The organism is Pedobacter gandavensis (assembly GCF_014172405.1).
GTDB classification, from domain to species: domain Bacteria; phylum Bacteroidota; class Bacteroidia; order Sphingobacteriales; family Sphingobacteriaceae; genus Pedobacter; species Pedobacter gandavensis.
Genome location: NZ_WNXC01000006.1, coordinates 1 through 115,343, shown reverse-complemented (window position 1 = coordinate 115,343; position 115,343 = coordinate 1). Strand labels below are relative to the sequence as shown.

Annotated in this window: 107 protein-coding genes (1 of these 107 running past the window's edge); 78 read left to right on the top strand and 29 right to left on the bottom strand. The window is 40.0% G+C overall.

Translation table 11 applies throughout. The annotated features are described in order from the left end of the window. The 3 genes from GM920_RS16240 to GM920_RS16230 all read left to right on the top strand — a co-directional run. Positions 1 to 82, top strand: the final stretch of a protein-coding gene (locus tag GM920_RS16240) for a DUF1572 domain-containing protein (protein WP_182959432.1). Its footprint begins 449 nt before the window's first position; 82 of the gene's 531 nt are visible here — the last part of the coding sequence; the start codon falls outside the window, past its left edge; its stop codon occupies positions 80 to 82. A 132-nt stretch (positions 83 to 214) separates the two neighbouring features. Next, positions 215 to 2,587, top strand: a complete 2,373-nt coding sequence (locus tag GM920_RS16235) for an ABC transporter permease (protein WP_182959430.1) — start codon at positions 215 to 217, stop codon at positions 2,585 to 2,587. A gap of 52 nt (positions 2,588 to 2,639) precedes the next feature. Beyond that, the gene (locus GM920_RS16230; RefSeq protein WP_182959428.1) at positions 2,640 to 2,864 is read left to right on the top strand and encodes a hypothetical protein; all 225 of its coding nucleotides are present in this window, start codon (positions 2,640 to 2,642) and stop codon (positions 2,862 to 2,864) included. Here GM920_RS16230 and GM920_RS16225 read toward each other — a convergent pair. Both GM920_RS16225 and GM920_RS16220 read right to left on the bottom strand, forming a co-directional pair. Further along, a complete protein-coding gene (locus tag GM920_RS16225; protein WP_182959426.1) occupies positions 2,806 to 3,741 on the bottom strand; it encodes a dihydrodipicolinate synthase family protein in 936 nt (311 codons plus the stop codon). The two genes, GM920_RS16230 and GM920_RS16225, sit on opposite strands and share 59 nt — an antisense overlap. Positions 3,742 to 3,773: 32 nt before the next feature. Then, complete coding sequence (locus GM920_RS16220) at positions 3,774 to 4,241, bottom strand: cupin domain-containing protein (RefSeq protein WP_182959424.1); 468 nt, start codon at positions 4,239 to 4,241, stop codon at positions 3,774 to 3,776. Between the two features lie 114 nt (positions 4,242 to 4,355). Here GM920_RS16220 and pdxR point away from each other — a divergent pair, with 114 nt between their 5' ends. After that, positions 4,356 to 5,822 (top strand): MocR-like pyridoxine biosynthesis transcription factor PdxR, encoded by a 1,467-nt coding sequence (gene pdxR / locus GM920_RS16215; RefSeq protein WP_182959423.1) that lies wholly within the window; start codon positions 4,356 to 4,358, stop codon positions 5,820 to 5,822. A gap of 27 nt (positions 5,823 to 5,849) precedes the next feature. On the opposite strand, the gene GM920_RS16210 is transcribed toward pdxR, so the two are convergent. Then, positions 5,850 to 6,287 carry a DUF3995 domain-containing protein gene (locus GM920_RS16210; protein WP_182959421.1) on the bottom strand — a complete coding sequence of 146 codons (438 nt, stop codon included), beginning with the start codon at positions 6,285 to 6,287 and terminating at the stop codon, positions 5,850 to 5,852. A gap of 219 nt (positions 6,288 to 6,506) precedes the next feature. Here GM920_RS16210 and GM920_RS16205 point away from each other — a divergent pair, with 219 nt between their 5' ends. The 6 genes from GM920_RS16205 (at position 6,507) to GM920_RS16180 (ending at position 13,387) form a co-directional block, all read left to right on the top strand. Beyond that, on the top strand, positions 6,507 to 7,172 hold the full coding sequence (locus tag GM920_RS16205; RefSeq protein ID WP_182959419.1) for a class I SAM-dependent methyltransferase: 666 nt from the start codon (positions 6,507 to 6,509) through the stop codon (positions 7,170 to 7,172). Positions 7,173 to 7,233: 61 nt separating this feature from the next. After that, on the top strand, positions 7,234 to 8,058 hold the full coding sequence (locus tag GM920_RS16200) for a DUF3050 domain-containing protein (RefSeq protein ID WP_235964558.1): 825 nt from the start codon (positions 7,234 to 7,236) through the stop codon (positions 8,056 to 8,058). A 196-nt stretch (positions 8,059 to 8,254) separates the two neighbouring features. Beyond that, positions 8,255 to 8,659, top strand: a complete 405-nt coding sequence (locus tag GM920_RS16195; RefSeq protein WP_182959417.1) for a BlaI/MecI/CopY family transcriptional regulator — start codon at positions 8,255 to 8,257, stop codon at positions 8,657 to 8,659. 89 nt (positions 8,660 to 8,748) lie between these two features. Continuing rightward, on the top strand, positions 8,749 to 10,377 hold the full coding sequence (locus GM920_RS16190) for a M56 family metallopeptidase (RefSeq protein ID WP_182959415.1): 1,629 nt from the start codon (positions 8,749 to 8,751) through the stop codon (positions 10,375 to 10,377). A 75-nt stretch (positions 10,378 to 10,452) separates the two neighbouring features. Continuing rightward, positions 10,453 to 12,951: a TonB-dependent receptor gene (locus GM920_RS16185; RefSeq protein ID WP_182959413.1), complete on the top strand. Its 2,499-nt coding sequence runs from the start codon at positions 10,453 to 10,455 to the stop codon at positions 12,949 to 12,951. A 49-nt stretch (positions 12,952 to 13,000) separates the two neighbouring features. Continuing rightward, the gene (locus GM920_RS16180) at positions 13,001 to 13,387 is read left to right on the top strand and encodes a YybH family protein (RefSeq protein ID WP_182959411.1); all 387 of its coding nucleotides are present in this window, start codon (positions 13,001 to 13,003) and stop codon (positions 13,385 to 13,387) included. Positions 13,388 to 13,518: 131 nt separating this feature from the next. On the opposite strand, the gene GM920_RS16175 is transcribed toward GM920_RS16180, so the two are convergent. Then, on the bottom strand, positions 13,519 to 14,154 hold the full coding sequence (locus tag GM920_RS16175) for an NAD(P)-dependent oxidoreductase (RefSeq protein WP_182959409.1): 636 nt from the start codon (positions 14,152 to 14,154) through the stop codon (positions 13,519 to 13,521). Between the two features lie 181 nt (positions 14,155 to 14,335). On the opposite strand from GM920_RS16175, the gene GM920_RS16170 reads away from it, so the two are divergent. Both GM920_RS16170 and GM920_RS16165 read left to right on the top strand, forming a co-directional pair. Further along, complete coding sequence (locus GM920_RS16170) at positions 14,336 to 14,743, top strand: (deoxy)nucleoside triphosphate pyrophosphohydrolase (RefSeq protein WP_182959408.1); 408 nt, start codon at positions 14,336 to 14,338, stop codon at positions 14,741 to 14,743. 9 nt (positions 14,744 to 14,752) lie between these two features. After that, entirely contained in the window at positions 14,753 to 16,888 is a 2,136-nt protein-coding gene (locus GM920_RS16165; RefSeq protein ID WP_182959406.1) for a prolyl oligopeptidase family serine peptidase, read from the top strand. A 119-nt stretch (positions 16,889 to 17,007) separates the two neighbouring features. On the opposite strand, the gene GM920_RS16160 is transcribed toward GM920_RS16165, so the two are convergent. Then, positions 17,008 to 17,490, bottom strand: coding sequence for a TlpA family protein disulfide reductase (locus GM920_RS16160; RefSeq protein ID WP_182959404.1), 483 nt, complete (start codon positions 17,488 to 17,490; stop codon positions 17,008 to 17,010). Positions 17,491 to 17,596: 106 nt separating this feature from the next. Between GM920_RS16160 and lspA the strand changes: the two genes are divergently transcribed. Both lspA and GM920_RS16150 read left to right on the top strand, forming a co-directional pair. Beyond that, on the top strand, positions 17,597 to 18,106 hold the full coding sequence (gene lspA / locus GM920_RS16155; protein WP_182959402.1) for a signal peptidase II: 510 nt from the start codon (positions 17,597 to 17,599) through the stop codon (positions 18,104 to 18,106). A gap of 121 nt (positions 18,107 to 18,227) precedes the next feature. After that, positions 18,228 to 18,662 carry a PepSY-like domain-containing protein gene (locus GM920_RS16150; RefSeq protein WP_182959400.1) on the top strand — a complete coding sequence of 145 codons (435 nt, stop codon included), beginning with the start codon at positions 18,228 to 18,230 and terminating at the stop codon, positions 18,660 to 18,662. Between the two features lie 71 nt (positions 18,663 to 18,733). Here the strand turns inward: GM920_RS16150 and GM920_RS16145 are convergent, their stop codons facing one another. The 5 genes from GM920_RS16145 to GM920_RS16125 all read right to left on the bottom strand — a co-directional run bounded on the left by GM920_RS16145 (position 18,734) and on the right by GM920_RS16125 (position 22,894). Further along, positions 18,734 to 19,975: a M56 family metallopeptidase gene (locus tag GM920_RS16145; RefSeq protein WP_182959398.1), complete on the bottom strand. Its 1,242-nt coding sequence runs from the start codon at positions 19,973 to 19,975 to the stop codon at positions 18,734 to 18,736. After that, a complete protein-coding gene (locus GM920_RS16140) occupies positions 19,972 to 20,340 on the bottom strand; it encodes a BlaI/MecI/CopY family transcriptional regulator (RefSeq protein ID WP_182959396.1) in 369 nt (122 codons plus the stop codon). The genes GM920_RS16145 and GM920_RS16140 overlap by 4 nt, the downstream gene beginning before the upstream one ends. Positions 20,341 to 20,581: 241 nt before the next feature. Beyond that, positions 20,582 to 21,898 carry a sensor histidine kinase gene (locus GM920_RS16135; RefSeq protein WP_182959394.1) on the bottom strand — a complete coding sequence of 439 codons (1,317 nt, stop codon included), beginning with the start codon at positions 21,896 to 21,898 and terminating at the stop codon, positions 20,582 to 20,584. Further along, positions 21,899 to 22,573 (bottom strand): response regulator transcription factor, encoded by a 675-nt coding sequence (locus GM920_RS16130; protein ID WP_182959392.1) that lies wholly within the window; start codon positions 22,571 to 22,573, stop codon positions 21,899 to 21,901. It abuts the gene before it with no gap. A gap of 9 nt (positions 22,574 to 22,582) precedes the next feature. Next, complete coding sequence (locus GM920_RS16125; RefSeq protein WP_182959389.1) at positions 22,583 to 22,894, bottom strand: hypothetical protein; 312 nt, start codon at positions 22,892 to 22,894, stop codon at positions 22,583 to 22,585. A 240-nt stretch (positions 22,895 to 23,134) separates the two neighbouring features. Here GM920_RS16125 and GM920_RS16120 point away from each other — a divergent pair, with 240 nt between their 5' ends. Then, positions 23,135 to 23,767 carry a hypothetical protein gene (locus GM920_RS16120; protein WP_182959387.1) on the top strand — a complete coding sequence of 211 codons (633 nt, stop codon included), beginning with the start codon at positions 23,135 to 23,137 and terminating at the stop codon, positions 23,765 to 23,767. 25 nt (positions 23,768 to 23,792) lie between these two features. After that, positions 23,793 to 24,365, top strand: a complete 573-nt coding sequence (locus GM920_RS16115; protein ID WP_182959385.1) for a hypothetical protein — start codon at positions 23,793 to 23,795, stop codon at positions 24,363 to 24,365. A gap of 109 nt (positions 24,366 to 24,474) precedes the next feature. On the opposite strand, the gene GM920_RS16110 is transcribed toward GM920_RS16115, so the two are convergent. Then, positions 24,475 to 25,200, bottom strand: a complete 726-nt coding sequence (locus GM920_RS16110) for a DUF4397 domain-containing protein (protein WP_182959383.1) — start codon at positions 25,198 to 25,200, stop codon at positions 24,475 to 24,477. Positions 25,201 to 25,299: 99 nt separating this feature from the next. On the opposite strand from GM920_RS16110, the gene rpiB reads away from it, so the two are divergent. The 7 genes from rpiB to GM920_RS16075 all read left to right on the top strand — a co-directional run bounded on the left by rpiB (position 25,300) and on the right by GM920_RS16075 (position 36,466). Beyond that, positions 25,300 to 25,755 carry a ribose 5-phosphate isomerase B gene (gene rpiB, locus GM920_RS16105; RefSeq protein ID WP_182959381.1) on the top strand — a complete coding sequence of 152 codons (456 nt, stop codon included), beginning with the start codon at positions 25,300 to 25,302 and terminating at the stop codon, positions 25,753 to 25,755. 670 nt (positions 25,756 to 26,425) lie between these two features. Beyond that, entirely contained in the window at positions 26,426 to 26,968 is a 543-nt protein-coding gene (locus GM920_RS16100; RefSeq protein ID WP_182959379.1) for an RNA polymerase sigma-70 factor, read from the top strand. Positions 26,969 to 27,031: 63 nt separating this feature from the next. Continuing rightward, positions 27,032 to 27,985 carry a FecR family protein gene (locus tag GM920_RS16095; RefSeq protein WP_182959377.1) on the top strand — a complete coding sequence of 318 codons (954 nt, stop codon included), beginning with the start codon at positions 27,032 to 27,034 and terminating at the stop codon, positions 27,983 to 27,985. A gap of 131 nt (positions 27,986 to 28,116) precedes the next feature. Beyond that, complete coding sequence (locus GM920_RS16090) at positions 28,117 to 31,476, top strand: SusC/RagA family TonB-linked outer membrane protein (RefSeq protein WP_235964556.1); 3,360 nt, start codon at positions 28,117 to 28,119, stop codon at positions 31,474 to 31,476. A gap of 18 nt (positions 31,477 to 31,494) precedes the next feature. Beyond that, complete coding sequence (locus tag GM920_RS16085; protein WP_182959375.1) at positions 31,495 to 33,018, top strand: RagB/SusD family nutrient uptake outer membrane protein; 1,524 nt, start codon at positions 31,495 to 31,497, stop codon at positions 33,016 to 33,018. 181 nt (positions 33,019 to 33,199) lie between these two features. Beyond that, positions 33,200 to 35,074: an alkaline phosphatase gene (locus GM920_RS16080; RefSeq protein WP_235964555.1), complete on the top strand. Its 1,875-nt coding sequence runs from the start codon at positions 33,200 to 33,202 to the stop codon at positions 35,072 to 35,074. A gap of 39 nt (positions 35,075 to 35,113) precedes the next feature. Then, entirely contained in the window at positions 35,114 to 36,466 is a 1,353-nt protein-coding gene (locus GM920_RS16075) for a PhoH family protein (protein ID WP_182959373.1), read from the top strand. 171 nt (positions 36,467 to 36,637) lie between these two features. Here the strand turns inward: GM920_RS16075 and GM920_RS16070 are convergent, their stop codons facing one another. Further along, positions 36,638 to 37,177: a GIN domain-containing protein gene (locus GM920_RS16070; protein WP_182959371.1), complete on the bottom strand. Its 540-nt coding sequence runs from the start codon at positions 37,175 to 37,177 to the stop codon at positions 36,638 to 36,640. Between the two features lie 264 nt (positions 37,178 to 37,441). Between GM920_RS16070 and GM920_RS16065 the strand changes: the two genes are divergently transcribed. From GM920_RS16065 to GM920_RS16050, 4 genes are read left to right on the top strand one after another with little or no spacing between them, the layout of a single operon-like run. Beyond that, the gene (locus GM920_RS16065; RefSeq protein ID WP_182959369.1) at positions 37,442 to 37,954 is read left to right on the top strand and encodes a hypothetical protein; all 513 of its coding nucleotides are present in this window, start codon (positions 37,442 to 37,444) and stop codon (positions 37,952 to 37,954) included. A 56-nt stretch (positions 37,955 to 38,010) separates the two neighbouring features. After that, positions 38,011 to 38,469 carry a DinB family protein gene (locus GM920_RS16060; protein WP_182959367.1) on the top strand — a complete coding sequence of 153 codons (459 nt, stop codon included), beginning with the start codon at positions 38,011 to 38,013 and terminating at the stop codon, positions 38,467 to 38,469. After that, positions 38,466 to 38,771, top strand: a complete 306-nt coding sequence (locus tag GM920_RS16055) for an antibiotic biosynthesis monooxygenase family protein (RefSeq protein WP_182959366.1) — start codon at positions 38,466 to 38,468, stop codon at positions 38,769 to 38,771. Before GM920_RS16060 ends, GM920_RS16055 begins: the two co-directional genes overlap by 4 nt. Before the next feature lie 49 nt (positions 38,772 to 38,820). Beyond that, positions 38,821 to 40,086 carry an ATP-binding protein gene (locus GM920_RS16050; RefSeq protein WP_182959364.1) on the top strand — a complete coding sequence of 422 codons (1,266 nt, stop codon included), beginning with the start codon at positions 38,821 to 38,823 and terminating at the stop codon, positions 40,084 to 40,086. A gap of 5 nt (positions 40,087 to 40,091) precedes the next feature. Here the strand turns inward: GM920_RS16050 and GM920_RS16045 are convergent, their stop codons facing one another. Next, positions 40,092 to 40,952, bottom strand: a complete 861-nt coding sequence (locus GM920_RS16045; protein ID WP_182959362.1) for an EamA family transporter — start codon at positions 40,950 to 40,952, stop codon at positions 40,092 to 40,094. 129 nt (positions 40,953 to 41,081) lie between these two features. On the opposite strand from GM920_RS16045, the gene GM920_RS16040 reads away from it, so the two are divergent. The 9 genes from GM920_RS16040 to GM920_RS16000 all read left to right on the top strand — a co-directional run bounded on the left by GM920_RS16040 (position 41,082) and on the right by GM920_RS16000 (position 53,421). After that, a complete protein-coding gene (locus GM920_RS16040; protein ID WP_182959360.1) occupies positions 41,082 to 42,557 on the top strand; it encodes an arylsulfatase in 1,476 nt (491 codons plus the stop codon). A gap of 116 nt (positions 42,558 to 42,673) precedes the next feature. Further along, positions 42,674 to 44,071, top strand: coding sequence for a TolC family protein (locus tag GM920_RS16035; RefSeq protein ID WP_235964554.1), 1,398 nt, complete (start codon positions 42,674 to 42,676; stop codon positions 44,069 to 44,071). Between the two features lie 12 nt (positions 44,072 to 44,083). Further along, a complete protein-coding gene (locus GM920_RS16030; protein ID WP_182959358.1) occupies positions 44,084 to 47,362 on the top strand; it encodes an efflux RND transporter permease subunit in 3,279 nt (1,092 codons plus the stop codon). A 54-nt stretch (positions 47,363 to 47,416) separates the two neighbouring features. Further along, on the top strand, positions 47,417 to 48,520 hold the full coding sequence (locus tag GM920_RS16025) for an efflux RND transporter periplasmic adaptor subunit (protein ID WP_235964553.1): 1,104 nt from the start codon (positions 47,417 to 47,419) through the stop codon (positions 48,518 to 48,520). Positions 48,521 to 48,541: 21 nt separating this feature from the next. Then, positions 48,542 to 49,477 carry a helix-turn-helix domain-containing protein gene (locus GM920_RS16020; RefSeq protein ID WP_202986130.1) on the top strand — a complete coding sequence of 312 codons (936 nt, stop codon included), beginning with the start codon at positions 48,542 to 48,544 and terminating at the stop codon, positions 49,475 to 49,477. Between the two features lie 43 nt (positions 49,478 to 49,520). After that, a complete protein-coding gene (locus GM920_RS16015; RefSeq protein ID WP_182959356.1) occupies positions 49,521 to 49,883 on the top strand; it encodes a DUF6370 family protein in 363 nt (120 codons plus the stop codon). A gap of 1 nt (position 49,884) precedes the next feature. After that, complete coding sequence (locus GM920_RS16010; RefSeq protein ID WP_182959354.1) at positions 49,885 to 50,265, top strand: PH domain-containing protein; 381 nt, start codon at positions 49,885 to 49,887, stop codon at positions 50,263 to 50,265. Between the two features lie 173 nt (positions 50,266 to 50,438). Next, positions 50,439 to 51,836 carry an aminopeptidase P family protein gene (locus GM920_RS16005; RefSeq protein ID WP_182959352.1) on the top strand — a complete coding sequence of 466 codons (1,398 nt, stop codon included), beginning with the start codon at positions 50,439 to 50,441 and terminating at the stop codon, positions 51,834 to 51,836. Between the two features lie 154 nt (positions 51,837 to 51,990). Continuing rightward, positions 51,991 to 53,421: a FecR domain-containing protein gene (locus tag GM920_RS16000; RefSeq protein WP_182959350.1), complete on the top strand. Its 1,431-nt coding sequence runs from the start codon at positions 51,991 to 51,993 to the stop codon at positions 53,419 to 53,421. 45 nt (positions 53,422 to 53,466) lie between these two features. Here the strand turns inward: GM920_RS16000 and GM920_RS15995 are convergent, their stop codons facing one another. Both GM920_RS15995 and GM920_RS15990 read right to left on the bottom strand, forming a co-directional pair. Further along, positions 53,467 to 53,724 (bottom strand): helix-turn-helix domain-containing protein, encoded by a 258-nt coding sequence (locus GM920_RS15995; RefSeq protein WP_182959348.1) that lies wholly within the window; start codon positions 53,722 to 53,724, stop codon positions 53,467 to 53,469. A 331-nt stretch (positions 53,725 to 54,055) separates the two neighbouring features. Beyond that, entirely contained in the window at positions 54,056 to 54,247 is a 192-nt protein-coding gene (locus tag GM920_RS15990) for a cold-shock protein (RefSeq protein ID WP_182959346.1), read from the bottom strand. Positions 54,248 to 54,555: 308 nt separating this feature from the next. Between GM920_RS15990 and GM920_RS15985 the strand changes: the two genes are divergently transcribed. From GM920_RS15985 to GM920_RS15960, 6 genes are all read left to right on the top strand, one after another. Then, on the top strand, positions 54,556 to 56,739 hold the full coding sequence (locus GM920_RS15985; protein ID WP_182959344.1) for a PAS domain-containing sensor histidine kinase: 2,184 nt from the start codon (positions 54,556 to 54,558) through the stop codon (positions 56,737 to 56,739). A 173-nt stretch (positions 56,740 to 56,912) separates the two neighbouring features. Beyond that, complete coding sequence (locus GM920_RS15980) at positions 56,913 to 59,870, top strand: CheR family methyltransferase (RefSeq protein WP_235964552.1); 2,958 nt, start codon at positions 56,913 to 56,915, stop codon at positions 59,868 to 59,870. Continuing rightward, positions 59,851 to 61,494 (top strand): PAS domain-containing sensor histidine kinase, encoded by a 1,644-nt coding sequence (locus tag GM920_RS15975; protein WP_182959342.1) that lies wholly within the window; start codon positions 59,851 to 59,853, stop codon positions 61,492 to 61,494. Before GM920_RS15980 ends, GM920_RS15975 begins: the two co-directional genes overlap by 20 nt. Positions 61,495 to 61,498: 4 nt before the next feature. Then, a complete protein-coding gene (locus GM920_RS15970; RefSeq protein ID WP_182959340.1) occupies positions 61,499 to 62,497 on the top strand; it encodes a chemotaxis protein CheB in 999 nt (332 codons plus the stop codon). 21 nt (positions 62,498 to 62,518) lie between these two features. Then, positions 62,519 to 63,169: a response regulator transcription factor gene (locus GM920_RS15965; RefSeq protein WP_182959338.1), complete on the top strand. Its 651-nt coding sequence runs from the start codon at positions 62,519 to 62,521 to the stop codon at positions 63,167 to 63,169. Positions 63,170 to 63,330: 161 nt separating this feature from the next. After that, positions 63,331 to 63,870, top strand: a complete 540-nt coding sequence (locus tag GM920_RS15960; RefSeq protein ID WP_182959336.1) for an RNA polymerase sigma factor — start codon at positions 63,331 to 63,333, stop codon at positions 63,868 to 63,870. Positions 63,871 to 63,941: 71 nt separating this feature from the next. Here GM920_RS15960 and GM920_RS15955 read toward each other — a convergent pair whose 3' ends face one another. From GM920_RS15955 to GM920_RS15945, 3 genes are read right to left on the bottom strand one after another with little or no spacing between them, the layout of a single operon-like run. Continuing rightward, positions 63,942 to 64,247, bottom strand: coding sequence for a hypothetical protein (locus tag GM920_RS15955; protein WP_182959334.1), 306 nt, complete (start codon positions 64,245 to 64,247; stop codon positions 63,942 to 63,944). 26 nt (positions 64,248 to 64,273) lie between these two features. Then, positions 64,274 to 65,050, bottom strand: coding sequence for a 3-keto-disaccharide hydrolase (locus tag GM920_RS15950; RefSeq protein ID WP_182959332.1), 777 nt, complete (start codon positions 65,048 to 65,050; stop codon positions 64,274 to 64,276). Between the two features lie 53 nt (positions 65,051 to 65,103). Beyond that, positions 65,104 to 65,850 (bottom strand): hypothetical protein, encoded by a 747-nt coding sequence (locus GM920_RS15945; protein ID WP_182959330.1) that lies wholly within the window; start codon positions 65,848 to 65,850, stop codon positions 65,104 to 65,106. A gap of 126 nt (positions 65,851 to 65,976) precedes the next feature. Here GM920_RS15945 and GM920_RS15940 point away from each other — a divergent pair, with 126 nt between their 5' ends. Then, complete coding sequence (locus GM920_RS15940; RefSeq protein WP_182959328.1) at positions 65,977 to 66,276, top strand: ArsR/SmtB family transcription factor; 300 nt, start codon at positions 65,977 to 65,979, stop codon at positions 66,274 to 66,276. Positions 66,277 to 66,287: 11 nt separating this feature from the next. Then, the gene (locus GM920_RS15935; protein WP_182959326.1) at positions 66,288 to 67,394 is read left to right on the top strand and encodes an NADH:flavin oxidoreductase; all 1,107 of its coding nucleotides are present in this window, start codon (positions 66,288 to 66,290) and stop codon (positions 67,392 to 67,394) included. Between the two features lie 89 nt (positions 67,395 to 67,483). Here the strand turns inward: GM920_RS15935 and GM920_RS15930 are convergent, their stop codons facing one another. Next, entirely contained in the window at positions 67,484 to 67,747 is a 264-nt protein-coding gene (locus GM920_RS15930) for a hypothetical protein (protein ID WP_182959324.1), read from the bottom strand. Positions 67,748 to 67,885: 138 nt separating this feature from the next. Between GM920_RS15930 and GM920_RS15925 the strand changes: the two genes are divergently transcribed. After that, positions 67,886 to 68,593, top strand: coding sequence for a DUF2490 domain-containing protein (locus GM920_RS15925; RefSeq protein ID WP_182959322.1), 708 nt, complete (start codon positions 67,886 to 67,888; stop codon positions 68,591 to 68,593). A gap of 74 nt (positions 68,594 to 68,667) precedes the next feature. On the opposite strand, the gene GM920_RS15920 is transcribed toward GM920_RS15925, so the two are convergent. Then, positions 68,668 to 69,873, bottom strand: a complete 1,206-nt coding sequence (locus tag GM920_RS15920) for an aminotransferase class I/II-fold pyridoxal phosphate-dependent enzyme (RefSeq protein ID WP_182959320.1) — start codon at positions 69,871 to 69,873, stop codon at positions 68,668 to 68,670. Between the two features lie 54 nt (positions 69,874 to 69,927). Between GM920_RS15920 and GM920_RS15915 the strand changes: the two genes are divergently transcribed. The 4 genes from GM920_RS15915 to GM920_RS15900 all read left to right on the top strand — a co-directional run bounded on the left by GM920_RS15915 (position 69,928) and on the right by GM920_RS15900 (position 72,606). Beyond that, positions 69,928 to 70,545, top strand: a complete 618-nt coding sequence (locus GM920_RS15915) for a phosphatase PAP2 family protein (protein ID WP_235964551.1) — start codon at positions 69,928 to 69,930, stop codon at positions 70,543 to 70,545. A gap of 112 nt (positions 70,546 to 70,657) precedes the next feature. Further along, a complete protein-coding gene (locus GM920_RS15910; RefSeq protein WP_182959318.1) occupies positions 70,658 to 70,969 on the top strand; it encodes a hypothetical protein in 312 nt (103 codons plus the stop codon). Between the two features lie 81 nt (positions 70,970 to 71,050). Next, positions 71,051 to 71,944, top strand: a complete 894-nt coding sequence (locus GM920_RS15905) for a hypothetical protein (protein ID WP_182959317.1) — start codon at positions 71,051 to 71,053, stop codon at positions 71,942 to 71,944. 137 nt (positions 71,945 to 72,081) lie between these two features. After that, positions 72,082 to 72,606, top strand: coding sequence for an OmpA family protein (locus GM920_RS15900; RefSeq protein ID WP_182959315.1), 525 nt, complete (start codon positions 72,082 to 72,084; stop codon positions 72,604 to 72,606). A 28-nt stretch (positions 72,607 to 72,634) separates the two neighbouring features. Here GM920_RS15900 and GM920_RS15895 read toward each other — a convergent pair whose 3' ends face one another. After that, positions 72,635 to 74,614 (bottom strand): PAS domain-containing sensor histidine kinase, encoded by a 1,980-nt coding sequence (locus tag GM920_RS15895; RefSeq protein WP_182959313.1) that lies wholly within the window; start codon positions 74,612 to 74,614, stop codon positions 72,635 to 72,637. Between the two features lie 219 nt (positions 74,615 to 74,833). After that, positions 74,834 to 75,283 (bottom strand): DUF1842 domain-containing protein, encoded by a 450-nt coding sequence (locus GM920_RS15890; protein WP_182959311.1) that lies wholly within the window; start codon positions 75,281 to 75,283, stop codon positions 74,834 to 74,836. A gap of 177 nt (positions 75,284 to 75,460) precedes the next feature. Here GM920_RS15890 and GM920_RS15885 point away from each other — a divergent pair, with 177 nt between their 5' ends. The 12 genes from GM920_RS15885 (at position 75,461) to GM920_RS15830 (ending at position 87,974) form a co-directional block, all read left to right on the top strand. Beyond that, positions 75,461 to 76,543: a calcium:proton antiporter gene (locus tag GM920_RS15885; RefSeq protein WP_182959309.1), complete on the top strand. Its 1,083-nt coding sequence runs from the start codon at positions 75,461 to 75,463 to the stop codon at positions 76,541 to 76,543. Between the two features lie 58 nt (positions 76,544 to 76,601). Beyond that, on the top strand, positions 76,602 to 76,880 hold the full coding sequence (locus GM920_RS15880) for a hypothetical protein (protein WP_182959307.1): 279 nt from the start codon (positions 76,602 to 76,604) through the stop codon (positions 76,878 to 76,880). A gap of 319 nt (positions 76,881 to 77,199) precedes the next feature. Continuing rightward, the gene (locus GM920_RS15875) at positions 77,200 to 77,442 is read left to right on the top strand and encodes a thioredoxin family protein (protein ID WP_182959305.1); all 243 of its coding nucleotides are present in this window, start codon (positions 77,200 to 77,202) and stop codon (positions 77,440 to 77,442) included. A 13-nt stretch (positions 77,443 to 77,455) separates the two neighbouring features. Beyond that, on the top strand, positions 77,456 to 77,818 hold the full coding sequence (gene nrdI, locus GM920_RS15870; RefSeq protein WP_182959303.1) for a class Ib ribonucleoside-diphosphate reductase assembly flavoprotein NrdI: 363 nt from the start codon (positions 77,456 to 77,458) through the stop codon (positions 77,816 to 77,818). Positions 77,819 to 77,822: 4 nt separating this feature from the next. After that, on the top strand, positions 77,823 to 79,913 hold the full coding sequence (nrdE, locus tag GM920_RS15865) for a class 1b ribonucleoside-diphosphate reductase subunit alpha (RefSeq protein ID WP_182959301.1): 2,091 nt from the start codon (positions 77,823 to 77,825) through the stop codon (positions 79,911 to 79,913). Positions 79,914 to 79,951: 38 nt separating this feature from the next. Further along, positions 79,952 to 80,935 (top strand): class 1b ribonucleoside-diphosphate reductase subunit beta, encoded by a 984-nt coding sequence (gene nrdF / locus GM920_RS15860; RefSeq protein ID WP_182959299.1) that lies wholly within the window; start codon positions 79,952 to 79,954, stop codon positions 80,933 to 80,935. A 201-nt stretch (positions 80,936 to 81,136) separates the two neighbouring features. Continuing rightward, positions 81,137 to 82,015, top strand: a complete 879-nt coding sequence (locus GM920_RS15855; protein ID WP_182959297.1) for a universal stress protein — start codon at positions 81,137 to 81,139, stop codon at positions 82,013 to 82,015. Between the two features lie 81 nt (positions 82,016 to 82,096). Then, positions 82,097 to 82,774, top strand: coding sequence for a PAS domain-containing protein (locus GM920_RS15850; RefSeq protein ID WP_182959295.1), 678 nt, complete (start codon positions 82,097 to 82,099; stop codon positions 82,772 to 82,774). A 143-nt stretch (positions 82,775 to 82,917) separates the two neighbouring features. Further along, on the top strand, positions 82,918 to 83,724 hold the full coding sequence (locus tag GM920_RS15845; protein ID WP_182959293.1) for a metallophosphoesterase family protein: 807 nt from the start codon (positions 82,918 to 82,920) through the stop codon (positions 83,722 to 83,724). A 108-nt stretch (positions 83,725 to 83,832) separates the two neighbouring features. Continuing rightward, the gene (locus tag GM920_RS15840; protein WP_182959291.1) at positions 83,833 to 84,201 is read left to right on the top strand and encodes a BlaI/MecI/CopY family transcriptional regulator; all 369 of its coding nucleotides are present in this window, start codon (positions 83,833 to 83,835) and stop codon (positions 84,199 to 84,201) included. A gap of 4 nt (positions 84,202 to 84,205) precedes the next feature. Continuing rightward, the gene (locus tag GM920_RS15835; RefSeq protein ID WP_182959289.1) at positions 84,206 to 85,387 is read left to right on the top strand and encodes a TonB family protein; all 1,182 of its coding nucleotides are present in this window, start codon (positions 84,206 to 84,208) and stop codon (positions 85,385 to 85,387) included. A 145-nt stretch (positions 85,388 to 85,532) separates the two neighbouring features. After that, positions 85,533 to 87,974, top strand: a complete 2,442-nt coding sequence (locus GM920_RS15830) for an outer membrane beta-barrel family protein (protein ID WP_182959288.1) — start codon at positions 85,533 to 85,535, stop codon at positions 87,972 to 87,974. A 106-nt stretch (positions 87,975 to 88,080) separates the two neighbouring features. Here the strand turns inward: GM920_RS15830 and GM920_RS15825 are convergent, their stop codons facing one another. From GM920_RS15825 to metN, 4 genes are all read right to left on the bottom strand, one after another. Then, positions 88,081 to 88,968: an alkaline phosphatase gene (locus tag GM920_RS15825; protein ID WP_182959285.1), complete on the bottom strand. Its 888-nt coding sequence runs from the start codon at positions 88,966 to 88,968 to the stop codon at positions 88,081 to 88,083. Between the two features lie 190 nt (positions 88,969 to 89,158). Continuing rightward, positions 89,159 to 89,980: a methionine ABC transporter substrate-binding lipoprotein MetQ gene (gene metQ, locus GM920_RS15820; RefSeq protein WP_182959283.1), complete on the bottom strand. Its 822-nt coding sequence runs from the start codon at positions 89,978 to 89,980 to the stop codon at positions 89,159 to 89,161. 18 nt (positions 89,981 to 89,998) lie between these two features. Further along, positions 89,999 to 90,652 (bottom strand): methionine ABC transporter permease MetI, encoded by a 654-nt coding sequence (locus GM920_RS15815; RefSeq protein ID WP_182959281.1) that lies wholly within the window; start codon positions 90,650 to 90,652, stop codon positions 89,999 to 90,001. Further along, positions 90,645 to 91,676: a methionine ABC transporter ATP-binding protein MetN gene (gene metN / locus GM920_RS15810; protein ID WP_182959279.1), complete on the bottom strand. Its 1,032-nt coding sequence runs from the start codon at positions 91,674 to 91,676 to the stop codon at positions 90,645 to 90,647. The genes GM920_RS15815 and metN overlap by 8 nt, the downstream gene beginning before the upstream one ends. A gap of 143 nt (positions 91,677 to 91,819) precedes the next feature. Here metN and GM920_RS15805 point away from each other — a divergent pair, with 143 nt between their 5' ends. From GM920_RS15805 to GM920_RS15770, 8 genes are all read left to right on the top strand, one after another. Then, complete coding sequence (locus tag GM920_RS15805) at positions 91,820 to 92,383, top strand: GNAT family N-acetyltransferase (protein ID WP_182959277.1); 564 nt, start codon at positions 91,820 to 91,822, stop codon at positions 92,381 to 92,383. 19 nt (positions 92,384 to 92,402) lie between these two features. After that, complete coding sequence (locus tag GM920_RS15800; RefSeq protein ID WP_182959275.1) at positions 92,403 to 92,801, top strand: hypothetical protein; 399 nt, start codon at positions 92,403 to 92,405, stop codon at positions 92,799 to 92,801. A gap of 155 nt (positions 92,802 to 92,956) precedes the next feature. Beyond that, positions 92,957 to 94,210 carry a murein hydrolase activator EnvC family protein gene (locus GM920_RS15795; RefSeq protein WP_182959273.1) on the top strand — a complete coding sequence of 418 codons (1,254 nt, stop codon included), beginning with the start codon at positions 92,957 to 92,959 and terminating at the stop codon, positions 94,208 to 94,210. Positions 94,211 to 94,438: 228 nt separating this feature from the next. After that, positions 94,439 to 96,991 (top strand): DUF5686 and carboxypeptidase-like regulatory domain-containing protein, encoded by a 2,553-nt coding sequence (locus GM920_RS15790; RefSeq protein ID WP_235964550.1) that lies wholly within the window; start codon positions 94,439 to 94,441, stop codon positions 96,989 to 96,991. Between the two features lie 157 nt (positions 96,992 to 97,148). Then, complete coding sequence (locus GM920_RS15785) at positions 97,149 to 97,766, top strand: TetR/AcrR family transcriptional regulator (RefSeq protein ID WP_182959271.1); 618 nt, start codon at positions 97,149 to 97,151, stop codon at positions 97,764 to 97,766. Between the two features lie 311 nt (positions 97,767 to 98,077). After that, a complete protein-coding gene (locus GM920_RS15780; RefSeq protein ID WP_182959269.1) occupies positions 98,078 to 98,650 on the top strand; it encodes a DUF4833 domain-containing protein in 573 nt (190 codons plus the stop codon). Positions 98,651 to 98,762: 112 nt separating this feature from the next. After that, positions 98,763 to 99,131, top strand: a complete 369-nt coding sequence (locus GM920_RS15775) for a LiaF transmembrane domain-containing protein (protein WP_182959267.1) — start codon at positions 98,763 to 98,765, stop codon at positions 99,129 to 99,131. A gap of 128 nt (positions 99,132 to 99,259) precedes the next feature. After that, the gene (locus GM920_RS15770; protein ID WP_182959265.1) at positions 99,260 to 99,736 is read left to right on the top strand and encodes a response regulator; all 477 of its coding nucleotides are present in this window, start codon (positions 99,260 to 99,262) and stop codon (positions 99,734 to 99,736) included. Between the two features lie 8 nt (positions 99,737 to 99,744). On the opposite strand, the gene GM920_RS15765 is transcribed toward GM920_RS15770, so the two are convergent. Beyond that, the gene (locus tag GM920_RS15765) at positions 99,745 to 100,503 is read right to left on the bottom strand and encodes a GntR family transcriptional regulator (RefSeq protein WP_235964549.1); all 759 of its coding nucleotides are present in this window, start codon (positions 100,501 to 100,503) and stop codon (positions 99,745 to 99,747) included. A gap of 131 nt (positions 100,504 to 100,634) precedes the next feature. Between GM920_RS15765 and GM920_RS15760 the strand changes: the two genes are divergently transcribed. The 3 genes from GM920_RS15760 (at position 100,635) to fabF (ending at position 102,978) form a co-directional block, all read left to right on the top strand. Further along, the gene (locus GM920_RS15760; RefSeq protein ID WP_182959263.1) at positions 100,635 to 101,102 is read left to right on the top strand and encodes a hypothetical protein; all 468 of its coding nucleotides are present in this window, start codon (positions 100,635 to 100,637) and stop codon (positions 101,100 to 101,102) included. A 105-nt stretch (positions 101,103 to 101,207) separates the two neighbouring features. Next, entirely contained in the window at positions 101,208 to 101,663 is a 456-nt protein-coding gene (locus GM920_RS15755) for a PaaI family thioesterase (protein ID WP_182959261.1), read from the top strand. A gap of 61 nt (positions 101,664 to 101,724) precedes the next feature. Then, the gene (fabF, locus tag GM920_RS15750) at positions 101,725 to 102,978 is read left to right on the top strand and encodes a beta-ketoacyl-ACP synthase II (RefSeq protein WP_182959259.1); all 1,254 of its coding nucleotides are present in this window, start codon (positions 101,725 to 101,727) and stop codon (positions 102,976 to 102,978) included. Between the two features lie 69 nt (positions 102,979 to 103,047). Here fabF and GM920_RS15745 read toward each other — a convergent pair whose 3' ends face one another. Then, a complete protein-coding gene (locus GM920_RS15745) occupies positions 103,048 to 103,896 on the bottom strand; it encodes a mechanosensitive ion channel family protein (protein WP_235964548.1) in 849 nt (282 codons plus the stop codon). Between the two features lie 157 nt (positions 103,897 to 104,053). On the opposite strand from GM920_RS15745, the gene GM920_RS15740 reads away from it, so the two are divergent. The 5 genes from GM920_RS15740 (at position 104,054) to GM920_RS15720 (ending at position 110,834) form a co-directional block, all read left to right on the top strand. After that, positions 104,054 to 104,791, top strand: coding sequence for a phosphatase PAP2 family protein (locus tag GM920_RS15740; RefSeq protein WP_182959255.1), 738 nt, complete (start codon positions 104,054 to 104,056; stop codon positions 104,789 to 104,791). A gap of 63 nt (positions 104,792 to 104,854) precedes the next feature. Then, positions 104,855 to 105,610, top strand: coding sequence for a phosphatase PAP2 family protein (locus GM920_RS15735; protein WP_182959253.1), 756 nt, complete (start codon positions 104,855 to 104,857; stop codon positions 105,608 to 105,610). Further along, entirely contained in the window at positions 105,597 to 106,847 is a 1,251-nt protein-coding gene (locus GM920_RS15730) for a TolC family protein (RefSeq protein ID WP_182959251.1), read from the top strand. The genes GM920_RS15735 and GM920_RS15730 overlap by 14 nt, the downstream gene beginning before the upstream one ends. A gap of 1 nt (position 106,848) precedes the next feature. Continuing rightward, positions 106,849 to 107,772 carry an efflux RND transporter periplasmic adaptor subunit gene (locus tag GM920_RS15725; protein ID WP_202986129.1) on the top strand — a complete coding sequence of 308 codons (924 nt, stop codon included), beginning with the start codon at positions 106,849 to 106,851 and terminating at the stop codon, positions 107,770 to 107,772. A gap of 2 nt (positions 107,773 to 107,774) precedes the next feature. Beyond that, positions 107,775 to 110,834 (top strand): efflux RND transporter permease subunit, encoded by a 3,060-nt coding sequence (locus GM920_RS15720; protein WP_182959250.1) that lies wholly within the window; start codon positions 107,775 to 107,777, stop codon positions 110,832 to 110,834. Positions 110,835 to 110,981: 147 nt separating this feature from the next. On the opposite strand, the gene GM920_RS15715 is transcribed toward GM920_RS15720, so the two are convergent. Next, on the bottom strand, positions 110,982 to 111,137 hold the full coding sequence (locus tag GM920_RS15715) for a hypothetical protein (protein WP_182959247.1): 156 nt from the start codon (positions 111,135 to 111,137) through the stop codon (positions 110,982 to 110,984). Positions 111,138 to 111,601: 464 nt separating this feature from the next. On the opposite strand from GM920_RS15715, the gene GM920_RS15710 reads away from it, so the two are divergent. After that, positions 111,602 to 115,343 (top strand): Ig-like domain-containing protein (locus GM920_RS15710; RefSeq protein WP_449581076.1); only part of this gene is annotated, 3,742 nt, incomplete at its 3' end.

Sequence of the window (115,343 nt, the reverse complement as noted above, 5' to 3'; positions counted from 1 at the left end):
TACAGATTGGCAATCATTATCCATCCCAAAAGGGAAATCAGCTGATTATAATGCAAAGACCATCACTAAAAACCAATCCTGAAAACTGTCCGGTTATGGACATTCTGCTGTTCGGTTATGGACAAGGTTTCAGAAAAATCTGCTGTTTTAGGGCTTGAGGTGCTATTTAAAGATATGGCATATAGATTGGCCTGAAGAGGGAAAATAACTACTTATGTTTCAACATCACCTGCTCCTGATTTATCGGAATTTCAAAAGATATAAAAGTTCGTTTTTAATCAACCTATTAGGGCTTACTGCCGGTCTTTGTTGCGCATTAATGATTTACCTCTGGGTAATGGATGAAATGCATATGGATAAGTTTCATGCCCATAATGATCAGCTGTATCAGGTGATGGAAAATGAAATTACCGCTACAGGAATCAACACCAGAGATGCTACCGCAGGCCTGCTCGGGGAATCACTGGCTAAAGATATGCCGGAAGTTGAAGCGGCAGTAACCACCTCGCCAACTTACTGGTTGAAGGAAAGTAAAGTGAATACGGGAAATAATCCCGGGTTAAAAGCCGCAGGGAAATTCGTTGGGCCAGATTTCTTAAAAATCTTTTCCTATCCATTACTTGCTGGGAATGCAACACAGATGCTGACTGGTAAAAATAACATTGCTATTTCTGAAGGTTTAGCAAAAAAACTCTTCCACAGTACCGATGTGGTTGGAAAAGAGATGATCTGGAGTAACGCTGAATTGAAGGGGGAAAGGCATGTGCTCATTACAGGTGTTTTTAAGGATATGCCTGCTAATTCTTCTGATCGTTTTGATTTTCTAATTCCCCTGGAAGTCCTTTTAAAAGAATCAAATTATACGCAATGGAGTAATCTTGGTCCAAATACCTTTCTTTTGTTGAAAAAGGGTACAGATCCTCGGAGTTTTAGTGCCAAAATCGAAGATTTTATGGCTAAAAAAGGCCATCCTTACCGACGTTTGTTTATCAGACCTGCTTCGGATGCTTACCTGTATGGAAAGTATGAAAACGGAGTGCTTACTGGCGGAAGAATTGACTATGTGAAGTTGTTTTCTCTGATTGCAGTTTTTATTCTGGTCATTGCCTGCATTAATTTCATGAATTTATCTACCGCAAAAGCCGCTAGAAGAATGAAGGAAGTAGGGATTAAAAAAGTGATGGGCGCCAGCCGTAAATCATTAATCTTCCAGTATATGTCAGAATCTGTGATGTTAACATTATTGTCATTATTCCTGGCCTTGTTGTGCTTAGAGTTGTTTTTGCCTCAATTTAATAGCATTACTGATAAAAATTTAACTCTTCATTTTGACCTGCAGATGGTTGGAGTCTTGTTGTTGATTACCTTGTTTACAGGTTTGTTTGCTGGAAGTTATCCAGCACTGTACTTGTCTGGCTTTAACCCGGCAGCAGCGTTGAAAGGGAAATTAGGAAATACGATGGCCGAATTGTGGACCAGAAAAGGTTTAGTCGTTTTTCAGTTCACACTTTCTGTGATACTTATCGTTTCAGTTTTTGTGATCTATAAGCAAATAGAGTTTGTGCAGACCCAAAATCCAGGATATAAAAAGGATAATGTGATGTATTTTGAAACAGAAGGAAGGTTAAAAGATAACATCGGTTCTTTCCTTACAGAACTTAGAAAAGTACCAGGAGTAGTTAAAGCTGCTGGTATGGATCGCGACTTTTTAGGGGACCTCAGCACTACCACTGGTGATTTCAACTGGGAAGGTAGAAATCAAAAAGACGTCATTAAATTCCAGAAAGGAAGAATTAGTGCGGATATGGTGGAGACTTTGGGTATGAAAATGGCTTCAGGAAGAAGTTTTTCAGGTCAATATGGAGCTGATAGCTCCAAAGTTTTAGTTAACGAAGCCGCAATAAAAGTAATGGGTCTTAAAAATCCGGTGGGTAAAATATTTGGCATCTGGGGGAAGGATTATCAGATTGCAGGTGTGATCAAAGATTTTAATTATGAATCGATGCACCAGGAGGTGAAACCTATGTTTTTCACATTCGCAAACAAAGACCTAACACGGGTAATGATCAAGATCAAAGCTGGATCAGAAAAAGAAACGATTTCCGGGATTCTGGACTTCTATAAGAAATTCAACCCAGGCTTTATGCTGGATTATAAATTCCTGGATCAGGATTTTCAGGATCAGTATGTTGCTGAGCGTAGGGTAGCGGTATTGTCCAGATATTTCTCTGCTCTAGCAGTGATCATTTCCTGTCTGGGTTTATTTGGTCTGGCCACTTTTACTGCAGAGCGGAGATTGAAGGAAATCGGAATCAGAAAGGTATTAGGTGCTTCAGAGGCTAGCCTCATCATGATATTATCAAAAGATTTCACAAAACCAGTGATCGCTGCCATTCTAATCGCTTTGCCTATAAGTTATATCATGACCCAATATTGGTTAAATACCTTTGCTTATCGAATAGAATTGCAACTCTGGTATTTTGTAGCCGCAGGGTTGTTGGCGCTACTGATCTCTTGGCTAACCGTAGGTATTCAGGCCATTAAAGCGGCGTCAGTAAATCCAATTCAATGTCTAAAAGCAGACTAAATCTGCTTATATTTGAATGCTATGGTATTTCATGAGCCATAGCATTCAAAATATGCCAGAAATACTCCTGATTTGTGTCTTGTTAATTCCTCAGACTGTAGCCGGTGTCCTCGCTAAGAGCATGGGTAAAAGCTTCTGGTTTTGGTTTTTCATTTCCTTTCTCATTCCGATCATTTCATTGATCGTATTGTTGTTTATGGACGAAAAGGAAACGGAATCTACTGGTTATGAACTCGCGGATCATGTTCGGAAAAACGCAGCGGAGCAGAAAAATTAAGGACCTCATCCAGTATAGTTTTCATTTCTGCTATTTCCTCTTTTGCCAATGGTTTCAATGGACCTCTGAGCTGCCCTGCATCTTCTCCCATTAATTCCAGTCCGGCTTTGATAGACCTTGGGAGTCCTTTCTCGACTAAGAATCTTAAAAGATCTAACTGTTTATAAAATAGAATCTGTGCCGCTTTTAAGTCGTTTTTTACAATGGCTTCATACAATCCAATATTGAGTTCTGGAATCAGGTTACTCGCTGCGGTGCACCAACCTGTGGCGCCTGCTGAAAATGCCCCCAAGGCTAATGGATTGGAACCATTAAAAAATGCAACCTCTTCTCCCAGATCCTTACGTAAGGTATGCATGCGTTGGAGATCTCCGGAACTTTCTTTGATCATCGTCACATTTGGAATTTCCAATAGCTTTTTTAGTAGTGTAGGCGACATGTCTACACCTCCGGTGGCTGGGTTGTTATAAGCCATTATAGGAATAGAAATGGCTTTTGCTACGGCCTCATAATGGGCGAAAATCTCTTTGTCGTTGAGCTTCCAATAACTCATAGGTAAGATCATCACCGCATCCGAACCTGTTTTTTCAGCGAATTTAGCATGGTAAATGGTTCTTTCAGTGGTGAGGTTGGACACTCCGGTGAGGACTGGAACCCTTCCGGCAACCTGTGCGATCGTGGCTTCAGTAAGGGCTTCTTTTTCCTCGTCATTCAGGTAGGGCATAACTCCGGTACTGCCCAATGGGGCGATACCATGCGTGCCTGCAAGAATCATCCGTTCTAATAGTCTTTTGAAAAGTGGAATGTCGATTTGCTCCTGGTCGTTAAATGGGGTGATCGGGTAGGCGATGATGCCTCTAAATATGGATTTGTTCATGTTTTTATAATTTTTATGGGTTAAAAAATGTATTAGTCTCGGCCTTCTTCTTCCCGAAGGGCTACACCTAAATGCTGGAGTTGTGGCGCATTTTCGCAAGCGATATATTTTGCTGGATGTTCATCACTCGTGTTTTGATGCCTATGCCATGCCCAAACAGGAATGTAAACAGCATCTCCTGCTTGCCAGGCTACTTTTTCGCCTTCAATTTCCGTATAACCAGCTCCTTCAATCACGAATAAAACGGTTTCGTAGGTGTGGCGGTGTTTATTGGTCAGTTGGCCCGGTAAAAGCCCTCCAATGGTCATGCTTACGTTTTTTGTAGGCAGGTCTACAAAAAATACAGGATGTTTTCTTTCTGATGAAAACTGATCGTGAACACCTGCCTGCTCTACATTTTTATGGATGAACTTCTCCGGACGTTGGTAATTTGGTCGTGCAAAAGTTTGATGAAAATCTTTTGACGATAATTGGGTGTTGTTTTCTGTTTTAGTACTCATGATCTTTGGGTTTATTATTAATTATTTTAACAGTTCATTCGTTTTGACGCTGCAAAATTTGCTTATTTTTGGCGGACTAAAATCATCCAGTTTTTACTAAAACTAATGGGCCAGATGTTAAGACCTTGGAAAACCGTGTTGAATATTGAATTGGGATCGAATAAGTCTGTTTTCCAGCAGATTGCTGACGGTTTGATTGCAGAAATTATGAAAGGTCGATTGAAACCTGGCATGTCCTTGCCAGGAAGTAGAATTCTGGCCGAAGATATAGGTGTCAATAGAAAAACAGTGGTTCTTGCCTATGAACAGCTAATTGCAGAAGGCTGGTTGGAAGCTTTTTATAAAAAGGGAACCTTCATTTCTGAGAAGCTCCCTAAACAAAAGACCAGGCGTAACCCAAGAAATGAAGCCAGTATTTCTGCTTTAAAAAACTTCTCTTTTACCGCATATCATCCAGGGATTCCTAAGGATATCCCCACAGATATTCCTTTAATTGTCTTTAATGATGGTTTACCAGATGTTAAACTGGCACCTTTAGATGAGCTGGCCAGAGCTTATAAAAGGATTTTTCAGCAGAAGGCAAGATGGCGGATGTTGGGTTATGCAAATGAAAGAGGAGAGGAGCGTCTCCGCCTGGCAGTTGCGAGGATGTTGGGTATGGATCGGGCATTAAATTTTAATGTCAACCAGATCTGTATTACAAGAGGAAGCCAAATGGCGCTTTATTTAACTGCACAGGTTCTAGTGAAGCCAGGGGATTTTGTAGCCATTGAAAACCCAGGATATAGACCAGCGTATGATGTTTTCAAACATGCCGGTGCGGTGATGCTACCTGTTGGATTGGATGAACATGGAATTGATGTAGAAAAGCTGGAGCAATTGTGTAAGTTGCAACCCATAAAAGCGGTTTATGTGACGCCTCAACATCAATTTCCAAGCACCAGGAGCATGAAGGCAGATCGAAGATTGCAATTACTGAATCTTTCTAATCAATACGGTTTTGCAATTGTAGAAGACGATTATGACCATGATTATCATTTCGGATTGCGGAGTTTACAACCATTGGCAAGCTATGAAACAGCGCATAATGTAATTTATATCAGTTCTTTAAGTAAATTAATTGCGCCTGCGGTAAGGATAGGTTATGTGGCCGGTCCGGAAGATTTTATCGATTCTTTAGCCGCATTAAGGATGACCATAGACCGACAGGGAGATCCGGTAATGGAGCATGCCGTAGCCGAATTAATGGAAGAAGGCTTGGTCAATAAACACGCGAAAAGGGCTCTGGCCGTCTATAGAGCGCGAAGGGCTTTGATGGCAAAGTACTTGGATCTCTATATGAAAGACCTCGCAAATTATGAACTTCCGGAAGGTGGACTCGCATTTTGGCTGGTCTTTAAAAAGCCACAGAATACCAACCAGCTTGCAGAACAGTTGTTGAAAAATGGCGTACAAGTGATTTCTACAGAAAGATTTTCTTTTGATGAGCAACCGCTGAATGCGCTAAGACTAGGGTATGCATCTTTGGAAGCCGAAGAAATGGAACGCGGCATCCGGTTGATTGCCGCTTTATTAGGTTAATGTTTGCTTCTAAATGGTATAGCTGCCTTATTTTCCGCAAGACATTAGTGGAATTGATAAGCTAAAGAGCGAAATCAAAAGACACAATGGAATATAAGTTCTGGTGTCCTCTTTTGAAAAACCAGTTCCTTTAACGCTCTTCATCATACCGATGTATTTGAAATCGCCAATGGCACGTAAAGAAAAGATACCAGCAATGAAATAAGTGGCAATATGAACGTAATTCATCGGAATAAAGGTTCCAATGATTCCTGTATTTGCCACCGTAATGAAGGCAAAAATAGCCAGTCCAACAGCGACCATTAAAGTGCCTGTTTTTCCAGGTTGTAAGGCTTTTTCTCCACTAGAACTTACAGGTAGTGCATTTTCCAATGCCCAGGTACCGCCAAAAGCCCAGTAGATATGTAAAAAAGACAGGAAAAGAAAAATCATTGCATTAATTGCAACCAGGAAAAACATCATCATAGTTATAGATAAAAGGGTCGCAATATCGCAATACTTTCCGTTTCCATACTATATAGGGAAGAAAAATATTGTCAATTATTTTTTTGGCTTTCAAAAACAGTCATTTTCATTAAATCTGGAAGGTGACTTTATTTCCTTATACTTGTTTTATATCTTGTCGCACAAATTAGGTGTTGAAGTGTTAAATCAATTGATACTAAGGGTTTAAATAGCTCAATTATGGAAAATAAATGGAATGAAGATGAATTGAAAGCAGTCGGCAGTCAATTAAGTTCACCAAAAGGTGAGGAAGGGAAGAAAACCGGAGAACGTATGGCTGTTTCAAATGAGAATATGATCAAGAGGACGATTGATGCGATGAAACTTGCCAATAAACAGGAGGTACTCGAAATTGGACCAGGAAATGGAAGCCACCTTGCTTTGCTCATGGCACAGGCAAAAGGGTTGCATTATACTGGAATCGATATTTCCGATACGATGATTGAAGAGGCGAACAGAATTAATCAGGAATTTGTAGCTGCAGGTCAAGCCATTTTCTCTTTGTCGGATGGTGTTCATATCGATTTTCCTCCCCATACTTTTCATAAGATTTTCACGGTGAATACCTTGTATTTCTGGAAAGACCCTAAAGCTTATGCAACAGAAATTTATAAGGCCTTAAAACCAGGCGGCTATTTTTGTATTGGGTTTGCCGACAAAACTTTCATGGAACAGTTACCTTTTACCAAATGGGATTTTGAGTTGTACCATACGCAGATGGTGAGAGATCTATTGGAAGAGGTGGGCTTTGACGTTATAAAAGTGTGGGAAGAGAAAGAGCAGATCACCAATAATCTGGGGATGGATGTAAAAAGAGACATCATTGTCATTACTGCAGGAAAATAAATTACTGCTATTGTCATTTTTAAATAAGTTCGTACTTACTCAGGATATTCAATCGTACCGAATGTATACATTTGCATTTTTTACGACCATGGAAAACAGAACAAATACGACACTAGAAAAAATTCAACACCATATTGAGCCATTAAGACAGGAGATTATTCAGCATAAAGTTTATGGAGTGATTAATGACCTGACAGATTTAAGGATCTTTATGGAATACCATATTTATGCAGTTTGGGATTTCATGTCCCTCCTGAAAGCTTTGCAAATCAATTTAACCTGCACCAGTATTCCTTGGTTTCCGGTAGGCTCTGGAAATACCCGTTCCCTAATTAATGAAATTGTAGCAGGGGAAGAATCTGATGTAGATGCGCAAGGTAATAAGAAAAGTCATTTTGAGATGTACCTGGATGCGATGCAGCAGTGCGGCGCAGATACCAGTGCTTTTGCTAAATTTATGGACGCTTTAAAGTCTGGAGAAACAAGGAATGCAGCATATGAAGCAGCAGGAACTCCGGTGGAGGCCAGAGATTTTGTTGATTTCACTTTCCAGGTAATTGATGGGAAACAAACGCACATACAAGCGAGTACTTTTACTTTTGGTAGAGAAGATTTGATACCTAATATGTTTTTAACGATGGTTAACGACTTAAATCAGAAGTTTCCTGACCAAATTTCTATGTTTAAATATTACCTGGACAGACACATAGAAGTGGATGGAGATCACCATAGCCACCTCGCATTGGAAATGACTGCAGAACTTTGCGGGAATAATGAAGCGCATTGGTTAGCAGCTGAAGAAATGAGCCTGGAATCATTAAGGAAAAGAATAGGACTTTGGGATGGTGCTTATCATGCCATCATGAGCCGTAAAAATAACGGATAATTACAATTAATTTATTTCTATATACGGGCGGAGAACTATGGTTTTTCGCCCTTTTTTTTGCGCCTGTTTTTATTAGCTGCTGTTAAAGCTTTGTTTAATAGGTTGTTTTACGCCTGTTTTTTCGATTATAGCTTTATTCTATAAAAATAATAATCCTAAGTATTGTTTCGTACGAAAACTTTCCTACCTTTAGATTATGGAAGTGCATAATTCTAAAAACCCAAAGCAAATAGAGCCAACAAAAGCAGAATTGGAAATTCTACAGGTATTATGGGAGAAAGGTCCAACTACCGTACGTTTGGTAAATGATAAATTAAACGAATTTCGGGAGGTCAATTACACCTCTACTTTAAAGTTGATGCAAATTATGGCGGAAAAGGGAATCTTAACCCGTGATGAAAGTCAAATGAAACATATTTATCACGTAGCAGAAAAAGAGCAGACGACCAAGGATTTTCTATTAGACAAGTTTATTGATACCATGTACAATGGCTCAGCGGGCCGGTTGATGATGCAGTTAATGGGGAACAAGAAAACTTCAAAAGAAGATCTTGAAGCCATCAAAACCTTACTAAGTCAATTGGAAAAGGAGAAGTCTTAGCTTAAACAGTAACAGATATTCGAAATAAATGGGGGCTTTCAAAAAGCACCTAATACAAAGAAATAGCACATCCTTAAAGAACCACAGGTATGGAAAGCATCATTTTTAAAACTTTATTACACTCACTATGGCAAGGCTTGATCCTTGCCTTGCTCACAGCGGCAGTGATTATTTTTACCAGCAGATCTAGCGCCAGGTTAAGATATAATCTTTTGATTTCTTGTTTCATCTTGTTCTCAATAGGTGTTTTTGCCAGCTTTATATATGAATGGAAGTTTGCCGATGAAACTGCTTTTTTTGGTGTAAATGGCAATACTGAAGTAAATAACGGGTTTCTGCCTGGCATAACATCATCAGGTCTGAATAGTCCGGGGAATACTTCTATCGCTATCGTACAGCAGCCCTGGATTTGGATTCAAAGTGTATGGTCTTATTTTAATTCCTATGCGACTACGATTGTGTTACTGTGGCTGTTAGTCATTGCTGCGAAGAGCGTTCAGTTGTTTGCTGGACTGTACAGTATCAAAAGAATCCGGAACACAAAAATCACGGACGCCGGAGTGTTTTGGAAAAATAGGGTTCAGGAATTGGCTGTGCAATTTGGTATTCATAAGGTAGTGGCTATTGTGCAGTCTGGATTGGTAAATGTCCCAATGGTAGTAGGTTATTTTAAACCATTGATTTTGGTTCCAATTGGTTTGCTCAATAACCTTTCAAAAGAAGAGGTAGAGGCGATCATTTGCCATGAGCTGGCACATGTAAAACGAAGAGATTATCTGGTGAATATCTTGCAGAGCTTTATGGAATTGCTGTTTTTCTTTAATCCAGCGGTTTTATGGATTAGTGGTTTGATCAGGGAAGAAAGAGAAAGTTGCTGCGATGATCTGGCTGTTTTGAATACGAATAATAAAGTCGGTTATATCAGTGCTTTGGTTTCTTGTGAGGAGTTTCAAATGAATAAACCTCAGTATGCCATGGCCATTGCTGAAGATCCTGGTCAACTGGTGAAACGCGTGAAAAGGATCGTTTCTAATGATCACCCTACACTAACGAAAATGGAACAGCGGATTATGGCGGTCGCCTTGTTGACGGTCCTGACTTTAAGTATGGCGTTTTCGTCTGTGATGAAACAACCGGCCAAACAGCCGAACAAAAAATCTGTTCAAAAAATTCTGCAAGCCAAGGAACCAAAAGCATTTGAAAAGGGAGTTTCAAAAGTTGTGCAACAACCTTCAGACCTTGAGCAAAAAGCTGCAGACATTGCAGGGAAATCTGCAGACGTTAAGCAAAAAGCAGCAGCGGTTGAACAACAAGCTTCAAGCGTTGAAAAGAATAGGTCAATAGTTGATCAGCTAGTTGCTGCTACAGAAAGGGTCCTGGTGAAAGCTGGAAATAAAATTTTTGGATCAGGTAAAACGAAGACGATAACAGAACGGTCAGAATCGGAGACTGCAAAATCTACCATTACTAAGAAGTTTGTGGCAGATGATGAAAATGCACAACGCTATAATGAGAAAATCCAGGACAATATCTTGGAAGATTTGATAAAAGATCACTTGGTGGCTGGAAAAGAAAACCTTTCTTTCGAAATGGATAAGGATCAGTTTGTTTTAAATGACCAGAAACTTCCGGAAGACATTCGAAAAAAATACGCCAAAAAATACATAAAAAGTGTGGATTGGATCATCTCTTATCAACAAGAATTTGAATCTAAATAAAACATCGTAAATATTCATTTAATATACCCTAGCCTGCTGTTGAGCAGCATTTCTTCAAATTAATTATTAAAATAAATGAAAGTATTGATAGTGGCAATTTTAGTCGCCTGGCTGAGTACAGCCCAAATTTTAGCTTTTGGTCAAGCCTCGGTGGAGATCAAACCAGCTCCAGTTTCCAATAAAGTAATCGGAACAGGGCGTATTTCAGGGAAAGTCGTAAAGGATTCTAAACAACCTTTCGATCTGGCAACCGTAGCGCTATTCAAGGTGAGCGATAGCAATCTTTTGAAAAGCACTTTTACGGCTGAAGATGGGAAGTTTTCTTTTGAACAACTGACTGAAGGAAGTTATCAATTGAGAATTTCTGCGATGGGCTATCAAAATCTCCAGTCAGCAGTGATCCTGTTGAAAGCGGGAGCTTCCAGCATTTTGCTTCCGGATTTGACTTTGCGCGCGACAACAAAAGACTTAAAAGAAGTCGCTATTACAGGAAAAAAAGCCTTTATTGAGCGTAAAATTGATCGTACAGTAGTTAATGTTGACGCATTGATTGCAAATTCAGGCACAACAGCAATGGATGTTTTGGAGAAATCTCCAGGGGTAATTGTAGATCAGAATGGAGCGATTAGTCTGAAAGGAAAACAAGGGGTTGCGATATTTATTGATGGTAAGCCGAGTTATTTGTCCGGTACGGACCTGGAAAATTACTTGAGGTCATTGCCATCTTCTGCCTTGGATCAGATCGAATTGATGACCAATCCTCCTGCAAAGTATGATGCGGCCGGAAATGGGGGAGTGATCAACATTAAAACCCATAAAAATGACCAACGTGGGTGGAATGGCGGACTAAATCTGGGCTATGTTCAGGGGCAATTGGCTAGAACGAACAACAGCTTCAACATGAATTACCGAAAAAATAAACTGAACTTTTTCACCAACCTCGGCTATAGTCATCAAAATAATTTCACCGATCTGGATTTATTTAGACGGTATAAAAATGAGGATGGCAGTACTCAATCTTTTTTCGAACAGAATAGCTATATCCGAAGAAAAGGTAATATGCTGAATGGTAAAATCGGAATGGATTACTACCAATCAGAGAAAAGTACCTGGGGCTTGGTCTTAACAGGCATGGACAGATCTGGGAATCAAACGACCGATAATGTTAGTCAGCTTTTAAATGCGGGAAGGGAGTTGGATTCTGTAGTTAAAGCACTAAGTAAAGACAGACAAAGCTTTAAAAATCTCGGCGTGAATCTGAATTATCGCCACGACTTTGATAAGTCAGGACAGCAGCTTGCATTGGATGCCGATTACCTGGTTTATAAAACCAATACCCGCCAACAGATTCTTAATTCTTCCTATTTGCCCGATCAAAGTTTGAAATCTGAAGATATTCTCCATGGTGAATTACCTGCTAATATTAAAATTTATTCATTTAAAGCAGATTACACCAAGCCTTTTAAGAACAATTGGAAGGTAGATGCCGGTGTAAAATCAAGTTATACCAAGACAGATAATGTGGGCGCATATAGCTATACAATTGGCGAGGTCACCAAGCCGGATTATCAAAAGAGTAATCATTTCATTTATAAAGAGAACATCAATTCCGGTTATTTAAACCTCAGCAGGGAATCTGGGAAATGGTCGATACAATTGGGGTTACGTGCAGAAAACACGAATTCTGACGGTCATCAACTTGGTAATCCTGTGAAACCTGACTCTGCTTTCAATAGAAACTATACCAGTTTGTTTCCTACGGCATATGTATCTTATAAACTGGATACTTTAGGTAATCATCAGATTGGTTTAAATTATGGCAGAAGGGTAGATCGTCCTTATTTCCAGGACCTGAATCCTTTTGTTTCCCCACTGGATAAGTTTACTTATTATGAAGGAAATCCTTTCTTAAACCCTTCTTTTACCAATAGTATTGAGCTTTCTCATACTTATAAGAATAAGATTACGACCACATTGAGTTATAGTGATACTAAAGATGAGGTGAACGAGACTATTGAAATTCGCGATGGGATCTATTATAGCAGGCCGGGAAATATTGGAAGAAAGGTAGTGAAAAGCCTTAGTGTAAATGCAGGATTGGATCTGTTTTCATGGCTGACCTGGCAGTTTTATGGGGAGGTAACCAATATTGATGCAAAAAGTGCTGATTTTTATAGTGGAGCCTTACATACTAAGGGAACTTTCTTTTCTACCAACAATAGTTTTCAATTTAAATTGAGCGAAAGCTGGACTGCGGAAGGTAGTGGCTCTTATCGCTCTAAAATTACGGATGTACAGTTTACTATAGGACGGATGTATGGATTTAATGCGGGGGTCCAAAAGAAACTTTCTCCAAGTTCGACGATAAGAATAAATGGTAATGATCTCTTTTATACCAGGATTACGAATGGAAAGATCAACAATTTGGCTGGAACAACAGCAGGCTGGCGCAATCGGGCAGATTCTAGAAATGTAGTCTTAAGTTATAGCTATCGCTTTGGAAAGACCTTTTCGGGGGTTAGAAAACACAAAAATACCGGAGCAGAAGATGAGCAAAATAGAGTGAAAAATTAATATTTTCACCATCTTAGCAGTTCAACAAACAAGACGAAGCTAATTTTTTATGAGTTCAGTATCATTTTTTAAAAGACAAGAAGAAGAAGCCATCCGCCTTTCCAGGATGGACTCAAATATGGCCATCTCTAACCAGGATGTTGCAGGAGTAGCCAAATATTGGATGGATGATATCATTGTGATCTCCGGAGAAGGTGGACAGTATTCAGGTAAAGCGAAATTATTGAAAACATGGAAAGAGATGTTTGCTGGTAAACCACCTTTATTTGAACGCATTCCTTCATCTATTGTCATTGGGGATAGTGGGATTTTAGCCTGGGAAACTGGCGCCTGGAATTATAAAACAGAAGCGTTTAGAGGTAATTATTCAGCCATGTGGCGCAAAATTGATGGTGTGTGGTTAACACAATCAGAGTTGTTCGTTTCATTGGATTAATCATAGAACATTCCTTGAATTTAAATCCGCTTATTGACTATCCATTTGTATAGATCAATAAGCGGATTTTCACTTTAATAATTGTGGGTATTCCATATAGTTAAAGTGTAATTAATTAAAATTGAGCTACTTTAGCTGGCTATGAACGGTCCTTTTCGAATATAAGTAGGATCAGTCAGTTGTTGAATAACAAAGTTTGCCAAGTCAGTAGTGCCGATCTTTCCCCCAAGGCAGTCCCGCAGACTTACTTTTAGGTCGCAGGTTTCATCTCTTTCTTCAATCCAGGGCAACCTGACCATTGTCCATTCGATATCGCTTTCCAGTAAATATTGTACTGCTTTTTCTTTATCTGACGTGACTACTGGAAAAGTTTCTTTCATCCATTTAGAACCCTGTAAGTTAGCTTCGCTCTTTTGATCGCCAGGCATATCAATGCTTAATCCGGCAAGAAATACATATCGGCTAATCCGCTTTTGATGCATCACCTGAATCAGATTTGCTGCTGCAAGACTAGAAACGAGTGGTTCATCTTTTGGTTGACCAATTGCACTAATTACCGTATGACAACTGTCCAGTAAATGATCGGTTGTATCCAAATCCTTAATGTCACCACTTACAATTTCCAAATTTGGGTGGCTGATGGTAAAGGATTCAGGTTTTCTAAGGAGTGCTTTTACCTGATAACCTTGGTTTAATAATTCTTTAAGCAGGTATTTTCCTGCTTTTCCTGTTGCGCCAATAAGGGCAACTTTTATGGCAATATTCATATTGTTCTTAATCAAAAATGATAAATTGAAGGGTATTATTTATACATAAACATCTTGTTAGACATGGGAAAGGCCGTTGAGGCATTCCTGTCTAGCAGATCGGATTTTTGGAAATCCTGTTTAGATATGGATTAAGAATTAATATAGAACCAAGATAGCCATAAAAAAATTATCTTCGGCTATGATTGATGTTTGTTGTGCAATTATCGTGAATGAAGCGGGGCTGGTATTGGTTACGCAACGCAGTGCCACCATGTCTATGCCTTTGAAGATGGAATTCCCTGGAGGTAAAATGGAACCTGGCGAAAGTCCGGAAGATTGTCTGATCAGGGAAATCAAAGAAGAGTTGGATGTTGAAGTGGAAATTGTTGCCGCGATACCGGCCTCTTCGTATCATTATCCAACGTTCTCAATTCTCCTCATTCCTTTTGTATGTCGCATTGTTGCCGGGGAAATTCTGCTGAAAGAGCATGCGGCTTATGCTTGGATGGAGCCTTCAGATTTACTAAATTGCGATTGGGCGGAAGCAGATATTCCTGTTGTTCATGAGTATCTGAATCCTGCAAACCATACCTCAATAAAAGAATAAATAGAATTTATGAAAAACTCAGGCAAAGGGTTAATCTTTCTCGCCGTTATGCTTCCATTCGTTGCGGAAGCCCAGCTGAGTAATACCCCAAAAAAAACTATGACTTACCCTGAAACAAAAAAAGAAAACGTAACAGATACTTACTTCGGTACTACTGTAGCAGATCCTTATCGTTGGTTGGAAGATGACCGTTCGGAAGAGACCAAATTATGGGTACAGGCACAGAATGCGGTAACTCATGCCTATCTCGCACAAATTCCTTATAGAAATGACATCAAGGAGCGTTTGAAAAAACTATTGAACTATGAAAAGTATTCTCAGCCTTTTAAAGAAGGTGGATATACTTATTATTACAAGAATACAGGTTTGCAAAACCAAAGCGTCCTTTATCGTCAGAAAGAGGCTGGGGAACCTGAGGTTTTTCTTGATCCAAATACCTTTTCAAAAGATGCAACCAGTTCTTTGGCTGGAATAAGCTTTTCAAAAGATGGAAGTATGGTGGCTTATCAGGTTTCTGAAGGTGGTTCGGACTGGACTAAGGTGATCATATTGAAGGCTAGTGATAAATCTGTAGTTGGTGAAACATTAACAGATGTGAAATTTTCAGGGATCGCCTGGCAAGGAAATACTGGTTTCTACTACAGTAGCTACGATAAACCAGCTGAAGGAAGCCAATTGTCCGGACTGACTCAATATCACAAACTTTTTTTTCATCAACTTGGGACTGATCAAAAGGATGATCAATTGATTTTTGGCGGGGAGAAAACCCCAAGACGTTATATTGGTGCAGGTTTAACAGAAGATGAGCATTATTTGATTATTTCTGCAGCAAACTCCACTTCTGGTAATGAATTGTATATTAAAGATTTGACCGCCAAAGATGGGAAGATTGTTCCTGTGGTTGCTAATTTTGATAAGAACCATAGTATCATCGATAATATTGGAACAAAATTGTACATCTATACCAATCTGAATGCGCCTAACGGTCGGGTGGTGACGGTAGATGCTGCTCATCCAGGCGTTGAAAACTGGAAGGAACTGATCAAAGAGACTAATCATGTGCTGAGTCCTTCTACAGGTGGGGGTAAATTATTTGCCAATTATATCAAAGATGCGGTATCCATGGTTTTGCAATACGATATGAATGGCAAAATGGAGCATGAAATTAGGCTTCCAGGAATCGGCACAGCTGGTGGATTTGGAAGTAAAAAAGAAGATAAAGAATTGTATTATACCTTCACTTCTTATGTATATCCTTCAACGATCTTCAAGTATAACGTAGACAATGGCAAATCTGAAGTGTATAAGAAGTCCGGAGTAGATTTCGATCCTTCGAATTATGAGTCTAAGCAGGTGTTTTACACTTCAAAAGATGGCACAAAAGTACCAATGATCATTACCTACAAAAAGGGCATCGTCCTTAATGGTAAAAATCCGACTGTTTTATATGGTTATGGAGGTTTTGATGTTAGTCTGACTCCTTCGTTCAGCACTGCTAACATTGTATTGATGGAGCAAGGCGGTGTTTATGCGGTAGCCAATTTGCGAGGTGGTGGAGAATATGGGGAGAAATGGCATTTGGCAGGAACGAAGTTACAAAAGCAAAATGTGTTTGATGATTTTATTGCTGCTGGAGAGTTCCTGATCGCTCATAAATACACCTCTAAAGATTACCTGGCCAGTATGGGTGGTTCAAATGGGGGCTTACTGGTTGGCGCTACTTTGGCACAACGTCCTGATTTGTTTAAGGTAGCTTTCCCTGCGGTGGGGGTAATGGATATGCTTCGTTACCATAAGTTTACCGCTGGCGCTGGGTGGAGTTACGATTATGGTACTTCAGAAGATTCCAAAGAGATGTTTGAATACTTGTATAAATATTCACCTGTTCATGCTTTAAAACCAGGTGTTAAGTATCCTGCTACATTGATTACAACAGCTGATCATGATGATCGTGTGGTGCCTGCTCATTCTTTTAAGTTTGCAGCAACCTTGCAAAGAGATCAGGCTGGTGATGCACCTGTTTTAATTAGCATACAGACGAATGCGGGGCATGGGGCAGGGAAACCAACCGATAAAGCCATAGAAGAAATTGCCGATAGATGGGCTTTCCTCTTTTATAATATGGGCGTTAATTATAAAAAATAATCCTTAAAAACAGCCAAATGAAAATGCCAATTGAATATTCAATTGGCATTTTCATTTGGCTTGAAATCTTCAACTAAGCAAGAAATTTGTCAGTTGAGGCAGAGATGTGTTTGAATTCCTTATTTCATTAGATTGAGGAATTTGGGCACATCTTTTTCATTACTAGAGAATAGGATCAATTTTTTATCTGGTCCGTAAAGGTATAATGAAGGATATTGTTTCGGATGAAATAAAGGAATGAAAACGTAGTCCTTGTCTTGTAAGGTGGTTACGTTTTTCATGGTTTTTAATGGTTTAGCAAAAGTATCCACGAAATAGTTGATCGAACGAAATACATCTTGCGAGACTAAGTACATATTAACGCTTGATAGTTCCTTGGTGCTTTTACTAAGGTTTCCGGCTACCTTCTGACAATGTTCGCAGGTGGCATCAAAAAACATAATCAGTGATTTTTTTCCTTTAGGAATCTGGTCTGTAGAAAATTTAGCTCCATTTTCTTTATAAAAAACAGCGTTTGGTACCGCTGTTCCTGGTGCCAGCCCCTGTGCAAAGGCACCAATTGAAAATGCAGTGAATAGAAGGGAAAAGAAAAGTGATTTCATAAGTTCTTTTTATTGATTAATATTGGCAATATCGCGTTCTCATTTGAAGAATGTGTCATTTGAATTAAAAAATACAATACCAATATTTATCAATTGAGGTGCCAAAATGGAAAAAAGTAAATTTAGTGGTCTGGCGGGGAAGGTGTTGATCTTAGTAATTATATTGCTGAACGTAGGTTGTGATCAAATTAGTAAATCTATTGTCAGGGATCATGTCGCTTATTATGAAAATATAAAGCTGATTAGTGATTATGTTACGCTGACTAAAGTTGAAAACTCAGGGGCCTTTTTGAGTATGGGTGATTCTCTACATTCAGGGATTAAATTTGTCCTGCTGCTGTTGCTGCCGGTAGGGGTATTGGCATTGGGTCTTTATTTCGTGATGAGCAGGAAGGACCTCAGTTTAGCGATGGTTTTAGGAGTTTGCTGTGTGATCGGTGGAGGGATCGGTAATTTGTATGATCGGATACTATACGGATCAGTTACAGATTTTCTTCACATTGATTTTATCTTGTTTCAAACCGGGGTATTTAATGCGGCTGATATGTCTATTATGGGTGGAATGTTGTTAATCATTCTCGATTCATTCCATAAGAAAAAAGAAGCACAAAATTAAAATAATTAAGTTTAAATGGCTGTTTTTGCATTAAATAGCGGTATTGTCTTGCTTAATTTGATGTGCGGATAAATTTAGGCGCTTTCTTTGTGGTATGGCTAGATAACAAAAATCATTTACCATGAAAAAAAGATTATTATTGGCAGTAGCACTGCTGTTCTCCGGTCTAACTTATGCGCAGGATATTCCTGCCAAAGACGTTCCTTTAGAGGTGCGAAATTCCTTTAAGAAAGCATTCCCAAATGCAACTAAAGTAGAATGGGAATTGAAAGGTGATTTATATAACGCTGATTTCGATATTGGCAGACGTGATCATGAAGTATGGTTTACCAGTAAAGGAGCTATAGTTAAGCACAAAAAAGAGATCAGAGCGAAAGAGCTACCGGTAGCCGTGGCAAATGTGATCAAGAAAGACTATAGTGGTTATAGAATTGATGATGTAGATCATTTTGAAGAAGGAAAAACAGTCCTTTACAAAGTGGAGTTGAAAAAAGTTGGAGAAGAAAAGAAAGTAGTTTTTGACGCGAAAGGAAACGTAGTCAACAGAATATTATAGGAATCTTTTTTATAGGGACTAACACAAACACCGAACGTCATCATGATTTTATTCAAGATGACGTTTGGTGTTTATGGAAGAATTTCAATCTCAGGTTTTGCTTCTTTTTGCTTTTCTGGTGTTGGCGCTTTATCTCGTGTTACAATTGGCGGTGGAAATTTGACCACTCCTTTCTTCTTCGTCTTGTTTGTTTTCTTAGCTGGTTTTCCGTCCCATTTTACAATTGGTGGTGGAAACTTCACCTGATCTACTTTTTTTGATGGTGCTTGAGGTTCTTGGGGTGGAGGAGGAGGAGCTATACGGGGTTCAGCGGGTGGGGGAGGTGGTGCCACTGGAGCTGGTTTTGGAGCTCTTGGTATAGTACTTTTCTTATCCGTTTTTTTGCTTTCTTTTTTAACGGGTTCTTGGAATGTAAGACTGTTTGTGGATTTTTCCGGATATAGATCTACCAGACTATAGTCTTTGGTAAAAGCCATAGTGGATGTGCCTAACATTGCGGCGGCAATTGGCAATGCGAACAGGAGCTTGAGCCTTGCTCTTCCTGTTGATTTTTCCTTGTTTAACATGTTGATTCTCTGTTTTAGTATGGATTGATTAAAGATGTGATTACTCAAAGGGTTGGCCTCCATTCCAAAAGAATTCTTAATCAGAAATAATGCATAATCATATTTTCCGATTTCTTTTAAAGTGGTTTGTTCATCTGCAATGTATTCATGTAATAATTTAATGTCTTTTTTTAGGAGGTAAGTGATGGGATTAAACCAGTTCAGGATCTGAATGATTTCAAAAAAGATGATATCCAGGCTATGTCTTTGGCGAATGTGTACCAATTCGTGTTTCAGGATGGTTTCTTTTCCTTGAATGTCAGGCTGGATAAATAGTAAATTGAAAAAGGAGAAAGCTACGTTGTGCTGATTTAAGCTAACATAGGTGATTTTGTCTTTATGGTATCTATCAGACTTTCTAGAAAGCATCAAAATTTGATACAAATCTATAATCAGTTTTAAACTGAAGGCTAGCGCTACTCCGAGATAAAGGAAATAGATGGCGACCTCAAGGAACTGAAATTGGGCTTCATTACTACTGGTTTCGACTAAAATATTGTTTACATTTTGCTCAATTCCCCTTCCAAAAAGTTCGTTCAGGTATCCTATCTGCAATACCGGCAGACTGAATGCCATTAAAGTGCTAAGGATTAGAAAAAACCTGTTGGCAGAATAAAAGGTTTCTTTATGCAACAGCAGACGGTAAATTCCGTAAAAAACGGCAAGGTATAAGTTAGCCTCCAGGAGATAATAGAACCAGTTCATCATTTCTTGTTTTTAAGTTTTTCTGCCATTTGTATCAATTCATCAAGGGCCTCCATATCCATGTTTTTCTCTTTTACCAGAAAGGAGACCAGACTCTCATAAGAGTTTTCGAAGTAATTGTTCATTACTTTGTCAAATGCGAAGTGTTTGTACTGGTCTTCAGTGATGACTGGAAAATAGATGTGTGTATTGCCAACTGCCTTATGGTCAATAAAACCTTTGCCTTCTAATACCCTAATCACAGTAGATACGGTATTGTAAGCTGGTTTCGGTGGATCCATTTTTTCAATCACATCTTTTGTTAAGCCTTCCTTTATCTCCCATAAAATCAACATCACCTGTTCTTCTGCCTTTGTAAGTTCTCTCATTTTATTCCTTGATTGTTTTGTTACATAAAGATACTACTATTTTTATAGTTTCAAAACTATTTATGTAGTTCGGAAACTATTTACATAGTTCAATAGTTTAATTGACTGTTTATCAGTATATTAATTTTAACTTGTTGTCCCGTTGTTTCAGTTGGTTGTAAGGGAAATACTGAGGTGTATGCTTTATAGCCTTAGAATGACGCTAAAAGTATTGCTTGGTCCAATGGAATAAGAATTTGTTTTATTTAGCAGGGAAGATTAAAGTAAAAGTGGTGCCTTCCTTTACTTTTGAGCTCACCAGGATCTCAATGTCATGGTATTGCGCAATACTTTTTACGATAGAAAGGCCTAGGCCGTAACCTACATTCTCTGAAAGGTTTGCTTTTCTAAACCGGTCAAAGATGAAATCCAGGTCTTCTTCAGCAATCCCAATTCCGGTATCCTGAATCATGATGGAATAACCATTTTCGGGAGTATGGCTATCTGTAATGAGAATGCTTCCCTGATAAACATTGTATTTTATGGCGTTGTTGATCAGGTTGTAAAACAATTGGAATAATAAGTCCTGATTTACATTGACCAACATCTGGTCTGTTTTTAAATCTACTTTAAGTTCAATTTCCTGATCCAGCAGCCGGTGGTTAATCTCTTCCAATACTTCATTGATGAGTACAGAAGGCTTAACATGAGCAGATTTTACGAATTGCTGGTTTTCAATTCTCGAGATCAATAGGAGTGCGTTGGAGATTTTCTTGAGACGGCTCAATGTTTTCATCATCTCAATAATTTTTAATACGACACTTTCCGGAAGATTTTCATCTCCTAACAAGTTTTCCATCTTATTTTGAAGGATACTGATTGGAGTCATGAGTTCATGAGAAGCATTAGCTGTAAATTCTCGTTCTTTCTCAAAAGCTTCGTTGATTTGATCCATCAAAAGAATCAAGGATTCATCCAGGTATTTAAAGTCCTGCGTGGAGGTGGGGACAGGAGGAGAATAATCTTTGAAAGGAAATTTTCTATTGATCAGTTTACTTTTTATGATCTTACCTAAGGGTTTGATGAGGATTCGGGTAAAGATAAGGTCAATCAGGAGGGTAAGGGCGATGAGGCCCATCAATACGTATAAGGCCGTCTTTTGTAAAGTTTTGTTGTACTGATTGATGCTGGAAATGCTTTTTCCAATTTCTAAAAGATAGTTTTTTTGATCGTAATTGAAGGTGTGGATGAGTATTCTGTAGGTTAAAGTATCACGTTCTACAATACGTTGAGCCGTTTTTATAGTGTCAATGTGTTTATTCTTCGCAGCTGGTTCGAGTGCAATGTATTCTTCTTTAAGCATCGTGTAGCTTCCATAACTGTCATCTCCTTGCAAGTAGTGTTGGATACCATTTTTCTGCACCACATTAATTACCTTGTCTTGTTGACTTCTAAGGGAATAATTCGTGTATTCAGAAACGATCTGACTGACTAAAAAAGGCAATGAAAATACAAATAACAGGACAACCACCAATTTGGAGCTGGTGATAAACAGGATGAGCTTTGATGATAATTTCATTTATTTTCTGATTCTGTATCCTACGCCACGTACGGTTTCCAGGAAATCGGCTGGTGCCCAGACATTCAATTTTTTTCTGATATTTTTGATGTGGGCATCAATATAGTTGGAATCATAATCGTCGTCTGCAAAGGTGCCCCAAATGTGTTCACTAAGTTGCATTCTGGTCAGCACGCGGTTATTGTGCAGAAATAGATAACTCAACAGATCAAATTCTTTTCTGGACAATTCTATTTGATTTTCCTGGAATAGGATCAGTCTCTTTTGGAGGTCGACTTGAAAATCGCCTAATGGCAACAACTCTTCTTTTACGTTGAATTTCCTACGGGCAATGGCTTGCATCCTGGATTGTAGTTCTAATAAAGAAAAGGGTTTAGGGAGATAATCATCGGCACCAAGATCTAATCCGGCAATGCGGTCTTCCAGGTTTCCTCTGGCAGTTAAGATGATGTATGCGGCATCTGGATTGTGTTTTTTCGCTTTTGGTAGTAGGCTAAGTCCATCACCATCAGGAAGCCCAAGGTCCAGTAAGATAAAGTCATAGCTGTTGCTTTCCATCTTCTCCAAACCATCTTTAATGGTATGAGCCAGGTCACAAATATAGAAGGCTTTTTTCAGGAAGTCCTCCATTTCATAAGCCAGCGTTTTTTCATCTTCAACAATCAGGACTTTCATGCGGGTTCTTTAGTCTTTTCTTCTTCTATCATCCCTTGAAGGACGTTCTCTTTTTTCAGATTCTCTTCTTCCTGGTTTTACTTCACCCGGTTTCTCTTGTCTTCTGGATTGGGGTACTTCTTTGACATCTGGTTTTTTCCTTTCCTTGCCACGTTCCTGTCTTTTATCTCTATTGTCCTGATAAAAGTGCTCATTTGAAATCATGATGTCCTCTTTGGAAAACAGAGGGATAGCCGGTTTGTCGCTGGCAAAAGAGCCAAAGGGAAGTCCTACGAAAAGTAAGGCTGCGGTATATGAACGTAAGAATTTATTAGTGCTCATGATGTAAATATATGGAAAGTTTGCCTCTTCCGAGGCAAACTAGCCCTCCCTCATTAAAACATTGTGTGTTTGTTTTATTATCTGCGCCACTTGTATTGAATGATACGAAGGTGCAGCTTGAACATGAAATTAAGATGAAAAAAGAAATTTATTAATAATTTCAAAAATTCATGTTCATTTCATGTTCGCTATAGACATTTGAATCAACAAACACACAAATGAAATTTTAAATAGCGGGTTATGAAAAAGTTATTAGTATTAGGGCTACTCGGCGTAATTGGATGGATGCCATTTAAGGCTTCGGCACAAATCAGTGTCAGTTTGAATATTGGTTCTCAGCCATTATGGGGACCGGTTGGCTATGACCATGTAGATAATTATTATTTACCGGATATAGAGTGTTATTACAATGTTCCAAGACGTCAGTTTATTTATATGGATGGTGGTCGTTGGATTTACGCTTCGAATTTACCATCAAGATATAGAGGATATGATTTATATAGTGGTTATAAGGTAGTGATCAATTCCAGAGACCCTTACCGTGATTTTGACAACCATCGTATGAGTTATGCGAGATATAGAAATATCAGAACTCAACAAGTGATCAGACATAGTCATGATTCTAGATATTATGTGGTAAAAGGACACCCATATTATGGTGGAGGTGGCCGACCTGTTTTTAGAGACAATGACAGAGGGCACGATAATTGGAAAGGGAATAAGAAGTACGACCGTGATCGTGGCGACCGCTTTGAGCGAAGAGAAAACGGACGCGGTGATAGAGGATATGACCGCGGAGACAGAGGAAATGATCGTGGTGGCGACAGAGGACATGATCGCGGTGATCGGGGACATGGAAGAGGTAGAGGTTAATCAATTGATGTAAAAAACAATTAGGATGAAAAAGCTAATCATTTTGAGTTTGCTCGGAGTAATGGGGATTTTACCCTTCCGTGCAGCTGCACAAATCAGTTTAAATATAAACATTGGATCACAACCTTTATGGGGTCCAGTAGGTTACGATCATGTAGAGTATTATTATCTGCCAGATATCGAGAGCTATTATTATGTTCCAAAGCAGCAGTTTGTCTACCTGGACCGGGGAAAATGGATTTTCTCTAGAAACCTGCCTTCAAGATACAGGAATTTTGACTTGTATAATGGCTACAAAGTGGTGGTAAATTCCAGAGATCCTTACCGAAATTTTGACAATGATCGCCGCCAATATGCGAGGTACAAAAATGTACGTACGCAACAGGTAATCAGAAATAGTAACGACAAAAGGTACTATGTTGTGAAAGGGCATCCTCATGGAATGCCTCCAGGACAAGCAAAGAAATATCCTTCGAGAGAATCGAGGCCACAAGCTAGCGATAATCGTGGAAATGAAAGGAATAATCGTCCAAACGAAAGAGAGCAACGAGGAAACGATCAGGGTAAGAAAGGAAATGAGCATGGACGTGGTCATTAAAAATGAAATTAAGTACACACACAAATAAGTATTCATGGATCTAGGGGTAGATCCAAAAAAAACAGGCCTTTCCTGATGGAAAGGCCTGTTTTTTTTGTCGTTTTTTTTATTAATTGTTAACCAGCTTTGCAGTCGCTTTTTGCTCTTGCCCTGTTGGAGTAACCATTCCAATGCTTAGAATGGTATAAATGCTGCCCGCTTTGAACTCTGTATCAACCAATTCTGAAATCACTAGCCCTGTTCCTTTTTCTTTGATTTGGAGGGTCAGTTTTTTAGCCTCCACGTCAATAAAGTCACTATTTTCTTTATAAGCTTTATCACCGATTAAAGTTGCGCCTTCTTTGATGCCCAGCTCTAATGAAGTTGCATCTGGTGTAAGGTTAATGAAACGGATCATCGCTTTGTCTACAGGCATCTTCGTTATTAGATCATTGATGACCAAATAATCCAGTTTGTCTTCTTTTCCAATTAGAAAAAGAGAATAAGCCTTATTATTTTCCAGGGTTATTTTTTTTGTGATCAAGCTTTCTGAGCTACTTGCTGTGGTAAATTTAATGGACTGTTCGCCGGTATTGAGCTTTAAATAAGACATGGCACCACCAAATGGTAATGCTCCCGGGCTGGCCAGTCCATTATTTACATAAACATTATAAGTAGCTGGGGTAGGCGAGGTGTTCACAAACATCATGGAGGATGATTCTGGAACTGGTGTTTCTTTGGTGGAGCAGGCTGTAAGGAATAAAGTGCTCATGGTTAGTAAAGCGCCGGTCATCATCTTGTTAAAGTTTCCGGTAATTTTGATCGTAGAAAGATTCATATGGAATGTGTTTAGCATGTTATTTGTTAAAACGAGGGCAGCTGTTAAAACGCTACAAGAGCTCTAAGAAATTGCCAGGCTGGTTGAATTGGGAATGAAATTTGCGTGTCTTCCGATATGAGAGTTATTCTAGGGGCGGACCATGCGGGGTTCCCATATAAAACGATATTAGCTTCAATGTTAAAAGAGGCCGGTTATGAGGTACTTGATCTTGGTACGCATACCGTGACACCGAGCGACTATCCTGATTATGCAGCGGCAGTAGCGGAGGCTATCATCAATAAAGAAGGTGAGCGTGGGATTTTAATTTGTGGAAGTGCGGTAGGGGTGAGTATTGCGGCGAATAAATTTAAAGGCATTCGTGCGGGAGTATGTCATGATACTTATTCTGCACATCAGTCTGTAGAGCATGATGATGTGAATATCCTATGTTTAGGGGCGCGTGTAATCGGCTTGGAGTTGGCAAAAGATATTGTTTATACGTTTTTAAAAGCAGAATTTTCCGGAGAAGAACGTCATGTAAAACGTTTAGAAAAAATCTCGGCTATAGAAGCAGGCTGGGGTTCAAAATGACCCGGTCTTGTTGTTGGTAAAATGTGCAAAACCTGTTAATAACACGTTTATAACTTGTGGATTTCGTATTAAAAATATATTGTAAATGTCTTTGCATTAGTCAATTATAGTTTGTAAATTAGATGTATCAAAAAGGAAGTATTTTAGCCGTTTGAAAGAAAGACTTCAAAAAGAATATGTGCCGTAGGGCCAAAGATTCTGAAGATTTCAATGGATTAGTAAAAGATCAAATTCAAAGGAAACAGAGAAAATGATGCTTAAAATACCTTCGTTGTTATTGAAGGTATACTCACTAAATTCGGGACAAACATTAGACCTAAACATTATTCTAAGGAACGATGGAAAAGTAGATTTCAGAGGGATCAAAGTTGAAACATACTAAGAGAACCAAAGGAGGTTAGAATGACAGAGCATTTGATGCTTTTTCAATGCTACGGCAAAGGAAAGGTGGAAACGGAGAACCAAATCGCTAGAAGAGGGACTCCGTTTTCTTTTTGCCCGGAATTTTCTAACAAACCTAAAGGTATGCCGGAATCTGCTGTGAGGGTTCCTTTAATCAGCCTTATTATTAACTAAAAGATTTCTTAACGTTAAGGGAATATGACTGCGGTAGATTTGGAGAAATTACCAAGGGGACAATCAAATGATATCAGAGACTGAATTGCTTTCAATGCTACAGCACGGAGCACATAAGGCTATGGAAGATATTTACCTGCGCTATTGGGAAGATGTTTTGGATGCTGCTTATAAACGGGTACGTGATGAGGAAATTGCACAGGATATTTGTCAGGAGATTTTTATCTCCCTATGGGAAAACCGCGCTAATATTCAGCTGAAGGGGCCATTGATTGCTTATTTTCTTGGCGCGGTAAAGTACCGTGTGATTAATTATTTTCGTTCTTCACAGCTTAAAGAAAAACACAAGGAAGACTTGCGTCTTTTGATTTGTGGGGAGACTGAATTGTCGGCGGCTCAGGGTTTGATACTTAAAGAGCTTCATCAAGAGGTGGAGGAGGCAATTCAGGAGTTGCCAGAAAAAATGAGGATTATATTCTCTATGAGTAGGCAAGAGGAGAAGTCCATCAGAGAAATTTCTGAAGAGTTGGACCTCTCTGCCCAAACGGTTAAAAATCAAATTTCATCGGCATTAAAAGTCATGAAGAAAAGGCTGTCTTATCTCCTGCTATTATTCATTTTCATCTTGTTCATCTAAACTTAACCTAAGCGTAACAACCTTGGTTAGTACCTTCTTTTGTTTCATTTGACTTAGGTGTAGATGACAAAGGAAGAACAGGCGCAATTGCTGCTCAGTAAATATTTAAAAGGAGAAACCAGTCCGGCGGAAGCGGAACAGGTAGAACAATGGTATCAATCTTATGAAGGCCAGGAAACTTTAGTAAAAAATAGAAAATCGGAAATATCCGCAGAAATACGTTTGAAGCTTCAGTCTCAAATGGAGCAAAAGGGCGGAGCTAAAGCCTACCGGGTTTTTGCGCTTCATCCATTTGCTAAGGTTGCAGCAACACTATTTTTGATCATGGCCACTGCAATTGGCTATTGGTCGGTTTACAAAACTGAAGCGGTTAAAGCGCGGTTCTTTACCCTGAATACAAGTTCTGGAGAGCAGAAGACTGTATTGCTTAGTGATGGCTCAAAGATTGTGATGGGACCGCTTTCAGTGTTGGTGTACCCACAAAACTTCGGAAAACACAATAGGATCATTTCGCTCAGTGAAGGGGAAGCCTTCTTTAGCGTTGCTCATGAGGAGAAACGCCCTTTTATCGTGAAAACAAGTAATCGCCTATATACCAAAGTGCTGGGGACTTCCTTTCGCATAAAATCTTTTAAAAAGCAAGACCATATTACCATTCAGGTAGCTACAGGAAAAGTGGCAGTGGGGAACCCGAATCAACTATTTGGTACGCTGGTAAAAGGACAAGAAATTTCTTATGATAAAGTAAATCAGCGTGCTGAAATCAAGGAAAGCGCGGTTATACCAGTTGACCTTAAATTTGAAGGCATTGCCCTGGAAGAATTAATACATAAACTGGAATATGTCTACAATATCCAGATCTCCTTGAGCAGCCCTGCTTTGGGGAGATTAAAATGTACCGGAATCTTTAATACCAAGCAAAGTCCAGCAGAAATTTTGGAGATCATTTGCAGTCTCCATCAATTGAAATTCAGGACAACCGAAAATCATAAAACTTTTAATGTGTATAGAAAATGAGGGTTTAAATCAGATCAATAAACCGGAACTGATTAGATCAGTCCCGGTCAATACTAAAACCGGCTTCCTAACGACAATTACAAAGCCGGAATATTTTAAAACAAAATCAAGGTTATAAAACAATTAAAAATATGAAAAAATCCTCACTAAAGAGGTCACCAGCTCTTTTTAAAGTCATGAAATACTCATTGTTAACTTTTTCTATACTCTGTACCTTTTGCGGAGCATTGTTTGCCTCGTCTACAATGGCTCAGGTACTGGAGAAAAGTAGGGTGACGATTAAAGTCGGCCCAAATCGTGCTACCGTCTCTATGCTCAAAGAAATTGAGGCCAGCACCGGATTACATTTTGTATACAACCCTGATGCAGTACACAGCCACCAGATTCAGGAAAATATTTCTTTTAAAAACGAACGTGTTGCTGCGTTATTGACCCTGATGGGCTTCAATTTCAAGGAGCAGGCTGGACATGTTATCCTCAGAAAAATACCTGTTCCAGCGGCAAAACCAGACCGGAATATTTCAGGAAAGGTAACAGATTCTTTAGGTATGGCGATGCCTGGGGTTTCTGTGAAGGCCTTGGGGACGGCAAAGGCAACTACCACTGATGTTAATGGTAAATTCATGATTTCAGTTCCTGAAAATGGGACTTTATCGTTTTCCATGGTGGGTTATAAAACAAAACAAGTTAATGTTGGGGATCAGCAGGAGCTCAATGTCGTATTGATGGAAGATAAATCACTGTTATCGGAAGTTGTTGTAGTTGGTTATGGTACTCAGAAGAAAGCTACGCTTTCCGGAGCTGTAAGTACGGTTTCTTTAGATAAAGTGTCTTCGAGATCAGTGAATAGTATTGGGGAGGTATTGGCTGGAAAAGCACCTGGAGTAATTGTAACCAACGAGGGTGGTGACCCTACTTCTGGCCCAAGGGTGAATATTCGTGGTTCCGGTGGGATTAATGGGGAGAGTGTACTTTATGTTGTTGATGGTTCAATTTTTCCTGGAACACCAGTGCTTAATCCCAATGATATTGAATCTATTTCTGTGTTAAAAGATGGTGCTGCAGCTATTTACGGTGCCAGAGCCTCAGGAGGCGTAGTTTTAATCAGCACAAAAAAAGGAAAGACCGGTAAGATGGAAGTTAGCTTTGATGCCAAAGCCGGTGCCCAAAGTGCCTGGAAAAAGTTAACACCATTGAATGCTGAACAAAGAGCTATAGTGGCTGAAACCGCCGCGAAAAATGGTAAAACGGCCTTGCTTCCTGCTTTTGATGCCACGAAATATCCGGAAGGAAGAATTACACGTACCAATTGGATGGACGAGGTATTCAGAACAGGGAAAACTCAGGATTATAACCTTGCTGTGTCTGGTGGGTCAGAAAAATCAACTGCATATTTAAGTTTCAATTACCGCAAAGCGGAGGGGATTGTCTTGAATACGGAGGTAGAACGTTACAATTTCAGAATCAATTCAGATCATAAATTGAACTCCTGGTTGAAAATCGGAGAGAATCTTTCCTTTAGCAGTACAAATGGACGTGGTGCAAATACGAGTAGTGATTATACAGGCGCATTATTGTCGGCCGTTTATTATCCTGCGAATGGAACGCCATACAATCCGGACGGCAGTTTTGCCGGTTTACCAGGGGGTGCCTTTGCCGGCGACTATGGGGATATTATAAACCCGGTAGCAGAATTAAAACGCATCGACATCCACAGACCAGAAAATGTGCTGTTGATCAACCCTTATATGATTTTAGACCTGGCTAAAGGCTTAACCTTTAAATCTAATTTTAGCCTGACCAAAGAGTTCAACAACAGGAAAATCTTTACTCCAAAACGTCCGGAAGTTGGAAAACCTGTACTGATCAATTCCTTAGAAGAAGGTTCGGCGAGGAAAAATGACTTGTTGGCAGAACAGATTTTGAACTATAAAACAGTGATTGGAAGTCATCAGTTAGATTTCACCGGAGGTTTCTCCTTTCAGAAAACAAGGTATGATGAGTTTTATGTAGTTGGGAAAGGTTTTGATGATGAATCCCCATCAAAGCGGTATCTGGTGAATGCTACGGTATTTGAACCCGCAGTAAGCAGGGTACAAAAAACGGCCATGTCATCTTTGTTTTTGAGAGCGAATTATAATTACCAGGAAAAATACCTGTTGTCATTAATTGGTCGTCGCGATGGGACTTCTATGATGCCTAAATCGGCAAATAAATATGCCAATTATTATTCTGCTTCCGCAGGATGGGTATTGACGAAAGAGAATTTTCTGAAAGAAAGTACCTGGTTAAACGAGTTGAAATTGAGAACCAGTTATGGTGTTTTGGGTAATCTGGCAAGTTTATCACCTCAAGATGTAAGCCCTTTATTGAGTAGCACCTTGTCGTATTTTGGACAAACTCCACTGATTAATAATGGCTATGTGTCTACGGTGTTGGAGAATCCAAACCTGACCTGGGCGGAATCTAAACAAACCAATGTTGGATTGGATTTAGGGCTGATGAAAAATACATTCACCTTAACTGCAGATTATTTTATCAAGAATACCGATAAAATGATTTTTACAAAACAGCTTCCTGGAACCGCTGGTTTGGAAACGCAAACGATTAATGCAGGATTAATCAGGGATAATGGGATTGAATTGGGCATCAATTATAACAGTGACCAGCAAAAAGAATTTAGCTATTCTATTGGTGCAACACTCACGAAAGTGAATAATAAAGTGATTAGTCTAGCTCCGGGTTCAACAGGTTTTCCAGTAGATAAGAACTTTAGAAATGAATTGGCGCCATTGTTCGTCAAAGTAGGAGAACCACTGTACAGTTATTATGTATTGAAAACGCAGGGGATTTTCCAGACTCAGGCCGAGGTAGATAGTTACACCAATGATAAAGGAGAGAAGATTCAGCCTAAAGCAAAACCTGGAGATTTTAAGTTTGCCGATTTAGACCATAGTGGCTCTATTGATGGTGGAGATCGCTATTTTGCAGGTAGTGCTTACCCTGATTTTTCTTATGGCTTTAGCTTTAACGCTGCTTATAAGAACTTTGACCTGAATATATTCGCTCAAGGTGTTTCTGGAAATAAGTTGTTTAATGCCGTGAAAAGAACGACTTATAGCGCTAGCGGTCCTTCTTATAATAAGCTAACGGGTATCCTGGATGCCTGGTCGCCAGAAAATCCTGCTGGAAAAGTTCCAATCATTTCTACTTCTGATGACAATGGAAACTTTAATGCCTCAGATTTTTATATTGAAAACGGCTCGTATTTACGTATTCGCAATGTGACCTTGGGCTATACCCTCCCTAAATTATTCACTAATAAGTTGAAAACAGGTGCTATTCGTGTGTACGGTACTGCAAATAACTTGTTTACCATCACCAAGTACTCCGGTTTTGATCCCGAAATCGGAATGGATAACTACGGTATGGATGTAGGTAGGTACCCTCAGGCAAGAAGCTTCCTCTTAGGTCTTAGTGTGAATTTATAATTTTTAAAAGAAAGAAAAATGAAACAAAATATAAAGTATCTGGCCATTGCAGCATTGGCAATTTTAAGCGCATGTAAAGATCAGCTGAACATTATTCCGGAAGGGGCACCTTCCGCGCAGAATTTCTGGAAAACATCAGAAGACGCTGTTAAAGCAGAAAATGGTTTATATGAGAAGTATAATGATGAGAATTTTTATGGGAGAGGGATGTTTTGGTTTATCAATGCCAGCGATGATATGGTGACTGGAAGGAATAAACCAGAGGCTGATAACATTAAAAACTTTAATAAAACTTATGTGGGTGGTGGATATACGGAAACACAGTGGTCGATGCGTTATGCCGTGATTAAACGTGCCAATGATATCATTAAGAATGTTCCAGGAATCCAAATGGATGAAAAGCTGAAGAAACAGGTGATTGGGGACGCTTATTTTAATGCCGCATTGGTGTATTTTCAATTGGCTGCCAATTACGGAAATGAGAAAGCAGGGGTGCCGATTGTAAGTTTAGATACGGATCCTTCAAAGGCGATTCCTAGGGCTAAAAATGTGAATGAAAACTATGATTATATCATTCAGTTGTTTTTGAAAGCTGCAGACCAATTGCCTTTGTTTTCTGAGATGAAAGCCGCAGATTATGGGAAAGCACATAAAACTGCTGCCTGGGCATATTTGTCGAAAGTTTACCTGTATAAAAAGGATTATGCCAATGCCGCGAAATATGCAGATATGGTGATCAATTCTGGTCAGCATGATCTGATCATGACTAAGTTTTCCGATGTTTTCAAGGCCTCAAACAATTGGTCAAAAGAATACATCTGGTCAGTGGTGTGTACCCCTAGTGGTGGTGGTACAGGTTGGGGAAGTAAACTACCTGGGGTTATGCTCACCAATAAAGGATGGGGGATTTACAATGGATGGGGATATTACCTGCCAACTAAAGAGTTGTATGATGCTTATGAAGCAAATGACCAACGTAGAGAAGCCACTATTTTGAAAACCGGTGATAAGTTCTTTTACTTTGGCCAGGAACGTAGTTTTACTAAAGACGGTGGGGCGACTTCTGATTATCAGTTTAAAAAATATATGGAGCCTTTCTCCTATGAGAACCCAATTCCTTCGCATGTTAACCCTAATGGCGATAATGGGACTACAGATTTGAACGTGCCATTGATGCGTTTTGCAGAGGTATTGTTGATCAAGGCCGAAGCGGCTATTATGTTGACCGGTGCCGGAGCTGCTGATACTGAACTCAACAAGATCAGGCTTCGTGCAGGACTATTGGCGAAATCGGGAATGAACCTGGCCGATCTAAAACGCGAACGTCGCAGTGAGTTGGCCGGAGAATGGGCAGACCGCCACAGAGATCTAGTGAGATGGGGCGATGCACAGGCAACCTACGCTTTGCCTTTACATGATTCACAGGGCAATGTGATTTGGCCATCCAGAGCATTTAACCCTCAGGTTCATGATGTTTGGGCGGTTCCGCAACGAGAAATTGACAACAGTGCCGGGGTGATTACTCAAAACCCAGGCTGGTAAACAGCAAGGGTTTTTACCTGGAAGTTTAAGTATCACCTTTTTGGTTTAAGACCAGATTGGTGATACTTTTCATTTTATAAGATCTTTTAGATCAAATCATTTTTAAAACAATTTTATTCTTTTGATTCGAAATAGGTTCATCCTGGTCATCATTTGAATGAGCTAAGATTCAAAACAAAATATGGACTTAAAAAATATCATTCATGCAGCAGTTTTTGCCGGAGTCTTACTGGCAATGGACGCCAGCGCGCAACATACTTTAAGCTTTAATTCCGGTCATAGTCACAACGATTATCACCAAAACATTCCATTGTTAACCGCCTATTATGCGGGGATGGGTGCAATTGAAGCCGATGTTTTCTTGAAAAACGGCGTGTTGTATGTTGCCCATGATCCCTCAGAAATTAAAGCAGATGCCACATTAAAAGCGCTTTACCTGGAACCCCTCGCTAAATTTCACAAGCAGAATGGCAATAAACCTTATGCAGACCCCAAAATGAAACTGCAGTTGGTGATTGATATCAAGGAGAATTATCCAATGGTATTGGCACAATTGATCAAAGACCTTTCTGCTTATCCGGGCGTTTTTAACGATCAAATGAGCCCTGATGCCATTCGGATTGTGATTAGTGGAGATGTTCCTAAACCTCAGAATTTTGAAAATTATCCGGCTTATTTATCATTTGATGGCAGGCCAAATGTCAATTATACACCTGATCAATTGAAAAGAATAGCGATGATCAGCGATGATTTGAAAAATTACACTTCCTGGAATGGGAAAGGAAATCCAACGCCAACTGACCTTGCGGTATTGAAAAAATTGATTGATGCAGCACACTCACAGCATAAGCCCTTTAGATTTTGGGCAACACAAGACAGCCCAAATACCTGGATCGTGCTGGAACGGTTGGGTGCAGATTGGATCAATACCGATCAACCAGGAAAACTAAAAGATTTCTATGTTCATAAGGATAAACTGACCTATACTAATCCAGTCGCCTATCCGGTATATACCCCGGAATATAAAGTAGATGGCATTGATAAACCGGTTAAAAATGTAATTCTGTTGATCGGTGACGGGATGGGCCTTGCACAGATTCATGCCGGATATATTGCCAACCATGGACAGCTAAATATCAGCAAGGTCCATAATATTGGTTTTTCTCAAACGGCTGCTGCTGATGCTGGAAATACAGATTCTGCTGCGGGTGCTTCTGCAATGGCCATTGGTGAGAAAACAAACAATCGTTATATCGGGCTTGGACCTGATGGAAGAAAACTCACCAATTTGGTAGATACACTGGCAGATTATGGGATTAAAAGTGGGATTATCAGTGTTGGAGACCTCACGGATGCCACTCCGGCAGCATTTTATGCCCACCAAATAGATCGTGCCATGTCGGAAGAGATTGCAGCGGATTTATTGCAAAGTAAAGCGGAGATCTTAATCGGTTCCAATCAAAAGAGTTTCTTGAAAAACAAGGATGGCAATTTGATCAGCAAACTGAAAAAACAAGGTTTTCAATGGAGTACTGAGGCTGCAGATTTTTTTAAACAAACGCAAGGTAAGCATTTAGTGGTATTGCCGGATAGCGCCACGAGACCTGTAAAGAATGGGCGAGGTGATTTATTGAAGGCAAGCTTGCAACATACGTTGAAAATATTATCAGCGAATAATAATGGGTTCTTTATCATGGCTGAAGGTGCACAGATAGACTACGGAGGTCATGTGAACGATTTACCTTATATCGTGACGGAACTTCACGATTTTGACCGGGCTGTTGCTGCTGCATTACAATTTGCAGATCAAAATAAAGAAACATTGGTACTCATTACTGCCGACCATGAAACCGGTGGATTGACCTTATTAGATGCTTCTGCCGAAAACGGGATGGTGACGGGGTCATTCAGTACCAACGACCACACGAATATCATGGTTCCTGTATTTGCTTATGGTCCGGGATCAGCTGCGTTTAAAGGAACTTATCAAAATCAGGAGTTGTTCCATAAATTGCTTAAAGTGATGGATTTGAAGAAAAGAAAGAAGCTGAAGTAATGCGGAAAGATTTCGAGAAATTCGTTAATTTTAGGTACCATGACTAAAACCTACTTAAAGCGTAATTCTGCGAAAAAAAAAATCTTTGTATTGGACACTTCGGTGATCCTCTATGATCATAATGCCTTTAATAATTTTCAGGAACATGATGTTGCAATTCCGATACAGGTTTTGGAAGAATTAGACAACATGAAAAATGGGAATGAGACGCGGAACGCAGAAGCCAGAAGTTTTATTCGTTTGATGGATCAGGCCTCTGGAGAGAAAATGATGAGCCAATGGATTCCATTGAAGGGGGCTAAGCAGGGACATTTTAAGGTGGTCATGGATAAGAAGCCGAATGTGTTTGATGCGATCGCCATATTTGGGGAAGGGAAATTTGACCACCGGATTTTAAATGCAGCGTTGAGCTTACAGGAGGAGTTTCCGGAAAAGAAAGTGGTTTTGGTTTCGAAAGACATTTGCTTGCGGTTAAAGGCGAAATCCATGGATCTTCATGCGGAGGATTATGAAACGGGGAAAGTCAAAAATGTAGATGCGCTTTATACCGGGAAAACGATGCTTCCAAATGTGGATGCTCCAGTTTTTGAGGTCTTAAAAAATGAAGGAATTATTTCAGCCAGCTCACTGGGGCTAGCGACGGAGGCCGGAAATCATTTTTATATCCTGAAAAGTAAACGAAAAATGCTGACTGCTTTTTATGATGTGCAAACAGATCAGCTTATCCGGCTGAAACCGCACAAAGTTTTCAATATTTCTCCTAGAAATGAGGAACAAAGCATGGCAATCAATGCCCTAATGAATCCTGCCATTAAGCTCGTCACCATTCAGGGGAAAGCAGGTACAGGGAAAACATTACTGGCGATTGCAAGTGCTTTGGAAATGCGTAAAGAATACCGTCAAATTTATGTGACCAGGCCAATTGTGGCTTTAAGCAATAAGGATATCGGTTTTTTGCCCGGAGATGCGAAATCAAAGATTGACCCCTATATGGCGCCGATATGGGACAACCTGAGGTTCATAAAAGAGCAATACCAACATGATCCTAAAACTCAGGCGAGGATTGAAGAGTTTGTGCAAACGGAGAAAATTTTGATTGCTCCTTTGGCCTATATCAGGGGGCGCACGCTGACAAAAATATTTTTTATCGTAGATGAAGCTCAAAATCTGACTCCTCATGAAATCAAAACAATCATTTCTCGTGCAGGGGAAGATACCAAGATTGTATTTACTGGAGATATTTACCAGATCGATACTCCTTATTTGGATGCAGAAAGTAATGGCTTGTCTTACTTAATTGAAAGTGCTAAAAATCATCCGCTATACGCACACATTACGCTGGACAAAGGAGAGCGAAGTGAATTGGCTAATTTGGCCAATGACCTATTGTAGTCGCGTTTTCCTTTATAAATTATAGGATTTAAATAAAAAAAACCGCTCTTCTTTAGAACGGTTTTTTCGTTTTGTAACCTCATGTTAAGGTTACCTATCAGGGCTTCGGCTATTTTTAATCCTTTACAGGACGATCATTTTTTTGATGGTGTTGGAGGAAGTGACTCCTGCTTACAATTTTGCAATGATAAAATCTGATTGGTTAAGTTTAGAAACATCATTTCTAACCAGGTTGTGTTCAGTTGTTGAGCCACTTAATTTTAAATCAGATTTTCCATTCATCTGTGTGTACAGGCTACCAATAGTTGCATTCACGTTTGCTTTAGCATTGTCTTTTAGGAAAATTTGAAGTACAGCCAAGTCAAATGAGCCACGGGTTCTTACGCTTGCAGTTTCTGCAGCATCAATTCTCTGTAGGTCTTTTACATGTACATAAATGGTGCTTTTGTCGGTTGAGTTAATGTATAAAGTGTATCCTTTTTGTTGAACAGTAGTGTTGCTGCTTTGAACTTCTTCAGTGCTGTTGATGCTTTCTGTATTTCCCTGTATCAGGATCACTTTTGCATTTCCGGTTACCACTACTTTATTGAATTTTACGGTTGCGCTGTTGCTGGCTGGTGATTTCTCTTTAGCGAAAGTATGGAAAGCTGAAGAAGTTAAAATGATAGCTGTTAAAGCAGAAGCGAATAGCGTTTTGATGGAAGTTTTCATGTCTTTATGTTTTAAGTTTTTTAAGGTTTTTTGTAGATAAGACCTGCTCAAAACAGAAAGGTTACGCCGTTTTCTGGTGCTTTAGACCATACTAAAAGAACGGTCGACGAATAGCCGTAACTTCTCGACCAATCGACGAAATTATTTTCGTCGATGTTATTCAGCCTTTCGTCATCTTTTTAATGCTTTATGATTAGTTACCATAGGTCAACAATCCGGGGGAGAATAAACTGGAAATTTGTCTCATCATAAATAATAAATGACATGGGACATCTCCTCAGAAAAAAATCATTAAATGTAAATGAAATCCTAAATCGGGTAAATACTGAAAAAACATACTTTGTGTATACGGATAAGGCAGTTCGTATGGTTAAAATTGGGGTATTTTTATTGTTGGCTTTTGTGATTGGTAATCGATTTTATCAAGCCGATGCAGCCGTGATGCAGGTACGTCCTGTGGAGATGGTGGCTGGTAAAACTCTTTTTGGAGCAGCCTTAAAAGATGTAGACGTCATTGACCTGTCTGCTATAAAGTCTTTTATGAAAAATAGAACAACAGCGGAATTGAAAATTAAAGGGTTGGTATCGGGCTTGACTGATCAGGGGCAATTAGAAATGATCCTGGAAGATGGCAGTTTGCTTACAGTGAACCATCAATTGAAAATAGAAGTGGCTAGAAGCTTGTTGTCTAAAAAAGTGGTGATGGACGGAAAGCTGTATAAAACAGCTGAAAAAGCAAGCTTGATCTATGATGCGGATAGTTTAACCGTCTTATAATAACTTCAATAATTGTTTTAGGAATTTTCTAACTTGTCCTTCATAAATTTGATTTTATGAAGGATTACTTTTTAAAACTCCTGGCATTTGACCACTGGACAAATGTTAGGCTAGTTCAGTCCATGCAAACGGCGACAACTGTTCCGCAACGGGCAAAAGATCTTTTTAATCATCTGCTGGCAACCACAAGGGTATGGCGGAGTCGCATGGTTGGAGAAATGCAGGATGTGGAAGTTTGGGAGAATTTTGAAGCGCAGGACTGGCCGCAATTGCTGGATCAGAATTATCAGTTGATGGTTGGTTTTTTGGAACAACTGGAGGCAGCAGACTTTCAACGTCAAGTACAGTATTACAACACCAAAGGTGTTTCTTATGAGACCCTCATATCGGATATCTTAACCCATCTTATTGTTCATTCAGGATATCATCAGGGACAAATTGTGAGCCTGATCAAGCCTTTCCTCAGTACTCCTCCAGATTTAATGTACATCACTTATACCCGCGAAAAGAAATGATTTTAGAAGTAGCCATATTAGACGTTATTCCACAACACAGCCTTTCTTTTGAGAAGGATTTTGAAAAAGCATCCAGCATCATCAGTAGCATGAAAGGATATCTTGGACATCAGTTACAACGCTGTTTAGAGCTGTCAAGCCGTTATATCTTATTGGTCAACTGGGATCAACTGGAAGACCATACCATTGGTTTCAGGCAATCACCGGCGTATCAGGACTGGAAAGCACTGCTCCATAAATATTATAATCCTTTCCCAACGGTGGAACATTATGAAGTAGTGTTCCAATCAAAATATAGGTAAAACCTAAACAAAACCTTAAATTTGAATTTCAAACTCCAATCAGCTCATCATGGCCAATAATGTAAACATCACTTCCACGGGGATTAAAAAGGTTTTGCGTCTCTACAATGAAAAACAAGCGCTTGCAGAATACATCTGGAATGGTTTTGATGCTAAAGCGGACACGATTTCGATTGATTATACTGCGAATGCACTAGGTACCATAGAAAGTTTAAGTGTTGCTGATAACGGCTATGGGATCAATTTTTCTTTATTGAAAGATAAGTTTAATCCTTTTTATGAATCTGAAAAAGCGTTGGAGCAACGAATTCATTTACATAAGTCGACGATGCATGGTAAGAATGGTGTAGGTAGACTAACTTTTTTCACTTTCGCCCATTCAGCGGAATGGAACACCACTTATGAAGAAAATGGTCTTTTCAAAAATGGAAGTATTCAGGTAGCCGTTGGAGAATTGAATCACTATGAAGCGAAGCTGTTAAACGAAGATGTAAAGGGAAAAGCTACCGGAACTAAGGTTTCATTTTCAAACGTACAGTTTTCAGAACAATCGATGGAATTGAGCATCATTCCTTATTTACAAGCTGAGTTTTGCTGGTTTTTGGAACTACATAAAAACAGGGGTTTCTCTATTTTCATTAATGGCGAACCTTTAGCTTATCAAGATAATATCATCGATCAGGAAGATGGACTGGTTTTTAGATATCCAGAAAGCAATACCATATTTAAGGTGAAATTCATCCAATGGAAGGAATCGCTGCACAAAGAATTGTCGAAGAACTACTTTGTGAACCATAAGGGGCAGGAAGTTTATAAAGACTACACCACACTGAATAAAAAGGCTGATGAATATTATCATAGTGTTTTCATCGAGAGTGAATTCTTTGATGAATTTGATTTTAGCAGTACTGATTATGAGGCCCAGGTAAAGTTGTATGCCCGTACGAAATCTTCTCCGGAGTATAAGTTTCTGATTAAAAAAGTGAACGAGTTATTGAGGGCTAAAAGGAAGCCTTTCCTGAAAGAATTCTCGAATAAACTGATGGAGAAGTACGCCTTAGAAGGTGTCTTGCCTGATTTTCAGGAATCCGAAGCTGCGCAAAGAACCGATCTTGTTGAAACTTTGAAATTAATGTATGAGCTGCAACCTAAACTATTTAGTGGTTTAAGTATCGATCAAAAGAAAGCTTTCGTGAGGTTAACTCATGTGCTACTTAACTCCAATGAAAGGAGCCAACTGTTCCAGGTGATCGAAGGGATCGTAGAATTGGAAGCAGAAGAAAAAGAGGAGTTATCTAGCTTTTTAGCAGGATAAATCCTTTATAAGACCTCTTTTTTAGAAGTCAGGGTTGCTCCAGCACTCGCAATCACTACCAAAGCAACTGCAAGGTATTCCAGCAGGGAAAGGTGTTCATGTAAGAATACGATTCCAGCTAAAGAAGCCACAGCAGGCTCCATACTCATCAGAATACTGAAAGTACGAGCTGGCATTTGCCCCAGGGCACTCATTTCTAAGGTGAAGGGAATGGCACTTGATAAAAGAGCTAATGCGGCACCCAGGAGTAAAAAAGTGGGCGTAATTTGACTAAATCCTCCACCAATAAATCCAAAAGGAACGACTAGTAAGGTGGCGAAGATCATTCCTACAGAAACGGCATCACCGCCTTTCATAATTTTAGAAATCCGGCTACCAAGAACAATATAAGTTGCCCAGAACCCCCCGGCCAATAGAGCCAGTAGTACACCGATTAAATCCAAGCCTTGGTTAGACCACGGCGCAATTAAGGCTATTCCCGCTGCCGCAAGCAATACCCATAGGTAATCCAAGCCGCGTTTAGAGTTAAATACCGCCAATAATAAGGGGCCAATAAACTCAAGAGTAACGCCCAACCCTAGAGGGATCCGTTTGATGGCCATGTAAAAAATCACGTTCATCGCACCCAATGCCAAACCATAAGGAATTACCGCTTTCCATTGTTGTTTCGTTAACTTAAATAAGTTTGGACGATTCACAACCAATAGAATAACTGCAGATAGTCCGATTCTTAAAGAAGCGGTAGCAGTTGGGCCAATAGCTGGGAAAAGTCCTTTTGCAATTGCTGCACCTGCCTGCACACTAATGATGGCCAATAACACTGCGGGTAATGGTGGAATGTTAAGCAGGCTATGTTTTTTCATCATTGGAGGGATTAAATGGTAGGTAAATCAAACATTTAGTTGCTTGATTGAAATATTGTCCCGAATTGGGAGCGCAAAATTACGAAAAGCATACGACAATATTTTATCGATCTTTCTATATCTTAGACAGCAATGAAAAAACTTATTTTATTTGTCGGGATGCTCATTCAATTTTCCCTCATATTGATCCCGCATGATGGTTGCTTGGCGCAAAAAAAACCAAATGTCATTTACATTTATGCCGATGACCTTGGCTATGCAGAAATCGGCGCTTATGGGCAACAGAAAATCAAGACCCCAAATCTGGACAGGATGGCAAAAGAGGGGATGAAGTTTACAGATCATTATACAGGTACACCAGTTTGTGCACCGGCCAGAGCGATGTTGATGACCGGTAAACATGCTGGGCATGCCTATATTCGCGGTAATTATGAACTGGGTGGTTTTCCAGATAGCGAAGAACGCGGCCAAATGCCCTTGAAAGAAGGTACTTTTACCCTTGGTCATTTGATGCAGCAAGCTGGTTATAAAACTGCGCTTGTTGGAAAATGGGGACTTGGTATGAACGGGACTTCCGGTTCGCCTTTGAAACAAGGATTCGATTATTATTACGGATTACTGGATCAAAAACAAGCACATAGTTTCTACCCGACACACTTATGGGAAAATGACCAAAAGGATACGCTGGACAATACTTATATCTACGTTCATCAGACCTTAGACCCTAAAAAAGCGACAGCTAAAGATTTTGATCGTTTTAAAGGAAAGGTGTATGCGCCAGAAAAGATGACCGAAAAAGCCTTGTCATTTATCGATCAAAATAAAGAAAACCCTTTCTTTTTATACCTCCCATATCCATTGCCCCACGTTTCTTTACAAGCACCAGATGCTTTTGTGAAACCTTATATCGGGAAATTTGAAGAGCAGCCATATTATGGACAACAAGGATACGCCCCAAACCAGTATCCTTATTCGACCTATGCCGCAATGATCACCTTTTTAGATGCACAGGTGGGGATCATTCTCAAAAGAATAAAAGATTTGGGGTTGGATGAAAATACCATCATTATGTTTTCCAGTGATAATGGAACGACTTTCAACGGAGGGGTAAATGCTGAATATTTTCACAGTGTGGCTGGCATGAGGGGACTGAAAACGGATGTATATGAGGGAGGGATTAGAGAACCATTTTTAGCAAGATGGCCTGGGAAAATCAAGCCAGGATCTACCAGTAACCTGATCTCTGCACAATATGATCTTTTGGCTACGTTGGGGGAACTGACAGGGCAAAAGGTGGCAAATACCGATGGAACCTCCTTTTTACCTACTTTATTGGGTAAAACTAAAGCGCAAGTCAAGCATCCATACCTATATTTTGAATTTCCTGAAAAAGGAGGGCAGGTTGCGATTCGTATGGGAGATTGGAAAGGTGTCCGTACCAATGTGAAGAAAGATCCAAATAGTCCATGGCAGGTGTATCATTTGAAAACCGATCGCAACGAAACTAAAGACCTGGCAGCGAGTCATCCAGATTTGGTTGCCCAATTTCAAGCCATTGTGAAAAAAGAGCATGAGGATTCCCATGCGAAGGATTGGAACTTTTTGTAACCCAAATGTCATTAAGATGTAATCCTGTAAATTATTTGATTTTCATAACTATTGGTTTGAAAGTAATACTTTGATTTTAGAGTCAGCAGATAAATTTGTGGTGTAATATATACACCATGCCTAAACCTTTATTGTTTATGGTCGTAATTACCGGGTTTTTAATCCTGAGTACGACTAGTACCTATGCACAAACGCTCTATTTAAAAGATGCGATCAATACCGCCTTGAGTAATTACGGGAGTATTAAGGCCAAAAAGAACTATGTAAGTGCTTCAGAAGAAGGTCTTCAACAGAGCAAGAAGGATTACCTGCCCAACCTTAGTTTATCTGCACAACAGGACTATGGAACGATTAACGGACAGAATGGACCTTCTTATGGTCTTGGTGGACTGGGGGTCGCTTCGAGTGGTCCAGCCTTTGATCAGCAAAATTGGAATGCTGCTTTTGGTGCCCTGTATCTTGCCAACATCAACTGGGATTTCTTCAGTTTTGGAAAGATTAAAGAACGGGTAAAAGTATCCGAGGGAATCCTTAAACGGGATCAACAAGATCTGGTTCAAGAGCAGTTTCAACAGGAAATCCGTGTTTCTGCCGCATACCTTAATTTATTGGCCGCACAAAGATTGCGGAAGTCGCAGGAAAACAACCTTCAAAGAGCCATAACCTTTAAAAATACGGCTGTGATCCGGGCAAGCAATGGCTTAATTGCTGGTGTAGATTCATCTTTGGCTAAAGCCGAGTTATCCAGCGCAAAGATTGCTTTAACGAAAGCAAAAGATCTGGAGCAGGAACAAGCCAATAGATTGGGCGTGTTGATGGGGGTAACGGTAACGAGTCTGGAACTGGATACCGCTTCAATTACCCGAATTCCTTTGCATTTATATGCAGATAGTATTCTTCAACAAAAATCACATCCTTTATTGCAATTTTACCGTAGCAAAGTAGACCTGAGCAATGAACAAGCCCGATTGTTTCGAAAATCGTATTACCCAACGTTCTCTATGTTTGGCGTGATGCAGGGCAGGGGGTCCGGATTTAGTTCAGCTTATGCGCAGCAACAGACTGCATTTACCAGAAATTATGTGGACGGGATTAATCCGGTACGCGGAAATTACCTGCTTGGCGTTGGTATGGTATGGAATCTGACCACGATCCTGAAAACACATCCCCAGGTCAGGGCACAGGAATTCCTTTCTAAAGGACTTCAAAACGAGTATGATCTTGCCGAACAGCAATTACAAGCACAGGTGGCTATCGCCGATACGAAATTGAAAAATGCGATCGACAATTATAAAGAAGCACCGATCCAGGTTAAAGCTGCTGCAGATGCTTATTTACAAAAGAGCACTTTATATAAAAATGGACTCAGCACTATTGTAGACCTTACCCAGGCACTATTTGTCCTCAATAGGGCGGAGACCGACCGAGACATTGCCTATAACAATGTCTGGCAAGCCCTTTTGTTAAAATCAGCTGCCCTTGGGAATTTTGACCTGTTTATCAACGAATTTTAATTAACGACCTCCATGAATTTAATACGTTTTGCACTTCGTAAACCAATCTCAATCCTGGTGCTTGTTGCCGGATTGTTTTTCTTTGGAATCGGTGCCATCAAAGATATCAAGGTAGATATTCTACCGAAAATGAACCTTCCTGTGATCTATATTGCACATCCTTTTGGGGGGTATACACCTTCTCAAATGGAAGCCTATTTTGGAAAACAGTACATCAATATCCTGCTTTTTGCCAATGGAATTAAAACCATAGAAACAAAGAATGTGCAGGGGCTGATGCTCATGAAGCTGACTTATTATGAAGGAACGAATATGGCGCAGGCTGCTGCAGAGCTCAGCTCGCTTTCCAATAGGGCACAAGCGATTTTTCCACCAGGCTCACAACCGCCGTTCATCATTCGTTTTGACGCGTCCTCGTTGCCTGTCGGACAATTGGTGTTGAGTAGTCCTATCCGCAGTAATAATGAGTTGCAGGATTTTGCGAATACCTATGTACGGGCATCTTTTACGGCTATTCCAGGTTTATTAGCTCCTGCTCCATTCGGTGGGAGTGTGCGGACCATTGAGATCAACGTAGACCCCGAATTGCTGCGTGCACATCAGCTGACGGTAGACCAGGTGGTAGAGGCGATTAAAGTTAACAACCAGACCGCACCTTCAGGAAACGTCAGAGTTGGTGATAAAAATTACCTGACACCTACGAATTACACGATAAAAAAGGTAAAAGAATTTGAAAACATTCCGTTGTTTAAAGGAGGGGTACAGAACCTTTACCTCCGTGATGTAGCGGTGGTTAAGGATGGGGCAGATGCGACTGCTGGATATGCATTGATCAATGGAAAACGATCGGTTTATTTGAGTATTGCCAAGTCTGGAGATGCCTCTACCTGGGATGTGGTGAGTAAACTGAAGGAGAACCTGCCGATGATTCAAAATACACTGCCGGAAGATGTGAAACTTTCTTATGAGTTTGACCAATCGGTATACGTAATCAATGCGGTAAAAAGTTTGATCAGTGAAGGGGTAATCGGGGCCTTATTAACGGGCTTAATGGTGTTGTTATTCCTTGGGGATAAACGTGCAGCGTTGATCGTAATCCTGACGATTCCTACTTCCATTATAGCAGGTGTATTGTTTCTAAAACTTTTCGGACAAACGATCAATATTATGTCCTTGAGCGGATTGGCACTGGCAATTGGAATTTTAGTAGATGAGTCGACAGTAACGATTGAAAATATTCACCAGCATTTTGACATGGGGAAACCCAAGGCTTTAGCCATCTGGGATGCCTGTAAAGAGATTGCCTTTCCGAAATTATTGATCTTGTTTTGTATCCTGGCCGTATTCGCTCCTGCATTCACGATGACAGGCATTCCCGGAGCATTGTTTTTACCACTGGCACTAGCCATTGGCTTCTCTATGATTGTGTCTTTCTTTTTATCTCAAACTTTTGTGCCCATTATGGCCAACTGGCTGATGGTTGCGCATCCAAAGAAAGCAAAACCACATGCAGATAATATCACTGATGATGAAGCCATCTTTCTGGAAACAGGACTAAGTTTGGAATCAGAAAAGGACACCCTGAATCAAAAGAAAATTTTAGTAGAAAGGGAAGATTTTGACAATGATGGTAAACTGGGGTTATTTGAGCGTTTCCGAAACCGGTTTATGCGTTTTCTGGATCGGATTATGCCTTATCGGAAACCGGTAGTATTGGGTTATCTGGTCGTCATAATTGCTATTGCGGCAATTTTATTGGCCAATATCGGAAGAGACGTATTGCCAAAAGTGAATTCCAGCCAGTTTCAATTGAGAATGCGGGCACCTGATGGAACCCGCCTGGAACGTACTGAAGAGAAAGTGCAGGTGATATTGGCAGAGTTAAAGAAAATGGTAGGAGCGGAACACCTCGCCATTACTTCAGTGTATGTCGGCCAGCATCCAGCTTTGTTTTCTGTGAACCCGATATATTTGTTTATGGCAGGTCCTCATGAAGCGGTTTTCCAGGTGGGATTGAAAGATTACCATGTAGACATGGAAGAGTTTAAAGATTTACTCAGGGCCCGCGTGAAAGCATTGGAACCTGATGTTAAATTGTCATTTGAACCGATAGAACTTACCGATAAAGTTTTGAGTCAAGGCTCCTCTACTCCAGTGGAGGTCCGCATCGCAGGAAAAAACAAAAAAGAAAATGAGGTTTACGCGAAGAAGATCATGAAAGCGTTGAATGGTATTCCTTATTTGAGAGATGTGCAGATTGCGCAGCCCATTAAGTATCCTTCGCTTAACATCAACATTGATCGGGTTAAAGCGGCACAGCTGGGCGTCGATTTAAATGATGTGTCAAGATCTTTGGTGGCTTCCACATCTTCTTCCCGATACACAGATAAAAATGTCTGGGTGGATGAAAAGATTGGTCTTGCTTATGGTGTTCAGGTACAGGTTCCGTTCAATAAAATGAGTAGTAAGGAAAACCTGGGAGAAATTCCTCTTTTGAGAAATTCTAACCGTCCGATATTGAGTGATGTAGCCAGTATCAGCACGGATACTACTTATGGAGAGAATGACAATGTGGGGGCGACGCCTTATCTATCAGTCACAGCCAATCTAAATAAAAAAGACCTTGGAACTGCATCGAAGGATGTCACTCAAGCAATTAAAGCATTGGGCGAATTGCCAAGAGGGCTTGTGGTGCAACCAGTAGGTATGATTAAGGTGCTGGACGATACACTGAGCAGTCTGCAATCCGGACTTTTAGTGGCTATTGTAGTGATCTTTTTGATGTTATCCGCTAACTTTCAATCTTTCAAAGTTCCATTAGTCATTTTAGCAACCGTACCGGCGGTCGTATTGGGTGCATTATTGTTATTGATGTTAACGGGTTCTACCTTAAATTTACAATCCTATATGGGGATTATTATGTCGGTTGGGGTGTCTATTGCCAATGCCGTACTGTTAATCACCAATGCGGAACATCTGCGTAAACACAATGGAAATGCGCTGGAATCGGCGAGAGAGGCGGCAGCTTTAAGGATTCGCCCAATCATCATGACCACGGTGGCTATGATTGCGGGGATGTTGCCTATGGCGATCGGACATGGAGAAGGTGGTGATCAGGTTTCTCCATTGGGAAGAGCGGTAATCGGAGGTTTAATTGCCTCTACTTTCGCCGTATTGGTTATCTTACCATTGGTGTTTGCCTGGGTACAGGGAAAGGTTTCTACGGAATCGATTTCTCTTGATCCTGAGGATGAAGAAAGCAAACATTACATCAAAGGATTGTCCGAATAATTGAAAGATAATCCCCATTTTAAGATCAGACATTAAGTTATAAAACATACAGAGATGAAAAAATATATATTACCATACACCATTTATATCACTGGGGGGATGGCACTTTTAACCTTGCTGAATGGCTGCACAGCTACCGCAAAAAAAGATACCGTTGCCACTGAAAAAGCTGCTCCGATTGCTACGTTTAAGCTTCAGAAGGAAAAACTTTCGACAGCTTTACAGCTTCCTGGTGAGCTCAGCGCTTTTCAGCAGGTGGATTTGTACGCAAAGGTGAGCAGTTTCGTGAAAACTTTAAATGTAGATATCGGTTCAGAGGTGAAGAAAGGTCAATTGTTGATGACGCTGGAAGCTCCGGAAACCAATGCGCAACTGGCAGCAGCAAAGAGCAGGTTGAAGTCTCAGGAAGCATTGTATATGGCCAGTAAAGCACATTACGACCGCCTCTATGAAACCAGTAAAACTCCAGGTACCATTTCTAAAAATGATTTGGATCAGGCTGTTGCTCGTAAAAATTCTGATTTGGCACAATTTGAAGCGGCAAAAGCGTCCTATCAGGAAGTGGGATCGCTAAGAGATTACCTGGAAATTCGTGCGCCTTTTAATGGAAAAATCACGGCAAGGAATGTGAATTTAGGGGCTTATGTAGGTCCTTCTGGGAAAGGTTCGGAATTTCCATTATTCACCTTACAGGAGCAAAAGAACCTCCGTCTGGCCATTGCTATTCCAGAAGTGTATACCGGGTACCTGAAAGCAGGGGATGAAGTGAGTTTTACAGTAAGGTCATTGCCAGAGCAAGTGTTTATTGCAAAAGTAAAGCGTTTGTCTGGAGCATTGGATTTACGTTTACGTTCAGAAAAGGTAGAAATGGATGTCCCAAATGAGAATAAACAGCTGTTGCCAGGAATGGTCGCAGAAGTTCATATCCCACTTCCTGCGAATGCCAGCACTTTTATTGTCCCTAGAAAAGCAATTATTGAAACCGCAGAAGGTACCTATGTATGGAAGGTGGTAGGAAATAAAGCGGAAAAAGTAAACGTAAAGAAAGGTAGAGAAACCGAGGATCAGACGGAAATTTTCGGAACACTGACCATTGGTGATGAACTTGTTACAAGTCCATCAGAAGAATTGCGTGCAGGAACGCCAATCAAATCCTAAATTTGCCTTAACATTGATTGTATGTTGTTCAAAAATCAAGACCTCTATCAAGTGAATAAAAGCGAAAGCTTAAAGGATTACTATGATCTTCTAAAGACGCATCGCCCGGAAATTACTGTTCCAAGCTTTGAGATGGTCAGTGATATCGGACATTTCGGTATTTTCAAAAGATCTGCTTATTGTCACGTGAACCCAACTCCTTATAACCGGAGAGATTTTTATAAAATATCTTTGATTATTGGTCATGGCGTGCTTCATTATCCAAATGAAAAGATTGAAGTGAATGGAAGAGCTTTGTTGTTTACCAATCCGAATATACCCTATGCCTGGGAGTCGACTTCAGCCTCACAATCGGGTTATTTTTGCCTTTTTACAGAGAATTTTATTCATAAGAGAAATGAAAGCCTGCGGGAGTCTTTGTTGTGGCGGATACAGGATTGCCCGGTAATCCTGATTACCGAGGAACAGGAAGAGACGTTCAAAAAAATCATGCTGAAAATGATGGAAGAGATGGAGGGGGAGTATGTCCATAAATATGACTTACTGCGGAATTATATTCATTTGATTGTACATGAGGCGCTGAAAGTCAGGCCAGCCAGTACTATTTTCAAAGAAAATAATGCCTCTGTCAGACTCACGTCATTGTTTTTAGAGTTATTGGAACGTCAATTCCCAATCGGTTCTTCAGATCATGTTTTGGAACTCAGGACGGCTCATGATTTTGCACATAAACTCTCTGTACACGTGAACCATTTGAACCATAGTGTGAAAGAGGTCACCGGGAGAACGACTTCTGATCATGTATCTAGAAGAATTGCAACGGAAGCAGTTGCTTTGTTGAAGCATACCGAATGGAATGTAGCGCAAATTGCTTATTGTCTTGGCTTTGAATACCCGGCCAACTTTAATATCTTCTTCAAAAAACACATGCAGTGTACACCTAAATCCTTCCGATAGAATTTTTGCTTTTTATTGTAACTTTAGACAAATTTAAACGATTATGAAAAAGTTTATTACCCTTATGTTTTTTGCCTTTCTGGCTATTGGCGTTCAGGCGCAGCAAAAAACAAAAAAAGAACCAGCTATTGATTTTAAAACACCACATATCGTAGAAACGGCTTGTGGAGAGTGTAAATTTGGCCTGAAAGGAAAAGAATGTGACCTTGCGGTAAGAATTGATGGCCATGCTTATTTTGTGGATGGAACTGATATCGATGACCATGGTGATGCACATGCTAAAGATGGTTTCTGCAATAAAATCAGAAAAGCAGAGGTGACTGGTAAAGTGGTAAACGGTAGATTTAAAGCCAGTTTTTTTAACCTATTGAAAGACGATCCAGCGCAACCAAACACTAAAATATAATATGGGATTATTTTCTGCCCTTATGGGCAACGCAGGTATCGTAAATAACGATCAGTTGAATAAGGATTTTCATAAACTCCTAACCCAAGGAGAGGAAATTGAATTGGGATTCAAACTGCTCAGAGATACTTTTATCTTTACTTCAAAACGTCTTATTCTGGTAGATATTCAGGGAATTACAGGTAGCAAAACAGAATATTTGTCTATTTCTTACAAAAGCATTTCGCGCTTTAGTGTAGAAACTGCGGGTACTTTTGACCTTGATGCGGAGCTGAAAATCTGGATATCCGGAGAAGCTCAACCCAGCATCAGGAAGAAATTTAACAAGTCGGTCAATGTATTTGATGTACAGAACGTATTGGCTTTTCACGTGTTGAAATAAACATCTTTAAGGAGGCTATCTCATTCGAGATAGCCTTTTAACTTAGCGTTGAATTCCTCGACGCTGAATTCCTGATTATTTAAAAGGGGATTTTCCGACTCATTATTTCCTGGAAAAATGTAGAATACTTGTGGTTAAGCGCTAACTTTGAAATTAGTTAAAAACCATAAAATATGTTTCATAAAGACGAATATATAGCAAGAAGAAAACAACTCTCCCAACAATTCAAATCGGGGATTTTGCTTTTCTTGGGAAATGAAGAAAGTCCCATGAACTTCTTAGATAATGCCTACCATTTCAGACAAGACAGCACCTTTTTATATTACTTTGGGATTCCGGAACCTCAGCTTGCTGCGGTAATTGACCTGGATGAAAATCAAGTGACCCTGTTTGGAGATGAGATGAGCATTGATGCGATTGTTTGGATGGGTAGACAAAAAACATTAGCCGAGAAAGCAAATGAAGCAGGTCTTACTCAGCTTGCACCTTTAAATCAACTGGATCAATATCTTGCTAAAGCAAAAACTCAGGGAAGGACCATACATTTCCTTCCTCCATATCGCGCAGAACATAAAATTAAATTGGCAGAATTGCTGGGGATCACGCCTGCAGCAGTAAAGGAGCAGGCATCAGTTCTGTTTATCAAAGCTGTAGTCGCACAACGTTCTGTGAAATCAGCACTGGAATTGATCGAATTAGATAAGGCATCGGTGATTTCTGCAGATATGCATTTGAAAGCGATGCAACTTGCCAGACCAGGAATGACGGAAAATGAATTGGCAGCAGCTGTTCATCAGGTAGCCTTAACTGCTGGCGGACAACTTTCCTACCCGATTATTTTAACCGTAAACGGACAGATCTTACACAATCATTATCATGGTAATACCTTAAAAGAAGGAGATATGGTATTGAATGATTCCGGTGCAGAAACGCCAATGGGTTATGCCGGCGACCTTACCCGTACTTTTCCTGCCGGTAAAAAATTCCTGCCAGCTCAGAAAGATGCGTATAACATCGTACTTCATGCTTATCAGGAGGCTGTTCAGGCATTAAAACCTGGTGTTAGGTATATAGACGTACATTATCAGTCTTGCTTAAGTCTTGCGGAAGGCTTAAAAGAATTGGGATTGATGAAAGGAAATCTGGAAGATGCGGTGAGCAGGGGGGCACATGCCTTGTTTTTTCAATGTGGTACCGGACACATGATGGGACTGGATGTTCATGATATGGAAAATCTTGGTGAACAATATGTTGGATATACAGATGACCTGCAGAAAAACACCAGCCAGTTTGGTCTGAAATCACTTAGATTGGGGAAAGAATTGGCAGAAGGATATGTCGTGACAGTAGAACCAGGGCTTTATTTCATTCCTGAACTGATTGACCAATGGCAGCAAAGTAATGAGTTTTCAGAATATATCAACTACGATAAAGTTCAGGCTTATAGGGATTTTGGTGGTATCAGAGTAGAAGATGATTATGTGATCACCTCTGATGGCTTTAGAAAACTAGGTAAAGACCTGGCGATTTCCGTAGAAGAGGTAGAAGAAATCAGAAGTAATGCCTTTTAGGTAACAATTGAATTAAATCGGAAGTTTTATACAAACGTTTGTATAAAACTATTGTTATAAGTATTAATTGTTTTCTTCCTGACTAAGAATTATCTGAAATTATAATTTTCTTAGTCAGGATTACAAAAAATAAACAGGATAACGCTGGAAATTTATGGGGATTAAAGTAACAGGGCACTGGAATGAAATAGAAGAACTGACAAAGTTGAAAGCAGGAGATGAAGCTGCCTTCGGGAAAATTTATGTGTTCTACAGTGAAAAGATATATGGGCAACTGCTACACCTCTTAAAAGATCAGAATTTAGTAGATAAATTGGTTCAGGATTTGTTCTTAACCGTATGGGATAATAGGAACAGTATTTCTTTAAAAACAGCTTTCAAAGTTCAACTGAATACCATGGCAGAAAACCTGGTGTTTGATTATTTTAGGAAGTTTGTTAGCGATGAAGAAACGGAGCTGCTGATGGCACATTTCGGAACACTTTCTCAAAAAGAATTGCGTTTATTGATTCGTAAAGCTTTAGCAGATGAACTTCCTTCAAATTTTATCGATATACGCTTAAAAAAACATATTGCCGACCTTTACCCCTTATTGAGTTCGGTGATTAAATCCATGGATCATAAGATAAAACTCATTCCATTTTATAAGCAAAGGTCTTTCGCTTACCTCGCAATAGCCTGCCTGGCCTTATTGACCACAGGTGTTATGTCCATATTTTATCGGGAATTCAGGGCTTCAAAATTCGATGATCCGATTACTGGTTCGGCTTCTTATGGTATTGTACCAGGCAGTAACAAGGCTGCGCTTTTATTGCCAGATGGCCAAGTCATTAATTTAAGCGAGGTGAAAAGTGGATTGCTGATCACAGAATCAGGAATCACCTATAACGATGGTACCGAACTTTCCGTGTCTGCCTATGGGCAGGATTTGACGCTTAAAACCCCTAACGGTGGTCAGTATATGATTACGCTATCTGATGGGACCAAGGTATGGGTAAATGCAGCATCTTCCCTTAAATTTCCAGGTGTATTTTCCGCCGAGAAGATTCGTAAAGTAACGCTCAGTGGTGAGGCTTATTTTGAGGTTGCTACCGCCGCCGCAAGTCCTTTTGTGGTCAAGTCGGCCAAACAGGAAGTTAAAGTCTTGGGGACGCATTTTCAAGTGAGCAGTTATCCAGATGATGAGGTGGTCAGCACCGTTTTATTGGATGGAAAGATATTGGTTGATCACCCTTCAATTGGAAATAAGGAAACTTACCTGAAACCTGGACAGCAGCTGTTATTGACGGATACAACGGCTAAAGTAGAAAATGTTAATGTAGCTGAATTGCTGGCCTGGAAAAATGGGGAGTTTGTATTTAAGTCCGAGCCATTGGGAAGTATTATGAAGAAGATCAGTCGTTGGTACAATGTGCCTGTGGTATATGAGGAGGATAATCAAGACCTGCTACTGACGGCGAAAATTTCTAGGTTTGACGAACTTTCTAAGGTTCTGAGTCAATTAGAACTATCAGGAAAGGTTCATTTTAAGCTGGAAGCGGAACGTATAGTAGTATTAAAGGAAGCTCAGTTGAATACAAATTAAGTTGATGGCTTTGAATTGAAAAATCAAAGCCATCAAATACATGCTTTATATACTGCTAGCTAAATTTTCTACGATACATTCGTTAGGGATGAAATCCTGTGGGCTACAGCCGAATTCTATAGCTATTTTATTGAGTTGGTCGTAAGTGTACATGGCTGGCCATCTTTCTCCCTCAATTTGTCCTATATAGCCGTCAGAAACCTTAAGAACCATGGCAATATACGTTTGCCCTTTGTTTCTCTCTTTTCTGATCGTTCGTACTTTACGGACAATTTCCAGTTCAAATTTCGATTTTGTATTCATAATGAGCGCATTTAAAAAGACGGGTACATTACAGATTCTATTAAGAATTTAATATTGTATTTGCCTTTTTTGTTGGTTTTGGTGGTTAATTTGGTTGATTGTATTCGTTTTTTGTGTTGTGGTGGTGCTTATCTGTTTCTTATAGTTTAGGATTTATTGTGCTCTATTCTGTTTCAATTCAAAACTAAAGTTAACCAATTAAATAAATTATTGCACAAGAAATACAATATTATTCATTGCGTTTTGTGTTTTTTAAGAAATCAGGCGAATTATGCTGAGAACTAAGCATCTTGGTCGCTTTTTCTTAAAGAAAAGGTCTCTACAATCTGGTTTAACCTTTCTTCACGTTGACTGCATTTAACCCTTTTTTACCATGAGCTACTTCGTAATGCACAGTGTCATTGTCGCGGATAGGTTCTAATAGCCCTGAAGAGTGCACGAATATTTCTGCAGACCCATCATCAGGGAGTATAAACCCAAACCCTTTGGTTACATTGAAAAATTTTACTATTCCTTTTTGCATGATTTAAAATTTATGGTTTCTATTTACGATTTTGTTTACCTCAGCGGAACAAGCAAGGTCTGGAAATGTTTATGATTTTAATTTGTTTTGCTGTTTAGTGATTGATTTCAGGTACTTTACGGTCGATCTCTGCGTGTTTTTTCTATGAGGTACAGCGTATAAATACGATGCTTTAGGAGGAGAGATCGCTTATAATAACTTTAAATATATTTGCTTCTTTAAAATACAATTTCTTGATTTGTTTTCATTGAAAAACACTTTGAGCATTGGCTTGTTATTTAAATTGATTTTATGTTTCTTCCTTTTTTATGATCAGTATTTCCCAAGAAAAATACGCGGATTTATTCAAAAATTCCGGTGCCGAATATATTCTAAATCTAATTGATGTAGCCTGTTTGCAGCTAAATACCGATCATGTGGTCTTGTACGCAAACAAAAAAGCAGGATTACTTTTTCAGCTTAATGTTACCGGAATTATTGGTGTAAATGCTTGGGAATTATTTGATAAGAACAATAGTCAGGAAGCTTGTCAAGCCATTCAGAAAGCAGTATTTGAAAATGAAGCAAGTATCACCGAGTATTTTTGCAGACGTAATCAAAATTGGGTCTCTCTTCATGCTATCCCCTCCGAAAATGGGGTGGTTTTAATGTTTACGGAGATTACTGAGATCACGAATGCTAAGTTCCAGCTACTGGAGGAGCAACGGCGCTTAAAATTGGCTCAGGAATTGGCTAATGTTGGTTATTTCGAGGGCGCAATAGGACTGGAATCTCTTTATTTAAGTGACGAATTATATCGTATTTATGGTTATTCCCCGCAAGAAAAACCCTTTAGCTTTGAGCTTCTTTTTTCTTATTTCCATCCGGAAGATCAAGCGTTAGCACGCAGAACTTTTGAGCATCAGCTACGGGAAAAATGTGCTTTTGAGGACAGCTATCGAATTGTGACAGCACAGCAGGACATCAAGATAGTTAAATTAAGAATGGAGTTTGCCTGGGATGAGATCACTGGCCTGACACGCTTTTACGGGGTAATACAGGATGTGACCATACACCATCACACGAAAGTAGAGCTGAAAGAGAGCAAGGAACTGATCGCATTCGTTTTTAATGCAAGTTTGGTGGGGGTATCTTTGTTAAAGCCGATCAGAAACCCTTCCGGAGAAATCATAGATTTTAGGGTTGAAATGACTAGTCGTGAATTCGAAAAGGAAGCAGGTCGAGGTGATTTGGTTGGTAAATTGTTTTTAGCGGAATTTCCAGGGTTAAAGGCATCAGGTTTATTTGATTTGATGTTAAATGTCATGGAAACATCGGTCTCACAACAAATGGAGGTTCATTATCATTATGATGGTTATAATGGGTGGTTTTCGAATATGTTTGTGAAAATGGAGGACGCTTTAATGCTCACCACGATGAACATCAGCAATCGTAAGTTTGCCGAGCAGGAGCAATTGAAAAATCTAATGATCTTGCAACAATCTGAAGAACTGGCAAAAATTGGTAGTTGGGAATATGACCTGACTTCGGAATCCTTTAGCTGGTCAGAAGGAATGTATCGCCTTTTTAATCTTCCTAAAGAGGTATTACCAGAACCGGAAATTTACCTGCAATTTGCTACTGCACGCTGTGTACCTATTGCCGAAAAAATAGTAAAGTTCCTTAAAACCGGTGAGAAAGGCTTCGAAGAAACCATGGAGATTTTGGTGGATGAGAAACTTAAGGTTTTAAAATTAAGGGCTTCAATTCATCGGGATGAAAATGGAAAAGCATTAAAGGTATTAGGCGTTGATATAGACATGACCCTCCAAGTTGCGCTTTTCAGAAAGAATGAATTGCTCAAAATGGAGATTTTTAAGACGGTTCTGGAAACGCAACAGGCAGAACGTAAGCGTATCGCCGAAAATCTACATAACGGACTCGGACAGCTACTCTATGGTGTAAAACTCAATTTATCGAAAAACATGCTCAATCAGGCGAAGTTATCCGCTGCTGAAAATCTAAAGGAGTTACAAGAAACAGATGGCTTATTGGCAGATGCAATTAGAGAAAGCCGGAGACTTTCGCATGAATTGATGCCTGCCATATTGGAAGATTTTGGCCTAAGAGCAGCGTTAGATGATATTTGTAATCAATTCCAACTCGCAATACTTATCCGTTCCATCTACACCGGATTGGAAAATCAAAGGGATAAATCTATTGAAGTTGCTATATATAGGGTGGTTCAGGAATTGATCATTAATGTGGTTAAACATGCAGAAGCTAACACAGTTATCTTAACGATTAATGCCAATGAGGAGGTGATTCATATCCAGGTTCATGATGATGGAAAAGGCTTTGATCAAGATCAGGTATTAAATAATGGAATTGGTCTGAAAGCAATTAGAAATAAGACTAACCTCTTAAACGGATCTCTGGCTATCAATTCTGAAATTGGAAAAGGGACGGTAATTTCAGTCATTATTCCCAATCTTCCTTCATTGATCCAATGAGGTTAAATTCATCAGTAACGCTTATTTGTAAATAAAGACTGGTCGATGAGAAGGATTTCAGAATCACATGATGTTCCTAAATAGCTGATTGTATGCTGTAAGGTTAATTTGAGGCATTTTCTTCAGAGAATAGATTTTTATCAAACTATTTTAAGCTTACATTAGCTATAAATATGGATATAGAGAAAAATAGTTTCATGCAGCTAAGAGAAGAAGCTGATTCTTCCGAACCTGCTGAAGAATTGGAAAAAAGCAAACAAAAGAAGTTTTTTTCAATTATAGGTATGGGAGGTTCTGCAGGTTCTTTTCATGCATTTGAAGCTTTTTTTAGGCATACTCCCATGGATACCGGTTTTGCTTTTGTGATCATCATGCACTTGGATCCGGATCAAAATATTGGACTTCCTGAACTGATTCAAAAATCGACTGCTATGCCAGTTGTCGAAGCATTAGATGGATTGAAGTTATCTCCTAACCATATCTATGTAATTCCTCCGGCACGGGATATGGGCATTCATAATGGTCATTTACTGTTGTTTAATGAATCCAGGTCAAAAGGGGCACACATGTGTATCGATTATTTCTTTCAAAGTTTAGCTGAAGATCAATGGAATTATGCTGTAGGCATTGTCTTTTCAGGGATGGGAGCTGATGGAGAAATGGGATTGAGAATGATTAAAGAAAAGCTGGGAATGGCAATGGTTCAACTTCCGGAATCAGCTGAATATACCAGTATGCCTGATGCAGCTATAAAGACTGGAATGGTTGATTACATCTTGCCTCCAGAAGAGATGCCAGCTAAATTGATTCAATACTTGAACCATCCGGCACTCAAAACAGTTGGAACAGACGACTTGTTAAAAGAAAGAAATAATCATACCCACCTCAATAAGATTTTGATGATGCTGCGTTCGCATACAGGTCATGATTTTACACTGTACAAGAAAAATACCATCACCAGACGCGTAGAAAGGAGAATTGCTTTTCACCAACTCCCGGATTATATTAATTATGTTAATTTTCTTAGAGAAAACCCCTTGGAGATCGATATCCTTTTTAAGGAATTATTGATTGGAGTAACCAAGTTTTTCAGGGATACTCCTGCCTTTGAGCAATTGAAAGAACACTTGTATAGCAGACTGGTTAAGAAAAAAGTAGAGGAGCCAATTCGCATCTGGATCGCAGGTTGCTCTACCGGAGAGGAGGCCTATTCTGTGGCGATTTATGTGATGGAATTTTTAAGTGCAATGAAGTTCGGACCTCAACCTAAAGTGCAAATTTTTGCCACGGATTTAGATCCGAATGCAATTGATCATGCCAGGGCTGGTTTTTATTTTTCTAACATCACTTCTGAAATTTCTGCCGAATATCTTGAACGGTATTTTGTGAAGAAGAACAATGGTTATGTAGTGAAAAAGGAAGTTAGGGAGCTTATTGTTTTTGCACAACACAACCTGATTAAAGATGCTCCTTTTACCAGGCTTGACTTATTATGTTGTCGAAATGTGATGATTTACCTGACCGCAGATTTGCAGAAGAAACTCATGCCAATATTTCATTACTCCCTCAATATCGGTGGAATCCTATTTCTAGGACCCGCGGAGTCTGTAGGGGTTTTTAATGATGCATTTAATGTGCTTGATTCCAAATGGAGGCTATATGAGCGTAAGGATGGAGTTTCAGTTGCGGGAAAAATGATTGATTTCCCATTTAATATCACCAATCAATTGGATAAAAATATGAAAGGACTACAGGAAAAACCAGTAGCCAAAAATTTATTGGCTGAGCGTTTTCATAAAGTGCTCTTAGAGGCCTATACACCTTCCTCACTGCTTGTAGACGATAAAGGAGAGATTCTGTATATCAATGGTAAGGTAGATAAATACCTCAAATTTCATTCTGGAGAGGCCTCCATGAATATCCATAAAATTGTAGTGGAAGAGTTGAGGTATGCATTGGGAAATGCCATCCATCAGTCGATTTTGGAAAAAGCTAAAGTAGAATTTACTGAGCTAAAGATTAACTTTAATGGGGTTCCTCAATGGGTTGATTTTAGCGTGGATCGTCTCGATGATACACAGTTGCAAAATCTTTTTGTAGTGGTTTTTATAGACAGAGGACCAGTAAAAAAGAAAGCCGGAGCAATTGGGAAACGGAATGCAATGCAAGGTGCTGCAGTAGAGGGTCTGGAAAAGGAACTGACTTATACGAAACAGCAGTTACATACCACGATCGAACAAATGGAGACTTCTTTAGAAGAATTGAAATCCACCAATGAAGAGCTCCAAAGTACCAATGAAGAATTGCAAAGTACCAATGAAGAGGCATTGACGACTAAGGAAGAGATGCAATCTTTAAATGAGGAGCTCATGACCATTAACCTTCAATATCAGAATAAAGCGGAAGAGTTAACCCGTATGAATAATGATATGAAAAACTTGCTGGACAATACGGATATTGGAACTATATTTTTAGACAATAACCTCAATATACTGCGATTTACTCCTCAGGTAAATAAGCTATTTAATCTGATCAATTCTGACGTGGGCCGTTCAATCACACATATCGCTTCTAACTTTGATTACCCCTCAATTGAAACTGCCATTTTTGAAGTCATAGAAAAACTAAATGGTAGGGAATTGGAAGTGAAAACAAAGACCAACGAATGGTACAACCTAAGAATAATGCCTTACCGGACTATGGATAATTTCATCAATGGTGCAGTGCTTACCTTTACGAAAATTACCCCTGTTAAGGCTTTAGAAAGAAAGTTTTCGATGCTACTTTCTTACATTCAGGCAACTGTTGACCATTTACGGCACGCAGCAGTTATCCTGGATAAGGACGGTAAAGTGATGGTTGTAAATAGCTTCTTTTTACAGATGTTTCAAATGAGAGAATTAGAGGTTAAAGAACAATTTTTTATGGAAATTGTTCATAACAGATGGAGCACAAATAAATTAGACGCCTTATTCTTATCTGAAGATAAACATCCTAAACTATACCTTCAGCACGATTTTCCTAGTGTAGGTATGAAAAAGTTAATGATACATTTAGAATATGTTCCTGAAGCAAAACAGGAAGAATACACGGTGAGTATTGTAAATTTCATTGAAAAAGAAAGTGAGTAAAAAAAGCAACAGAGAGAAAGTTATTTCCTTGCTGCGTGCAAGGATCGGGAGATCATATGACCCATCCTTGTCCTTAAATAAACAAATCTCAGACCATGAACTGGAAGTTCTCCTGGAAGAACTGCAGATTTTTCAATTGGAACTGGAAATGCAAAATGATGAACTCTCTAATTCCTACGAATTGTTGGAATTGGAACGGACCAAGTTTGTAGACTTTTTTAACCTTGCACCGGTGGGCTATTTTATCATAGATCATGCTGGTTTGGTGCAAGAAGCCAATCAGACAGGCGCGGATATGCTGGCGACCCTAAAATTGAATATCATTGATAAGAAATTCCAGGACTTTATTCCTTCACAGGAAAGGGATAAGCTATATGCTTTTTTGCACCAAATGAATTCAGCAAAAACGAAGCATAATTGTGAGCTTAAGCTCTTGATGGCTGGTGGTCATGAATGTGATACTCGGATGGAAGGAATAGCGATCGTTGATCCCGCTACAAACAATAATAAATATTATATTACAGTCATTGACATCTCAGAAAGTAAGTTTGCCCAAAGGGAACTTTTGAAAACCACGCAAAGATTGGAAATGACATTAAATGCTTCTGGTACTGGTACATGGTGGCTGGATCTGGATGGTGATAAATTATTTCTTGATGAATTTAGTTACTCCGTACTCGAATTGATGAAGTGGGAATTCGACGGCACAATTACTGGCCTGGTTTCATTAGTTCATCCAGATGATAAAGAACGGGTTACTGAAGTGTTATTACAGACGCTTAATAGCTTTGATGATATGGATCTGGAATTTCGGATCATCACGAAAAATGGAGAGATCAAGAATATTGTAGCAAAAGGACATGAGGTGGTGACTGAAATTGTTCCCCGTTATTTTGCAGGAATTCTGATGAATGTTACAGCGCAAAAAAAGTTAGCCAAAGAGGCAGCTGAATTGCAGGAACTCCAAAAAAGGTTGGTGTTATCTACGGCTTTTAATGCTCAGGAAAAAGAAAGATACAGAATTAGCAGTGCCTTGCATGATAGTGTTTGCCAGATTTTATACGGTATTCGCTTAAACCTTCAAAATATACAACTCAGCAAAAATCTAAGAGGTGAGTTTGTGAATGTCAATAAGTTATTGGACCAGGCAATTGGGGAAACCAGAGAGCTTTCCTATGAACTGACGCCCTCAGTATTGAGGGATTTCGGCTTTGTTTCTGGCGTTAAAGAGATGGCTCAACGGTTAAGTACGCCAAAATTCGAAATAAAAATAGTTATAAAAGAGGTGATTTTGCCAATCAATGAAGAAGTCCAGCTGTATGTGTTTAGGATGATTCAGGAATTGATAAATAACTGTATCAAACATGCGCATGCAACAGAAGCAAAGATCATCATCAGCCCCGCTGGCGAAAATGTAAATATAGTCTTCAGTGATAACGGTCGGGGATTTGAAAAAGAAGTGAAGGATTCCTTGTTTCTGGGATCTGGAATTCGTGCAATCCAGAACCGTATTTTTCTTCTAAATGGGAAGATGCATATCAATACCGGGAAAACGGGGACAACGATCAGTATTCAGTTTAATCGGGGTTCAGAATTAACAAAAAACGCAGGGACTTTATCCTAAGGTGATGTCTAAAAGGGAGGTGAAGAATATTATTGTTGTTGGAGCCTCCGCTGGAGGGATTAACGCGGTATCAAAACTCGTTGCAGGATTTGATGAGAATTTTGACGCTGCAATATTTGTAGTGATTCATATTTCCAGAAATTCTTTAACAGAGGTTATTCTCAACCAGATCCAAAAACAAACCATTTTAAAATGTGTCATCCCCAGAGATGGTACTAAAATTAGTAATAAGGTAATTTATCTGGCACCAGCAGATCATCACATGATGATTGAAAAGAAGAAAATTCTAATCAGAAAGGGTGCATATGATAACTATTGGAGACCTTCTATTGATGTGCTATTTCGTTCCGCTGCCGTTGCTTATAACTCCGCTGTGACCGGGATTGTGCTCACGGGTTTACTGGACGATGGTACCTCAGGTATGTCTGCGATTAAAAGAAGTGGTGGCCGATGTATAGTGCAGGATCCTCAGGAGGCCGATTTCCCAGATATGCCAAATAATGTGCTTCACAGCCTGGAAGTTGATTATGTGGTGCCTATTAATGAAATGGGATATATCTTATCTGACCTGTTTTCCAGAAATCATACTGAACTTGGTACAGTTCCAACCGACGTGAAGATAGAGGCTGAAATTACAATGAGAATGAGTAGCAATGTCGCAGATTTACAAAAAATAGGACCTTTAACTCCTTTTACGTGCCCATCTTGTGGTGGTTTACTTGCGAAAGTGCAAGATGATCAGGTCCCCCGGTACCGCTGTTATACAGGGCATACCTTTACAGAGAAAACACTGGAAGCTGAAAAGATAAAGGGAATAGAAGAATCTTTATGGGTTGCCATTAGGATGATGGAAGAAAGAAAAAATCTACTGGAAGCCATGGGAAACCATCATAGTTGGAACAAAACAGAGCGGGTGGAACAGATGAAAATCCATATCAATCGTTTAAAGGAGATGTTGATGGATTTAAATGAAAATCTGGATAAGAGGGACAAAGATTTATAATCAAATATTAAATTAAGTAAGATGTTACAAGTATTATTAGCAGAGGATCATAATATAGTTCGAAATGGCATTAAGATGCTGTTAGAAACTGATAAAGATATAAATGTTGTTGCAGAGGCCGTAAATGGGCTGGAAGCGCTAGCCTACTTAGCCACCGGAGCAAAGGTGGATATTGTACTTGCGGACATCAATATGCCAGAACTAGATGGAATGATGTTGTTGAAGGAGATTAAAACCCAATATCCTTCAACGCTGATGGTGATGCTATCGATGCATGACAATGAAAAATATGTTACACAAGCTTTCTCGGAAGGAGCTGTTGGGTATTTATTAAAGAGTGTAGGGGCGGAGGAATTGATCTTTGCATTAAAACATGTCAATTCTGGTGGGAAATACCTGTGTTCAGAGCTCTCTATGAGATTGTTGGAAAAATGTAGTCAAAATGCGACACGTATTGCTAATAATGATGAAGTCGTACATGATTTTTCGGCTCGGGAGATTGAAATTCTAGGATTAATCTCAGAAGGACTCACCAATATTCAAATATCTGAACGCTTATTTATTAGTAAAAGAACAGTGGAAGGCCACCGTCAGACCTTGATAGAAAAAACAGGTTCGAGAAATACAGCCGCATTAATACACTATGCGATCTTGAAAGGGCTAATTCAATAAAAATGCTTAGAGGTTTTTAAGTTTTAAAGGAAATGATTTGCGTTAAATACTTAATATTAATGTGATTACCTGTTTTTAGGGCGATATATACGGTATCTTAAATCTAAGCTGGCAAGGGCATAGCGTTTGATGTTTTCAGGGCATACCAATAAAATAATCCCATGAATACTACCACAATCGATTTTAATTTTCAATTATGGAGCTATAAGGATAACTTAAGGTCTTTTGCTCTGGCATTTACACAAAACGATGATGATGCTGATGATTTGGTTCAGGATACGATGCTGAAAGCAATTCGTTACGAAAAGAACTTTAAGCAAGGGACAAATCTTAAAGGATGGTTATACATGATTCTGCGGAATACTTTTATCAATAGCTACAGACGCAGAAATCTGGCGAAAACGTTCATGAATTATGGAATAGACATTACCACTACAGGAGCAGCTTTAGGAGCATCTCATAATGCAGGCTTAGGAAAGTGTATTATGAACGACATTCATAGTGCATTGGGAAAACTACAGCCTCAATACTATATACCTTTCGTGAAGTACTTTGAAGGGTACAAATACCACGAAATTGCAAAGGAATTAGAAATTCCAATAGGGACTGTGAAAACAAGAATTCATGTCGCCAGAGGTCTTTTGAAAAATGAATTGAAATCTTATCAGAATCAGTTTTTTAACAATGGAAATCCATTGTAATTACAAGAAATTTTCTACAAAAGCAAAGGCTCCCATTCATGTGAATGGGAGCCTTTGCTTTTAACCTAGGTTTATTTGGCTTTTACTGAACTGACTTCAATAAGTAAAGGGCCATTTTCTAAGGGGTATCCTGGAACCTTTGTTCCAACAAGCTTCACCTCTTTGTTTTCAAACTTATTGAGGTCAATAGTTTTACTCCTTAAAGCGTAAGTATGGTCGCTTGTGGTAATGGTATGTGTACCGTATTGATAGGTTGTCATTCCCATTTTTTCAATTTTGCCTTTTAAATAAAATGTCAGCGTATCTTTTGGTGATTTCATACTGCTACACCCTGCAAAACCGAAGCCTAAGGCCATTAGAAGAATTAATTTTTTCATAGATTCTATTTTAGAATGCGTTTAACTTATAGTTCTCTAATCCAGATATTACGGAAGCTTAATGGCTCACTTTTATCTCCATGCGATTGAAGTTTTATTGGTGATGGGCCATGTGCTTTACCATAAGAAGGTTGTCCGACATATTGTGTAGGGCCCTTTAACTCAAAATTGTTCTGAACAACCACACCATTGAAAAGCACAGTTACTTTTGCCGGGCTTTTCAAACTACCGTCGGTTTCAAATACGGGTGCGGTCCAAAGCACATCATAGGTTTGCCATTCCCCAGGTTTTTTAGAAGGATTCACTAATGGGGTTGTCTGTTTGTAAATACTTCCCGCCATGCCATTGGTATAAGTTGGATTATTGTAGGCATCCAGAATTTGCAATTCATAACCCAGGTCTCCTTTTCCAATAGATGCCAGGAAGAGCCCGCTATTGCCACGTGCTTGCCCTTGACCGGTGATGTTGGCAGGGACTTTCCATTCCAGGTGCAACTGGTAGTTGTTAAAAGCTTGTTTGGTCTCAATATTTCCGGTTTTCTTATCTACTGTAAACTCCCCTTTATTTACTTTCCATTTCGCAGGCTGAGACCTGTCATCGGTCATCACCCATTGGTCTAAATTTTTACCGTCAAACAGAATGATGGCGTCAGATGGGGCATTGCCAAATGTTTTTGCAGGAGTAACTACAGGAGGAACAGGAGTGTAAAATTCGGTGTCTTCATGTTTGGCTTCCTGTGCGTTGGCGAAACCTATAGTCCCCAGAATTAAAGTAGTGGTTAGGATGGCTTTATTCAAATTCATAGCTAATGATTAACGTGATAATTTTTTCTAATATACTATTATCTGATAGAGTTTTAATTGAAAAATTCTTCCATAAGGTTTTGTCGCTCATTTGTTGCAAGATTGATCAGCTCAAAGCGTTTAGCAGAGGTAAAAGAGCCCATGTCGGTGTCGCTGTTGATGTGAATTGTGCCGAGTAAAATCACATATTTACAAGTGTATTTTGTTTGGTTTATCAATTCATTGATACGAGCATCAATCGCTTCATAAATGACCTCGGTAGTCTCTTTTAAAGGATGAACTGCAGATAGGATTCTATCCTTTTCCTTCAGTATAATCTGCTCAATGGTATTCATTTGATAATCTATGTCCTCCAGATGCCCCAAAGCAATCGTATTGGCGTGTAGCTTTTTTAAGGCACCCTTGGCAGCCCCACAGCAATCAGTGCTATTTTGCTGTCCGAAACGGTGAATTTCACCCAAGACACCTTCTTTTGAAATGCCAATGTGCGGTCCATAATATACTAAAACGGCACCATCATCAGGGACATGGCTGGCAAAAGCACCCATGCCACTTAAGCCAGCGAAAGGAAAGCCGTCTAAACCACCCAATTTAAAAGGACCTAGAAATTCATTGGATCTGACCGGAAACTGTATACTATTGACATCATCACTACAAATACTATCGGCCATCATAATCTGAGCAGGCTCCAGGTCTAGTTGCGCCTCTACAAAATCAATTAACTTGTTGATGCTGTCGATGGTAGAAATGGCATTCGGATAATGTTGACGGATGATCGCCAGTTTTTCTCTTTTCTTCATAAAGCTTTTAATACATGATCTTTTAGAATTGCGCTAAAGATCTTTTGATGGACAACAATCATCAGACCAATGTCATCTCTTTTAGTTTAATAGGGATATCGGAAAAAGTCGATATACCTTTGTAGTATGAAACAGTTAGAAATATTTAAAGCGCTTTCCAATAAGACTAGGTTGGAAATCCTTTTGTGGCTAAAAGACCCGGCCGCGAGTTTTCCTGAACAGGTACATGCTGGCTTTGAAGTTGGTGTATGTGTAGGAGAAATTCAAAAAAAGGCAGGATTAACACAATCTACTGTTTCTGAGTATTTGTCCATTCTTCAACGTGCTGGTTTAGTTTCTTCCACAAGAGTAGGGCAGTGGACATATTATAAAAGAAATGAAGAAACATTTATTGAATTGAGTAAAATTATTGAATCCGATATATAAATAAGATAATTATGAATACAGATAGCTTGTTCAGGCCTTTTAGTCTGAAATCTTTAAATATAAAAAATAGAATAGTGATGGCGCCAATGACGAGATCTTTCTCGCCAAATGGGATTCCAGGAGCAGATGTGGCCGCTTATTACAGCAAACGAGCTGCTGGAGAGGTTGGTTTGATTCTTTCCGAAGGAACAGTCATCGATCGCCCGGCTTCTTCTAATGATGCAAATGTTCCCCATTTCCATGGGACGGAAGCATTGGCGGGTTGGCAACAGGTAATCAATGAGGTACATGCGAATGGTGCTGCAATGGGCCCTCAAATTTGGCACATGGGAATCATGGACAACCACCATTCTGGATGGCTGCCGTCAACACCATTTGAAGGACCTTCAGGACTAAACAGACCTGGATTCAACAATGGAAATACGATGACTGAAGCAGACATCGAAGCCGCAATTATGGCTTATGGAGCAGCAGCAGCAGCAGCAAAAAGGATGGGGTTTGATACCGTTGAGATTCATGGTGCTCATGGTTACCTGATCGACCAGTTCTTCTGGGAAGGCACAAACTTACGTACAGACATTTATGGTGGTAAAACTTTGCCAGAACGTAGCCGTTTTGCAATGGAAGTTGTTAAGGAAGTACGCAGACAAGTAGGTCCGGATTTTGCCATTATCCTTCGTTTATCTCAGTGGAAGCCTGCTGATTATGACTTCCAGTTGGCTAAAACCCCGCAGGAGATGGAAGCTTGGTTAAATCCTTTGGCAGATGCAGGAGTGGATATTTTCCATTGCTCACAACGTAGATTCTGGGAGCCTGAATTCGAAGGTTCTGATCTGAATTTTGCAGGTTGGGCTAAAAAAATAACAGGAAAAGCAACGATTACTGTTGGATCTGTAGGCTTAACTGGAGAGTTTTTGAAAGCTTTTGCAGGTGAGAGTTCGGAGCCTAGTTCATTAGATGAATTAATCCGTCGCATGGATAGAGGTGATTTTGACCTCGTTGCAGTAGGTAGACCTTTGTTGTCTGATCCAAATTGGGTGACGAAAATTAAGGAAAATCGTGTAGAGGAATTAATAGGCTTTAGCAAAGATGCATTAGGAAAACTAGTGATGGACTAAGCAATCCTGAAATAATAATTAATTGCCGCATTAAATCAATTGATGCGGCAATTTTTTTATAAGCTATTGGAGCAACTGTCTTTATTTGCCTATCCAGGTATGGCTTGCGCTTTTAGATAAGTATCAATTTGTTGACCAACCTGATCTACTACCTCTTGTGGATGTTCGGCTTCGTTTCCGCCCGATTCATACCAGCCATTCTCATCCTTAATCAGGTAAAGATAAAAATCTGAACCACCCGATTGGCTTTTGAAATAATAGGTTTTGTCATCTGAAGTGGTTACCGGCCCCTTTACCATTCTACCTCCCGGCAATTTCACTTCCGCGTCTAATAAATGCTTTTTTACACCCATGTTTTTTTACGAACATAGGCAATATAACTTGCATCCGGGTTTTTATTTAATCAAACAGCCTGATAATAATCAACGAACAACGCTTTCTTTAAATAATTGTTTTTATTTTAGCCAAACACGAAGAAAACTAATTTTAAAATGCGTATTTACTTTCTTTTGCTGGCTGTAATGTGTCTTTTTAGCACTTTAGCTATAGCTCAGACTTCAAACCAAAGCACGGGTTGGTTATTCCTGATGAATAACAATAAACTCAGCAAAAAATGGGGAACCCACCTCGATGTTCAATTGAGAACAGGGGATCAGTTTAGTCATTTGAGAAACGTTATGTTCAGACCCGGCCTAACTTATTTTATCAATGATAAAAGCGATGTTACCCTGGGCTATTTATGGAACCAAACTTATATTCCAGTAGCCAACGCAAGTGACATTCAGCTTACAGAGCACCGCATATGGCAACAGTATATCTATAAACATAAAATTAATGTATTCAACCTAAGCCACCGATTTAGGTTGGAACAACGTTTTATCGAGCAACAACAGGGAGATGATTTATTCGCGCAACGCCTGAGGTATTTTGCCAGGGTGATGCTGCCCTTAGCAAAAGGTCAAACTAATTTTCAAAAAGGGGCTTTTGCGGCTTTACAGAATGAGTTGATGTTTAATGTGCAGCATAAAGGAAATATAAACGGTCATTTTTTTGACCAAAACCGGGCTTACCTGGCAGGAGGATACCGCTTTAGCAAAAAGCTTGACCTGGAAGCAGGTTATCTGAACCAGTTTCAAAAAATGCGCAACGGTCAATCGATCAATCATGTCATTCAATTGGCTTTATATACCCGATTTTAATTCAAATGACTATTGGCCGTTGCAAGGATCTTTGAATGAACTACCCTTGTAAAGATCAATGATTTATCTTTTGATTAGTCTGTTTTCTTTTGAAGGAGTAAGCGAAGCTGCCTGCGTTTTGAGCTTTTCATTTGAGTATCCATAGGGAGATATATAAGCTGTTTTAAATTAAGTGCCGAGGGCTGCTCATGTTCAGGTTTTATTGGAGCCAATTTGATCAGACTAGAAGCTTTTGCCGTAGCATCAAAACCATGCTTACGGAGCTCCCGGATCATTCCATCGGGATCATCGCATTCAATGGGCAACACCCAATAGCTGTGGTTTTTGTTTAAAAAACCAATCTTTTGGGCTTCAGGAAGTCCGGAGAGTAAGTCCTCAGCCAGTTGTTTTCTATCCTCAATCCTAGATGGGGAGAAATGATTCCACTTTCTTTCCAATAGCCAATGATTGGCCAAACAGGGTCTAAACCTTATTTTTTTTAAGGGATCATTACCTGGGAAGCCACGGGTAAAACCAGTAAGTACCTCATCAAAATCTTTTCCTAAGCCTGTGATTAAATGATAAAATAGGGTATAACAGCTGTTGATCGTCAATACCTTCATAAATAGAACTTTGAAAAGCTTTTTTAGATATACACTTGTTTTTTGTCTGCTTAGGCCATCATTTAGCTGCTTGATTTTTATATAAAGATCCGGGTCTTTTATTTTAATCAGGGCTCCGCTTATTGCTGTATTGGTTTTGATGAGTCCAAAACTATACAATAGGGCGTCTGTTTCGGGGTGTCCCGGATGGGCAGTATCCCAGCTTGGAAAATGGTCCGGGCAATCGCCCATAAAAGCCTGAGCGGCATCTTCTATGACCATCAGCTGGTGTTTTTTTGCAATTCCAATAATCGCCTCCATATCCATAATGCCGCCAAAAAGGGGACTCAATAGTAACAGCTTGCTGGCCGGATTAATCGCCGATTCAAGTTCCTCCAGATCAATTGATAAAGAGTCTCTAGAGACAGACAATGGAATCGGAACCAATTGATGCGCCCGGATGATGTTAAACATATCCGGAATATTGATGTTGCTTACCAGAACCTCTGTTCCTGGAGGATAGTTTAAGGCCGTCAGGAGCAGATCCAGGGCAGTACGTACAGAGAGTGTAACCAGCTGGTCGCGTTTTTTTGGAAATACCGGCTGCTTGTTTCCCCCAGGAAACAGGTCAGCAAGGCAATAGCCAATACCCACAAAAATATCTTGAAAATTAAGGTCTAATTTGCCTCTCGGGATCATTTGCTTATTTTCTTCCGAAGATAAGTTTAAAAAAATAAAATGTAGATTTACACCATGATTAGCAGGAAAAGCATATTTATCAAATACATTCTCCTATTTCAATTGATGGTTGTTCTTGCCATCCCAATGCAAGTACTTGGCCAACATAAACTACAACAGTTGGATGATCAAATTCTGATTGACCTTTCTGAAAGAAGAACACCGGAAAAGACCAGTTTTTTTTTGTTTTTGTCTAAATATAATGACGTAGTCAATGTTGGTGTTCCAGTCGGACTGTTGGCAGCAGGTGTAATTTCAAATGATAAACAGATGCGCCAGAATGCCTTGTATGTTGCCAGTAGTTCTGCGGTAAATGTGGTCGCTACATTACTCATCAAAAAACTAGTAAAACGTCCCAGACCTTTTAATGGATTGGTGAAAATTAATGCCGTTTATCAACCTTCTCATTATTCTTTCCCCTCTGGACATACTTCTACAGCTTTCACTACAGCAACTGCTTTATCAAATAGTTATCGGAAATGGTATGTGATTGCGCCAGCCTACCTTTGGGCAGGTTCGGTCAGCTTCTCGCGCTTATATCTTGGCGTACATTATCCTACTGATGTGGCCGCAGGAGCAGTTTTAGGAACAGGATCAGCACTATCTATGGGCTTTCTGAGGGGAGATAAGTAAAGCACTTCTTTTAATGCATAATAATATTTATATTTGCTAATATTTGTAGTATTTCTATTCTGCAGAAAGATGACCTGTAGACCATAGATAGGATCCTAGATTGAATAAGCGTATGACCATAACCGTACTTCCAATTATAGAACCGGATATTAAACCGGCCGACCCTTTAGTAAAAGTGATGAATGATCAACTGGTGATACTGGCCAGAGAACTCCAGGACTTGCACCTGAAAGAGGTGGAACTGATGGAGCCATTGTTTGATGATATCGTCATTTATATCAGCTACAACAACAAACAAGGAATTCGTTGGAAGATTGTTAACGATGTCCCTGAATCAGCCATTAATGAAGTCGCAACTCAATGTGATAAACTAGGTTATGTGAGGTGGAAAACAGCAACGCTCAATGCCTTCAATAGAGGTTAATTCTTTTTTGTTTTTACTTTACTTCTCATGAAGTAGGAAACTTTTTTGTGGCTCAGTACGTATTTATGCTAAAGGCTTCAAATGAAAATTCTAAGCGTCATGTTATTGAGCTGTGCCTTAAGTTTAGGAACAGTAATGGCTCAAAATCAACAGGAGATAAATAACGACTTTATTCAGCTTTACAAAGAGAATGCTGAGCTTTCTTACCTCTCTCCGAAAGGAGAATTGGGAGCGCCAGGCAAGTATGTGATCAACGGAAGACTGACCACTAGTTATTTTCTACTCGCTACGGAAAAACTACCCATCGCTTTTGCAGTAGTCCCTGATTTTACGGTAAGAGTTAGAGAAGAGCGCTCGGCAGGGGTTAGGACACCGAGTTTCAGACTTGGCGGAACATTGTTTGTTCGACTAGACAGGTCGCTCCCCAATTATAAATATGCCACTTTATCTTATACCCACCATTCAAATGGGCAAGATGGCGAAGCCTTAAATCCCGATGGGAGTATCAACACCATCAATGGTAATTTTACGACGAATTATTTAACCGCATCTTACCATTTTGGAACGGATGTCAATAAGCAAAAGGCAAAAGGTTATTATGCTTTGAATCATGAAGCTGGCTTTGAATGGCACAAATGGTTTAGTTATGAAAAGGCCTTAAAACATGATTATGGCTTCAGCAGATTTATCTACAAATTTTCATTACGGAATTACCAACCCGCAAAAGAACAATGGCGTTTAAATGCAGAGATCAGTTACGCGGTAAATCCCATGACGGAATATGAGTTGGCTGCCATCAAAAAAAGACTCAACGCAGAGCTTTCCTATCATTATAGTTTCCCTTTTATGAACAATGCCTACCTGATGGTTGCTGCGGGATATTATGGCGAAGATCCTTATAATATATATTACAGGGATAAGTACAGCTATGTTCGGTTTGGTGTTTCCAGTGGAATTTTAAGGGGAAAAAAGTAGCATGCCCCGGTTTGTTCCAATAAATCCCTGATTATTATCCTCCTTTTGTTGCGGTTAACACTATAATCGTAACTAATTCGTTTTATTCCTTAATCATTGGATAATAATTTTTATTTTTAACAAACACAAAAACATAAATGAAAATTCTAAGAACACGTACACTAATCGTTGCGATTGGGTTGCTAACCCTTTCGATGCAAGCTTGTAAGACTAAGAAAATAGTCGCTAAACCAGTTACACCAACAGAAAGAAAAGCACCTGTTGCGGAAGAAAAACCAGCTCCTGCACCAGTTGAAGAAGAAAAATCACCTGCAGTGGAAGAAGTTCCTAACTTTAAATTCACTAATGTTCAATTTGAATTTAATTCCGATGTATTGAAAACTGCTTCATTTGCAGTTTTGGATGAAGTTGTCGCTCAAATGAAAAAATCACCGAACGCACAACTGACTATTAATGGTAATTCATCAACTGAAGGTTCTGCAGCACACAACATGTCTCTATCCGTAGATCGTGCAAATGCGGTAAAGTCCTATCTGGTAAATGCCGGTCTTGATGGCAAAAAGTTGAATGTTAAGGGATATGGTGCAACAAATCCAGTAGCTCCAAATACCACTGAAGCTGGTAAAGCTTTAAACCGTCGCGTAGAGTTTAAAGTAAAATAAAAAGCAATAATAAGGGTTGGAGTGTGGGTTAATTACTTAGGGGTAAGCTGAAATGAAAAGTTGAGCCAATCCCAATCTCACTCTCCACCCATATTTTACCACCATGATGTTCCAGTATCTCTGAACAGAGGTACAATCCAATGCCAAAGCCGGAAATGTTTTCCGTATGTTTAGTTTCCACCCGAAAGAAACGTTCAAATAGTTTTTCCAGCGACTGTGGCTTAATTCCCATTCCTTCATCTTTAATACTGATTTGCGCAGCTAAAGGGCTAACCTGGCAGTTCACGTTTATTTGCTTTCCTTTGGGCGAATACTTGACCGCATTACTCAATAAGTTGGAAACTACCGACCCGATTTTGTCACGATCGGCATGAATGGTAACCGCCTCACAGGGACCTAATGTGATGGTATGCTGATGTAGGGTAGGGTTGTATTCTTCAATCATTTCTTTTACCAATTGACTCAGGTCAAAATACTCCATATTGAGGTGGATTTTTCCGGATTCCAGTCTGGAGAGATTTAAAAAACCATTGATCATATTACTCATTTTTTTGACCTGTACATTCGCTTTATTTAAACAGGCCGCAATAAAATGATCATTCGGTGCCTCTCTTTTGAGCATCATCAATTGAAGATATCCATTTAAAGAAGTCAGGGGAGTTTTTAACTCATGGCTCACCATGCCAATGAAATCATTTTTTCGGATTTCATCCTGTTTTTGCTCTGTGATGTCAAGAATCATCCCTGAGAAATGAGCCGGATGTCCAACTCCCAAGGGATAAAGTCGGCCTAAGGCCCTTAACCAACGGGTATTCTGATGATCGCGACTAATAATAGGGTGCTCTACACTAAAATCTTTTCCGGTTTCTATCGATTTAATAATGGCGTCCGCAACTTGTTGACGGTAATCCTCCTGAACCTGATCCAGTGCGTCATTGAGGGAAACCTCTTCTTTAGGATCATATCCAAACATTTCTTTCATCCTCGGAGAGGCAAAGAAAGCATTGGTTTCAATGTCTAATCTCCAAGTGCCTACATTTGCAGATTCAATAGATAAACGAAGCATTTCTTCAGCTTGTTCTACCTTTTTTCTGGCAACTACCTGTTCTGTAATTACATTAGCTACCATTAAGACGCTTTTGGTTTTTCCATGGTCATCTTTCATTGGCTGATAAACGAAATTGGCGTAAAACTCTTCCAGTTTATCTTTTTGTTTCAATAAGCCCCTCACCTCATTTCCGTAATAAGGTTCGCCACTCGCCAAAACTTGGTCCAATAATTTAAAAAATGGCTGCCCAATTAATTCCGGGAAGGCCACTGACAATGGCAAACCGATTACTTCCTCTCCTTTATCCCATTCCCGCATCGTTTGTTTGTTCGCAGATTCAATAATGAAATCAGGACCCGTAAATAGCGCTATGGAGACTGGAGCATCGTCCAATATATCCCTAATCTTAGATTCACTTTTGGCCAGTTCCGCCAATGCCTTTTCTATTTTTCGACCAGCTAGGACCTTCTCTGTAGTTTCAGAGCAGATCACCAATACCCCACCAATTTGTCCCGGTACATCTTTTACATTGCTAAAACTAAGGGTCCAGTAAACTTCTTCCAGCTGGTTGTTTCTGAAAATAGGAAGCAATTCATCTTCTCCCCAACTGGCCTCTCCACCATTTAGCGCCTGATTAATCTTGGGATGAACAGTTTCCCAGATTTCTGGCCAGCAATCTTCCCCGCGCTGTCCGAGGGCATTAGGATGCTTCCCCTCATCTCCAAGACTTTTGCGGTAAGCATCATTGTAGAATTGTATCAATTCAGTTCCCCACCATAGAAACATTGGGAATCGAGAAGAGATGATAATGCTAATCGTCGTCAGTAAACTTTGCGACCATTGTTCCGGGGATCCAATGGCTGTTTTTGACCAATCATAATCCCGAATCAGCTGTCCCATTTCTCCTCCTCCTTCTAAATAATGGTGATAGCTTGGTTTCTGGGCCTGATCTGGAAGCATATAAATAGTATTAATAGGTCTGATAAAACTTAAATATATATAATTTGAATCCGCTTATGCTATTAAATTATACAAAAAAACACTTTATTAAAACTTTTTTGACTAATAATTTCATATTTGGATATTGGAAAGAGGAATCCTTTTTGGTGTAAAAAGAAAAACTGGCAGGTGGGGGTCTGCCAGTTGTAAAAAATCAAATAGTAGTTTAAGATTATTTGATTACGATAAAGCGTAATGATTTTTTTGTGGGAGATCAGATACACTAAATAGTTTCTTTGATGGTGTAGTTGCAAATAATATACTAGATACAGTCGCATTCCTCACGTACTTGTTAATATCACTATGGTAATGATAATTGCAAATTCCAGTGGTATACTCTGTATTCATCTCTAAATTCAAAAATAAACAAGGGTTTTGTTCGGTATCCATGAGCTTATGGCCTTTAAGTTGTATACATACATTTGCATGCTGTGATTGAGTTTGGTAACTTCCAACCACTTTAAAGCTTAAATTTAGGGGGCCTGTAAGTTCTTTTATCGTGATGATGGCTGTGCCGAAGATCATGCCTGAGGCCTGGGGCTGCAAACTTAAATGGAGCACCGGTTGGAATAAACCATCGCAAAGGATGCGGAGGTTTATAGGTTCGTTGTGTATAGGTTCAGTTATCATTGGAGGTTGATATTTCTATGCCTCTAAATTAGGGTTACTGGACAGCTGTATTAAGCGTGAAAATACCCTAATAAAAAAACAGGTAGAAATACCCCCTTTTCCTTGGAGATGGAGGTGTAAATCCAGGTTTTTTAAACAATTAATCATTTTTTTGGTTCTAACTAAATATCTTCTACTATGAAAAAAACACTACCTCTTCCTTTGTGGACCATTGCCGTTCCTATTCTAGCTTGGATTGCTTATTTCGGAATGTCCTTAGATCTGGGAAGCCTATATTCTTTTGTACTTGCTGCGGTGTTAATCGGTAGTGTGCTGGCAGCAGTACACCATGCTGAAGTTGTTGCCCATCGGGTAGGTGAACCTTATGGAACTTTATTGTTGGCATTGGCCATTACGGTGATAGAAGTCGCTTTAATTGTTTCATTGATGCTCACCGGCGGTCCGGAGACCACAGCATTGGCTCGTGATACAGTACTTGCCGCAGTAATGATCATTTTAACTGGAATGATCGGTCTCTGTTTACTTGTTGGGGGTGCCCGGTTTAAAGAACAAGTATTTAGTTTACAGGGGGTAAGTGCGGCCCTGGTTACGCTTACCGCGATTCTGGTGCTCACCTTAGTTCTTCCAAATTATACGACAAGTAAGGCTGGACCGGTATACACCACTGCACAATTGGCTTTTGTAGCCGTGGTTTCTCTGGTCTTGTATGGGACCTTTGTGTTGGTGCAAACGGTGAGACATCGCGACTTTTTCCTTCCTCCGGAAGCCGATGGCAATGAAGATGCGCATGCTGAACCACCAGCTAAAAATGTTGCCCTTTGGAGTGCACTATTGTTATTGGTCTGTTTAGGAGTAGTGGTGCTTCTTGCCAAAGCTCTTGCGCCTGATATTGAGCTTGCAGTTGTAAATGCCGGAGCACCGAAATCTTTAGTAGGGGTGATCATTGCTGCAGTTGTATTGTTGCCAGAAGGCTTAGCTGCTTATCGTGCCGCAAAAAAGAATCGATTACAAACCAGTCTTAATCTGGCAATGGGCTCCGCATTAGCGAGTATTGGATTAACCATTCCTGCAGTAGCAATCGTCTCCATGGTAACCGGAATGACCGTTACCCTGGGTATCGATATGAAATCTACAGTGCTGTTGTTGCTGTCTCTGTTCACAATTATGCTGTCATTGGCTACAGGTAAAACGAATATTTTACAAGGAGTGGTCCTATTGGTCATCTTTGCCGTTTACTTATTTACCATTATCGCACCTTAATTCAGTGGAATGGGGAATTTCTGAGCGGAAGACAATTAGAATCCCTAGATTTACGCCTATGAAAAAGGTAAGCATAGAAGGTTATGTAGAGTTCGATGCCAATATCCTAAAGGATTGGATCGAAAATGGAGTTAATTATGTGAAAATTGTTAACCTTAATTTAAGCGGAAGTATCGAAGCTTTTGAATTAATCCCAAATTCTGAGATTCCAGAAACCGGAGACTTGATCCATCATATTCTTTCAGAAGACATCGAAGACTTACTAGAAACCATGGAAAAAGTGAAATTCTTAGTCCATGAAATCTATTTAGAAGAAGACGAAGAAGAAACCGAATAGTTTCAAAATAGAATATTGTCATTTCCACATCAGCTATACCTCGAAGCATACCACTCGAAGTATAGCTTTTTTTGTGAGGTTATTTCTTTCCATCATGAAGTTATTTTTCTCAATAATCTTTATACGAATGGATTACAGAACAATCCCTATTAAGTGTAATCATTTTTGTTGTTTTTTCAGTATCTCATCTGTCATAAAATGCAGTTGTTTTTCCACCGAATGTTGATAACCGTTTAGAGTCTTTCTAGATAATATTTGCCATTTTTGAAATCCATCACCAGCCCTGCATGAGGGCTGTTTTATTAAAAAATCCTACGAAATGAGTACTAAAAGAATCATCAAATTCGAAAAAGAAGATTGTAGCCCATGTAATATGGTCTCTGAATATCTGGATAGAAAAGGAATGGTATACGAAACTATCAATCCTTTTAATGACCCTGAACTGGCCATGCAATTCAGAGTACGTTCTGTACCAACGGTGATTCTAATGGAAGCAGAACAGGAACTGGCAAGAGTGATCGGATATAAGCCGGAAGAATTAGCCGCATTGGCAGTAGTTTAACCGGCTTTCGTTGATGACCTGCATTTATTATGACAGTAAAACCGGTAACGTAGAGCGTTTTGTAAACCGCTTAAAGTTGCAGCGCGACTGGAATATTCAAAAGATTGATCAAGTGTCTGCACCAGTACAGGAAGGACACCTGATTACTTATACCACAGGTTTTGGCGAAGTTCCTCCCTCAACTTTACGTTTCCTCGAAGAAAATAGCAGCTCGATTATATCGATCACTTCCAGTGGAAATAAAAACTGGGGCCCTAATTATGCACTCGCTGCGAAAAAAATCTCTGCCCTGTTTCAGCTGCCCATTTTGATGCAGTTTGAACTTTCAGGTACCGCAGATGATATTCAAAAATTTATAGACAATATAGAAGGCTAAAGATATGGTGACTAAAAAATGGATCTTGTTGAACAACGAGATCATGGTTAAAAAAGATGACGAATTCAGCCTTAACAAAGATAAGGAAGCAGTTCGTTCTTACTTTTTGGACTATGTAAATAAAAACACGGTTTTCTTTTATACGCTAAAAGAGAAAATCGATTATCTGATCGAACAGGAGTATTACATTGATTTCTATCAGTGGTATACTTTTGAACAGATGGAAGAGGTATACGACCTGGTTTATGCCAAGAAATTCAGATTCCAATCCTTCATGAGCGCATTCAAATTTTTTCAAAGTTATGCCCTTAGAGACGATAGCGGAGAGAAATTTTTGGAACGTTATGAAGATCGTGTAGTTGCAGTTTCTCTATTCCTGGCCAGAGGTGATGTGCCTCAAGCCAAACAATACGCAGAGTTGCTGATCAATCAGGAATATCAACCGGCAACACCAACTTTCCTAAACTCAGGAAAAAAACGCTCTGGTGAATTGGTTTCCTGCTTCTTGGATGAAATCGGTGATAACCTGAATGGTATTGGATACGCAATCGACTCTGCAATGAAACTTTCTTCTATCGGAGGCGGTGTTTCTTTTAACATCTCTAAAGTGCGTGCAAGAGGAGAGGCCATCAAAGATGTCGAAGGACGTGCAGGTGGGGTATTGCCTATCATGAAAATTCTGGAAGATACTTTCTCTTATGCCAACCAACTGGGGCAACGTCCTGGTGCCGGTGCAGTTTACCTAAACATCTTCCACACAGATATTGAAGAGTTCTTAGATTGTAAAAAGATCAATGTGGATGAGAAAGTCCGCATAAAATCTCTTTCTATTGGGGTCATTGTACCCGATAAGTTCATGGAGCTTGCAGAAAATGATGAAGCCTGCTACCTGTTCTATCCACATACCGTATATAAACAGTATGGTAAATACCTGGATGAATTGGATATGAATGAGATGTATGAAGAATTGGTGACCAATCCTTTAGTGAAAAAGAAAAAGATCAATGCCCGTCATTTGATGGTGAAAATTGCTCAAACACAGAAAGAAAGTGGTTATCCTTACCTGTTTTTCAAAGGAAATGCCAATAGAGGTCACGCACTAAAAGAACTTGGAAATGTGAAATTCTCTAACCTTTGTACAGAAATTATGCAAATCTCCGAGGTTTCAGACATCGAAATCTATGGTAAAGAAGATACCATCCGCTACGGAATTTCTTGTAACCTGGGTTCTTTGAACATTGCTACAGTGATGGAAAACAAAAGGATAAAAGAAGCCGTATCTACCGCAATGCGCTCTTTAACTGTGGTTTCCGACCTAACCAATATCGCAATGGTGCCTTCCGTACAGAAAGCAAATAAAGAATTGCACAGTGTAGGTCTTGGTGCAATGAATTTACATGGCTTCCTGACGAAAAACTTTATCATGTATGAAAGTGCAGCAGCGCTTGACTTCTGTAATGTGTTCTTTATGATGGTCAATTTCTACTCCATCCAAAGTTCAATGGAAATTGCCAAAGAGAAAAAAGAAACTTTTGTAGGCTTTGAGCAATCAGAATATGCAAACGGCAATTATTTCCAACCTTACCTGATCAAAGATATTGCTCCGGTAAGTGATAAAATAGCTGCTTTATTCGAAGGTATGGCCATTCCTACTGTTGCCGATTGGACTGAATTGAGGAACGAAGTGAAAACTCATGGTCTTTATCATGCGTATCGTTTAGCAATCGCACCAAATCAATCCACTTCTTACATCATGAATGCAACCGCTTCCGTAATGCCAGTGGTAGATGTGATTGAGGTGAGAGAATATGGAGATAGTACCACGTATTATCCTATGCCTTACCTGGATAACGACAACTATTTCTTCTATAAATCTGCTTATGATATGGATCAGAAGAACGTGTTGCGCCTGATATCTGTCATTCAAAAACATGTAGATCAAGGGATTTCAACGATTTTACATACCAATACGAAAGACAGTACACGTGATATCGCCAAATACTATATATATGCGCATAAAATGGGCCTAAAATCCCTGTATTATACCCGGACGCGTAAAGCTTCCATTGACGAATGTGTTTCCTGCTCGGTATAAGTCCCGGCAGCAATTAATTACCTTATTAAATTATATAAATGAGTTCATATAAAGCAGTAAACTGGAATACACCTGAAAATGATTACGCAGGAATGTTCTGGGAGCAAAATCTTCGTCAGTTTTGGGTGGATACCGAGTATATTCCTTCTAAAGATATCGATAGCTGGAAGTCTTTGAGCCCGGAAATCCAGGAAGCTTATAAAAAAGCATTGGGTGGCCTTACTTTATTAGATACCCTGCAAAGCCATACCGGAATGCCTAAATTGTTAGACCATATTGACGGACTGCAAAATAAAGCGGTATTGTCGTTTATGTGTATGATGGAAGCAATTCACGCCAAGTCTTATTCTACCATTTTTACTACGGTAAATAGTACCGCAGAAATCAATGAGCTGTTTGAATGGGTGGAAAATAATAAGCTGTTACAACATAAAGCAAGTACGATTGATAAGTACTATAGAAACCTGGACGCACAGCAGGTAAGTGACGAAACTTTGTTCATGGGCCTTGCAGCCTCTGTATTGTTAGAATCTTTCTTATTCTATAGCGGATTCTTTATGCCACTGTGGTTGGCCGGACAAGGACAAATGGTAGCTAGTGCTGACATCATTAAAAAGATTGTTGCGGATGAGTCTATTCACGGCGTATTTGTAGGCCTATTGGCCCAGGATCTTTATAAAAAACTACCAGATCCAGAAAAAAGTAAGCAAGAGCTGATTGATCTTTTGATGGAGCTTTATGAAAATGAATTGAAGTATACAGATGAATTGTATACGGAAGTTGGTTTAACTGCGGATGTAAAAGAATACGTAAGATATAATGCCAATAAAGCAATGATGAACCTTGGTTTTGAAGAGCTTTTTGAAGTGAAATCGGTTAATTCTATCGTGTTGAATGGCCTAAACGGAGAAACAACGCAACATGATTTCTTCTCTAAGAAGTCAACAAACTATGAAAAAAGCATGGAAGTGGTACACCTGAGAGATGAAGATTTCCAGGTTGCTGCAGAACCGGTTTTCTAAAAAAGAACGCTTGCGTTTTTTAGGATTCAAGCTTTTTAAAATAAAAATATCCTGTCTTTGTTGGCTTTAAACGGTCAAATGAAGACAGGATGTTTTTTTTTAAAACAAATGGGTTCATAATCAGTGTTTAATATGATATATATCATGTTTCTTTAATTTAGGATTGTTGACCTTAGTTATAGATCAATTAAAACGCAGCAGATGAAAACTATCTTAATTCCTACCGATTTTTCTCCTAACGCAGACCACGCCGCATTTTATGCTTTGGAACTGGGTAAAAAAATGAAAGCCAAACTTAAACTTTGTAATGCCATTATGGTGCCCGCAGCAGCCCAGATGTCTCCACAAATCGCCTGGCCATTGATGGATTTGGGAACTTTGAGAAAAGATGCCAATCACCAGCTAAAGAAACTTTCTGAAAAGTTGAAAAAGAGCAGTCATGATGCCGACATCTCCATAGAAGAACATCCTCCAATAGAGGTTAAGGCAGAAATTGGCACTGTCCCTGAAGTGTTAAAGATGTTGGTGGAAAAGGAAAAAATCAACCTGGTTGTGATGGGTACCTCTGGAGTAGGAGGCTTAAACCGGTTTTTTCTGGGAAGCACCAGTCGGGATTTAATAGATAATGCCAGTTTTCCAATATTACTGGTTCCACCAGGAACAGATTTTAAGCCAATAAAGAGAATTGCATTTGCAACCGATCTAAGTAACGGGGACCTTGAATTAATTCACTCACTGGCGCTTTTTGCCAGACCTTTTAATGCCGAAATCCTTATTGTACACATTACTCCTGATGATTTTGATCCAGAAATTCATCAAAAGAAAGTTGACGACTTTTTAAATGAGGTAACCTGCAAAGTGCATTACCATAAGGTCTACTACCGTCATGTTAAAGATATGCGGGTTAATGAAGGTCTATCCTGGTTAACCGATCATGTAGATATCGATATGCTGGCTATGGTTCATCGAAGACATCCTTTTATCAAAAGATTATTCGAGGGTAGTCATACACAAAAAATGGCCGTTCATGTGAAGCTGCCTTTGCTGGTGTTTCCTCCGGAAACGCATACTGTGCTTTAAGGTTGTTGAAATTTAACTGGGTGTTCTAAATTTGCTTTTTATTGCCTATAAATTCAGCTCAAATTGTAAATTTGAGCGCTTATGGGAATATTAAAGGAGGTTGAAGTGTACATGACGGATGGTTCTCAAGAACGACTGGTGCCATTGTTAATGGCTTACCAGGAAGCAGTAGATACCAGTATAATTTCTTCTATCACAGATGTAAAGGGGACAATTATTCATGTAAACCAACGTTTTTGTGAGGTCTCAAAATTCAGCAGACAGGAGTTGCTGGGCCAGGATCACCGAATTGTTAATTCTGGTTTTCATCCAAAAGATTTCCTTAAAAAGATGTGGAAGACGATTGGAAAGGGAGGAGTCTGGCATGGCGAAATTAAAAATCAAGCCAAAGATGGATCCTATTACTGGGTGGATAGTGTGATTGTTCCAATCAAAGACTTATCCGGTAAACCTGTACAATACCTTTCCCTTAGAACACTCATTTCTGAACGTAAAGAAAAAGAAGAAAGAGATAGAGAAGATCAAGTCAACGCAATGGAAGAAATGCTGTTTAAAATTTCTCATGAACTTAGGCAACCAGTAGTGAAAATCCTGGGGCTATCCGATTTGATTGACCATTCCCTGAGTTCTCCAAAAGACCTGAAAATTATCATTGATGGGATTAAAGAATCTGCGGTTATGCTGGACAACCATACCAGGGAGCTTGCTAAATTTGTACATAAGATCCGTAATGAGCAGGATTTAGAAGGTGGCGCTTAAACTGATGCGCTGCTGCCAGATATCGAACGAAGATTTTATTAAATTGTACAAAGTTTTCAGCTAATAGTACAACTTTGACCGCAGTTGAAATGTGATCTTTGTTGCTGTTGACCCCGACAGACTTATTAACCAGAATCCTTCCAATGAAAATAGCGATTATCAGTGATATTCATGCCAACTTACCCGCTCTAAATGCAGTTTTAGCCGATATCTCCTCATTTAACCCTGATCGAATTTATTGCCTGGGGGATTTAACTGATGCTGCGCCATGGCCTAATGAAGTGATTGGACTGATTAAAGAAAGGAACATTCCCACCATCATGGGGAATCATGATGAACGGATCGCTTTTGATCATCCGGTTCTTCCACTGATTAAACACAGTTTAAGCGAACAAGAAGCACGTTTAGAAGCCATCAATGATACGAAAAATAGCATTACCGCGGAAAACAAAGCCTTTCTCGCAACTTTACCCGCTACTTTACATATCGAAACTGAAGGAATCTCCATTTTATTGGTTCATGGAAGCCCTGATAGTAATGAAGCGTATCTGTATGAAGATACGGAAGAGCGCAGGCTTTCTGAAATGTTCCAGAAAGCACAAGTAGAAGTGATCATTGCTGGACATACCCACCTTTCTTTTATACGATATTTACCAGGATCCGGTATTGAAGCAACCGCTAAATCCACTATAGATAGTTTGTCAAGCTCAACTGCACAAAGGAGAAATCTTTTGATTAATGTAGGCTCAGTTGGTCGATCAAAAGAGAAAGACCGCAAAGCCTGCTATTTGCAATTGGAAATTCTTAGCGCCAGCCAGGCCATTGGACTCGAGCGCCTGAAGCCCGTCCTTAGAAAAGTGGATTATCCCATAACAGAAACCATTGCTGGAATTAGAAACAGCGCAGTACCTGATTTTTATGCGGATTTCCTGGAAAATGGAACGGCCTAAAATTCCCATCTTCCTTAAAATAAATAAAATTTATAGCCCTGTAATTTAATTCCCTAAAGAATTAGTTATAACTTTAAGCATGAGTTTAACGCTTATTAATTCATCAATATGGAAATTAAGGACCTGACAAAGGCAGAAGAACAACTCATGCAATTACTGTGGAAGTTGGAAAAAGCATTTGTAAAAGAACTGATTGCGGAGTTACCAGAACCTAAGCCGGCCTATAATACGGCGTCCACCATCATTAGAATCCTGGAAACGAAGGGTTTTATTGGGTATGAAGCATTCGGCAGAACACATCGGTATTATCCATTGATTAGTAAGGTCGACTATACTCGCCATCAGGCTCAGAAACTCCTGACAGATTATTTTGAGAATTCTATCCAGGACCTTTTCTCTTTCTTTATGAAAGAGAAGAATATGAACCTAAAAGAAACAGATGAAATTTTAAGAATCATAGACAATATAAAAGATTAACGCAATGGGTTTATTTAGCTTCCTCCTTCAAGTCAATGTGGCACTGCTTGTTTTCTATTCTTTTTATAGACTGTTTCTTCAAAAGGAAACTTTCTTTATGTGGAATCGGGTTTATCTGATGACTGCAGTGTGTTTTTCTTTTGCCCTTCCAATTTTGCGTTTTGAATGGTTGAATAGGAGCGCTGTCAGTCAGGAGATGGAATTGAAAATCGCGGATATATTAGTCACTGAGACGGGGACACCAAATACAAATGTCGACTGGATGCAGTTGGCCACCACATTGTATTTTGTCGGTCTGGCTTTGGCCACCTTGCTATTGACTTATAAGTTGTGGACCCTGCGCGCTAAGCTGCGCAGTCCGCTTAAAGGAACTGCTTTTTCTTTTTTCAGGTTCAAAAGGGTAGATCCAAACCTCTCTGATTTTGAAACAATCAACAGGCATGAAGAGGTTCATATTCAGCAATTTCATAGCGTAGATATATTGTTGATGGAGCTTGCCGGACTGATTGTCTGGTTCAATCCAGTAATTTATCTATATAAATCAAGTATCAAAAGTATTCATGAATACCTGGCTGATGAGGCTGCGGCTGAATTTGAAGGGAGTAAAAGAAATTATGCTTTGCTGCTGCTTAGTAAAGCCTTGGGGGTAAATCCGGAATTAACCAACTCCTTTGTTCGCCAGTCAGAAGTTAAAAAGAGAATCCTTATGCTGCAAAAAGAAAGGTCTGATCAACGGTCATTGTGGAAATATCTCTGGTTGATTCCACTGCTTTCCACGCTGTTATTACTTTCTTCCGCTGTAAACGGAAGTAAGGCAATAGGGGACACTGGAGCTACTCATGGGTTGGTTGCGCAGGCCAATGGTCTTAATAGAAATGTAAATGATACCTATGGAGCAACATTTCCAGGTGGGCTCAATAATTTTATAACCTATCTTAAAGAAGCAACTAAATACCCGGAAAAAGATTTGAAGAAAGGATTGGAAGGGAAGGTAGTTGTCACTTTTGTCATCGATAAAGATGGTTCGGTGACTGATGCCGCTGTAAAAGAAAGCGTAAGCCCGGATATAGATAAAGAAGCATTACGGGTCATCAGAAATTCGCCAAAATGGATTCCTGGTAAGGGAAACGGCGCTCCGGTTAGAATCAGGTATGATATCGGGGTAGATTTTAAGCATAAGAAATAAACTTAAAAACTAGTATAAGACTCTTTTAACTGTGTTTTTAGGTCTACAACTAATTTTTAAGTAATAAAACTAAGAAATTAGTTGTATAACTAATTTCTTAGGCTTAAGTTTGTTTTATAAATCTTTATGGAACAAACTTATGCTTATGCAATACTCATTAAGAACCACCATCAGCAGCGTCGCTGTCTTGCTTTTTTTGGCAATCAGCCTTTCAATATCCGCTCAGAACACCTTCTCAGGTACGATTAAAGGAAGGGTGCTGGATGAGCATAAAGCCACTTTGCCCTTTGCTTCAATTTTTCTTAAACTTGAAAATGATTCAGTCATCTATAAGAGCCAGATCGGAGCGGAGAATGGCGATTTCTCTTTTACGCAAGTAAAAGCAGGAAAATATCTCCTGGAAATTAAAGTCATGGGATATGGCGACTTTAAAAAAAGCGGCCTGATGATGAGTCAAAACTCGCCTTTGACTGATCTGGGGATGATTCAGCTCTTTCCAAACTCAAAAGTACTCACAGGCGTCACCATTACAGGTCGGATTCCCCTGTTCGAAAGGAGAGCGGATAAGATGATCATTAACCTGGATCAAAACCTCCAATCCAGCCCCTCCATGATGGAGGTCATGAATAAACTTCCCGGTGTACAGGTGAATCCTGTGGATGATCAAATCAGTCTGAATGGCAGAGGTGTTCAAATTTATATCGACGGCAAGGCAACCCCTTTGTCCTCAGATGCACTTGCAGGCCTACTCAAGGGTATGTCACCCTCTGGTATTCAAAAGATAGAACTGATCGCCAATCCCTCTGCTAAATACGATGCAGCAGGCGGAGCTGGGATCATCAATATCATTAGAAAGAGAAATTATAAAGGAGGTTTAAATGGGAATGTTTTTGCCAACATCGGACAAGGAACCTATGGCAAGCAAGTTGGAGGATTGAACCTGAATTACAAAGGTGATGGCTTCAATGTATTGTTGAACACCAATTACAATTACAATAAATACAACTTTGATACGAAGGTGATGACTGACTTCTTCGACCAAAATGGCTTCTTGACCGCGCAAACTGGCTCGGATATTAAAAGTGTCAGAAGTACACGGATTTATACCCCTACACTTGGATTGGATTTCTACCTTTCCAAGAAAACAACACTCTCTTTTACGACCGTTCAAAACATTCAACGCTTTCATAAAGATGCCAGATCTTCTCCCTTAATAGCGGATCAAACTGAAGAGAAAGACTTATTTTTGAATCTGGTGAAAGCAAAAACCTTGAATTCGTCCTATAGCATGCATTTTCTACGACAAATTGATACTTTAGGAAAAGAGCTGACCGCAGATCTGGACTTCTATAATTATGACAACCAGACGGGCAATGACAATACCAGCCTGAGCGCCCAAGAAGAAGTGAGTGCTTTAAAGAGTTTCCTGGATCAAGGACGTAAATACAAAGTTTATGCCGCTAAAATAGATTATACGCAGCCATTAGGATCAAAACGCAGGATAGAACTAGGATTGAAAACCAGCTTCGTCAGGTCTGATAATGAGAACAGATTTTTTATAACTCAAACTGGGTTGCAAATACTAGATCCTAGTCAAAGTGATCGTTTTAAGTATACGGAAATGATCAATGCCATCTACACTACTTTTAGTAAAGATGGAACGCATTTTTCTTATCAGATTGGACTTCGTGGGGAGCATACCCTAGGAAAAGGACTCCTCTTTGAAACCAGCGAGCATAACAACCGCCGGTATTTCCAGTTGTTCCCATCCTTATATTTTGATTATAAATTCAATGAAAAGCATAGCCTGAACCTAAATTTAAATAAGAACATCAACAGGCCTACCTATGAAAACCTGAACCCCTTAATCAGAATTTTAGATGCGAACAACTTCTTACAGGGAAATCCCGAGCTGAAACCAGGGATCGTTTATAATGCCGCATTGACCTACAATCTTAAAAATGCTTTTTTTGCCACGGTTGCTTATGGCTATACTAAAAATGATTTCACGTCATTCTCCAGGAAATTTGAAAATACGGAGATCACCAGCACCAAACCAGAGAACAATAAGTACACACAATATTTTTCTTCACATGTGGCCTATAATAAACAAGTCAACTCTTGGTGGTACACTTCAACCGGTATCAATTATAACCAGCGGACTTACAAAAGCGTTTTTGATGGATATGAACTGCAGAGTTCTGGGATTCCAGGGTTTGGAGCTTCCTCATACGATGCTTTTTCGGTGACCAAGAAGTTTTCATTCTTAGTTTTACTGCGCTATACCGGGAAATTCCAAGAACGCAATCTGATCTATGATCCTTCTTTTACTTTCACTGCAGGGGTAAGTCAGAAGCTGTTTAAAAACAAAGGGACACTGGCACTCAATGTGACAGATATCTTTGAGACTTATAAATCCCGATACACGCAAAATTCAGGTGCCATAAATCAAGTATGGGAGAATAAGCTGGAAACCAGAATTGGAAGACTGTCATTTAGCTACAATTTTGGAGGCGCAATAAAAAGCAGGGCCACGAAGAATGCTGCCGAAGAGGAGAGCCAACGTACCAAATCGGCTGAAAATTAAGGCAATAGTGCGGCAGCTATACTTAATTTCTCTACTCATAAAAATTCCCCCAAAAAGTGTCTAACTTTTTGGGGGAATTGCAATCCTGCTCTTTCTAATGGGTGGTTTATTTACTGAAACTATCGCTAACCGCTTTACCTCTCCAGCTTTGTGGGGTTTTCAAGCCCATAATCCAGGCCAGCGTTGCTGCGGTGTCGTAAGTAATGATCACATCCTGAATCTTGTGGTTTTTCTTAACACCAGGGCCATTGATCACCCATGGAATCTGTACCTCGTCCAGGCTTTTTCCACCATGTCCTTTACCCGTTCCACCATGGTCTGCAGAAACAATAATGATGGTTTCTTTTTCAATTCCCGCATCTTTAACTGCTTGTACAACTTTTCCGATTCTTTCGTCGACCTTTTTCAATTGCTCATAATAAGCAGGGGTACGGTGACCAATCTCATGACCAGTATGGTCTGGTTCATCAAAATGGACGAAAGTGAAATATGGTTTCTGTTTTTTGATAATCGTTGCAGTGGTATCTGCACAGAAATCATCTTTGTCATTTCCTGGAACCACAATGCTAATTGCATCTTTTTCTACCAATGGTCCAATTCCCGGCCAGCTGTAAATAACCGCAGTTTTCGCATTTGGTTTTTGCTCCCTGATCACACTAAAAATAGAAGGGAAGGTGCCGTACTTTGTTTTCGTAACAGAAGGGATTTCAGGTGTTTTACTTCCCCATTCTGTATACCCATGTTCCGTTGGGCCAGCACCCATTAACATGGATGCCCAGTTTACTGCACTGGAAGAAGGAAGTACCGATCGGGCTTCCAGACTAGAAGCACCTGTTTCCATTAATTTTTTAAGGTTAGGCATTTGTGCATCTGGAATCGCATAGGCGCCAAGTCCGTCGCAGCCAATAAGGACTACGTGTTTTACATTTTTCACTTGTGCATTTACCCCTAAACCTGCGCATAGCAGGCAAAATGCAATAATTGATTTTTTCATTTGTGTGGTTTATTGTTGGTTAATCGTATTGAAAAGTTAAATATATGTGTTAGTCTGTTTAGTTTCATTAAACAAATGTGATTTTTTGTTAGCGACCCAGCAGAACAGCTAAAGGATACCCGGTTTTTTGGCCATAAAAAAGCCCCCAAAATTCAGACAAATTTTGGGGGCATTGCAAAACAGTTTAGGATTACCAGCCTTTAATGGCGCCTCCTTTAAAGGCCTCTTGTGCTGCTTTTTCTACTTCGGCACTTTGGTAAGCTTTGACAAATTTTAATACTTTTTCTTCATTCTTGTTGTCTTCTCTGGCTACGATAGAATTCACGTATGGAGAATCTTTTGATTCCACAAATAAGCCGTCTTTCTCAGGACTTAAGCCGATCGGAGCAGCGAAGGTATTGTTGATGATTGCAATCGTTACATTTTGGTCATCCAGTGCTCTTGGTAGTTGTGGAGCCTCCAGTTCCAGAATTTTGAGCTTTTTAGGGTTCCCTACGATGTCATTTACCGTCGGCAACAAGCCAACACCATCTTTTAGTTTAATCAGGTCAAATTTTTCCATGAGCAACAAAGCTCTTCCACCATTAGTGGCGTCATTAGGAATAATAACGGTACTTCCGTCTTTAAGTTCTGATAAAGATTTGATCTTTTTTGAGTAACCAGCAAGTGGGAATACAAAAGTATTGCCTACGATGGCAAACTTATAACCACGTTGCTTAGTCTGTACATCCAGATATGGTTTGTTTTGAAAAACATTGACATCGATATCTCCTTGTTGCAAAGCCTCATTCGGCATCACATAATCGTTAAATTGTACCAGGTCTACTTGTAGGCCATATTTTTCTTTGGCAACTTTCTTCGCTGCTTCTGCTAAGCTATACTCCGGACCGGATTCTACACCTACCTGAATGTAGTTTGGATCGGTGTTTTTTGTAGATCGACTACAGCTAAATAAGGCTACTGAACTTGTTAAAATGGCTATTGCCGCGATAAATTTGATTTTTGTATTCATTAGTTTTTCATATTAAAATTACCTGTGGTCTACTCTTTTAGCGATAAAATCACCCAAAAACTGGATGATAAATACCAATGCAATTAACAAAATTAGTACCGTATTCATCACAAATACGTCGTAACCTACATAACCATACTGATAGCCTATCTGGCCCAATCCTCCAGCGCCAACGGCACCACCCATGGCCGAATAACCAACCAAGGTGATCAGCGTAACAGAAGCGCTGTTGATGATGGAAGGTAAGGCTTCTGGCAACAATACTTTGTAAACAATCTGGAAAGGAGTGGCCCCCATTGCTCTTGCGGCTTCGATTAATCCACCAGGAACCTCAATCAAGCTGTTCTCGATCAATCTTGCGATAAAAGGAGCAGCACCAATACTCAAAGGAACAATTGCCGCTTCAACGCCAATAGAAGTACCCACGAGCGCTCTGGTGAAAGGGATCATCCAAACGATCAAAATGATGAAAGGAATGGACCGGAAGATGTTTACGATAATGGAAATGGTATGGTTGAAGGTTTTATGTTCTAAAACCTGCCCTTTTCTAGTCATAAATAAAAGCACACCAGTAGGTAAGCCGATTAAGAAACCGAAAAAGCCGGAAACAAAAGTCATGACGATGGTTTCCCAGGCTCCTTTAGCAAGGAGCAAAATCATTGAATCAGACATAACCTATTACTTCTACTTTAATGTTCTTACTTTTATAAAATTCTATCGCCTGAAGGCTGTTTTCTTGTGTCCCGAACACTTCAATCAGCATGACGCCAAATTTAACACCACCTGCGTAATCCATTCTTGCACTGATCACATTGCTGTCAATCTGGAAATGACGGGCAACTTCCGACAATACCGGGTCATCCACCGATTGACCGGTAAATTCAAGCTTTAACAAGGGACGTTTGCCTGCCATAGGCTCAGCAACCAGTCGCTCTTGATAGTCCGATGGGATGTCAAGGCTCAAAGCAGAGGCAATAAATGCTTTTGCTAAGGCAGTTTTTGGATGAGAAAAGATCTCACTCACCGCGCCTTGTTCAATTAATTGTCCTTCACTAATCACCGCAACCTCATCACAAATGTCTTTTACCACTTCCATTTCATGGGTAATGAGTAGGATGGTGATGTTTAATCGCTTATTGATGTCTTTCAACAAAGCGAGAATAGATTTTGTAGTTGCAGGGTCTAAAGCACTAGTTGCTTCATCACAAAGCAATACTTTGGGGTTACTAGCCAGTGTTCTTGCAATCGCTACCCTTTGTTTTTGCCCCCCGGATAAGCTCACCGGATAGTCATGCTGTTTCCCTTCTAAGCCTACTAAAGCAAGTAATTCAGTCACTCTTTTCTCAATCTCAGCCTTCGGAGTATAGTCTAACTCCAGAGAAAAGGCCACATTTTCAAATACTGTTCTGGAAGATAACAAGTTGAAATGCTGGAAAATCATTCCTATATGTCTTCTGGCTTTTGCCAGTTCTTTTGGAGATAGATCCATCAGGTTTTGGCCATCAACAATCACTTCTCCCGAAGTTGGTTTTTCAAGCAGATTTACGCAGCGGATCAGTGTGCTTTTGCCGGCTCCTGAACTCCCTATTACCCCGAAAATTTTACCTTCAGGCACAGTTAAGGAAACCTCCGATAGGGCAGTGATCGCTCTTGTCTTCTGGAAAAACTTCTTCGTTATATTTCTTAATTCAATCATTAACCGGAAGTTTTTTTGACAAAGATAACGTTTCAGTGCATTAGAATGCGATTAATTCTATAAAACTAGTATACAATTAAATTCAAGATTATGAAATCAACGAAAACTGTTATATTGGTAACAGATATCAAACAGACCAAATAATGGACGAATTTAAGAATTTTGACTTTGAAAGACCTCCGGTTTTAGAGTCTGACCGATTGTTACTTCGAGAGCTAACCCAGGTAGATGCGCCGGCTTTATTTAAATTGAGAAGCAATGAGGAGGTCATGAAGTATGTGCCCAGGCCAAAACCAGCAAACATAGAAGAGGTACATACGTTTATTAATGAGATTCATCATGGTTTCTTGAAAGGGAAGAACCTCGGCTGGGCCGTCACCATTAAGGAAGGTCCAGATGTTTTGATCGGATTTATCGGTTTTCCTCATTTTGATTTTAACAATTTCCGAGCGGAAGTAGGTTATATGATTGCCCCGGGATTCTGGGGAAAAGGAATCGCTGGAGAGGCTCTGGCCCTGATGCATAATTTTGGTTTTGAAAAGCTGGGTTTGCATTCTGTTTTTGCAGTGATTGACCCCAATAATGTAGCTTCAGCTAAAGTGTTACTTAAACAAGGTTATGTTAAAGAAGCTTACTTTAAGGAAGATTTCTACTATAACGGTGAGTTCCTGGACAGCGAAATTTATAGTTTATTGAACTCAAATTGATCATCTTATTAATAGTACTATGGAAAATATATTGCTTTCAGGAAATGTAAAATGGAGCACAGCAGCGGAAGTGCTCCATAGAAATACCATTGATCAGGTTGGTGTTCATTTTTCTGGAGTAGGCCCTTTTCATTGCCATTCCGGCCAAATCACTTTAACAGAAAAGGCCATTTACCTTTCAGGTGATGTGGACCTCTCTTTTGATCTCGGGGATTTAGAGCAACTGTACATTGGTTTTGATGACGTTTTTCCAAGAACACTGGTTAAAAACTTCGGTATGACCGCACAGCCCTTGCGTTTCCAGGTTGGCGCCGGTATTGGCGCCCTCTATCTTTTTATAGATTACAATATGATGGCTTTTACCAATAACACGCTGTGGTTCAATTCGATCAAATCCATGTTGGAGCAAGTCGACTAGTTGTCATATTGTTTGCTGAAATTGGGAATACGACAATATTTTCGTTTGTTTTGCCCTACAATTTGCATTTAAGCCCCGATTTCAATAGTTTTAGAATCGCTTTGCTAATTTAACACACTGGCAGGGCTGCGATATTTAGCTATTTATTACACACAATGAAGCTCCAGAAATTATTCTTAACCATCATATTTACGGCGATTACTTCCCTTGTTTTTGCGCAAACCAGCGCAGAATTGAAAAGGAATAAAGAAGCCATCCAAAGGGAAATTGAATTGCTGCAAAGGAACCTAAATGAAACTTCCAGCAATAAGCGATTGACTTTAGGCCAGATCAGGGCCGTGAACGCAAAGATTCGCCTGATGCAGAACAAAATTGCAGTCATCAATTCAGAAGTGAAGAACCTGGACAATCAGATTCATGAGAATAGCAATGAAGTTCGTACGCTAAAAGGGCAATTGGGACAGTTAAAGAAGGAATATGCGAGCATGATTCGCTTTGCACAAAGGAATCAGAATGCTTATGAAAAGATGATGTTCGTCTTTGCTGCTGATAATTTTAACCAGGCTTATAAAAGAATTAAATACCTGCAGCAATTTGGTCAGTACCGCAAGAAACAAGCGGATTACCTACAGGGAACCCAGAAGAATATAGAATACAAAATCGGTGTGCTGGATAAGAATTTGAGAGAGAAAAGCACATTGTTGACAGAACAGGAACACGAAAAGGTGAAGCTGAGCAAGAACAAATCCGAGCAATCAGTAATGTTAAACCAGATCAGCCGACAAGAAAAGCAATTCAAACAAGACCTGGCAGCTAGAAAAAGAAAACAAGCGGACATTGACCGGGCCATCAGAAATGCCATTCAGAAAGAAATAGAACTTGCCAGAAGAAAAGCGGAAGAAGAAGAACGTTTGGCCAATCAAAAAGCCATTGCCGAAGGCCGCCCTGTGGCTGCAGTTAAAGAAAAAACCAATTCCAGCTACCTTACTGCTTCTCCGGAAGCGGCAAAGCTTTCTGCGGGCTTTGAAAATAATAGAGGTCGTTTACCCTGGCCAGTAGCTCAATATTCTATTGTAGAGCGCTTTGGTGCCCACACCGAAGGTCAGGCCAGCTATAATAACGATGGGATCAATATCCTGACCGAGAACGGTGCCGCTGTAAAAGCAGTTTTTGAAGGCAAAGTGCTCTTCGTTAGAGAGTTGTATGGAACTTATATCGTCGCTTTAATTCACGGAGATTATTTCACCATTTATCAAAACCTGAAAACTGTAAGTGTAGCCAAAGGCGATAAAGTGGAAACGAAACAAACCCTTGGTATAGTGGCTTCAAAAGAAGACGGACCAGTGCTCCATTTTGAAATTATGAGAGGCCAGAATAAACTTAACCCAGAGGCCTGGATCGCTAAATAAAGCCTTAACTTTTTCGGAATTTTCATTTAGATGTCATAACATTTACCTTTGACCTTCATGCTGACCAAAACAGTATAGATAGTCAGATGTTAGCTATATATTTGTGCCCTTTCAAATAAGTTAACTGACATCGTGCACATACTATACTCATTTTCAACAGGTTCTAAATCTTATGCCTTGACCTTGAAAACCCCGGTTTTAGCTCAAAAGAGCATAATTGAGGTTTTTTTGAAACCAATCAGTCTCTTGGTTTTGTTGTTAAGCCTATTCTTTGCTAACGCCGCACATGCACAGCAAACGATACTAACTGGTACCGTTACCGATGGAACAACGAAAGAAACCCTTCCTTATGTTTCTTATGTGATTGTGGGGACTACCCTTGGTGGAAAAACAGATGCCGACGGTAAATTCAACATCAGCTTAAAAGGGGAGGGTAATGTCTTGAAGTTTAGTTATGTCGGCTATAAAGCGCAAACAAAAACCATCAAGCCAGGAACGAATCAGGTGATCAATGTGCAGCTGATGCCAGACGCGATGCTGATGAATGAAGTGGTGATCTCCGGAGGTAAAAAGCCGAAATATAGAAATAAAGAGAACCCGGCAGTGGAGTTGATCAGGAAAGTGATCGCCAACAAGGCTAAAAATAAAATGGAAAACTACAACTTCGTAGAATACCAGAAATATGAACTGATGAAGTTCTCTTTAAGTAACCTTTCAGATAAGTTCAAAAGCAAAAAGATTTTCCGCAATTACCAGTTTTTATTCCAGGAACAAGATTCTACAAAGATCGGTGGAAAGAATTTCCTACCGGTGTTTCAGGAGGAAAAGCTGAGCGATGTCTATTTCAAAAAGAATCCTGAAAAGACAAAAACAGTACTCATTGCCGATAAAAGAGTCAATTTCGATGAAAGCTTTGTCGACAACAAGGGTCTAACGGCCTATTTTGACCGCATGTATCAGGATATCAATATCTATGATAACAATATCTCCGTAGTGAGTAATCAATTGTTAAGTCCCATCTCAGATAGTGCGCCAACTTTCTATAAGTTTTTCATTACAGATACGATTAAAAACCACAACCCTCAGTTGATCGAACTTGCTTTTACGCCACGTAACAAAGCCGATTTGCTGTTCGAGGGAAAGCTATACGTCACCTTGGACGGTAATTATGCCATTCAAAATGCATACCTGACTGTAAACAAGGATATTAACCTGAATTTCGTTCGTGCCTTGGAAGTGAAGCTTGATTTTGAAAAGAATCCAGACCAACGCTATCATTTGAGTAAAAGTAACCTGATTGTTGATTTTGGACTGAGCAAAAAGAGTGGGGGAGGTTTCACAGGAGAAAGAACAGTTGCTTTTAAGGATTTTAAAATCAATGTGCCGCGCCCGGATACGGTTTACAAGGCTGCAGGGCAACCAGTGGTGCTGGCTGATGCCAGCAAGAAGTCGGAGGAGTTTTGGACAAATAACCGCCCGGAACCGCTTAGTACAGCAGGTGTGAAGGTGTATGGCAATATTGATAGCCTGCAAACCATCCCGTCTTTTAAGCGGACCATGGATATTGTGACCCTGTTCTTTGCGGGTTATAAAGATTTTGGTCCATTTGAAATGGGGCCGGTCAATACTTTCTATAGCTTTAATGGGGTAGAAGGTTTCCGTCTTCGCTTGGGAGGTAGGACAACTCCTGCCTTAAGTAAGCGCTATTATTTTGAAACCTATGCCGCTTATGGCTTTAAAGATGAGAAATGGAAGTACTTCCTGAGTGGAACCTATTCTTTAAATAATAAATCTATCTATTCTTTCCCTCAGAACTATATCAGGGCAAGTTTTCAAAGAGATACTAAGATCCCCGGACAAGAGCTACAATTTGTACAGGAAGATAATTTCTTGCTTTCTTTCAAAAGAGGAGAGAACAATATGATGCTGTACAATGATTTCTACCGGTTAGATTATGTACATGAGTTCGAAAATCACTTTTCCTATACCTTAGGGCTGCGCAAATGGAAGCAGAGTCCTGCAGGGTCACTGTACTTCAATAACCTCAACAGCGATGGTTTAATTAGCCGTACGGATCAAATCAATACCACGGAGATCAGTGTGGGCTTAAGGTATGCGCCAAATGAGAAGTTTTACCAGAGTAAAATCTACCGTACCCCATTTGTCGGGCCTAATCCTGTTTTCAATTTCCGTTATACCGGAGGATTTAAAGGGGTGTTAGGTGGCGAATACAATTACCATAATTTTATGGGAAGTATTGATAAACGTGTTTACCTGAGCCAGCTGGGTTATACCGATGTGACGCTGGAAGGTGCCTACATCATTGGTAAGGTTCCTTTTCCATTGCTGGCGATTCACAGGGCCAATCAGACTTATGCTTATCAGTTGAATTCTTATAACCTGATGAACTTCTTAGAGTTTGTAAGTGACCACTATGCAAGCGTTAACCTGGACCATAACTTTAATGGTTTCTTCTTTAATAAAATTCCTCTGCTGAAGAAGCTGAAACTAAGAGAGGTGATGTCTTTTAAAGTCTTATATGGTGGTTTAAGAGATGAAAATAACCCGGATAAGAACCCAGAAGCAATGCAGTTTGTGCGCAATGCCGATGGTCAATCCATCACCAATTCCCTGAACAAAGAGCCTTATATGGAAGGAAGTGTAGGGGTAGGGAATATATTTAAAGTACTCAGAGTAGATGCAGTTAAAAGGTTCAATTACCTGGATAATCCGGACGTTTCCAGCTGGGGCATCCGTGCCAGAGTGAAGTTTGACTTCTAATCTCCGGATAGGATATTTAAAAAACGCGATTGGTGTAAAACCAGATCGCGTTTTTTTTTGGATTGAACAGCCAGAAGATTTCAGTTAATCATTTGATTAACCTGAGGGATGATTCTTTATCTTTGTGAGGCGTAAATCACCATACGCCTGGAATCATATGGCAGAGCAAGAAACAACAGCACTAACTACCGAAGAAAAGATAAAAGAGGCTGCAACCAAGATATTTATAGAGAAAGGCTTTTCAGCAACAAGGACAAGAGATATTGCAATGGAAGCGGGAATTAACCTGGCCTTACTCAACTACTATTTCAGAAGTAAAGAGAAGTTGTTTGAGGTGGTCATGACAGAAAGCTTACAGCTGTTTTTAGTCGGATTGGAAGAGATTCTGAATGATGTAAACACCGTGCTTAAAGATAAAATTGCAGGGATTGCAATCCATTATGTGGACCTGCTAAAAAAGTATCCGGACCTGCCTTTGTTCATTCTCAGCGAAGTCAAAGCCAACCCTTCCTGGCTGGAAGCCAACTCAAACGTAAGGGAAATGCTGACCCAATCTAACTTTTATAAACAACTCGAAGCAACCACTCAGAAGAAAGTAGAACCCCTGCATTTCCTGATGAACCTGCTCGGTGTGCTTGTTTTTCCTTTCGTTGCAAGTCCGGTTTTAACGGGCACTGAGGCTGCTGATAAAGCGGAGTTTAACCAGCTGATGGAAGAACGTAAATATTGGATTCCAATTTGGATGGAAGCAATGCTAAAGACCTTATCTGCATAGAAAATAGGGTTAATCATTTGATTAAAACAAATTATTAACTATGATATATTACATTTTAATTCAGTTAGTTATGTATTGTATATTTATGTGATTGTTTATATATGTTATGGGAGATGCTTGATTTTGTTTCAGCCGCAAATCACCCGGAAGATGCCCTTGTTTTTTTATAAAAAAATGCGATTCAATCCATTATTTTGACAATCATCTGGATAAGTTGTTTTTGGAAATTTCTAGCTTTGCAATACCTTATTCCCGCCAGACTTAATAACAGGTCTGCTTAATGGAATAAAATAACCATTAAAATGACTTCTATGATTTTTACTAAAATAAGCCGCAGTTGTTTAGCTGTGTTTATTTTTCTCTGTACATTTTTAACAGTAAATGCACAGACCGCAGACCGGAGTAATCCTTCTCCATTAAAGTTCCCTACTCCGAAAGGAATTAAGAACCAGATGTTCTATTTACAAAGAGATCCGAATACCAATACGATCATTTACGAACTCAATGTGAATGCCAATGGTGAAGTCAATAGAGCGGAGCCAATGCTGGTATATTGGTTGCGTTATGACGACAATGGCGAGAAGAAAGATTTAAACTATATCCAAAGGAAATTCGCCTATGGCATTCAAACCAAGGAGATCGGAAAAGACCAATATGAAATTCGTTTTGTATCTCATAAGAAGATCCCAATGTATTTAATGCCTTCCAAAGAGGACCAGAAGTTTCATGTCTATGTAACGGTAAATAATAAGAGAATCGAACTCTCTAAGATCTTTGTAAGGATCGAAGGAGGTTCTTTCTGGTTGCCTAACGTGAAGTATGTGGAACTTACCGGAATCAATACCGCAACCAATACACCGGTTGTAGAAAGAATAAAGGTTTAAACAACCTACCATCTACCGATGTTTTTCCCCCTTTTACCGATGGTAATCGGGGGTACAACACGGATCGCTTGATCAGCATTGCCCAGCGCCATAAATTTGAAGAAAAAAGATTATGGAAACGCAAAGCAAATCACAAAAAATTAACTTTCATGTTGTTGCCGGAGTAAGCATTCTGGCCATTGGATTAATCATGATCCTGGATAATTTAGGCTTGGAACTCCCATCCTGGTTATTCTCCTGGAGTACCATCTTACTTGGAATAGGTTTATGGATGGGCTATCGTAAAGATTTTAAGGTGGCAGGCTGGGTAGTCCTGGTGATCATCGGAGCAGTTTATACTTTGGGCGACTTCCCATTTGTAGACCTCTCAGGAGCTAAAGGTGCCTTGGTTTTAATCGGACTAGGAGTTTATATGCTGGTTAAACCTAAAAGCAACCCTACCTGTGGCGAGTTCAATGCTAAGAAACCAATTCAGTTCTAATCATCCGTTCTGCGCTGAAACCCCTTGGTTGTGGGAGTTAAATCCTAGTAAAACAGGTATTTACTGTAAGAATAATACGTATAAAAACGGGTGATTTCGGAAAGTTAATGTTGTAAATTTATTGGAAAATGATGCTCATGGTAAATTTGCAATATCAAGATAGTCCGGAAAGGTATCCTGTTTTACAAATCCGGTCGCCCAGAATAGTGATTGTCGACAATGATAAAATTCATGCGAAGCAACTCTCTAACGTTTTTGATAAATTAGGTTTTAACCATCGGGTTTATCATCAGCTGGGTAATATTATACCTTTAGTGGATGAATTTGCACCCGATTTGGTACTCATGGAATACCTGCTGCCCTGGTTAAAAGGAGGTGAACTCTGTTCGCAACTGAGGTCAAAGCCGCATACCTGCCACCTGCCGGTGATCATGTATTCCAGCTTTTCTAAGGCTCATTTATTTTCCTACAAGTGTGGCGGTGATGCCTTTCTACAGAAACCTTTTTCTATAAAGATTCTGTTGAGTACGATGAACTCCTTTTTGAAGGAACGTAAACTGTTGCGGAAATCGCATCCGATTTCCCCATCTTTTGATCAGAACTGACTGGGTGGTTAATCGGTTCTGCGGCTTTCTACCACATAAGTAAAGCTGTCGGCCTTGTAATAACCTAAGTTGTATTCCAATGGGCGTTCAGATTGATCATAAACGAATCGCTTTCTCAGTAAGATCGGAGATCCAGGTTCTGCTTCTAATTTTGTTGCCGTAAATTTGTCTGCAGCAATGGCCGAAATCTCTTCCTTGGATAGCTCCGCTATGGTATGGTAGTCCTGTTCCAGGATTTCATAAAGCGGTCTTTTGAAGTCCTCTTCTCCCGTCAATCCAATTCTAGGATGAAAATAAGAAATGAAATAAACAAAAGGATCATTCACCTTTCCGCGTAAACGCTCCATCTTCAGGATCTTCTTGTCGGTCTTGATGTCGAAGAAATTAGCAATATACTGATCCGGATATACCCAGCTGATGTGTAACTCGAAGTTTTTAACCGGAATACCTCTTGCTGTCATCTCCTGCGAAAAGCTCAGCCAGTTTTTAGATTTCGAGCTGAATTTACCAGTCGACACCTTGGTTCCTACTCCTTTTTTGCGGACCAATAGTTCCTCATAAACCAATTTATTAATGGCCAAACGCAATGTAGTGCGGGAAATAGCCAGAACTTTTGCTAAATCCACCTCATTGGGCAGCATTTTTCCTTCCTGATATTCGGGCTCTTTAATGAGCGCTCTCAATAACTGCTCTGCCTGAATATGAAGCGGAATAGGGCTTTTGTGGTCTATTTTATAACTCATGTACATAGGTATCTGGACTGCCATACAAACTTAGAAAAAAAATGCAATTATGTATGTACATAAAGTAGTGATTTTCTTATTCCTTATTTTTCTATTACTTTTGCCAGTCTACCGGAATATGGTATCCATAAAAAGATCAAATCAAACCCTTAAATATGAACTACATCACAATTGGCGCACTAATTCTCATCACGCTCATCGCTCTGCCTTATCTTTTTAGCTCCTTCAAAAAGTTAAATAAGTATAACATGCCTTTTTTAAAGGCTTTCAACCCGGCTTGCAACCTGGAAAGGTACGAAGCTGAAGTGCTGAGAAAGAGCTTTAGCCCGATTACTTTAGAAATGGAAACCAAGCAAATCGCAGGTTTTATCAACCACTGGACCGCTAAATTCGAGAATAAACAATTGAATAGCGCAGATGTAGTCCTGCTAAATGAGCAGTTGGCCGTTGGAAATACGCAACAGGTAAACGGGATTCTTGCGCTGCACCCTGATGCTTTAAACCAATATAATGAAATTAATAAAGCGCTAACGGCGATAGAAAACGAGAAAATAGCTGCTCAAACGCAGGCTTCAGTCGAGGCGGCAACAGCAGAAACAGGTAAAAGCAATTCTGTTTACTAGTCTTTTCCGTATTCATTCGGCCTTTTAGTTTGTTTTTCAACTAAGGGTGGGTATATTTGCGCTCTGGAATTTATAGCGTCCAGAACTGCACGGACATAAAATCTTATGCTTAAACCCTCAGAATTTTTCATACAGCACATCGGACAGGAGATGAGCACTTCTTTATCACCTGTATTGAATTGGTTAAAACCAACGCTGCTCGCTGTAGAAAAAGGAAAGCTGGTATTGCAACATAAGGTGAGGAAAGAAATGACCAATCCAATGGGAATCTTGCATGGCGGAATTACTGCTGCCATTATTGATGATGCCATCGGCGCAACATTGTTTGCTTATGATGAACCCCATTATTATGTAACGATCAATTTAGTGGTGGATTATTTCGCATCGGCGAAAGAAGACCACCTGATCATTGCAGAAACAATTATGGTGAAGAAAGGCCGGCAAATTGTCAATGTAAGCTGTGAGGTCTGGAATGAAAACAGAACCCGGCTCATTGCCAAAGGCTATAGTAATCTGTTGCGGACGGAAAGAAGAAAACCAGAAGAAAGCACAGGCGGTTAAAACATAGAAGATACAATGGCTGCTTTAAGCCAGTAACAATATTAAATAAAAAACAAATAGGATGAAAAGAGTAGTCGTAACCGGAATGGGTGTTGTTAGTCCATTAGGAAATTCTGTAGATGAATTGTGGAAGAATATCCTGGCAGGTAAAAGTGGAGTAGGACCAATCACAAAATTTGATTCTACCAAATTTAAAACTCATTTTGCCTGTGAAGTCAAAGACTTTAATGCAGAAGATTACGTGGAGAAAAAGGAAGTCAGAAAGTATGACGTCTATACTCAATATGCCATTGCAGCAAGTGACCAGGCCATTCAAGCGGCAGGACTTGATTTCTCAACCATGTCTGAGGAAGACCGTTGTGAGGTAGGTGTGATCTGGGCAACAGGAAATGGTGGAATCGGTACTTTTGAACAACAATTGAAAGAATATCACCTGGGTGATGGTACTCCAAGATTCAGCCCTTATTTTATTCCAAAAATGATTGTAGATATTGCTGCTGGAGTAATCTCCATCCGTAACAGTCTGCATGGTCCAAACTATTGTACAGTTTCTGCTTGTGCGTCTTCAAACACAGCGATTATCAGTGCGTTTGATACCATTAGATTAGGTAAAGCGAATATCATGATCGCTGGTGGTTCTGAAGCAGCAATCACAGATTCTTCTGTGGGAGGATTTAATGCTGCTCAGGCATTGTCGAAAAGAAATGACGATCCGGAAAGAGCTTCGCGCCCATTCGATAAAGATAGAGATGGTTTTGTGATTGCAGAAGGTGCTGCGGCATTAATCCTGGAAGATTACGATTACGCCATCGCCAGAGGTGCTACTATTTATGGTGAGATGGTTGGTGGTGGTATGGCTGCTGATGCTTATCACTTGACAGGTACACATCCTCAGGGATTAGGTGCTGTGCAAGGAATGAAAAAAGCATTGAAAGATGCCGGAATTCAACCAGAACAAATTGACTACATCAATGCACATGCGACTTCAACAGGTCTTGGTGATTTAAGTGAATTGCTAGGTATTAAAAAAGTATTCAATGATGCTCCGGTATTGATTAGCGGAACAAAATCTATGACTGGCCACTTATTAGGTGCAGCAGGCGCCCTTGAAGCAGTGATCAGTGTGCTATCTGCACAACACGATATGGTTCCCGGTACGACAAATACAGAGACTTTAGATGAGTCTATTCCTGAAGGTTTACACATCGTTCTAGGAAAGTCAGTAGCTAAGAAAATCAATTATGTAATGAACAATACCTTTGGTTTTGGTGGGCATACTGCCACATCAATCTTCAAAAAATACGAAGGTAAATAATATAAAAACACCTAAAAAAAACGAGCGTATCCAAAAGGTACGCTCGTTTTTTTTTTAAAGAAGTTTTGATTACTTCGTCGGGAACTTCGTTTGTGTCTCCGTACCCGTAATCACATGGACTTCACGTTGCGGAGCTGGAATTCCAATACTGTTTTTATCCAGCTCTTCTTTGATCAATTGAAAGTTTCTGTGATAAACCGGCCAGAACTCGGTGTTCTTTGCCCAGGCACGGATCGTCAGGCTAATAGAGCTGTCTGCTAAAGCCGTTACCAATACCTTAGGCTCCGGATCTTTCAGGATCTGTGGATCTGCCGCCAGAACTTTCGTAATCACGTTTCTCGCCACATTCACATCGGAGTCGTAAGATACACCAATCACATATTCCAGCATTCTGGTGTCGTTGTCGGTTAAGTTGTTGATCACCGCATTGGCTAAAGGACCGTTTGGCGCATATAACGTCGTGCCATTTCCCGCTTTTAGCGTTGTATATAAAATGTCAATTTTAAGCACAGTGCCACTCACCCCATTATTTGTGGATATGGCATGACCCACCCGGAAGGGTTTAAACAACAGGATCAACACGCCACCTGCAAAATTAGAAAGACTGCCCTGTAAGGCTAAACCTACAGCCAAACCAGCGGCACCCAACACGGCAACGAAAGAAGTGGTTTGAATGCCCAATGTAGAGGCCACTGTCAGTATCAACAGTACATAAAGTATAACTTTGATGACGCTCAATAGAAAGCTCGACAATGAAATGTCAATTCTTCCTTTTGTAAAGCGGTTGGTTAAAAAGCGGAGCAGGAACTTAATCAGATATAAACCTACCAATAGCGTGATGATCGCAGCGATTAAGGAAGGAATACGACCGAGCAGGCCATCTACAAGCTGATTTAGGGTGATTTCAATTTTGGACATATAATTTAATTTTTGTGTATTCGGCTTCAACAACATTTATGATGCCATCAATGTGCCTGATTTTTGTAGTTCTGAAAATAAAGCCCTAAATTAACGGTTTAACCCCACAGAATTGCTACAGAATTGATCGGTAGTTTTGAAAAAGAACTGTATAAAGATGTTGAGATTGAAGTGTAGCCTGTTGTTGCTATTGTGTTTTTCCTTGATTACCAAAGGCCAACGTGCCGATTCTACAAATAACAATAAAGTTAAAATCGCCCCTTTTATTATCCCTGCGGTATTTATTGGCTATGGATTAATGGCAAAAGGAGATAACTTTATCAGAGATCTGGATAGAACTACCCAGGCGGAACTTCAGGAAGACCATCCGTTTTTTTCTAAACACGCAGATGATTTTATGCGGTATGTACCTGCATTGGCCGTTTATGGTCTTAACCTGGCAGGCGTAAAGGGCAGAAATAGCTATCTTGATGCAACCGGTAATTATGTGGTGTCTATGGGGATTATGACCGGAATGGTGGCCATCGCTAAAAAACAATCCCACAGACTTCGCCCAGATGGGAGTGGGTACGACTCTTTCCCCTCTGGCCATAGTGCCGCCTCTTTTGTCGCCGCTGAATTCCTAAAACAAGAATATAAAGACGTTTCTCCCTGGATTGGTTACGCAGGTTATGCGGTAGCAACCACCACCGGGGTTTTCAGACTTTACAACAATAAACATTGGGTTAGTGATGTCGTGGCAGGTGCCGGAGTAGGGATCCTCTCCGCTAAATTGGGCTATTTAGTTTATCCACAGCTAAAAAAACTCATCATGGGCAGAAAGCAAACGAATTTTAACCTGGTGCCAGCTTACCAGCAGGGCGCAGTTGGCTTCTCCATGTCAGGAACTTTTTAAATACGAGAACCACTACAGAATTACTACAATTTTAATGGTTAGCTTTAGTTTAAAATTCGGATAATGAAAAAGCTTAGCTGTCTCTTAATGGCATTTTGTCTGCCAGTATTTTTGTATGCCCAGGTTCAATCTGTGGATTCTCTAGCGATAAAGAACACCAGCCAAAACCCCTTACATCTGAAAGCTTTGATCGTTCCTGCGGTATTTATAACCTATGGTGCATTGTCTTTTGGGAATAATCCAATCAGCGACTTAGACCGGACTACAAAAAATGAACTTCAGGAAGATCATCCATTATTTGCCGCACATCTGGACAACTATATGCAGTTTGCCCCAGCCGCCGCAGTTTATGCGTTGAACTTAGCCGGGATAAAAGGAAAGCATAGCCTGGTAGATGCCACCGGAATTTATGTGTTGTCTACCGCCATCATGGGTGGAAGTGTATTCCTTTTAAAGAAAGAGTCACATCGTTTAAGACCCGATGGAAGTGGTTATAATTCCTTTCCTTCCGGACACACAGCGACGGCTTTTGCAGCAGCAGAATTCCTAAAACAAGAATATAAAGATGTTTCTCCATGGTATGGTGTAGCCGGTTATGCGGTAGCAACAGCCACAGGAACATTGAGAATGTACAACAACAAACATTGGTTGAGTGATGTGGTAGCTGGTGCCGGAATAGGGATTCTCTCCACTAAAGTGGCCTATTATTTATATCCACATGTAAAGAAATTACTGATCGGTAAGCAAACGCTGAGTTACAGTATGGTACCGGTGTATCAGGATAAATCTGTCGGCCTTTCTTTCCATGGGACGTTTTAAAAATAGCATTTATGGCCTGGTTGTATTGGTCCTGATCTCGGTTTCCGGGAAAGGACAAATTACATCCGACAGAGACCTTGATTTTTTCCTAAAGCAGGGCGTAAATGCAAGTCCGCTCTTAAATGACTATAAAAACCAGCAGCGCAATAATCAGCTGGATAGCCTGAGGTGGAGGGCAGGTTATTTACCGCAGGTTACCGCAAGTTCAACAGGCATGTATGCACCGGTGATCAAAGGTTATGGTTATGATCAGGCACTCAGTAATGGACAGTCGCTGGATGCTTTACTGACCTTGAACTATAGGCTGCTGGGGAAAGGTGTCATCAGTCAACAAATGGAACAGTTCAAAATCCATAAAGATTCCCTTACCTATGCCGCCAATTGGTCCGTACTGGATTTAAAGAAAAACATTACCGATCAATACTTAAATGCTTATGCCAGTCAGGAGCAAATGGATTTTAATGCGGAAGTTTATGACCTGCTGAAAAAAGAAGAGCTGATCCTCAAAAAGCTGACCCGTGCAAATACTTATAAGCAGTCCGAATACCTGACTTTCTTAGTTACCTTTCAGCAACAGCAGTTAACCTGGAAACAAGCTGAACTGCAGTTTAAGAATGATTATGCATTGCTAAACTATCTGTGTGGGATTAACGATACGACGGTAAAGGTTTTAAAAGCACCGGATATGGCTCCCGCTACCCCGGTAGCTTACGAGTTTTTCACCACCCGCTTTAAACTGGACAGCCTGAAAAATGAAAACGATAAAAAAGGTGTCGCGCTTAACTATAGACCTAAAGTCAGTGTGTATGTAAATGGAGGATACAATTCTTCTTTTTTACTGCAACCCTATAAGAATTTCGGAACGAGTGCCGGCTTTACACTTTCCATCCCAATTTATGATGGGCATCAAAAGGCATTGCAACTGCGTCAGCTGGATATTCAACAAGAAACCGGAACGGCCTATAAGGAGTTTTTTGTCCGCCAACATCAACAGCAGATAAATCTATTGTTGCAGCAGATTCGGGAGAACCAACAGTTGTATCCGCAGATCAACGAACAGATCCGCTTTGCGAAAAGCCTGATGGAAGTAGATAGTCAGCTTTTGCGTAACGGTGACCTTCGGATCGCAGATTACATCCTTGCGATTAATAATTATCTGACGGCAAAGAATTTACTGCGCCAAACACATATCAATGGCTTTAAGCTGATCAATCAATTCAATTATTGGAACAGGTAATATGAAGAACTGGAAAAATAAGCTAGCGGTCTCCATGCTCGGACTCTTGTTGTCGGCTTGCGGGAATACACCAAAAGAATCGGCTCAGGAGGCTCCGGATCTGCAAACACCAGTGCAGGTTACTTTGGCTGGACATCATGACATGGCGTCTTATATAGATTTAAATGCCAGTGCAACCTATCTGGAGAAAAGTAATATAAAAGCAAGTATCAATGGATACCTGCGTGATATGAAGGTAAAAATGGGGGATGTTGTCAATAGTGGCCAGGTGTTATTTAGCTTGGTCACTAAAGAAGCTCAGGCGATTGGGAATTCCATCAATCGACTGGATCCTGGATTTAAGTTTTCCGGAACATCAAATATCAGGGCTGCACAAGCGGGCTTTATCACCATGGTCAATCATCAGAAAGGGGATTATGTGACGGAAGGGGAGACGCTGGCAGTATTGAGTAACAAAAGTAGTCTGGTATTTTTATTGGATGTTCCTTACGCCATGCGACAAAATTTGGTAAATAATGCAGTGGTCATGCTGACTTTACCAGATGGTGAAAAGTTGAAGGGGACGATTGCGGCACCTTTGGCGACAGTAGATTCTATCGCGCAAACGCAGCGTTTTATCATTCGGGTAAACCCGGTTCATGCGATTCCAGAAAATCTGGTGGCCGTAGCGCGGGTGATCAATGTGGCACACCCTAATGCTTTAACATTGCCAAAATCTGCCCTGCTGAGTAATGAAACGGAAGATGAGTTTTGGGTCATGAAGTTGATTAATGATTCTACGGCAGTCAAGGTCATTGTGAAAAAGGGGATCGATGATGGGAAACAGATAGAAATCTTGTCGCCAGCCTTTTCTTCAAATGAGCGGTTTGTGCTGACCGGGAATTATGGCCTTGCAGATACGGCGAAAGTTAAAATCAAGCCATAGCCATGAATAACTTTTTCATTTCTCATAAGAAACCGCTGATCGCAGTGTTGCTGCTGATTCTTTTAGGTGGTGTTTTTTCTTATACCAAGATCAAAACGGCACTATTTCCGGAGATCACTTTTCCGAAGATCAAGATCATTGCAGAGGGGGAGTTGCAACCGGTTAATCAAATGATGTTAACAGTGACCAAGCCCCTGGAGAATGTGGTGAAGCAGGTGCCTGATTTAAAACTGATCCGCAGTGTGACCAGTAGGGGCAGCTGCGAAATCTCTGCATACATGAACTGGAATGCAGACATCGACCTGAGCCAGCAAAGAATTGAATCGCAAATTGCTAAAATTAAAACCAGTCTGCCGCCAGGATTAAGCCTCAGTATTGAGAAGATGAATCCTGCAATTCTTCCAGTGAGCGGCTATACCCTGGAAAGTGCCACAAAATCCCCAATTGAACTCAAGCAATTGGCTGACCTGACCATTAAGCCATTTCTATTGCAGGTACAAGGGGTCTCAGAAATCCGAATCATCGGGGGTAAAACGAAAGAATTCCGGGTAAAGCTAAATGCTTCGAATATGACCGCTTTGGCGATCACACCAGAACAGATTGCGAATGCTATGGCGCAAACCAATTTTGTGAAATCCAATGGTTATGTAGCCAATTTCAACTATTTATATTTATCGGTTACCGATGTAACCTTGAAAACTAAGGAAGATCTTGGAAATCTGATCGTCAGTAAAAAGAATAATAGGACAGTGAGGTTGAAAGAGCTGGCAGACTTAAGTTCAGAAGAAGCCATTGAGTATACACGGGTAAATGCGAATGGTAAAGAAGGGATTTTGATTGCCGTAATCAAGCAGCCCAACGCCAATCTGATTGATTTATCCAGCCAAATGGAACAAAAGGTTGCCGATTTGAGGAAGATCCTACCTCAGGGGGTAACCATAAAACCCTATTATCTGCAAGCAGATTTTGTGGACCGTGCAGTAAAAAGCGTAACCGATAGCCTGTGGGTAGGACTGCTGCTGGCCATTGTAGTAGCCATCTTCTTTCTGCGGTCCTTAAAACCAAGTCTGACTATTCTGCTGACCATTCCGGTTACGCTGGGTTTAACCCTGATTTCTTTGTATGCCGTCGGTTATTCTTTTAACATCATGACTTTAGGGGCTATCGCAGCAGCTATAGGTCTGATCATCGATGATGCAATTGTGGTGGTAGAGCAGATTCACCGTACCCATGAAGAGCATCCGGATGAGCCAACTTCCGTATTGTTGCAAAAAGCAATCGCCTACCTTTTTCCTGCCATGTTGGGCTCTTCCATTAGTACCATTGTGATCTTTATTCCCTTTGCACTGATGACGGGGGTTGCGGGTTCTTATTTTCAAGTGATGACCAACACGATGGTGATCACCTTGCTTTGCTCTTTTTTTGTAACCTGGATCGGTTTACCAGTGATTTACCTGCTGTTATCAAAAAAACAAAAGGAATCAGAAAAGGTGCTTCCTGGAAATGAAATGTTCGAGTCCGGACAAGCCGCTTCGAAAACAGCAGCCGGTTCCTCGAAAAATAGTGCCTGGATCAGTTATTTTATTCGGAGAGCTTATCTGAGTTTCGGATTTATAGTGTTACTGTTATTCATTATGGTGCTTTTATTTCCGCGTTTAGAAACCGGTTTCTTGCCAGAAATGGATGAAGGCAGTATTGTGCTCGATTATAAAACACCGGCAGGTACCTCCCTCCAGGAGACAGATCGGATACTGACTGAAGTGGAGAAAATGATTGTCAAAATTCCGGAGGTAGAAGCTTATTCCAGACGTACAGGTACACAAATGGGCTTTTTCATTACCGCACCAAATACCGGAGATTATCTGATTCAGTTGAAGCAAAACAGAAGCAGGAGTACTGACGAGGTGATTGCTGAGATCAGGCATAAGATCGAGCAATCCCAGCCTGCATTAACGGTTGATTTTGGACAGGTGATCGGCGATATGCTCGGTGATTTGATGAGTGCTACGCAGCCTATTGAGCTTAAAATATTCGGAACCAATCAGCAGGAGCTTCAACAACTTTCAAAAAGTGTGGCCGATGTGGTTTCAAAGGTGAAGGGTACCGCCGATGTGTTTGATGGAATTGTGATCGCCGGCCCCTCCGTAGATATTGTTCCGGATTATGCTGCTTTAGCACAGTATGGGATTTCGCCAGCTTCATTTCAGTTGCAGGTTCAGGGCGCTATTGAAGGTAATGTGATCGGGAATGTTTATAGTTTACAGCAGCTGTTTCCAATCAGAATGGTGTCTTTCCAAGGGGATGCGCCCAATATGGAGGCGCTAAGTAAAATGGGTATATTCCTGGACAATGGAAAAATGATTCCAATTCAGATGCTGGCCAAGGTTCAGATTAAAACCGGAGAAGCCGAGGTGGAAAGGGAAAACCTACAGTCGATTGGTTTAATTTCCGCAAGATTGGATCAACGGGATTTAGGAAGTGTTATCGCGGATATTCAAAAGCAGATTTCCGCAAAAGTTCAGCTTCCTAATGGCTATTACATCGAATATGGTGGTGCTTACGCGGAACAGCAACAGTCTTTTAAAGAGCTTTTTATGATTTTAGTGCTCTCTAGCTTATTGGTTTTCAGTGTGATCCTGTTCGTTTTTAAAGAGTTTAAAATTGCATTTATCATTTTATTGATCGCCATTCTTGGGGTTTCAGGAAGTTGCCTGGCCTTATTTTTAACCAATACGCCATTGAATGTTGGTAGTTATACAGGAATGATTATGATGGTGGGGATCGTGGCAGAAAATGCCATTTTTACTTTCTTACAGTTTAGGGAGTCTTTGGTTGCCAAAGGATTGGATGATGCGCTGGTCTATGCGATTTCCACGAGGTTAAGGCCTAAACTGATGACTGCTTTAGGGGCAATCCTTGCTTTAAGTCCATTGGCATTGGGTATCGGAGCTGGTTCACAACTACATCAGCCTTTAGCAATTGCAATTATTGGTGGTTTTTTGATGGCAATGCCCTTATTGTTAATCGTATTGCCCAGTTTGATCAGGAAGTTCTATAAATAGGAGGGAGAAATTTAAGGGGCCGAACTTCCCGGAACGGGCCCCTTTTTTTCGACATCCATCGAATAGAATAAATTATATAGCCAAATATATATCCCTGTCAAAACAAAAAAAATGATCTTCATCACAATTTTTGATTTTCTTAATAAATCACTGATAATATTTACTGATATCCAGTTGGTTGTAGGTGTTCTTTTGTGTTCGGATTGAAGCTTTCAGCTTATCGCTGATTCCTGGCTTGGTTAGCGCATGGTTAGCTAATGTTTTACGCTGATTTTCTTGTGTAGTTGTTTTATAAATTATCATTTTGATATTTTTAAGACCTTTTCTTTCTCTTTTAGAATTTTATTTTTCCTATGTTTTTTCTTGTTTGCCGGATTTTTTGTTGAAACTGGATTTTATTCCTGTTTATGGTCATGTATTTAGATGCTGAATGTGTGTGGCATGGTGATTACATTATTTTATGTGTGTATTTAATTCCCCAAATAGGGGAATTGCTTACTTCTTTGTCTACTTTTTTCGACAATTATTTTTGATTGTTTTGTCTTCTATGGTTAATTTATCTACTCCCTGTAGTTTAAATATAGTTTTATGATTAGTTGTTTTTTTTGGCTCGGTTTTTATTAAAAAAGGCAATTTTTCATACGCTCTATGGGAATATTATAAAAATTCTAATTAATTTGGTAGTGATAATCTGAGTTAACCTTTAAGAAAATTCAAGATGGCTCATCACCAATTTCCTTAAAGGCCATACATTTTTGTCATTAGGTATGATGCTAAAAACGCTCCGACATCTGGCTTTTTTACTAACGAACAAATTATACTGCTTGGTGGTATTTTGTGTACTACTGAGTTTTTCGGTTGCCTATGCCGAAGGGAGCAAAGACTTGTATCCTGCAGGTGCAACAGGGAACCGCGCATTTTTATATTGTAATTCTAACAACACCGCATCTGAATCATGGCCATTTAAGACCGCAGGAACCCATTATGTGTATGCAAATGCCGGAGAAGTTATTGCCGTAGCCTCAAGTGCACATGGTTATGGGAAAGGTAAGATCGCGGTGACTTCTCCATTGGGTGTCACCAGCTATTCCAATACCGCGCTGACCGCTGGAAGAATCCCTAACCGTAAAGGAGAAATTGCCGGACCCAAAAAAGGCAAGAACGATAATGCCAATGCCTATACGCCTTTTACTGTAGACGTAACAGAAGCCACAAAAGGGATCTGGAAAATTGAATTTCTTCCACCTTCAGGACTGGATGGAACTGATAAATTGGATGTTCCGGATATTCTTGCGAATGATGACTGGACTCAATCTGGATCCAATGGTAGTGGAACCAATGGTAACCTGGATGAAATTGCCGCATGGGATGTTTCAGTTATGAAAAAAGGCGGAGATGAATGGTTTACCGGAAGGGTGTATGCAAACGTCCTCAACCTTCACCTCGCGGCCAGTTTTACTCCAGAAAAAGCGTATTATGCCACGCATTATGTGCTCACCAAGGATGGACGCGCTTACCGGGTGAAAACCAATGGTAGTAATGGGGTAGGTTTTACCTTTTTCTCTAATAGCAATGGCTTTGCTGTTAACTCGGTTCCAACCTACAAAAGCTTAGATAAATCCACGCTGGTGGATATTCTTAATTATACGCATAATCCAATTTCTGCAGACAACGGGACGAATACCACCCATAAAATATTCTACAATAAGCCTAATCCTGATTTACCTGCTAAAGCAGCAATTGCAACCACTCCGGTTTCAGAAACCTGGTTGAAAAACGATGCCGTGCTTCCTAAAATTACCAACCTTAAGATTGTTGGTGCAGAAGGGAGTCCCGGACTTGCAGGAAGGAATGGTGCCCATATTAAATTCGAATCCAGTACCATCGGAACTTACCGGATTACCATTCCGGTAGTAACCGCTGCGGGTGCTATCGCAAATCGGATCATCATCGGTGTAGCAAATGCAGGGGAAAATAGTGTTTTTTGGGATGGGAAGGATGCCAATGGAAATTACTTGTTGCCCGCTTCTGTAGTGAGTACCTTGAAAACCAAATTGCAATCTGCGGAAGTTCATTTCCCTTACATAGATATGGAAATTAATCCTTTAGGGTTAATTATCGAACTGACCGTAAACAATACAACGTATGATCTTGATGTCAATAACAAAGATGAATCCGTATACAGTGACAGAACGTATTGGGATGATAGCGATGTCACTGGAGCCGGCTCTTTCCCGGAAAGTTCCAACCCTTTTTTAAATGCGATAAATGGCCTTCCAAGTAGAACAAATGGCCATAAATGGGGCGCCTATGCCCCTAGTAATGCCAAAGCACCTGCAGTTCCAAATTCTGGCAGCGGAAGCTATAGTTTCGGAAATCAGAAGTCCATGGATACCTGGGCTTACATCCAGGGAAGTGAGATCGACAATCCAATTGACCTGACTATAAAAGTTGCAGATCTTAAAGTGCTCAGCATCACCCCAGACCTCAGTACTTTCCTTTCCGATCAGCAGGTAGTTTATAAGGTGAAATTGAAGAATAGTGGCCCTAGTGATGTGCAAGGCGCTCTTTTTACTTTCTTAAGTCCGAAGGGATTCCAAATAAGCGCGGTTAATCCAACCTCCACGATTACAAATGGTGTTGGAACAGTGAAGAACGCATTGACCGGAGTTGGCAAGTTTACCGCTACACTGGATATGAATAATAATTGTGAGATCGAGTTTACCATTGTTGGAAAACTGACGGTTTCGCCTTCAATTCCGGTCATGACTGCCGAGGCTAGTATTCTTCGTCCGGCAGACGTAACAGACCCTGATGCAACCAATCCTAACCTGAATCCAGATGGTAGCGCGCCCTCAGATCCACATTTGGAATGTAAAAATGGAACCGCTGTAGAAGACTGTAACAACATAAAGTATCATCACCTTCAGATTTATGACCTTTGCGCAGGATCTGCTATTCCTACGATCTCCTACCAGGGAAATAATGATATCGTATCCCTGATTGGAAATGTTCCTGCACTTGATTTTAAGCGAGATGATGTCAATAAGTCCATGGAGGTTACTGGAGCGCCATCGGCTACCGGATCTTTCACCTTAGGAACGGAGAGAAATGATCAGCATAAAACCACTTATTTGATTCATGTAGCAGCCCTACCAGTGGTGACGCTTCCAAACGTATTAGCGGTTTGTAATGGAAAAAGTATTGCGATCACCGCAACAGCCTCAGGAGAAAATAACACCTATAAGTGGCAGTTCAAAAATGGCAGCAATGGCTGGCAGGATTTCGCCGAAGGAACGGATGTGAAAGGATCAAATACAAGTATCCTTACGCTTAGTAATGTGCCTTTGAATCTCGATGGACAAGGAATTAGGGTGTTGGTACGCTCTTCTTTTGGTTGTGATGCGGAAGCTATCGGGACATTAAAAGTGGCGGAAAATCCAATAACAGTAACGATCACTTCCAATAAAACGGAACTCTGTGATGGTGATGGTACTACATTGACTTCTTCTATTGATAAAGGGAATCAATGGTACCTGGAAGGGGTGTTGATTCCAGGCGCAATCAATAAGAAATTAATGGTTTTCGAAGCAGGGACTTATTCTCTTGTCGTAACTAACGAAGCCGGCTGTTCTACCCCAGGAAGTAATACAGTAGAAATAACCATTATTCCTCCGCCTGAAATATCAACCATCACTGTGGAAGGTAATGTGGTTTCTTGTAGCGGTGAAGCGGTGAAGCTCTCTGTAACCAGCAATAACACGAACCTTACTTATCAATGGGTAGATAATAATGGTGACATAGCCGGAGCGACCAGTAGCTTTTTTATGGTCACTAAGACTGGCAAGTACCTGGTTAAAGTTAGAAACTCAAATGGTTGTGAGGTGATGTCTGCTGGTGTGGATATTACCATTAAAAATAGAGCACTTGCCACAGATGTAACGGTTACAAATCAGACGATTTGTGCAGGTAATAAAGTCATGCTAACTGCGGAAAGTACGCTTTTGGGTGCAGTGTTTACCTGGTATAGCGACTCACAGTTAACGAATAAAATTAAAGAAGGGGCTACTTTGGAAGTGGAGCCAGGCAGTACTACCGATTATTTTGTAACGGTGAGGAATGCAGATATTTGTGACAATGCGGTGGGTAATGCTAAAAAAGCAACAGTGACGGTAAACCCAATTCCAGATGCTGCGGTGATTACCGCAGAAGGGCAAACAACTTTCTGTGCAGGGGGAACCGTGGTGTTAAAGACAACGACCGTTGCCGATAGCTACCAATGGTACAAAGGACTAAACCTGATCACAGGGGCAACTCAGCAGACGTATACGGCAACTGAAAGCGGAAGCTACAGCGTAAAAATCACTTTGATTTCTTGTGAAAGTCCTGCTTCAAATGCCTTGGAGGTTGTTGTAAACCCAATTCCGGATGCCGCGGTGATTACCGCAGAAGGTCAGACGACTTTTTGTGCAGGCGGAGCCGTAGTGTTAAAGACCACAACTGTAGCCG

Bases quoted from the DNA above. Each gene is read 5' to 3' on its own strand.
- GM920_RS16035 (WP_235964554.1), top strand. From the start codon at position 42,674: ATGCCTAAACCTTTATTGTTTATGGTCGTAATTACCGGGTTTTTAATC.
- GM920_RS16015 (WP_182959356.1), top strand. From the start codon at position 49,521: ATGAAAAAGTTTATTACCCTTATGTTTTTTGCCTTTCTGGCTATTGGC.
- GM920_RS16195 (WP_182959417.1), top strand. From the start codon at position 8,255: ATGGAAGTGCATAATTCTAAAAACCCAAAGCAAATAGAGCCAACAAAA.
- GM920_RS15930 (WP_182959324.1), bottom strand. From the start codon at position 67,747: ATGGGTGTAAAAAAGCATTTATTAGACGCGGAAGTGAAATTGCCGGGA.
- GM920_RS16165 (WP_182959406.1), top strand. From the start codon at position 14,753: ATGAAAAACTCAGGCAAAGGGTTAATCTTTCTCGCCGTTATGCTTCCA.
- GM920_RS15800 (WP_182959275.1), top strand. From the start codon at position 92,403: ATGGAAAATATATTGCTTTCAGGAAATGTAAAATGGAGCACAGCAGCG.
- GM920_RS15725 (WP_202986129.1), top strand. From the start codon at position 106,849: ATGAAGAACTGGAAAAATAAGCTAGCGGTCTCCATGCTCGGACTCTTG.
- GM920_RS15995 (WP_182959348.1), bottom strand. From the start codon at position 53,724: ATGAATACAAAATCGAAATTTGAACTGGAAATTGTCCGTAAAGTACGA.
- fabF (WP_182959259.1), top strand. From the start codon at position 101,725: ATGAAAAGAGTAGTCGTAACCGGAATGGGTGTTGTTAGTCCATTAGGA.
- GM920_RS15745 (WP_235964548.1), bottom strand. From the start codon at position 103,896: ATGTCCAAAATTGAAATCACCCTAAATCAGCTTGTAGATGGCCTGCTC.
- rpiB (WP_182959381.1), top strand. From the start codon at position 25,300: ATGAGAGTTATTCTAGGGGCGGACCATGCGGGGTTCCCATATAAAACG.
- GM920_RS16050 (WP_182959364.1), top strand. From the start codon at position 38,821: ATGGCCAATAATGTAAACATCACTTCCACGGGGATTAAAAAGGTTTTG.
- GM920_RS15740 (WP_182959255.1), top strand. From the start codon at position 104,054: ATGTTGAGATTGAAGTGTAGCCTGTTGTTGCTATTGTGTTTTTCCTTG.
- metN (WP_182959279.1), bottom strand. From the start codon at position 91,676: ATGATTGAATTAAGAAATATAACGAAGAAGTTTTTCCAGAAGACAAGA.
- GM920_RS15955 (WP_182959334.1), bottom strand. From the start codon at position 64,247: ATGAAAAAATTAATTCTTCTAATGGCCTTAGGCTTCGGTTTTGCAGGG.
- GM920_RS15925 (WP_182959322.1), top strand. From the start codon at position 67,886: ATGCGTATTTACTTTCTTTTGCTGGCTGTAATGTGTCTTTTTAGCACT.
- GM920_RS15885 (WP_182959309.1), top strand. From the start codon at position 75,461: ATGAAAAAAACACTACCTCTTCCTTTGTGGACCATTGCCGTTCCTATT.
- GM920_RS15980 (WP_235964552.1), top strand. From the start codon at position 56,913: ATGGATATAGAGAAAAATAGTTTCATGCAGCTAAGAGAAGAAGCTGAT.
- GM920_RS15795 (WP_182959273.1), top strand. From the start codon at position 92,957: ATGAAGCTCCAGAAATTATTCTTAACCATCATATTTACGGCGATTACT.
- GM920_RS15755 (WP_182959261.1), top strand. From the start codon at position 101,208: ATGCTTAAACCCTCAGAATTTTTCATACAGCACATCGGACAGGAGATG.
- GM920_RS16025 (WP_235964553.1), top strand. From the start codon at position 47,417: ATGAAAAAATATATATTACCATACACCATTTATATCACTGGGGGGATG.
- GM920_RS15985 (WP_182959344.1), top strand. From the start codon at position 54,556: ATGATCAGTATTTCCCAAGAAAAATACGCGGATTTATTCAAAAATTCC.
- GM920_RS15735 (WP_182959253.1), top strand. From the start codon at position 104,855: ATGAAAAAGCTTAGCTGTCTCTTAATGGCATTTTGTCTGCCAGTATTT.
- GM920_RS15850 (WP_182959295.1), top strand. From the start codon at position 82,097: ATGGGAATATTAAAGGAGGTTGAAGTGTACATGACGGATGGTTCTCAA.
- GM920_RS16180 (WP_182959411.1), top strand. From the start codon at position 13,001: ATGAGTTCAGTATCATTTTTTAAAAGACAAGAAGAAGAAGCCATCCGC.
- GM920_RS15835 (WP_182959289.1), top strand. From the start codon at position 84,206: ATGGGTTTATTTAGCTTCCTCCTTCAAGTCAATGTGGCACTGCTTGTT.
- GM920_RS16135 (WP_182959394.1), bottom strand. From the start codon at position 21,898: ATGAAATTATCATCAAAGCTCATCCTGTTTATCACCAGCTCCAAATTG.
- GM920_RS16020 (WP_202986130.1), top strand. From the start codon at position 48,542: ATGTTGTTCAAAAATCAAGACCTCTATCAAGTGAATAAAAGCGAAAGC.
- GM920_RS15915 (WP_235964551.1), top strand. From the start codon at position 69,928: ATGATTAGCAGGAAAAGCATATTTATCAAATACATTCTCCTATTTCAA.
- GM920_RS15830 (WP_182959288.1), top strand. From the start codon at position 85,533: ATGCAATACTCATTAAGAACCACCATCAGCAGCGTCGCTGTCTTGCTT.
- nrdF (WP_182959299.1), top strand. From the start codon at position 79,952: ATGAGTTCATATAAAGCAGTAAACTGGAATACACCTGAAAATGATTAC.
- GM920_RS16205 (WP_182959419.1), top strand. From the start codon at position 6,507: ATGGAAAATAAATGGAATGAAGATGAATTGAAAGCAGTCGGCAGTCAA.
- GM920_RS16210 (WP_182959421.1), bottom strand. From the start codon at position 6,287: ATGATGATGTTTTTCCTGGTTGCAATTAATGCAATGATTTTTCTTTTC.
- GM920_RS16200 (WP_235964558.1), top strand. From the start codon at position 7,234: ATGTATACATTTGCATTTTTTACGACCATGGAAAACAGAACAAATACG.
- GM920_RS15805 (WP_182959277.1), top strand. From the start codon at position 91,820: ATGGACGAATTTAAGAATTTTGACTTTGAAAGACCTCCGGTTTTAGAG.
- GM920_RS15840 (WP_182959291.1), top strand. From the start codon at position 83,833: ATGGAAATTAAGGACCTGACAAAGGCAGAAGAACAACTCATGCAATTA.
- GM920_RS15970 (WP_182959340.1), top strand. From the start codon at position 61,499: ATGTCTAAAAGGGAGGTGAAGAATATTATTGTTGTTGGAGCCTCCGCT.
- GM920_RS15730 (WP_182959251.1), top strand. From the start codon at position 105,597: ATGGGACGTTTTAAAAATAGCATTTATGGCCTGGTTGTATTGGTCCTG.
- GM920_RS15935 (WP_182959326.1), top strand. From the start codon at position 66,288: ATGAATACAGATAGCTTGTTCAGGCCTTTTAGTCTGAAATCTTTAAAT.
- GM920_RS15845 (WP_182959293.1), top strand. From the start codon at position 82,918: ATGAAAATAGCGATTATCAGTGATATTCATGCCAACTTACCCGCTCTA.
- GM920_RS16160 (WP_182959404.1), bottom strand. From the start codon at position 17,490: ATGAAATCACTTTTCTTTTCCCTTCTATTCACTGCATTTTCAATTGGT.
- GM920_RS16000 (WP_182959350.1), top strand. From the start codon at position 51,991: ATGGGGATTAAAGTAACAGGGCACTGGAATGAAATAGAAGAACTGACA.
- GM920_RS15815 (WP_182959281.1), bottom strand. From the start codon at position 90,652: ATGTCTGATTCAATGATTTTGCTCCTTGCTAAAGGAGCCTGGGAAACC.
- GM920_RS16175 (WP_182959409.1), bottom strand. From the start codon at position 14,154: ATGAATATTGCCATAAAAGTTGCCCTTATTGGCGCAACAGGAAAAGCA.
- GM920_RS16060 (WP_182959367.1), top strand. From the start codon at position 38,011: ATGAAGGATTACTTTTTAAAACTCCTGGCATTTGACCACTGGACAAAT.
- GM920_RS16190 (WP_182959415.1), top strand. From the start codon at position 8,749: ATGGAAAGCATCATTTTTAAAACTTTATTACACTCACTATGGCAAGGC.
- nrdI (WP_182959303.1), top strand. From the start codon at position 77,456: ATGACCTGCATTTATTATGACAGTAAAACCGGTAACGTAGAGCGTTTT.
- GM920_RS16010 (WP_182959354.1), top strand. From the start codon at position 49,885: ATGGGATTATTTTCTGCCCTTATGGGCAACGCAGGTATCGTAAATAAC.
- GM920_RS15780 (WP_182959269.1), top strand. From the start codon at position 98,078: ATGATTTTTACTAAAATAAGCCGCAGTTGTTTAGCTGTGTTTATTTTT.
- GM920_RS16110 (WP_182959383.1), bottom strand. From the start codon at position 25,200: ATGCTAAACACATTCCATATGAATCTTTCTACGATCAAAATTACCGGA.
- GM920_RS15940 (WP_182959328.1), top strand. From the start codon at position 65,977: ATGAAACAGTTAGAAATATTTAAAGCGCTTTCCAATAAGACTAGGTTG.
- GM920_RS15945 (WP_182959330.1), bottom strand. From the start codon at position 65,850: ATGAAGAAAAGAGAAAAACTGGCGATCATCCGTCAACATTATCCGAAT.
- GM920_RS16005 (WP_182959352.1), top strand. From the start codon at position 50,439: ATGTTTCATAAAGACGAATATATAGCAAGAAGAAAACAACTCTCCCAA.
- GM920_RS16080 (WP_235964555.1), top strand. From the start codon at position 33,200: ATGGACTTAAAAAATATCATTCATGCAGCAGTTTTTGCCGGAGTCTTA.
- GM920_RS16150 (WP_182959400.1), top strand. From the start codon at position 18,228: ATGAAAAAAAGATTATTATTGGCAGTAGCACTGCTGTTCTCCGGTCTA.
- GM920_RS16040 (WP_182959360.1), top strand. From the start codon at position 41,082: ATGAAAAAACTTATTTTATTTGTCGGGATGCTCATTCAATTTTCCCTC.
- GM920_RS16090 (WP_235964556.1), top strand. From the start codon at position 28,117: ATGAAAAAATCCTCACTAAAGAGGTCACCAGCTCTTTTTAAAGTCATG.
- GM920_RS16185 (WP_182959413.1), top strand. From the start codon at position 10,453: ATGAAAGTATTGATAGTGGCAATTTTAGTCGCCTGGCTGAGTACAGCC.
- GM920_RS15900 (WP_182959315.1), top strand. From the start codon at position 72,082: ATGAAAATTCTAAGAACACGTACACTAATCGTTGCGATTGGGTTGCTA.
- pdxR (WP_182959423.1), top strand. From the start codon at position 4,356: ATGTTAAGACCTTGGAAAACCGTGTTGAATATTGAATTGGGATCGAAT.
- GM920_RS15825 (WP_182959285.1), bottom strand. From the start codon at position 88,968: ATGAAAAAATCAATTATTGCATTTTGCCTGCTATGCGCAGGTTTAGGG.
- GM920_RS15775 (WP_182959267.1), top strand. From the start codon at position 98,763: ATGGAAACGCAAAGCAAATCACAAAAAATTAACTTTCATGTTGTTGCC.
- GM920_RS16230 (WP_182959428.1), top strand. From the start codon at position 2,640: ATGCCAGAAATACTCCTGATTTGTGTCTTGTTAATTCCTCAGACTGTA.
- nrdE (WP_182959301.1), top strand. From the start codon at position 77,823: ATGGTGACTAAAAAATGGATCTTGTTGAACAACGAGATCATGGTTAAA.
- GM920_RS16125 (WP_182959389.1), bottom strand. From the start codon at position 22,894: ATGAGCACTAATAAATTCTTACGTTCATATACCGCAGCCTTACTTTTC.
- GM920_RS15715 (WP_182959247.1), bottom strand. From the start codon at position 111,137: ATGATAATTTATAAAACAACTACACAAGAAAATCAGCGTAAAACATTA.
- GM920_RS16130 (WP_182959392.1), bottom strand. From the start codon at position 22,573: ATGAAAGTCCTGATTGTTGAAGATGAAAAAACGCTGGCTTATGAAATG.
- GM920_RS16065 (WP_182959369.1), top strand. From the start codon at position 37,442: ATGGGACATCTCCTCAGAAAAAAATCATTAAATGTAAATGAAATCCTA.
- GM920_RS15920 (WP_182959320.1), bottom strand. From the start codon at position 69,873: ATGATCCCGAGAGGCAAATTAGACCTTAATTTTCAAGATATTTTTGTG.
- GM920_RS15770 (WP_182959265.1), top strand. From the start codon at position 99,260: ATGATGCTCATGGTAAATTTGCAATATCAAGATAGTCCGGAAAGGTAT.
- GM920_RS15875 (WP_182959305.1), top strand. From the start codon at position 77,200: ATGAGTACTAAAAGAATCATCAAATTCGAAAAAGAAGATTGTAGCCCA.
- GM920_RS16095 (WP_182959377.1), top strand. From the start codon at position 27,032: ATGACAAAGGAAGAACAGGCGCAATTGCTGCTCAGTAAATATTTAAAA.
- GM920_RS15895 (WP_182959313.1), bottom strand. From the start codon at position 74,614: ATGCTTCCAGATCAGGCCCAGAAACCAAGCTATCACCATTATTTAGAA.
- GM920_RS16235 (WP_182959430.1), top strand. From the start codon at position 215: ATGTTTCAACATCACCTGCTCCTGATTTATCGGAATTTCAAAAGATAT.
- GM920_RS16170 (WP_182959408.1), top strand. From the start codon at position 14,336: ATGATTGATGTTTGTTGTGCAATTATCGTGAATGAAGCGGGGCTGGTA.
- GM920_RS16055 (WP_182959366.1), top strand. From the start codon at position 38,466: ATGATTTTAGAAGTAGCCATATTAGACGTTATTCCACAACACAGCCTT.
- GM920_RS15855 (WP_182959297.1), top strand. From the start codon at position 81,137: ATGAAAACTATCTTAATTCCTACCGATTTTTCTCCTAACGCAGACCAC.
- GM920_RS15990 (WP_182959346.1), bottom strand. From the start codon at position 54,247: ATGCAAAAAGGAATAGTAAAATTTTTCAATGTAACCAAAGGGTTTGGG.
- GM920_RS15910 (WP_182959318.1), top strand. From the start codon at position 70,658: ATGACCATAACCGTACTTCCAATTATAGAACCGGATATTAAACCGGCC.
- GM920_RS15960 (WP_182959336.1), top strand. From the start codon at position 63,331: ATGAATACTACCACAATCGATTTTAATTTTCAATTATGGAGCTATAAG.
- metQ (WP_182959283.1), bottom strand. From the start codon at position 89,980: ATGAATACAAAAATCAAATTTATCGCGGCAATAGCCATTTTAACAAGT.
- GM920_RS16115 (WP_182959385.1), top strand. From the start codon at position 23,793: ATGAAAAAGCTAATCATTTTGAGTTTGCTCGGAGTAATGGGGATTTTA.
- lspA (WP_182959402.1), top strand. From the start codon at position 17,597: ATGGAAAAAAGTAAATTTAGTGGTCTGGCGGGGAAGGTGTTGATCTTA.
- GM920_RS15950 (WP_182959332.1), bottom strand. From the start codon at position 65,050: ATGAATTTGAATAAAGCCATCCTAACCACTACTTTAATTCTGGGGACT.
- GM920_RS16220 (WP_182959424.1), bottom strand. From the start codon at position 4,241: ATGAGTACTAAAACAGAAAACAACACCCAATTATCGTCAAAAGATTTT.
- GM920_RS15760 (WP_182959263.1), top strand. From the start codon at position 100,635: ATGAACTACATCACAATTGGCGCACTAATTCTCATCACGCTCATCGCT.
- GM920_RS16070 (WP_182959371.1), bottom strand. From the start codon at position 37,177: ATGAAAACTTCCATCAAAACGCTATTCGCTTCTGCTTTAACAGCTATC.
- GM920_RS15785 (WP_182959271.1), top strand. From the start codon at position 97,149: ATGGCAGAGCAAGAAACAACAGCACTAACTACCGAAGAAAAGATAAAA.
- GM920_RS16085 (WP_182959375.1), top strand. From the start codon at position 31,495: ATGAAACAAAATATAAAGTATCTGGCCATTGCAGCATTGGCAATTTTA.
- GM920_RS16145 (WP_182959398.1), bottom strand. From the start codon at position 19,975: ATGATGAACTGGTTCTATTATCTCCTGGAGGCTAACTTATACCTTGCC.
- GM920_RS16100 (WP_182959379.1), top strand. From the start codon at position 26,426: ATGCTACAGCACGGAGCACATAAGGCTATGGAAGATATTTACCTGCGC.
- GM920_RS15890 (WP_182959311.1), bottom strand. From the start codon at position 75,283: ATGATAACTGAACCTATACACAACGAACCTATAAACCTCCGCATCCTT.
- GM920_RS15905 (WP_182959317.1), top strand. From the start codon at position 71,051: ATGAAAATTCTAAGCGTCATGTTATTGAGCTGTGCCTTAAGTTTAGGA.
- GM920_RS16225 (WP_182959426.1), bottom strand. From the start codon at position 3,741: ATGAACAAATCCATATTTAGAGGCATCATCGCCTACCCGATCACCCCA.
- GM920_RS16140 (WP_182959396.1), bottom strand. From the start codon at position 20,340: ATGAGAGAACTTACAAAGGCAGAAGAACAGGTGATGTTGATTTTATGG.
- GM920_RS15880 (WP_182959307.1), top strand. From the start codon at position 76,602: ATGAAAAAGGTAAGCATAGAAGGTTATGTAGAGTTCGATGCCAATATC.
- GM920_RS15765 (WP_235964549.1), bottom strand. From the start codon at position 100,503: ATGGCAGTCCAGATACCTATGTACATGAGTTATAAAATAGACCACAAA.
- GM920_RS16045 (WP_182959362.1), bottom strand. From the start codon at position 40,952: ATGATGAAAAAACATAGCCTGCTTAACATTCCACCATTACCCGCAGTG.
- GM920_RS16030 (WP_182959358.1), top strand. From the start codon at position 44,084: ATGAATTTAATACGTTTTGCACTTCGTAAACCAATCTCAATCCTGGTG.
- GM920_RS15965 (WP_182959338.1), top strand. From the start codon at position 62,519: ATGTTACAAGTATTATTAGCAGAGGATCATAATATAGTTCGAAATGGC.
- GM920_RS16120 (WP_182959387.1), top strand. From the start codon at position 23,135: ATGAAAAAGTTATTAGTATTAGGGCTACTCGGCGTAATTGGATGGATG.
- GM920_RS15720 (WP_182959250.1), top strand. From the start codon at position 107,775: ATGAATAACTTTTTCATTTCTCATAAGAAACCGCTGATCGCAGTGTTG.
- GM920_RS16075 (WP_182959373.1), top strand. From the start codon at position 35,114: ATGACTAAAACCTACTTAAAGCGTAATTCTGCGAAAAAAAAAATCTTT.